The following is a 115,343-nucleotide window of genomic DNA, read 5'->3' as shown; positions in this document are numbered from 1 at the left end:
CGGCAGCGCCGGCCTGGAGGCCCGTGGCGGGCCCGCACCGTGCCTCCGGGCCGCCCGTGCCCAGCACAGAGCGCCGGCGTCGTCCGGAGACACCGCGGAGCGCGCGAGACGCCGCCGGATTCGGCGGCGTCCCGGCGGATGGGTGGGTGTCGTGCCGACACGACGGCGTCGTACGAACAGCCGCACACGACGGCGTCAGCCGGACACGACGGCGTCCGGCGGACCGAGCGCGCGCGGGCGCCCGCTCGACCGCCTAGAAGGTGAAGACCTGCGGCAGCAGCGGGTCGATGCCCACGGCGATGAAGAGCAGCGTCAGGTACGTGATCGAGCTGTGGAAGACGCGCATCGGCTGCACGTGCTCGACGTGCTGGATCGCCCGCGAGTAGAGGCGGTGCGACTCGAGGACGAACCAGACACCGCCGGCCAGCGCGACGACCGTGTAGAGCGGCCCCATGTGCCCGACCGGGATGAGCAGGAGCGAGCAGACGAGCGTCGCCCAGGCGTACAGCACGACCTGCAGGCCGACGACGGTTCGGCCGCGAACCACGGCGAGCATCGGCACGTCGGCCGCGTCGTAGTCGTCGCGGTACTTCATCGACAGCGGCCAGTAGTGCGGCGGCGTCCAGAGGAAGATCACCATGAACAGGATGACCGGGGTCCAGGTCAGCGACCCGGTGACGCCCGCCCAGCCGATGAGCACCGGCATGCAGCCGGCCGAGCCGCCCCAGACGATGTTCTGCGGGGTGCGGCGCTTGAGCCACAGCGTGTAGACGAACACGTAGATGAGGATCGCGATGACGCTCAGCGCCGCGGCGAGCCAGTTCACCAGGAACCCGAGCACCGCGGTCGACAGGATGCCGAGCACCCACGAGAACACGAGCGCTTCGCGGTCGGACAGCTCACCGGTGACGAGCGGGCGGGTGCTGGTCCGCTTCATCAGCCGGTCGATGTCGCGGTCGATGTAGCAGTTGAACGCCGACGCCGAACCGGCCGACATCGCTCCGCCGAGCATCGTCCAGAAGACGAGCCACAGGTCGGGGACGCCGCGTTCGGCGAGGAACATCGTCGGCGCCGTGGTGACGAGCAGCAGCTCCATCACGCGCGGCTTCGTCAACGAGACGTACGCACGGACCTTGCGGGACAGCGGCGATCGGGGTCGATCGGTGTCGGGCCGGGTCACGGTGGCAGTCGGCAAGAGAACCTCAGTCTGTTCGCATCAGCTCGCACACTCGGTGGACGACTGCGACGGCGTCCGGGCATGCGCTGACCCGGAATGTCCACGGGTCCCGACCAGTTTACGTGATCGAAGCGCCGCGACGGTGCCCCGCTCCGACATCCCGGCGTGATTCGGAGCGCTCGACACGCCCGGATCGACCGTCGTCGGCCACCCCGGTGTGAACATCGGGGGTCACCTGAACCCCTTCTGAGTACCGGGTCACTATGCTGGACACGCCCTCCCGCAGTGCGCGCCCCGATGACGTCGGCCGCGATGAGCCGGTCGGCCGCCGCTAGACGGCGACACGACTCGGCCCCGGGATGGCCACATGTCCGTGCGATGGCACGAGCCCTCGCACATGTCGCATCAAGAAGGGTCAACATCCAAGTGGCTGAATTCACCTGGGACGCCATCGACCGGAAGGCCGTCGACACGGCCCGCGTTCTCGCCGCCGACTCGGTCGAGGCCGCCGGCAACGGTCACCCCGGCACCGCGATGAGCCTCGCTCCGCTCGCCCACCTGCTCTTCCAGAAGGTGATGCGTCGCGACCCGAGCGACTCCACCTGGATCGGCCGCGACCGCTTCATCCTCTCCGCCGGTCACGCCTCGATCCTGCAGTACGTGCAGTTCTACCTGCACGGCTACGGGCTCGAGATCGAGGACCTGCAGCACCTGCGCAAGTGGGGCTCGAAGACCCCGGGTCACCCGGAGTACGGCCACACCGACGGCGTCGAGATCACCACGGGCCCGCTCGGCCAGGGCCTCGCGTCCTCGGTCGGCTTCGCCTACGCCCAGCGCTTCGAGCGCGGCCTGTTCGACCCGGAGACCCCGGCCGGCCAGTCGCCGTTCGACCACTACACCTACGTGATCGCCGGCGACGGCGACATGCAGGAAGGCGTGACGAACGAGTCCGGCTCGCTCGCCGGCCGTCAGCAGCTCGGCAACCTCATCGCGTTCTACGACTCGAACCAGATCTCGATCGAGGACAACACCGACATCGCGTTCTCCGAGAGCGTCGCCGACCGCTACGAGGCGCTCGGCTGGCACGTCCAGGTCGTCGACTGGAAGAAGACCGGCGAGTACTCCGAGGACGTCGAGGAGCTCCACGCCGCGATCGAGGCCGCCAAGCAGGTCACCGACAAGCCGTCGCTCATCGTCCTCAAGACGATCATCGGCTGGCCGTCGCCGACCAAGCAGAACTCGGGCAAGATCCACGGTTCGGCGCTCGGCGCCGACGAGATCAAGGGCCTCAAGGAGGTCCTCGGCTTCGACACCGACAAGACCTTCGAGGTCGCCCCCGAGGTCCTCGAGTACACCCGCGGCGCCGTCGCCAAGGGCCAGGCCGAGCACGCCGAGTGGCAGAAGACCTTCGACGCGTGGGCCGCGGCCAATGCCGACAAGAAGGCGCTGTTCGACCGTGTCCAGTCGAAGGAGCTCCCGGAGGGCCTCGAGGCAGCGCTCCCGGTGTTCCCGACCGACAAGGCCGTCTCGACCCGTGCCGCCTCCGGCAAGGTCATCAACGCCATCGCGCCGCTGATGCCCGAGTTCTGGGGCGGTTCGGCCGACCTCGCCGAGTCGAACCTCACCACGATCGAGGGCGCCAAGTCCTTCGGTCCGGCCGAGGCCTCGACCTCGACGTGGAGCACCGACCCGTACGGCCGCGTGCTGCACTTCGGCATCCGCGAGCACGCGATGGGCTCGATCCTCAACGGCATCGTCCTGCACGGGAACACCCGCCCCTTCGGTGGCACGTTCCTCATCTTCAGCGACTACATGCGTCCGGCTGTCCGTCTCGCCGCGCTCATGCAGGCGCCGGCGATCTACGTCTGGACCCACGATTCCATCGCCCTCGGCGAGGACGGCCCGACGCACCAGCCGATCGAGCAGGTCTCGTCGCTCCGCGCGATCCCCGGTCTCGACGTCGTCCGCCCGGCCGACGCCAACGAGGTCGCGTACGCGTGGCTCGAGATGCTCAAGCACACCGACCGCCCGGCCGGCATCGCGCTGAGCCGTCAGAACCTCCCCGTGTTCGAGCGTGGCGAGGGTGACGCCTCCGGTGAGGTCTTCGCCTCGGCGAAGAACGTCGCCAAGGGTGCGTACATCCTGGCCGAGGCGCCCAACGGCACCCCGGACGTCATCCTCATCGCGACCGGTTCCGAGGTCCAGATCGCGGTCGAGGCACGCGAGCAGCTCAAGGCCGAGGGCATCAACGCCCGCGTCGTGAGCGCCCCGTCGATCGAGTGGTTCCGCGCCCAGTCCGAGAACTACCAGGACCAGGTGCTCCCGAAGAACGTCACCGCTCGCGTGTCGGTCGAGGCCGGCATCGCCATGAGCTGGCGCGACATCGTCGGCGACAAGGGCCGCAGCGTCTCGATCGAGCACTTCGGTGCATCGGCCGACTACCAGACGCTCTTCAAGGAGTTCGGCTTCACGACGGAGCACGTCGTGGCCGCCGCGAAGGAATCGATCGCAGCTTCCTGACCTGCAAGGGCCGGGTCCGGTTTGCCGGATCCGGCCCTTCTTCCGGGAGGCCCGGCTCGGTTCCGCCACGGGCCTCCCGTCCCCGAAACCCCGACTCACGGTCCTCACGGACCCGTCGATGAAAGAAGAAGAGAAACACATGGCTGAGAACACCCCCACCGCCGCCCTCTCCGCGGTCGGCGTGAGCATCTGGCTCGACGACCTCTCCCGCGAGCTCCTCGAGACCGGCAAGCTCACCGAGCTCATCGAGCAGAAGAACGTCGTCGGCGTGACGACCAACCCGACGATCTTCGCGTCGGCCCTCGCCAAGGGCGAGCGCTACGACTCGCAGGTCAAGGAGCTCGCCGCTGCGGGCACCGACGTCACCGACGCGATCTTCGAGATCACCACGCAGGACGTCGCGAACGCCTCCGACGTCTTCAAGCCGATCTACGACGAGACCAAGGGCTTCGACGGCCGCGTTTCGATCGAGGTCGAGCCGGGCCTCGCGCACGACACCGCCAAGACCATCGAGCAGGCCAAGTTCCTGTTCGAGAAGGTCGGCAAGGAGAACGTCCTCATCAAGATCCCGGCGACGCTCGAGGGCCTCGAGGCGATCACCGAGGTCATCGGCGCCGGCATCTCCGTCAACGTCACCCTGATCTTCTCGCTCGAGCGCTACCGCGCCGTCATCGACGCCTACCTCGGTGGGCTCGAGAAGGCCAAGGCCGCCGGCCACGACCTCTCCAAGATCCACTCGGTCGCGTCCTTCTTCGTGTCGCGCGTCGACTCCGAGATCGACAAGCGCCTGGACGCCGTCGGCACCGACGAGGCCAAGGCCCTCAAGTCGAAGGCCGGCATCGCCAACGCGCAGCTCGCCTACCAGGTCTGGACCGAGGCGTTCGCCTCGGAGCGTGCCCTCGGCCTGCTCGAGTCCGGCGCCAACACGCAGCGTCCGCTCTGGGCCTCGACCGGTGTCAAGGACCCGTCGCTCCCCGACACGCTCTACGTGACCGAGCTCGCCGCCCCGAACACCGTCAACACGATGCCGGGCAAGACGCTCGACGCCACGTTCGACCACGCTGAGATCCACGGCGACGCCATCGCCGGCACGTTCGACCAGGCACAGCAGGTCCTCGACCAGCTCGCCGCACAGGGCGTCGACTACGACGAGGTCGTCGCACTGCTCGAGAAGGAGGGCGTGGACAAGTTCAACGTCTCCTGGGGCGAGCTCGTCGACACCGTCAAGAACGCGCTCGAGGGCGCCAAGTAGTGACGGTTTCCATCGCAGCCAGCGGCGACGCCGCGCGGGCCATCGAACAGGTGGTCCCGCGGCTCGTCGCTGACCTGGTGGCCTCGGGCATCACCGCCCAGGACGCCGATCTGTGGGGAACCGCCGCCGAGGCCGAGGCGTCGAAGCGCCTCGGCTGGGTGGAGGCCGTCTCGGTCTCCCGCCCGCTCGTCGCCGAGGTGACCGCGCTGCGCGAGTCGCTCCGTGCCGAAGGGGTCGACCACGTCGTCCTCGCCGGCATGGGCGGCTCGTCCCTCGCACCCGAGGTCATCACGCGCACCGCTGGCGTGCCCCTCACGGTCCTCGACTCGACCGACCCCGCACAGGTCCGCGCAGCCGTGACGACCGACCTCGAGCGCACCGTGCTCGTGGTCTCGTCGAAGTCCGGTTCGACGCTCGAGACCGATTCGCAGCGTCGTGTCTACGAGCAGGCCTTCCGCGACGCCGGAATCGACCCGGCCCGCCGCATCGTCGTCGTCACCGACCCGGGCTCCGCGCTCGAGGCCGCTGCGATCGACGCCGGCTACCGCGTCTTCACCGCCGACCCCACGGTCGGCGGCCGCTACTCCGCGCTCACCGCCTTCGGCCTCGTGCCGTCCGGGCTCGCGGGAGCGGACATCGCCGAACTCCTCGACGAGGCCGACGCGATCTCCGCGCTGCTCTCGGTCGACCTGGACGAGAACCCCGGGCTCGTGCTCGGTGCGGTCCTCGCCGGAACCGAGCCGCTGCGCGACAAGATCGCCATCGTGCCCGACGGCACGCACATCGTCGGTTTCGGCGACTGGGTCGAACAGCTGATCGCGGAGTCGACCGGCAAGGACGGCCGCGGCCTGCTGCCCGTCGTGCTGCACGCGGACTCCCCCGAGGTCACCGCCGGCCTGCCCGACGTCCAGGTCATCCGCCTGGTCGGTTCGCGCGAGGACGAGCGTCACGTGGCCGAGGGCGAGGTCGAGATCACCGGCACGCTCGGCGGCCAGATCCTCGTCTGGGAGTACGCCGTCGCGGTCGCCGGTCGCCTGCTCGGCATCAACCCGTTCGACCAGCCCGACGTCGAGGCCGCCAAGGTCGCGACCCGCGCGCTGCTCGACGACCGCCCCGCTCCGGCGGAGCCGGCGTTCTCCGAGGACGGCATCGCCGTCCGCGCGACGCCCGGACTCGCGGTCGGTGCGACGCTCTCGGAAGCCGTGTCGGGCCTCCTGTCCGCACTCGACCCGACCGGCTACGTGGCGGTGCAGGCGTACGTCGACCGCACCACGAACAGCGGCCTCGAGTCGCTGCGCGACGCGATCGCGGCGCGTACCGGACGCCCCGTCACCTTCGGGTACGGACCTCGGTTCCTGCACTCGACCGGCCAGTACCACAAGGGCGGCCCCGCCACAGGAGTGTTCCTGCAGATCGTGGCCGACGAAGCGGACGACCTGGCGATCCCGGGTCGGCCGTTCACGTTCGGGCAGCTCCTCCGGGCCCAGGCAGCCGGCGACGCGAGTGTCCTCGCCGAGCACGGCCGGCCGGTCCTCACCCTCACGACGTCGGACGTCCACGCCGCCACCGCGGCGATCGCGTCCGCCGTCTCCCACTGACTCGTAAGGAGTTCACCGACTCATGTCACCGGTGGCAATCACCCCGGAGCACAACCCGCTCCGGCTGCCGACGGATCGTCGACTGAACCGGATCGCGGGACCGAGCACGCTCATCATCTTCGGCGTGACGGGCGACCTGTCACGCAAGAAGCTGATGCCCGCGGTCTACGACCTGGCCAACCGGGGGCTCCTGCCCCCGGGGTTCGCGCTCGTCGGGTTCGCTCGTCGCGACTGGGAGGACCAAGACTTCTCCCAGCTCGTCCACGACGCCGTCAAGGAGCACTCCCGCACCCCGTTCGACGAGGACGTGTGGCGTCAGCTCGAACAGGGCATCCGCTTCGTGCAGGGCTCGTTCGACGACCCCGAGGCGTTCCGCGAGCTCAAGCGCACCGTCGACGACCTCGACGCCGAGCGCGGGACGCTGGGCAACCACGCGTTCTACCTGTCGATCCCGCCGAAGATGTTCCCGGTCGTCACCGAGCAGCTGAAGCTGTCCGGGCTGACCGAGAAGCGCGAGGGCTCCTGGAGCCGCGTGGTCGTCGAGAAGCCGTTCGGCTCCGACCTCCGCACGGCACGCGAGCTCAACGCGATCGTCGAGAGCGTCTTCGCGCCCGACGACGTGTTCCGCATCGACCACTACCTCGGCAAGGAGACCGTCCAGAACCTCCTGACGCTCCGGTTCGCGAACCAGATGTACGAACCCATCTGGAACTCGAACTACGTCGACCACGTGCAGATCACGATGGCCGAGGACATCGGCGTCGCCGGGCGTGCCGCGTACTACGACGGCATCGGCGCAGCGCGCGACGTCATCCAGAACCACCTGCTGCAGCTCCTCGCACTCACCGCGATGGAGGAGCCCGTCTCGTTCAAGGCCGCCGACCTGCGTGCCGAGAAGGAGAAGGTGCTCTCCGCCGTACGTCTGCCCGAGGACCTGTCGACCGCCACCGCCCGCGGGCAGTACGACGGCGGCTGGCAGGGCGGCGAGAAGGTGCTCGGCTTCCTCGAGGAGGCCGGGATGAACCCCGAGTCCGGCACCGAGACGTACGCGGCGATCAAGCTCGACATCGCGACGCGCCGCTGGCAGGGCGTCCCGTTCTACCTGCGCGCCGGCAAGCGCCTGGGCCGTCGTGTGACCGAGATCGCGATCGTGTTCAAGCGTGTCCCCGAGGACGTCTACGGCAACACGCAGTCCCCGCTCGGTCAGAACGCGCTCGTCATCCGTGTCCAGCCGGACGAGGGCGTCACGCTCCGCTTCGGTTCGAAGGTCCCCGGCGTCGGCACCCAGGTGCGCGACGTGACGATGGACTTCGGCTACGGCCACGCGTTCACCGAAGCATCCCCCGAGGCGTACGAGCGACTCATCCTCGACGTGCTCCTCGGTGACCCGCCGCTGTTCCCGCGGCACCAGGAGGTCGAGCTGTCCTGGAAGATCCTCGACCCCATCGAGGAGTTCTGGGCCACGCAGGGCCAGCCCGAGCAGTACCGTCCCGGCACGTGGGGCCCGGCATCCGCCGACGCCCTGCTCGCCCGCGATGGTCGGACCTGGAGGCGTCCGTGAAGATCGACATGCCCGACACCACGGTGTCGAGGATCCAGAAGAAGCTCGTCCGCATCCGCGAGGAGGGCGGCGCCGTCGCCCTCGGTCGCGTGCTGACCCTCATCGTCTCGACGGCCCTCGGCCACGAGGAAGAGGCGATCGAGGCGGCGAACGAGGCGTCCCGCGAGCACCCGATGCGCGTGATCATCGTCTCGAAGAACAGCGGTGACACGAAGTCCCCCGGTCGTCTCGACGCGCAGATCCGTGTCGGCAGCGACGCGGGTGCGAGCGAGGTCATCGTCCTGCGCGCGTACGGCGAGACCGCGACCGACGAGGAGAGCCTGGTCACCGGCCTCCTGCTGCCCGACGCACCCGTCGTGGCCTGGTGGCCGCAGACCGCTCCCGAGCAGCCCGCGGCGTCGGCCCTCGGCCGCATCGCGCAGCGACGGATCACCGACGCGGCCGCGCAGAAGGACCCGAACGGCGCGATCGAGGCCCTCGGGGCGTCTTACGTTCCGGGTGACACCGACTTCGCCTGGACTCGCCTGACCCTGTGGCGCAACCAGCTCGCCGCGGCGCTCGACCAGCCGCCGTACGAGCCGATCACCGCGGTGGAGGTCTCCGGAGCGTCTGACAGCCCGTCGACGATCCTGCTCGCCGCCTGGCTCCAGCTGCAGCTCCGGGTGCCGGTGTCCGTCGTCACGTCACCGCGCGCGACGGGGTCGAGCGGCATCCACGGTGTGAAGCTCGTGCGTGAGTCCGGCACCATCGAGCTCGAACGGTCCCTGGTCGACGTCGCGACGCTGTCGATGCCCGGGCAGCCGACGCACGACCTGTCGCTGCCACGCCGCAACCTGCGCGACTGCCTGGCCGAGGAACTCCGTAGACTCGACCCGGACGTCCTCTTCGGAGACGTCGTCAAGCACGGGGTGCCCCAGCTGCGCGAGACCATCGCCCGCTGATCCACACCCCACACGGTCGGGCCGCCTGTCTGGTGCAGGCGGCCCGACCGGACCGAAGGCGGTCGGACGACCGGTCAGCCGCCACGAACACGGGAGTCACGTGACCAACGAACGGCGGGTGCTCGTGCACCCGGACAAGCAGGCCCTCGGCGCTTCGGTCGCCGCACGCTTCATCACCAAGATCATCGACGTGCTCGACGAGCAGGAGCGTGCCGACATCGCGATCAGCGGTGGCTCGGTGTCCTCCCTGGTCCTCGCCGCGATCGGCCAGTCGCCGGCGCGCGAGAGCGTCGACTGGTCGAAGGTGCACGTCTGGTGGGTCGACGAGCGCTGGGTTCCGGCGGACGACGCCGACCGCAACACGATCGGCACGCAGACCGACTTCTTCGACCACGTCGACATCCCCGCGTCGAACATCCACCCGATGCCGGCGTCGGACGGCGGGCTCGACATCGAGGCCGCTGCGACCCAGTACGAGCGCGAGCTGCAGGACGCCGCACCCGAGGGTGCCGTCGCTCCGCGCTTCGACATCACGCTGCTCGGCGTCGGTCCCGACGGACACACCGCCTCGCTCTTCCCGGAGTTCCCGCAGCTCACCGTCACCGACCGCGCCGTCGTGTCGGTCGACGACTCCCCCAAGCCGCCGCCGCAGCGTCTGACCGTCACCTTCCCGGTGATCAACGCCTCGCAGCGAGTCTGGGTGATCCTCTCCGGTGCCGAGAAGGCCTCGGTCCTCGGGCTGGCCCTCGCCGGTGCGTCGATCGAAGACGTCCCCGTGGGTGGCGTGCAGGGTCGCAAGCGCACGGTCTTCTTCGTGGACCAGGACGCCGCGCGCGACGTCCCCGAGAATCTGATCGCGTCGACGTACTAGACGCGCGTTCCTGACGGACAGGAGGCCCGGTGCCAGCTGGCACCGGGCCTCCTGTCCGTCTGCGGTCGCGCCCATCGCGTGCGTCGAGCGGTCGCGACACCCCGCCGGCGCAACGCCGAGCGGTCTGGAACCGTCGTCTGCGGGCGCCGCAGGCGACACAACGCGCCACCACGGCGCACCGCACGCGGCGTGTCCTGACCACTCGGCGAACCGGAGCTCGGCGCGGCACCCGGCACGTCGAGCGGTCGCGACACCCCGCCGGCGCGGCACCGAGAGGTCAGGAACCGTCGTCTGCGGGCGCCGCAGGAGACACAACGCGCCACAACGGCGCACCGCAGGCGGCGTGTCCTGACCACTCGGCGAACCGGCGCTCGGCGCGGCACTCAGCACTCCACCCCGCGCGGCACACCTGTGCCGAGCGGTCGCGACACCCCGCCGGCCCGGCACCGACGGGTCTGGAACCGTCGTCTGCGGCCGCCGCAGGCGACACAACGCGCCACCTCGGCGCACCGCACGCGGCGTGTCCTGACCACTCGGCAAACCGGTTCTCGGCGCGGCACCCAGCACTCCACCCCGCACTCCACCCCGCACTCCACCCCGCGCGGCACACCTGCGCCGAACGGTCGCGACATCCCGCCGGCGCAACGCCGAGCGGTCACGAAGTGTTGGCCGCGGCCGCCGCAGGTGACACAACGCGCCACCTCGGCGCACCGCCCGCGGCGTGTCCTGACCTCTCGGCGAACCGGCTACCCGCGCGCCGAGCACTGCCGGCAGTCCCCCGGACGCACGAAGGCCCCCGCACCATCGGTGCAAGGGCCTTCGTCAGCGTTGAGCGTTAGCTCTTCTTCGCCGCGGTGCCGCGACGCTCTCGGAGCTGCTGGAGCGCGTCCTCGAGGAGCTGCGCTGCCTCTTCCTCGGTGCGGCGTTCCTTCACGTACGCGAGGTGGGTCTTGTAGGGCTCGGTTTTGGAGACCACGGGAGGGTTCTCCTTGTCGCGCCCGGCCGGCAGACCACTCGACGGCGAGTCCACCGTCTCGGGGATCTCTTCGTCGGGCAGGTTCGCGGCGAAGTACCGCACGACCTCGTTGCCCAGGGCGTCCCAGTACGAGATCGCCACGCGCTCGGCCTGGACCCCGCGGTCCTGTTCGCCCATCGGGCCCGCGCCGACGCGGGACCCTCGGATTGCACTGCCTCCGCTTGCCATGGATCAGACCCCCGCCGTGAACTTGTTGATGAGACCGAGCACGATGATGGAGACGATCCAGACCAGACCGAGGATCACCGTGATGCGGTTGAGGTTGCGCTCGGCCACGCCGGACGCACCGAGGTTGCTCGTGACCCCACCGCCGAACATGTCGGAGAGGCCACCACCGCGGCCCTTGTGCAGCAGGATGAGGAGCGTGAGCAGGAGGCTCGTGATTGCGAGCAGGACCTGCAGCACGACGGAGAGTATCGCCACGACGTACCTTTCGTGTCAGTCAGCCGTACCAGTGTACCGGCCACGCGGAGCACGGCCGGTACCTGGACGGGAGTGGTGCGGACGACTGCCCGCGACGACGTCGCCCGTGGACTACAGCCCGACGTGCTGACGGAACCGCGCGATGGCCGCGAACTCCTGCACGTCGAGCGAAGCGCCACCGACGAGCGCGCCGTCGATGTCGGGCTCGCGGAGGAACCCCGCGATGTTGCCCGACTTGACCGAGCCGCCGTAGAGCACCCGGGTGTCGGCAGCAGCCTGGTCGCCCCAGGCTGCGGCGATGCCACGACGGATGGCCGCGCACTCGTCCTGCGCCTGCTCGGCCGTGGCCGCCCGGCCGGAGCCGATGGCCCAGACGGGCTCGTACGCCACGACGATGTCGGCGGGCTTCACCGCGTCGAGCACGACACGGAGCTGCTCGACCGGCACGACGCCGGCGCCGCGCTCTTCGCGCTGCTCGCCGGTCTCGCCGACGCACACCACGGGGACGAGACCGTGCTTGACGGCCGCTGCGGTCTTCGCCGCGACGACCTCGTCGGTCTCACCGTGCAGCGTGCGCCGCTCGGAGTGGCCGACGATGACGTACTGGGCGTCGAGTGCAGCGAGGAACGCGCCGGAGACGTCACCGGTGTAGGCGCCGGAGTCGAACTGCGACAGGTCCTGCGCACCGAAGTGGATGGGCAGCTTGTCGGCCGAGATGAGCGTCTGCACGCTCCGCAGGTCGGTGAACGGCGGGAACACCGCGACCTCGACGTCGTCGAAGTCGTGCCGGGCGTCCTTGAGCGTCCACGCGAGCTTCTGCACGGTGGCGATGGCCTGGAGGTGGTCCAGGTTCATCTTCCAGTTACCCGCGATCAGCGGAACCCGGCTCATGCTGCGCCTCCCGAGAGCACGGAACGGAGTGACATCCGGGTCATGCGGTCCACCCCAGTGCTTCGAGACCGGGCAGCGACTTGCCCTCGAGGAACTCGAGGCTCGCACCGCCGCCGGTCGAGATGTGGCCGAACTGGTCGTCCGAGAAGCCGAGCGAGCGCACGGCGGCAGCGGAGTCGCCACCACCGACGACGCCGAGGCCGTCGACCTCGGTCAGCGCCTGTGCGACGGTCTTCGTGCCGGCGGCGAAGGCCGGGAACTCGAACACGCCCATCGGGCCGTTCCAGAACACGGTCTTCGAACCCGAGACGGCCGAGGCGAACCGCGCTGCGGTCTCAGGGCCGATGTCGAGGCCGATGCCGTCCGTGCCGAACGACGAGGACTCGATGGCGTCGGCCGCCACGGTCTCGTGGTCGGCGTCGGCCGCGAAGCCGGAGGCCACCACGACGTCGGTCGGCAGGTCGATGGTGACACCGAGCTCCTTCGCCCGCGAGAGGTACTCGCGGACGACGTCGAGCTGGTCGGCCTCGAGCAGCGACTTCGCGACCCCGTGGCCCTGGGCCGCGAGGAACGTGAAGAGCATGCCGCCACCGATGCAGAGGGTGTCGACCTTCGGCAGGATGTGGTCGATGACACCGAGCTTGTCGCTGACCTTCGAACCGCCGAGCACCACGGTGTAGGGGCGCTCCGGGTCCTTGGTCAGTCGCTCGAGCACGCGGAGCTCGGTCTCGATCAGCGAACCGGCTGCGCTGGGCAGTGCGGACGCGAGCTCGTAGACCGAGGCCTGCTTGCGGTGCACGACACCGAAGCCGTCGGAGACGAAGGCGTCACCGAGGGCGGCGATGCGGTCCGCGAAGGCACCGCGCGTGGCGGCGTCCTTCGAGGTCTCCTCCGGGTTGAAGCGGAGGTTCTCGAGCAGCAGGACGTCGCCGTCCTCGAGGGCCTCGGCCGCGGCGGTCGCTTCGTCGCCGACGGTCTCGCCGACGAACGTGACCTCTTTGCCGAGCAGCTCCGAGAGCCGCTGGGCCACGGGTGCGAGCGAGAACTCGGGCTTGGGCTCCCCGTCGGGGCGGCCCAGGTGCGAGATCACGATGACGCGTGCGCCGGCGTTGACGAGGGTGTTCAGCGTGGTCAGCGACGCGCGGACGCGGCCGTCGTCCGTGATGGTGCCGTCCTTGAGCGGGACGTTCAGGTCACAACGGACGACGACGCGCTTGCCGGCGAGGTCGCCGAGGTCCTCGAGGGTGCGGAGGGCCATGTGTTACAGACGCTCGCCGACGTACTCGGTGAGGTCGACGAGGCGGTTCGAGTAGCCCCACTCGTTGTCGTACCACGAGGTGATCTTCACGAGGCCGCCGATGACCTTGGTCAGGCCGGAGTCGTAGATCGAGGAGTGCGGGTCCGTGGTGATGTCGGTCGACACCAGCGGGTCCTCGCTGTAGAGCAGGATGCCCTTGAGGGGGCCTTCTGCGGCCTCCTTGTAGGCGGCGTTGATCTCGTCGACGGTGACCTCGGACTTGGTCTCGAGGGTGAGGTCGGTGATCGACCCGGTGGGGACCGGGACACGCAGCGCGAAGCCGTCCAGCTTGCCGGCGAGCTCGGGGAGCACGAGGCCGATGGCCTTCGCCGCACCGGTCGAGGTCGGCACGATGTTCAGCGCGGCGGCACGGGCACGACGGGGGTCCTTGTGCGGGCCATCCTGCAGGTTCTGGTCGGCGGTGTAGGCGTGCACCGTCGTCATGAGCCCACGCTCGATGCCGAACTTGTCGTGGAACACCTTGGCGAGCGGCGCGAGGCTGTTCGTGGTGCAGGACGCGTTCGAGATGATGTGGTGGTTCGCGGGGTCGTACTGACCCTCGTTCACGCCGAGCACGATGGTGACGTCGTCACCCGAGGCCGGAGCGGAGATGATGACCTTCTTGGCACCGGCGTCGATGTGCTTCTGCGCATCGGCGGCCTTGGTGAAGAAACCGGTCGACTCGATGACGATGTCGACACCCAGCTCGCCCCAGGGGAGGTTGGCGGGGTCGCGCTCGGCGAGGACCTTGATGGCCTTGCCGTCGACGACGATGTTGTCGCCGTCGAGCTCGACGGTCGCGGGGAGCTTGCCCGTGATGGAGTCGAACTTCAGCAGGTTGGCGAGCGACGCGTTGTCGGTGAGGTCGTTCACCGCCACGATCTCGAGGTCGGAGCCCTTCGCGAGGGCGGCCCGGAAGAAGTTACGGCCGATGCGGCCGAAGCCGTTGATACCGATCTTGACGGTCAATGGATCTCCTGGTGAGTGTGGAGCGCCCAGGGGGCGCTGCTTTCGGGAGTCGCGCACCCTGGCGGGCCCGCGTGTGGTGGACGATACGCCCCGTAACGTCGCCGTAACGACCCTAGCAGTCGGACACTGCGTGCCCGAGCGTGATGACGGTCCGTCCGGACGGTCGCCGACCAGGCCGGGAACGGGTCCGAGAACGGGCCGTGAAACGGACGGGAGGCGCGGTGCCAGCTGGCACCGCGCCTCCCGTCCGCAGGGTCGACAGACCCGTGTCAGGCCCCTTCGAGCTCCTCGGGAACGCTCGCTTCGGTGCCCGGGATGCCGAGGTCGGAGGCCCGCTTGTCGGCCATCGCCAGCAGGCGACGGATGCGGCCGGCGATGGCGTCCTTGGTCATGGGCGGGTCCGCGTGCTGGCCGAGCTCGTCGAGCGAGGCGTCGCGGTGCTGCAGGCGCAGTGTGCCGGCGTACTGCAGGTGGTCAGGGACCTCGTCGCCGAGGATCTCGAGCGCACGCTCGACCCGGGCGCAGGCGGCCACGGCGGCCTGCGCGGAACGGCGGAGGTTCGCGTCGTCGAAGTTGACCAGGCGGTTCGCGGTCGCACGGACCTCGCGGCGCTGGCGCATCTCCTCCCAGTCGGCGGTGGTGCGCGCGGCCCCCATGACGGTCAGCATCTGACCGATGGCCTCGCCGTCGCGGATGACGACGCGGTGCACCCCGCGGACCTCGCGGCCCTTGGCGGCGACCCCGAGACGCGACGCGGCACCGACGAGGGCCATCGCGGCCTCGTTGCCGGGGCACGTGACCTCGAGCGCGGCAGCCCGACCCGGGTCGGTCAGGGTGCCGGAGGCGAGGAAGGCGCCGCGCCAGATGGCGGCCAGGTCCTCGCGGTTGCCCGTGGTCAGGCGGTTCGGCAGCCCACGGACGGGGCGACGACGGGCGTCCATCAAGCCGGTCTGGCGGGCGAGGGTCTCCCCCGCCTCGAGCACGCGGACCAGGTAGCGGGTGCCACGGCGGGCGGACGCGGACGACCCCACCGACGCCTCGCTGCGCACGCCGTAGAGCTCGGCGAGGTCCTTGCGGACCCGGTGCACGATGATCCGGGTGTCGAGCTCGACCTCGACCGCGATGCGGCCCGAGATGACGTGCAGACCACCTGCGAACCGGAGGATCGTGGCCAGTTCGGCGGCGCGGACCGTGTTGCGGTTCACGGCGACCCTGGCCAGTTCGTCCTTGACCTCGGCAGTCAACGGCACAGCATCATTCCTAACGTTCGTTCAGTGGTTCCCGCAGATCCGGCGGCACGGGCGTGGGAGCGGCCGGAGGGACGGTCACTCCCGGCCGAGATCTCGGTTCTTCACACGCACGGCGACGCCTGGCATCCCGCGGAGGAGGTTCGCCAACTCGGCGACGATGGCGACCGAGCGGTGCTTCCCGCCGGTACAGCCGATGGCGATCGTAGCGTGTCTTTTGTTCTCGCGCTGGTACCCCTCGAACACCGGCTCGAGGACGGAGGCGTAGCGATCGACGAACGGACGGGCTCCGGCCTGGGCCAGCACGTAGTCCGAGACCGGCTGGTCGAGCCCGGTGTGGGGCCGCAGTTCCGGCACCCAGTAGGGGTTCGGGAGGAACCGCACGTCGGCCACCATGTCGGCGTCGGCGGGCAGTCCGTACTTGAACCCGAAGCTCATCAGCGTGACCTGGACACCCACGAAGTGCTCGTCGGCGAAGTGTTCGATCACGGTGTTCGCGAGCTGGTGGATGTTGAGGTCGGAGGTGTCGATCACGACGTCGGACGCCTCGCGCAGGCCGGCGAGACGCGCCCGCTCGCGGGCGATGCCGTCGAGCAGGGTGTCCTCGCCCTGGAGCGGATGGGGTCGACGGACCTGCTCGAAGCGCCGGACCAGCACGGCGTCGGTGGCCTCGAGGAACAGCACCCGGACCCGCGCGGACGTGCTCGAGCGGACCTGCTCGACCGCGTGCTCGGGGTCGGTGAAGAACCGTCCACCACGGACGTCGACCACGGTGGCGATCTTCGGGATCTTCTCCCCCGCGCGGTCGGCCAGCTCGGTCAGCGGGGCCAGCATCTGCGTGGGCAGGTTGTCGACGACGTACCAGCCCAGGTCTTCGAGGGCCTTGCCGACGGTGGACCGCCCGGCCCCGGACATGCCGGTGACGATGAGGATGTCGTGCTGCGACGCGTGGGTGGTCGCGGTGGCGCTGTCGGTCATCTGGGAGTGGGCTCCGTCGTGGCGGCCCGGGCGCGTCGCCCGGGGAGGTCTCGGCTGCCGGACCAGGCTACCGCCCGGTGACGGCCGGGAGGCGCGGGGTTCGTCACGACGGTCGCTGCGGACCGTCGTCGGTCACCTCGGGGACCCGCACCGGGCCTCCGGGATCGGTTCCGGTTCCGGTGTCCGTGATCGCGTCGGCGTCCGGTTCGGGGGCGCTCGACGCGCTCGTGGCGGGTGCGCTCGTCGGCGTCTGGGCCAGCTTCGAGACCACCGCGGCAGCGGTCGCCGGGCCGATCCCGTTCACCTCGCCGATGTCCTCGGCCGTGGCCTCGCGCAGCCGGGCCACCGAGCCGAAGTGCTTCAGCAGGGCGTTGACGCGGCTCGGACCGAGACCGGGGATCTCGGACAGCCGCGACCGGACGTCACGCTTCCGCTTGCTGCGCTGGTGGGTGATCGCGAACCGGTGCGCCTCGTCACGGATGCGCTGGATGAGGAAGAGCGCCTCGGAGTTGCGGGGCAGGATGACCGGGAAGTCGTCGTCGGGCAGCCAGAGCTCCTCGAGCCGCTTCGCGATGCCGACCAGGGCGATGTCGTGCACGCCGGCTTCGTCCATCGCGCGCTTCGCTGCCTGCACCTGGGGCTGGCCACCGTCGACGATGAGCAGCTGCGGGCGGTACGCGAACCGCTTCGTCGGCTTCGACCCCTCGACGATCTCGTCGGTCGTGACGTCCGGGACGTCCGGCAGCTCGGCGTCCTCGTCCAGCCGCGCCAAGCGCCGCGAGAGCACCTGGTACATGCTGTCGGTGTCGTCGGTGGTCTCGGCGATCGAGTACCGGCGGTACTGGTCCTTGCGCGGCAGACCGTCCTCGAACACCACCATCGACGCGACGACGTTGGTGCCTTGCAGGTGCGAGATGTCGTAGCACTCCATGCGGAGCGGCGCCTCGGTCATGCCGAGGGCGTCCTGGATGTCGGCCAGTGCCGCGGCCCGCGTCGTGTAGTCGGCCGAACGCTTGGTCTTGTAGAGCATGAGCGCCTGCCCGGCGTTCTGCGCGGCCGTCCGCGCGAGACCGGCACGATCGCCGCGCTGTGCCGTGCTGAGCTTCGTACCGCGCCCGTTCCGGCGCTTGCTGAGCCACTCCTGGAGCGCGTCCGCGTCCTCCGGCAGCTCGGGGACGACGACCTCGCGCGGGGGCTCGTCGGTGACGTAGACACCCTGCACGATCTGCTCGACGAGGTCGCCCGTGGCGATGTCGAGCTCCTTGTCGACCACCCAGCCGCGGACACCGCGGATGCGACCACCACGGACCGAGAACAGCTGCACGGCCGCGGCGAGCTCGTCCTCCGCGATGCCGAACAGGTCGAGGTCGACCGAGTCGCGGAGCACCACGGCGGACTTCTCGAGCACGGCTTCGAGCGCCTCGACCTGGTCGCGGTACTTCGCGGCCTGCTCGTACTGCATCGCGTCCGCCGAGGCCCCCATGCGCTGCCGGAGCTCGGTGATGACCCGACGGTCGTACGAGTTCATGAAGCGTACGAACTCCTCGACGAGGGCACGGTGCTCCTCGATCGTGACCTTCTGCGAGCAGGGGCCGCCGCACTTGCCGATCTGCCCCGGGAAGCACGGGCGGCCGGTCTGCATCGCCTTCTTGTACGACGAGTCCGAACACGTGCGGATCGGGAACACCTTGATCATCAGGTCGATGGTGTCGTGCACCGCCCAGATCTTCGGGTACGGACCGAAGTACTTCGCACCTTTGATCTTGCGGTTGCGCGTCACCATCACCCGCGGCGCTTCGTCACCCAGGGTGACCGCCATGTACGGGTACGACTTGTCGTCGCGGAACTTGACGTTGAACGGCGGGTCGAACTCCTTGATCCAGGTGTACTCCAGCTGGAGCGCCTCGATCTCGGAGCCGACCGTCGTCCACTCGACACTGCGCGCCGTCAGGACCATGCGCCGGGTGCGCTCGTGCAGCGTCGGCAACGGTGCGAAGTAGTTGCTCAGCCGGGCGCGGAGGTTCTTCGCCTTGCCGACGTAGAGCACCCGACCGGCTTCGTCACGCCAGCGGTAGACGCCCGGGTCGGTCGGGATCTCCCCCGCCTTCGGACGCCACGGGACGGTGTCCGCCACCTACCGAGCACCCGCCTTCTGCTTGCTCGCCTGCTTGGTCGTGCCCTGCTGCTTCTGGGTGGCCTGGCGTGCGCCGACCGCCTGCTGCTTGCCGACCCGGGCGTCCTGCGCGTCGAAGATCTCGCGCAGGAAGACACCGGTGTGGCTCTCCGGCACGGTCGCCACGTGTTCCGGGGTGCCCGTCGCCAGGACCGTGCCACCACCGGAACCGCCCTCGGGTCCCATGTCGATCAGCCAGTCGGCGGACTTGATGACGTCGAGGTTGTGCTCGATCGTGATGACGGTGTTGCCCTTGTCGACCAGGCTCTGCAGCACGAGGAGCAGCTTGCGGACGTCCTCGAAGTGCAGACCGGTGGTCGGCTCGTCGAGCACGTAGACCGTGCGGCCGTTCGAGCGGCGCTGCAACTCGGTGGCGAGCTTGACGCGCTGCGCCTCGCCGCCGGAGAGCGTGGTCGCGCTCTGGCCCAGGCGCACGTAGCCGAGGCCCACGTCGACGAGGGTCGCCATGTACCGGTGGATCGCCGAGATCGGCTCGAAGAACTCGGCCGCCTCACTGATCGGCATGTCGAGGACCTCGGAGATGTTCTTGCCCTTGTAGTGCACCTGGAGCGTCTCGCGGTTGTAGCGCGCACCACCGCAGACCTCGCACGCGACGTAGACGTCGGGCAGGAAGTTCATCTCGATCTTGATCGTGCCGTCGCCCGCGCAGTTCTCGCAGCGGCCGCCCTTGACGTTGAAGCTGAAGCGGCCGGGCTGGTAGCCACGGGTCTTGGCCTCCTGCGTCTCGGCGAACAGCTGACGGATGCGGTCGAACACGCCCGTGTAGGTCGCGGGGTTCGACCGTGGCGTGCGGCCGATCGGTGCCTGGTCGACGTGCACGACCTTGTCGAGCTGGTCGAGGCCCTTCACCCGGGTGTGCTTTCCCGCGATGTGCCGTGCGCCGTTGAGCTGGTTGGCGAGCACCTTGTACAGGATGTCGTTCACCAGCGTCGACTTGCCGGAACCACTCACGCCCGTGACCGCGGTGAACACACCGAGGGGGAAGTCCGCGTCGATCGACTTGAGGTTGTTCGCGCGGGCGCCCTGCACGGTGATGGCGCGCTTCAGGTTGACCTTGCGGCGCTCGGCCGGCACCTCGATCGCGCGTCGGCCGGCGAGGTAGTCACCGGTGATCGACTCACGGTTCTCGATGATGCCCTCGTACGAGCCGGAGTGCACCACGTTGCCGCCGTTCACACCGGCGCCGGGTCCGATGTCGACGACCCAGTCGGCCGTGCGGATCGTGTCCTCGTCGTGCTCGACGACGATGAGCGTGTTGCCGAGGTCCTTGAGCTTGACCAGCGTGTCGATGAGTCGACGGTTGTCGCGCTGGTGCAGGCCGATGCTCGGCTCGTCGAGCACGTAGAGCACTCCGGTCAGCCCGGAGCCGATCTGCGTCGCCAAACGGATGCGCTGCGCCTCACCGCCGGACAGACCACCGGCACCACGTGCCAGCGTGAGGTAGTTCAGACCGACCTCGAGCAGGAACTCGAGGCGTGCACGGATCTCGCGGAGGACCGCGGCGGCGATGTGCGCTTCACGGTCGGTCAGCGTCAGCTCGTCCATGAACGCGTACGCGTTGTCGAGCGACATGTCGGTGACGTCCGCGATGCTGCGGTCGTTGACCGTCACCGCGAGCACCTCGGGCTTGAGACGGGTTCCCTCGCACACCGGGCACGGGACCTCGCGCAGGTAGCCCTGGAAGCGCTGCCGCTGCGAGTCCGACTCGGCCTCGGCGAACTTGCGCTCGATGTAGGGCATGACGCCCTCGAACCCGCTCGTGTACCGCATCTCGCGGCCGAACCGGTTGCGCCAGGAGACCGACACCTGGAAGTCCTTGCCGGTCAGGATCGACGCCTGCACCGCGGGGTCGAGCTGGTTCCACGGGGTGTCGAGGGAGAAGCCGAGCTCCTTGCCGAGGCCGCCGAGCAGCTTGTCGAAGTAGGAGTACAGCCCGCTCGTCCCGGTCCAGGGCAGCAGGACGCCGTCGCGCAACGAGGCCTCGGGGTCGCCGAGCACCAGGTCGGGGTCGACCGACATGCGCGTGCCGAGGCCGGAGCACTCGGGGCACGCACCGAACGGCGCGTTGAACGAGAACGTGCGCGGCTCGATCTCGGTGAGCGCGAGCGGGTGGTTGTTCGGGCACGAGAGGTTCTCGGAGTAGGTCCGGACCGCTCCGGGCCCCTCGTGGTCCACCAGGTCGATGCCGACGGTGCCGTCGGTCAACCGCAGGGCGGTCTCGAGCGAGTCGGTGAGACGACCGAGGATGTCGTCGCTCGCCACCAGGCGGTCGACGATGACCGAGATGTCGTGCTTGACCTGCTTCTTGAGCTTGGGCGGGTCGCTGAGCTGGATGCGCTCCCCGTCCACGATCGCACGGGCGTAGCCGGACGCCGCGAGTTCTTGGAAGAGGTCGACGAACTCGCCCTTCTTCTTGGAGATGACGGGCGCGAGGACCTGGAACCGGGTGCCGGTCTCGAACTGCATGAGCTGGTCGGCGATCTGCTGCACGGTCTGCTTGCTGATCACCTCGCCACACGTCGGGCAGTGCGGGACCCCGATGCGCGCCCAGAGCAGACGCATGTAGTCGTAGACCTCGGTGATCGTGCCGACCGTCGACCGGGGGTTGCGGTTCGTCGACTTCTGGTCGATCGAGACCGCCGGCGAGAGCCCCTCGATGAAGTCGACGTCGGGACGGTCGACCTGGCCGAGGAACTGGCGCGCGTAGGCGGACAGCGACTCGACGTACCGGCGCTGCCCCTCGGCGAAGATCGTGTCGAACGCCAGCGAGGACTTGCCCGACCCGGACAGGCCGGTGAAGACGACGAGCGAGTCGCGCGGGATCTCGAGGTCGACGTCACGGAGGTTGTGCACGCGGGCGCCGCGCACGCTGAGCGTGGAGGTGCTGTGCGGTGCGGTCCCGCCGGGGAGGTGGAGGTCAGCGGGCTCGCCGAAGGCGTTCCGGCCCGACGTCGAGGTACCGGGGTCAGAGGTGATGGTCATCGTCGTCGATTCTACGAAGCGGCACCGACATTCGGCCGGGATGGAGGGTCAGACGAGTGCGTCGAGAGCGAACGCGACACCGGATGCGCGCTCGCTCGCCGCCCAGAGCTGCGCTGCGACCGTACGGTCGTGCGCCCGTGGTTCGGCCGCGACCACCGTGGCCGGACCACGGAGCTGCATCCAGCCCGCCGGGCCCCAGTACTCCCCCGAGCGCACGTCCGCACCGACGGCCACGTGCACGAGCGGCTGGGCGCCGACGTCCTTGCCCTGGGCGACGATGCGCTGCGCCGGGCGGATCCACTCGGGTTCGGGTCGTGTCGGGCTGACGTCCGGGCGGGCCGGTGACAGTCGGTCGAGCGACAGGCCGGGGTGCGCGACGACGCTCGACACGGACGACCCCGAGTCGGCCAGTCGTTCGGCGAGCTCGAAGCCGAACAGCATCACCGCGAGCTTGCTCCTGGCGTACTGGCGGTGGCTCGAGTACCGACCGACCCCGAGTGGATCGATCGTGTCGAGCTGTGCGAACCGGTGGGCGATCGACCCGAGGTGCACGACCCGGCCGGCTCGTCGTTCGAGCAGGGGCAGGACCAGGGCGGTCCACGCGAAGTGTCCCAGGTGGTTCGTGCCGATCTGCAGTTCGGTGCCCTGCGCCGTGCTCCCCGGCGTGGACGCCCCGACGACCCCGGCGTTGTTCACGACCGCGTCGACGCCGTCGGGTTCCAGCGCGGCGAGTTCGTCGGCGGCGGCGTTGACCGAGTCGAGGTCGGCGAGGTCGAGGTGGACGTGGGCGAGCGAGGCTCCGTCGACGTGCCGTCGGATGCTGCGCTCGGCGGCGTCCGCCCGGTCACGGTCGCGCGTGGCCAGCACCACGCGGTGCCCCGCCGCGGCGAGCTGCTCGGCGGCGTGGTACCCGAGCCCGGCACTCGCGCCGGTGACGACGACCGTGCGGGCGCCGTCAGCTGACATGCCCGGCCGACTCCATCTGGCGCAGGGCCTTCTTCAGGTCCTGCACCTCGTCGCGCAGTCGCGCCGCGAGCTCGAACTTCAGCTCGGCCGCAGCCTGCAGCATCTGGTCGTTCAGGTCGGCGATGGTGGCACCGAGCTGCGTCGCGCCCTCGCCCGCGATGCCGCCGCGCTTGAGGTTCGGCGTGGGCGACCGACGGCCGTCGGTGCCGGGGCGACCCTGCAGGAGCGCCTTCGTGTCGTCGTTCTCGCGCTGCAGGACCTCGGTGATGTCCGCGATCTTCTTGCGCAGCGGCTGGGGGTCGATGCCGCGCTCCAGGTTGTAGGCGACCTGCTTCTCACGACGGCGATCGGTCTCCTCGATCGCGGTCTTCATCGAGTCGGTCATCTTGTCGGCGTACATGAGCACCTGGCCCGACACGTTGCGGGCAGCGCGACCGATCGTCTGGATGAGCGACGTCGACGAGCGGAGGAAGCCTTCCTTGTCGGCGTCGAGGATCGCCACGAGCGACACCTCGGGCAGGTCGAGCCCCTCGCGCAGCAGGTTGATGCCGACGAGCACGTCGTAGACACCCTGCCGCAGCTCGGTCAGCAGCTCGACGCGCTTGAGGGTGTCGACGTCGGAGTGCAGGTACCGGACGCGGACACCGGCGTTCCCGAGGAAGTCGGTGAGTTCCTCGGCCATGCGCTTGGTCAGCGTGGTGACGAGGACGCGCTCGTCCTTCTCGACCCGCTGCTTGATCTCCTCGAGCAGGTCGTCGATCTGGCCGTCGCTCGGCTTGACCACGATCTCGGGGTCGATCAGACCCGTCGGGCGGATGATCTGCTCGACCACGCTGTCCGTGATCCCGAGCTCGTACTTGCCGGGCGTCGCCGACAGGAAGACCTTCTGGCCGACGCGGTCGAGGAACTCCTCCCACTTGAGCGGGCGGTTGTCCATAGCGCTCGGCAGACGGAAGCCGTGCTCGACGAGCGTGCGCTTCCGCGAGGCGTCGCCTTCGTACATCGCGCCGATCTGCGGCACGGTGACGTGCGACTCGTCGATGACCAGGAGGAAGTCGTCGGGGAAGTAGTCGATGAGGCAGTGCGGCGCCTCGCCCGGACCACGGCCGTCCATGTGCCGCGAGTAGTTCTCGATGCCGGAGCAGAACCCGATCTGCTCCATCATCTCGATGTCGAACGTGGTGCGCATGCGGAGTCGCTGGGCCTCGAGCAGCTTGCCCTGGCCCTCGAGCTCGGCGAGCCGTTCCGCGAGTTCTTCCTTGATGGAGGCGATCGCGCGGTGCATCACGTCGGTGTCGGCGACGTAGTGCGAAGCCGGGAAGATCGACACGGCAGGCAGGTCGTCGATGACGTTGCCGGTGAGGGGGTGCAGCGACGAGAGCGCCTCGACCTCGTCGCCGAACATCTCGATGCGGATGGCGTGCTCTTCGTACATCGGGATGATCTCGATGGTGTCGCCGCGGACCCGGAACGTGCCACGGGCGAAGTCGACGTCGTTGCGCTGGTACTGCATCGCGACGAACTTGCGCACCAGCTGGTCGCGGGAGATCGTCTGACCCACGTGGAGTGCGACCGACGCGTTCATGTACTGCTCGGGCGTCCCCAGGCCGTAGATGCAGGAGACCGTCGACACCACGACGCTGTCGCGGCGGCTGAGCAGCGAGTTCGTCGTCGAGTGCCGGAGCCGTTCGACCTCGGCGTTGACCGAGGAGTCCTTCTCGATGAAGGTGTCGGTCTGCGGGACGTACGCCTCGGGCTGGTAGTAGTCGTAGTACGAGACGAAGTACTCGACCGCGTTGTTCGGCATCAGGCTGCGGAACTCGTTGGCGAGCTGGGCCGCGAGGGTCTTGTTGTGCGCGAGCACGAGCGTCGGCCGCTGCACCTGCTCGATGAGCCACGCGGTCGTCGCCGACTTGCCGGTACCGGTCGCACCCAGCAGCACGACGTCGGTCTCACCGGCGTTGATCCGTCCGGCGAGTTCCGCGATGGCCGCGGGCTGGTCGCCACTCGGCGAGTACTCGCTGATGACCTCGAACGGACGTACCGCTCGGGTCGGTTCGATCGCAACACCCATGGGGACAACGGTAGTCGGCACCCCTGACATCGAGGACCCCTGCTCGCCCTCGGCGTATTGTCCGCTGCAAGCGGGCTCCAAGTCGACTGATGGCCACCGGGCATACCGTTCGATCCGATCAGCCACCCGACTCCTTCCCACTCCCCCGAAGAGGCCTCATGACCACGGCGACCCCGGCCGCACCGATCAAGGGCACCCCGTTCCGCGGACGCATCCGCGGGCGTGTGCTCGTCCTGCTCTGCTGCATGTACGCGATCTCGTACATCGACCGGACGAACATCTCGACGGCGCTGCCGCACATCACCGAGGAGTTCGGGTTCAACGAGGCGACCGCCGGCCTCATCGTCTCCGCCTTCTCGTTGCCGTACGCCCTGCTGCAGGTGTTCGGCGGCACGATCAGCGAGAAGTTCGGCCCGCGCCGGGCACTCTTCGTCATCACGGTGATCTGGGGCGTCGCGACGCTCTGGACCGGCTTCGCCGTCGGCTTCTGGACCCTGTTCGCTGCTCGTGCGCTGCTCGGCCTGAGCGAGGCCGCCGCGTTCCCGACCGCCACCCAGGCGATGAGCCGCTGGATCCCCCGCGACCGGAACGGCTTCGCCCAGGGCGTGGTCCACTCGGCCGCCCGGCTCGGCAACGCCCTGGCCCCGCTCATCGTCGCGTGGGTGATCGGCGCGACGGGAAGCTGGCGCTGGGCGTTCTTCGCCACCGCGGTGCTGTCCCTGGCGTGGGCCGTCGTCTGGTTCGTCTGGTTCCGCGACAAGCCCGAGTCCGCGAAGGGCATCACGCAGGTCGAGCTCGCCGAGCTCCCGCCGGTCGAGACCCGTGCGACCCGTCCCCCGGTGCCGTGGCGGCAGATGGCGAAGCAGATCCTGCCGGTCACCTTCGTCGACTTCGGGTACGGCTGGACCCTCTGGGTGTTCCTCACGTGGCTCCCGACGTTCCTCAGCTCCACCTACGGCCTGGAGATCGGCGACTTCGCCCTGTTCACCACCCTCATCCTGCTGGCCGGTGTCGTCGGGGACACGGTCGGCGGGATGCTCAGTGACCGCATCATCCACCGCGGCGGGAACACCCGGAACGCCCGCCGGATCATCCTGGTGATCGGACTCGGCGGCTCGCTCCTCTGCCTCATCCCGCTCGTGATCGGGCAGGGCCTGCTCGTCGCGACGATCTCGCTGGCCCTGTCGTTCTTCTTCCTCGAACTCTGCAACGCCAACCTCTGGGCGATCCCGATGGACGTCGCGCCGCAGTGGTCCGGCACGGCCTCGGGCTTCATGAACACCGGGTTCGGCATCGCCGGGGTGGTCTCGCCCATCGTGTTCGGCCTGCTCATCGACGCCTCGGGCTGGCAGGTGCCCTTCGCGCTCTCCTGCGTCCTGCTCGGAGCCGCGGCCGTCGTCGCCTGGTTCATGAAGCCGCAGCGGCTGACCTCCACCGACGGCGTGCTCGAGATCGGCACCCCGAAGGCCGAGCAGCGCCCGGCCTGACGGGCGACGCGCGGAACGTGCGCCGGCCCTGGTGGTCCGCGCGCGACGGCCGGGAGGCACGGGTCGGGCCCGCCCCGCGCCTCCCGGCCGCCCGCCACGCGTCCACCGCCCCGCACGGCTGGTGCGGGGTTCCGGACCCGGTGCGATGGCGCCGCCGTCGCACCACGGACGGGACCTCCCAGAGCTGCGCCGCGCGCGCGGCGCTCAGCGCGCCGCGCGCCGCCCGACGTCGTCGGTCTCGCCGACGAGGGCGTCGTCCGGCTCCACCGGTTCCGGCGACCGCCGGGGCACCGCCGCGCCTGCGGAACGACGCGCCCGCGCCGCTCGCGACGCCCGCGAGGACAACGACGGCCGGCCGGTCAGCGGCACGCTGAGCGGCGTCCACCGGAACAGCTCGGTCACCGCGACGGACATGACCAACACGAGCACGTACGTGACGAGGGTGAGCCACGGCCGTGGCACGACGGCCTCGAGCCAGCTGTCGCCGAAGAGCAGGATCCAGATGACGAACGGGTGGCTCAGGAAGATGCCGAACGAGCGATCGGACGCGTAGTCGACGAAACGGGCGGCCCGGCTGCCGGGTCGCCGGCGGTCCGCCCACGCGGCGCCGATCGCCAGGAACCCGACGAACACCGCGGTGCTCCAGACCACCTGGATCGGCTGCAGCGGTGTCCCCGCGGCGTAGAGGGACTGCCCGAGGCCGACCTGCAGCGCCCACACGCCCAGGGTGAGCCCCCCGACACCGGCGAAGGCCCACAGGACCGAACGGCGGTGGACCCGGATGAACCGCAGGAAGGCGTCCGCGTGGTCGGCGGCGATCGCCCCCGAGACGATGAAGAAGACGTACGAGAAGAAGAACTGCTTCTGGTACCCGTGCATCCACGCGTCGCTCGCCGGGAAGTACTTGTACCCGGCGAACACCACCAGCTGGACCAGGAACGCCACGACCAGCACGGTCACGTGGTGCCCGCGGGTCCGGCGCACCAGCCAGACGATCACCGGCAGGAGCAGGTACACCTGCATCGTCACGAGCAGGAAGTACAGGTGGTACCACGAGGTGCCGGTGACGATGCCCTCGGCCGCGGTGCGCACCAGGTCCGGGACGTCGCCCCGGCGGGTCGGGCTCAGCAGCCACGCCGCCGCGACGTAGAGGAACGACCACGCCAGGTACGGCACGCCCACGAGCAGGAACCGCTTCGGCCAGAACTGCGCCATCGGACGCGGGCGCAACGTGTAGCTGTACACGAGCACGAACGCGGTCAGCGAGAAGAAGACCAACCGGGTGAAGTGCAGCAGGGCGAGCAGCGCGTTCAGCCCGACGTCGTCGGCGGCGGCGGTGTGGCTCGTGGTGTGCACTCCGATCACACACGCGAACGTGAGGATGCGGAGCACGTCGACCTCGTACAGGTGCCGGGGCTTGCCCGCGGCCGTGCGCGTCGGCGTCTGCTCCCCCGGCTCAGCGCCGACCGACGCCGGCGACACGCGTGATGGTCCGTTCACGAGGGTCGCGCCATGGTCCGGACCTTCGCGCGCTGCACCTTGCCGGTGGGCGCACGCGGCAGGTCGGGCACGACGATGACCTCGACAGGTCGGCGGAACCGGGTCAGGTGCGCCTCGGCCCGGGCCACGAGGTCGGCCACGAGGGCTGCGTGGTCGACGGGCTCGTCGGGCTGCGGGATCACGTAGGCGATCGGGACGGCACCGAGCACGTCGTCGGGGCGACCGACGACGACCGCCTCGAGCACACGTGGGTCGCCGAGCAGGACGTCCTCGACCTCGGACGGGTAGACCTTCTCGCCACCGCGGTTGATGACGTCGTCGGAGCGCCCGGCCAGGGACACCCAGCCGTCGGCGCTGACGGACCCGACGTCACCGGTGTGGAGCCAGCCGTCGGCGTCGAACCGCTCGGACGCGCGCCCGCCCAGGTACCCGCGGACGATCCCCGCACCACGCACCCACAGGGCGCCGATCTCGTCGGCGCGCAGGAGCGAGCCGTCCTCGCCGCGGACCTGCACCTCGGACCCGACCGGCACCCCGACGGTACCCGGCCGGGCCGGTTCGTCCAGCGGGGTCGCCGTGATCTGCGAGGCGCCCTCGGTCATGCCCCAGCTCACGACGAGCGGCACGTCGCCGAGGGCGGCGCGCACGGGATCGGGCAGCGGCGCCGACGCGCTGCGCACGAACCGCAGGCCCGACGGGAACTCGAGCGGCCCGGTCTTCGCCAGCACGGCCAGGACGGCCGGGACGGCGTTCAGCCAGGTGATCCGGCGTTCCGCGAGCAGGTCCCAGAACCCGGTGCGACGGAAGCGCCGGTCGAGCACCAGGGTCGCGCCGGCGACGAGCGTCGCGAGCAGCCCGACCACCTCGGCGTTGACGTGGAACAGCGGCAACGAGTTGAACCCGCGGTCTTCCGGCACGAGCCGGTTGTGCCGCGCGACGGCACGGGCGACGAACAGCAGCTGCGTCTCGGGCAGCTCGACGCCCTTCGGTGTGCCGGTCGACCCGGAGGTGAACAGCACGACGGAACCCTGACCCGGCGCGTGCGGGCTGTCGGCGGGCAGGTCGCCGTCACGGACGGCGGTCGGGAGGAACGTGGCGGGGTCGATCCCGCTGGCCGGCGCCCCGGGGACGGTCGCGTCCACCGAGCGGTCGGACACGACGATGGACGCACCCCCGATCAGGTCGGCGAGACGGCCGGGCTCGGTGGCCGGCTGGCCGGTGTCGACGGGGATCGCCCTGAGACCTGCGGCGACGGCGCTCAGGTGCACGACCGCGAACGCGAGCGGGTCACCCACGTCGACCAGGACGGCACCCGACGGGGCGATGCCGATCGCGTCGAAGGTCCGCGACCAGGCGGTGACCGCGTCGTCGAGCGCACGGTACGTCAGGACGCGCTCGGAGCGAGCATCCTCGAGGAAGTGGCGCTCGCCCCCGCCGGCCGCACGGGCACGGATGAGCGAGCGCAGGTCGGGTTCATCGCGAACGGGCTGCACGCAAGAAGGCTATTGCCCGACCCTATGAGCGGTCGGAGGGAACAGCGGGATCTGTGGAGAACCGGTGCAGCATCCACTGCCAGAGCGGGAGCATCCGGGGCACGCCGTCACGGGTGAGCGGTGTCGAGTCCTTGATGATCAGGGAGTGCGCCTTGCCGTCGCCGCGGAGGTCGGTGAGGATCGCGTGCGGGTCCGCGCCGGCGACGGGCGGGGTGGTGTCCGTCTCGAACGGCCCGGACACGCCACTCAGCCCGAGGACGTCCCACGAACCGGTGATGCGGGGGCCGAACGCGTCACGGACGTCGTCGATGGCGTACATCCGGTCGACCGGTGTCCGGCCCGGGCGGTCCATCCACGCTGCGTGCGACGGCCCGCGGGACTCGACGGGCGAGGAGAACATCAACGCACCGTGGACACTGCGGACGTGCGCGATGTACGCCGCCTCTCCGCCGCCCTGCGAGTGCCCGGCCACGACGACGTCGTTCCAGACGATGCGGTCGTCGCCCTGGACGAACCGCCCCCAGCCGCCGTCGGGGTCGTGGTCGTCGAGGTACGCGACGGCGTCACGGAAGCGCGAGACGATGGACCCGGCCGGACTGACCGCGCTGAACTCCGACGGCCGGGTGCCGTCGAAGCGGTTCCGCTGGACCATGCCGTAGCAGCGCGCGTCCGCCTCGCACGTGCCGGACAGGGTGCGACCGAGGTTCCAGTAGTCGAGGCCGAGCACGTGGTAGCCGTCCGCCAGCGCGGCCCCGAGGAACCGCTGGTACTCGGCCGGACGGGACCGGGTCGCGGGCAGGAACAACAGGAGCGGACCGTCGGCCGACGTGCGCGCGGCGAAGTCGTCGCGGTTCGGGGTGAGCCGCTCACCGTTCACCGTTCCGAGCCGGAACCGGTGGAACTCCCCGTGAGGCCCGCGTTCGTCACCCGACGGCCGCTCGTGCACCGCGACCCGGCCGTTGTCCGCCACTCGCTGGGCACCGAGGACGTTCGCGGCGACGAGCGAGCCGGCCCCGATCGCCACGAGGACGATCGCGGCGAGGACCAGCAGCAGACGGTGGCTCATGCCGTGATCCGTGCCCACACCTCGTCAGCGGAGCGGATCGTCTGCTCGAGCGTCCCGGTGGCGTCGACGACGTGGTCGGCGAGGGCGAGACGGTCTGCGTCGCTCGCCTGGGCGGCGACACGACGCTCGGCCTCGTCACGGGGCATCCCGCGGTGCTCGACGAGCCGTTCGATGCGCTGCGCAGCGGGGGCGTCGACCACCACGACCGCGTCGAACCGGAGCGGGCGCGAGCCGCGGGCCTCGGCGAGCAACGGCACGTCGTAGACCACCACGGCGTCGGGGTCGGCGGCCTCGGCGGCGTCGAACGCCTGCTGCGCGAGCCGCCAGACCTCGGGGTGCGTGATGGCTTCGAGGTCCTTCCGCGCCGCGGGGTCCGCGAACACGATCGACCCGAGCGCCGGCCGGTCGAGGGCACCGTCGGCGGCGATCACCGACGGTCCGAACCGCTCGGCGACCTGCGCCAGGCCCGGGCTGCCCGGTGCCACGGCGTCCCGCGCCAGTCGGTCGGCGTCGACGACGACTGCCCCGTGCTCGGTCCAGCGTCGGGAGACGGTCGACTTGCCCGCGGCGATGCCGCCCGTGAGTCCGATGATGTGCACGGCAACAGGGTAACGACCCCGATGCCCGGAAACGCCGGAAGCCCGGCACCCTGTCAGGGGTGCCGGGCTTCCGGTCGGGACGAACCGCTCGATCAGTTGTTGGTCGAGCTGAGCTTCTCGCGGAGTGCAGCGAGCGACGCGTCGTCGGCCAGGGGGCTTGCGCCACCCGTCTCGCCGGCGAACGACGAGGTCGACGACGACGAGGAAGCCGTGGCCGGGAGGTCGAAGCCACCCTGCGCCTCGTCGGCGATGGTCTTCGCGACCTGCGCCTTGTGGGCTTCCCAACGCGCCTGGGCGGCCGCGTACTGGCCCTCCCACTCGGTGCGCTGCGTGTCGTAGCCCTCGAGCCACTCGTTGGTCTCCGGGTCGAAGCCCTCGGGGTACTTGTAGTCACCCTTGTCGTCGTACTCGGTCGGCATGCCGTAGAGCGCCGGGTCGAACTCGTCGCTCTCCGGGTCGACGCCCTCGTTCGCCTGCTTGAGGCTCAGCGAGATGCGGCGACGGTCGAGGTCGATGTCGATGATCTTGACGAAGACCTCGTCGTTGACCGACACGACCTGCTCGGCGAGCTCGACGTGCTTGTTCGAGAGCTCCGAGATGTGCACCAGGCCCTCGATGCCGTCGGCAACGCGGACGAAGGCACCGAACGGGACGAGCTTCGTGACCTTGCCCGGTGCGATCTGACCGATCGCGTGGGTGCGGGCGAAGACCTGCCACGGGTCCTCCTGCGTCGCCTTGAGCGAGAGCGACACGCGCTCGCGGTCCAGGTCGACCTCGAGGATCTCGACGGTGACTTCCTGACCGACCTCGACGACCTCGCTGGCGTGCTCGATGTGCTTCCAGCTGAGCTCGGAGACGTGGACGAGACCGTCGACGCCGCCGAGGTCCACGAACGCACCGAAGTTGACGATCGAGGACACGATGCCCTTGCGGACCTGGCCCTTGTGGAGGTTGTTGAGGAACGTCGTCCGGGACTCGGACTGCGTCTGCTCGAGGAGCGCACGGCGCGACAGGACCACGTTGTTGCGGTTCTTGTCGAGCTCGAGGATCTTGGCCTCGATCTCCTGGCCGAGGTACGGCGTGAGGTCGCGGACACGACGGAGCTCGATGAGCGAGGCGGGGAGGAAGCCACGGAGGCCGATGTCGACGATGAGACCGCCCTTGACGACCTCGATGACCGTCCCGGTCACGACGCCGTCGGACTCCTTGATCTTCTCGACGTCGCCCCACGCACGCTCGTACTGCGCGCGCTTCTTCGACAGGATGAGGCGGCCTTCCTTGTCCTCCTTCTGGAGAACCAGGGCCTCGACCTCGTCGCCGACCTCGACGACCTCGTTGGGGTCGACGTCGTGCTTGATCGAGAGCTCGCGCGAGGGGATGACGCCCTCGGTCTTGTAACCGACGTCGAGGAGGACCTCGTCGCGGTCGATCTTCACGACGGTGCCGGAGATGAGATCACCGTCGTTGAAGAACTTCAGGGTCTTCTCGACCTCGGCCAGGAAGTCATCAGCCGAACCGATGTCGTTGATGGCGACCTGCTTAGGAGCCTTGGTCGTAGTGGTTGTCATGTAGAGATTGCTCCGAACGGACATGAGTCGGGCCATGGCGTGCGGGGACTCGGCCCCCGTGGTGCACCGCCGTGGCGATTGATTGAGTGGCGCGGATTGCGCCGCACAAGTCTAACCGCACCGGCGGAGGCCCCACAACCGGGCGTGTCGACGGCGCGTCACCCGACCAGCGCGGTCCGGAGGGTGTCGAGGCCGATGCTGCCGAGCGAGAGCGCCCGGTGGTGGAACGCCTTCAGGTCGAAGTCGGCTCCCTCGCGCGCGGCGACCTCGTCGCGGATGGACTCCCAGACGCGCTGGCCGACCTTGTACGAGGGTGCCTGCCCCGGCCACCCGAAGTACCGGGCGACCTCGAACCGGACGAACGCCGGGTCCATGTTGACGTTCTGCCCCATGAAGTCGAGCGCGTACTCCCACGTCCAGCCGCCTCCGTCGGGGTTCGTCTTCTGCAGGTGCACGCCGATGTCGAGGACGACGCGGGCCGCACGCATCCGCTGCCCGTCGAGCATGCCGAGCCGGTCGCCGTCGTCGTCGAGGAACCCGAGCTGCTCCATCAGCCGCTCGGCGTACAGGGCCCAGCCCTCGACGTGTCCGGAGGACCCGGACAGCTGCCGGCGCCAGGTGTTCAGCTCACCGCGGTTGTAGACGCCCTGGCTGATCTGCAGGTGGTGTCCGGGGACGCCCTCGTGGTAGACCGTCGTCTTCTCGCGCCAGGTGCCGAACTCGGTGACACCCTCGGGCACGGACCACCACATGCGTCCGGCACGGGAGAAGTCGTCGGAGGGGCCGCTGTAGTAGATGCCGCCCTCCTGCGTGGGGGCGATCCGGCACTCCAGCCGACGGATCGGGTCCGGGATGTCGAAGTAGGTCCCGGCCATCGCGGCGATCGACGCGTCACTCGTCTCCTGCATCCACCGCTGCAACGCGTCGGTTCCGTGCAGGATCCGGGACGGATCGGTGTCGAGCACCTCGATCGCCCGGGCAACGCTCGCGCCGGACTCGATGCGGTCGGCGATGCGCTCCTGCTCGTCCCGCATGCGCGCGAGTTCCTCGAGGCCCCACTCGTACGTCTCGTCGAGGTCGACGACCGCACCGAGGAACCGGCGCGAGTGCAGCTCGTAGGCCTCGCGACCGACGGCGTCCACGGGGGTGGCGAGCGGCAGCAGCTCGTGCTCCAGGAACTGCCCGAGCGAGCGGTACGCGGCCGAGGCGACCTGGGCTCCGCGGGTGAGCTCGGCGCGGAGCGTGTCCGGCACCGGCGAACCGTCGTCGAACGCGGCACCTTCGGCGAGGCGCGCGAAGAAGCCGTCCTCGGCGCCGTTCCGCGCTGCCTGCTCGGCGACCAGGGCGACCTGGCGCTTGGCCGGGGTGACGTCTTCGCGGGTGCCCTCGAGCAGGGTCTCGCGGATGCCCTCGAGGGCGTCCGGCAGCGCGTGCAGCCGGCTCGCGATGTCCTGCCAGTCGCCCTCGGTCGCGGTCGGCATCAGGTCGATGATCTCGCGGACCGACTGCGCCGGGCTCGCGATGACGTTGAGGTCGCGGAGGTGCAGCTTGCGCTCGTACGACTCCTGCACCAGGTCCAGCTCGGCGCCGAGGTCGGCCTTCGTCACCTGGTCCACGGAGTCGACGGCTGGAGCGGCGTCGAGCGCACGCTTCGCACCGCGCGCCGCCTCGGCCATCGCGGCGGCACCGGCGGGCGAGGTGTCGCCGTACTCCCCCGTGCGCCCCGGGACGCCGATGTACGTGGCGGTCGTCGGGTCGAGGTCGACGAGGGTGGTGACCCAGTCCTCGGCGACGCGGTCGACGGCGGACGGCTGGCGGACAGGACGCTCTTCGCTCATGCCCCGACCCTACCGACCCGCGGGTCGACAGGACCCCCGGGCCGCCCGGGTCAGTGGGCGGCGCTCTCCCAGTTCGGCCCCACGCCGACCGAGACGTCGAGCGGGACGCTCAGCTCGGCGGCGCTGCCCATCCGGGTGCGGAGGATCTCCTCCACACGCTCCTGCTCACCGGGCGCGACCTCGAGGATGAGCTCGTCGTGCACCTGGAGCAGCAGGTGGGACTGGAGCTCGCCCTCGCGCAGGTCGTCGGCGACCCCGAGCATCGCGATCTTGATGATGTCGGCGGCCGAACCCTGGATCGGGGCGTTCAGCGCGGCGCGTTCGGCGTTCTCACGCAGGACCCGGTTCGGGCTCTTCAGGTCGGGGAACGGACGACGGCGACCGAAGATCGTCTCGGTGTAGCCGTCCTCGCGTGCCTGCTCGACGACGTTGCGCAGGTAGTCGCGCACCGCACCGAAGCGGGCGAAGTACTCGGTCATCAGGGTGCGGGCCTCGGACTGCTCGATGCGCAGCTGCTTCGACAGACCGAAGGCACTCAACCCGTAGGCCAGGCCGTAGGACATCGCCTTGACCTTCGTGCGCATCTCGTTGGAGACCTCGGACGGGTCGACGCCGAACACCCGGGCGCCGACGAAGCGGTGCAGGTCCTCGCCCTCGTTGAAGGCCTGGATGAGCCCCGGGTCGCCGGAGAGGTGCGCCATGATCCGCATCTCGATCTGCGAGTAGTCGGCGGTCACGAGCGTCGTGTACGGCTCAGCGACCGCGAACGCCGACCGGATCCGGCGACCGACGGCCGTCTTCACCGGGATGTTCTGCAGGTTCGGGTCGGTCGACGAGACCCTGCCCGTGCTCGTACCGGTCTGCTCGTAGCGGGTGTGGATGCGCCCGTCGACCACGGCGGCGTCGAGCGTGTCGACGATCTGCCGGAGCTTCGTGGCGTCGCGGTGCTGCAGCAGGAGCCCGAGGAACGGGTGCGGGTGCTGTTCCTGCAGGTCGGCCAGGCTTGCGGCGTCGGTCGAGAACCCGGTCTTGGTCTTGCGGGTCTTCGGCATCGCGAGCTCGGTGAACAGGACTTCCTGCAGCTGCTTCGGCGACCCGAGGTTGACCTCGTGCCCGATCTCGGCGAAGGCCTGCTGCGCGAGCTCGGCGGCGCGCTCCCCCAGTTCCTTCGACAGGCCGGTGAGCACCGGGCGGTCGATGCCGACACCGATGGTCTCCATGCCGGCCAGCACCGACACGAGCGGCAGCTCGATGTCGTCGAGGACCCGCAGCGAGGACGCGTCGATCCGGGCGCGCAGGGCCGTGGTGACGCGGAGCACGAACCACGCGTGCACCCCGACGTTGACCGGGTCGGTCTCGGGGACCAGCTGGTTGGGGTCAGCCGTCGGCAGTTCTTCGCCGAGCTCCTGGTAGACGAGGTCCGACAGTGGCTGCCCCTGCTTGCCGGGCTGCGCGAGCCACCCCATGATCCGGGCGTCGCCGGCGATGCCGTTCACGACGAAGCCGGCGGTGCCGAGCGCCTTGATCGCCGCCTTGGCGTCGTGGAAGTGCTTCGGGGCGTCGGAGGCGAACCAGGCCGAGAGCTGCTCGTAGTCCTTCGCGCCGCTGCCGCCCGGCACCAGCACGGCGTCGTCGTGCGTCGCGATGCCGATGGCGCTGAGGCGTCCGTCGATGACCTCGACCGCGACGCCGTAGCCGTTCGCCGCCTCGGTCGCGTTGCGGCGCTCGAGCCAGTAGCCGAGCTCTTCGTCGATCAGGGTCTTGACGGGCGGCGGGGTCGGCGCGCCGTCGGTGACGGTGCCCTCGGCCGCCGGCTCGGCGGGATCGCCCGACCCGGCCACCTTGAAGACGCGGTCGAGCAGCGTGCGGAACTGCAACTTGGCGAAGAGCTCGCGCACCGCGGTCTCGTCGACCGGGCGGAGCGCGACGTCGGCGGGACCGACGGGCAGCTCGACGTCGGTGACCAGGCGGTTGAGCCGGCGGTTCCGGATCGCCCGGTCCTGCTGCTCGCGCAGGTTGTTGCCGACGACGCCCTTGATCTCGTCGGCGTGCTCGAGGACGCCGTCGAGCGACCCGTACTGGGTCACCCACTTGACCGCGGTCTTCTCGCCGACCTTGTCGATGCCGATCAGGTTGTCGCTGGTCTCGCCGACGAGGGCGGCGATGTCCGGGTACTGGTGGGGCTCGATGCCGTACCGCTCGTAGACCTTGTCGCGGTCGTAGCGGGTGAGTTCGGAGACACCGCGGACCGACGGGTAGAGCAGGGTGACGTCGTCGTTGACGAGCTGGATCGAGTCGCGGTCGCCGGAGACCACGTAGACCTTGAAGCCCTGGTCGGCACCCTGCTTGGAGAGGGTCGCGAGGATGTCGTCGGCCTCGTAGTCCTCTTTCGTGACGGTGGTTATGCCCATCGCCTCGAGCGCCTGCTGCAGGAGCGGGATCTGTCCCTTGAACTCGGCCGGGGTCTCGGAGCGGGTGCCCTTGTACTCGGCGTACTCACGCGTGCGGAACGAGAACCGGGAGATGTCGAACGCCACCGCCAGGTGGGTGGGCTTCTCGCGCTGCAGGAGCATCAGCAGCATCGAGATGAAGCCGTGGATCGCGTTGGTGTGCTGCCCCTCGCGGTTCACGAAGCTGTCGACCGGCAGCGCGTAGAAGGCCCGGAAGGCGAGCGAGTGGCCGTCGATGACCATGAGGGTAGGCTTTGCGGAGTCCGACACCCGGACAGCCTACCGACGCCCGCTGACACGGAAGGTCGACGCAGACCGTGACCGACGACACCACATCGACCACGATCGATCCCCGCCTCGACGAACGCGGCATGGGCGAGCTGGCCGAGAAGATGGGCATGGTCATCACCGAGCTCTCGGCCGAGCGGGCGGTCGGTTCGATCCCCGTCGAGGGCAACCGCCAGCCGGTCGGCCTGCTGCACGGCGGCGCCTACGTCGTCCTCGCGGAGAGCCTCGGTTCGATGGCCGCCAACGTGCACGCCGGGCCCGGCCGCTACGCCGTCGGCATCGAGCTCAGCGCCTCTCACTCCCGCAGCGCCACGAGCGGCATCGTCACGGGCACGTGCACCGCCATCCACCTGGGCGGCACGCTCACCACCCACGAGATCGTCCTGACCGACGACCAGGGTCGCCGGTGCTCCACCGTCCGGATCACGAACATGATCCGCGAGCGTCGCTGACCGACGGACCGACGGCTCAGTCCTCCGGCGGCCGCTGCAGCAGCAGGCGGGCGTCGCCGAACCCGAGCCGCCGGTAGAGCCGCTCGCCGTCCACGCTCGAGTGCACCGACGTCCGCTCCACGCCGAGTTCGTCGGCGACCTGGAGCAGGGCCGTGACGAGCCGTCCGGCGACGCCGGAACCTCGCAGCTCCGGGTGCACGTAGACCGTCTGCACGTCGGCGGTCAGCCGGCGCCCCGGCCGGTCCGGCAGCGGCGGTCGCGCGACGAGCCCGAGCCACGCCATGCCGAGCACGACACCGTCCCGCTCCGCGACGACGCACCGGTGCGACTCCGCGTGGTCGGCGGCGAACGCCGTCATGGCATCGCGGTACGCCTCCACGCTCACCACCGGATGAGCGCCGCCCTCGTCCACGCTCCACCGCCACCGCAGGTCGGCCACCGGCGGCATGTCGTCAGGCCGGGAGGCCCGGATCACCACGTCGTCCATGCCTCCAGCCTGCCAGGTGGTCGCGACACACGCCCCGCCCCCGGACGCAGGAACGCCGCCGACCCCAGGGGGCCGGCGGCGTTCCGTGAGCGACGGTGGAGCGCTGGACTACTTCTTGGCGCTGAGCTGCTCGATGATCGCCTTCGCGACGTCGTGCATGGTCAGGCGGCGGTCCATCGAGGCCTTCTGGATCCAGCGGAACGCCTCGGGCTCGGTGAGGCCCATCTTCTCGTTCAGCAGGCCCTTGGCGCGGTCGACGAGCTTGCGGGTCTCGAAGCGCTCGACGAGGTCGGCGACCTCGGCCTCGAGCGTGATGATCTGCTGGTACCGCGAGAGGGCGATCTCGATCGCGGGGAGCAGGTCGTTCGGGGTGAAGGGCTTGACCACGTAGGCCAGCGCGCCGGCCTCGGTGGCACGCTCGACGAGGTCCTTCTGGCTGAACGCGGTCAGCAGGACGACGGGCGCGATGTGGTTCTTGGACAGTTTCTCGGCTGCGGAGATGCCGTCGAGCTGGGGCATCTTGACGTCCATCACGACGAGGTCGGGGCGGAGGTCGGTCGCGAGCTGGACGGCGGTCTCACCGTCACCGGCTTCACCGACCACGTCGAACCCGTTGTCGCGGAGGATCTCCACGATGTCGAGGCGGATGAGCGACTCGTCCTCGGCGACGACGACGCGACGGGGTGCTGGTGCTGTTGCTTCTGTGTCACTCACGGGCGAAAGCCTACTAGACGACGGAAGTGCCGTATCCCAGACCACGCAGAACGATGCTTGGTACGAGTGGCGGGACGCGGATCGGTACTGCCCCGCACGCCGTGAGCTTCTTGGGACGAGTGGCGGGACGCGGATCGGTGCTGCCCCGCTCGCCGTGAGCATCTTGGTACGAGTGGCGGGACGCGGATCGGTGCTGCCCCGCTCGCCGTGAGCATCTTGGTACGAGTGGCGGGACGCGGATCGGTACTGCCCCGCTCGCCGTGAGCATCTTGGTACGAGTGGCGGGACGCGGATCGGTGCTGCCCCGCACGCCGTGAGCTTCTTGGTACGAGTGGCGGGACGCGGATCGGTACTGCCCCGCACGCCGTGAGCATCTTGGTACGAGTGGCGGGACGCGAATCGGTGCTGCCCCGCACGCCGTGAGCATCTTGGGACGAGTGGCGGGACGCGGATCGGTGCTGCCCCGCACGCCGTGAGCATCTTGGTACGAGTGGCGGGACGCGGATCGGTGCTGCCCCGCACGCCGTGAGCATCTTGGTACGAGTGGCGGGACTTGAACCCGCACGCCGTGAGGCAGAGCATTTTGAGTGCCCCGTGTCTGCCGATTCCACCACACTCGCGAGGAGGCCAACACTACCAGCCCGACCCGCGCCTCCCGGCCCGTCGTCGACCGTCTCAGGAGCCCTCGAGCGCCTCGATCGCCGCCACCAGACCAGCCCGTCGCGGCGACCGCCGCGGCAGCACCGCGAGCAGCGCGCGGAGCACGAGCGCGTCGGTCGCACCGTCCGGGGTGCGCGCCCACGCGAGCAGGGCGTCGACGCCGCCGTCGGCGACGACCGACTCGCGGAACCGCAGCCGCACCAGGTCACGGACAGCGTCGACGCCGGGTGCGGCGGAGCCCGGCAGGACCGGTCCGGCGTACCGGTCGACGGCCTGGAGGCGCGCCCCGCGTTCGAGCGCGGACAGCACGCCGTCGACGTCGGTCCGGACCCCGGTCACCCGGTACGGCCGCGACGTCACGGTCACGTCCGGGGCGTGCTGCGCGAGGACCCGGCGCAGCCGGACGACCTCGGCGCGCAGGGTGACGACCGAGCCCGGGTCTCCGTAGACGGCGGCGGCGAGGTCGGTCGCCGCGAGGCCGGCGGGGTGCGCGGCGAGCACGACGAGCAGTTCGGAGTGCCGGGCGGACAGCTCGACCCGGCGGTCGGCGATCCGGAGCACGGCGGTGTCGGTACCGAGCACGGTCAGCTCGGCCGACGGCACGCCGGGTGTCCGCACCGGTGGGCGGACCGCGGCCAGGGCGAGCTGGGCCTCGGCGGCGGCGACCGTGGCGGCGAGCAGCGAAAGCGTGTGCCGTTCGACTGCGCGGTCGTCGCCCGTCAGGTCGAGCACCCCGACGGTGGCGCCGCTCGCGTCGTGCACCGGGACGGCCGTGCACGAGAAGGGCTTGACGGCGTTCGCGTAGTGCTCATCGGAGCGGATCTGCACCGCACGGTCCAGGCGCAGTGCCGTGCCGGGCGCACTGGTGCCGATGCGGTCCTCCGACCAGTCGGCTCCGGGGACGAAGCCCATGTCCTCGGCGGCGCGACGCGTGGAGCGGGCACCGTCGACCCAGACGAGACGACCCGCGGCGTCCGCGACGGCGACGACGCACCCGGCCGAGCGGGAGTCGTCGAGCAGCAGCCGACGGACCACCGGCAGCAGGGTGGCGAGGGGGCCGTCGTGCCGGACGGCATCGAGTTCGTCGTCGCCGAGGGCGAGGACCGGGGCGGCGTCGGGGTCGACCCGGGCGGACCGCTGCCACGACGCGGCGACGAGCGGGCGGAGCCGACCGGGTGCGCGCATGCGTCCTCCGATCGACCCCACCCGCCGCTCCGTCGCGACGCGCGCCATCAGCCTACGTCCGGGCCACCCGCGGGACCAGGCCGAGATCGGCGAGCTCGGCGTCGTCGAACATCCGCGAGCGGGTGAGGAACCGTTTGCCCTCGGGGACCTCGACCGAGAACCCGCCGCCCCGGCCGTCGACGACGTCGATCGTCAGGTGCGTGTACTTCCAGTACTGGAACTGCGACACCGACATGTAGACCTCGACCGGGTCCAGCCCGTCGACCTGCAACGCGCCGAGCAGGACGTCCCCCGGGCCGGTCCGGAACATGCCGACGGGGTAGCACATCGGGCTCGAGCCGTCGCAGCAGCCGCCGGACTGGTGGAACATCAGCGGGCCGTGCCGGGTGGTGAGGGTGCGCAGGAGCTCCCCCGCCGCCGGGGTCGCCGCGACGCGTGCCGTGTCGGGCATCAGAAGAAGCCCATCGGCCCGTCGGCGTAGGAGACGAGCAGGTTCTTCGTCTGCTGGTAGTGGTCGAGCATCATCTTGTGGTTCTCGCGCCCGATGCCGGACTGCTTGTAGCCGCCGAAGGCCGCACCCGCCGGGTACTGGTGGTAGGTGTTCGACCACACCCGCCCGGCCTGGATGTCACGTCCGGCGCGGTACAGGGTCGTGACGTCACGGCTCCACACCCCGGCGCCGAGCCCGTACAGGGTGTCGTTGGCCGTGGCGATCGCGTCGTCGTAGCCGCTGAAGGACGTCAGGGCGAGCACGGGCCCGAAGATCTCCTCCTGGAAGATCCGCATCGAGTTGTCGCCCTCGAACACCGTCGGGGTGACGTAGTAGCCGCCCGAGAGTTCACCGCCCAGGTCCGCGCGTTCACCCCCGGTCAGGAGCGTCGCACCCTCCTGCTTGCCGATGTCGATGTAGCTCAGGATCTTCTCGAGCTGGTCGTTCGACGCCTGGGCGCCGATCATCGTGGACAGGTCGAGGGGGTGCCCCTGCTTGACGGCACGGACGCGTTCCAGGCCGTCGGCGACGAACCCGTCGTAGATCTCCTCCGCCACCAGTGCCCGGGACGGACACGTGCAGACCTCGCCCTGGTTCAGGTTGAAGAACGTGAAGCCCTCGAGCGCCTTGTCGTAGAAGGAGTCCTTCTCGGCCGCCACGTCGGGGAAGAACACGTTCGGGCTCTTGCCGCCGAGCTCGAGCGTCACCGGGATGAGGCTCTGCGAGGCGTACTGCATGATCAGCCGCCCGGTGGTGGTCTCCCCCGTGAAGGCGATCTTCCGGATGTCCGGGTGCTGCGCGAGCGGTGCGCCGACCTCGATGCCGAAGCCGTTGACGACGTTGAGCACCCCGGCGGGCAGCAGGTCGCGGATGAGCTCGACGAGCACGTGGATGGACGCCGGGGTCTGCTCGGCGGGCTTCAGCACGACGCAGTTGCCGGCGGCGAGGGCCGGGGCGAGCTTCCAGACCGCCATCAGGATCGGGAAGTTCCACGGGATGATCTGCCCGACGACGCCGAGCGGTTCGTGGAAGTGGTAGGCCACGGTGTCGTGGTCGATCTCGCCGGCGGACCCCTCCTGCGCACGGATCGCCCCGGCGAAGTACCGGAAGTGGTCGATCGCGAGCGGGATGTCCGCGCCGAGGGTCTCGCGGATCGGCTTGCCGTTCTCCCACGTCTCGGCGACGGCGAGCACCTCGAGGTGCTCCTCCATGCGGTCCGCGATCTTGTTGAGAATGACAGCGCGCTCGGCCGCGCTCGTCCGGCCCCAGGCCGGGAACGCCTTCCAGGCGGCGGCGACGGCGCGGTCGACGTCCGTCGAGTCGCCGCGGGCCACCTCGGTGAACACCTTGCCCGTGACGGGCGTCGGGTTCTCGAAGTACTGCCCGCTGGCGGACGGCACGTACTCGCCGCCGATGAAGTGGTCGTACCGGGATCGGTACTCGACCAGGGAGCCGGGCTCGCCGGGTGCGGCGTAGCTGGTGGGCGAGGGTGCGATGGTCATGGTGGTGCCCTTTCGACGACGCTGTCGGGGCGCACGGGTCGCGCGCCTGCTCCGCACGGTACGACCGCGGGGGTTGCAGGTCGTTGCACGGCCCGGGGCTCGGACGGGTAGCGTTCTGGACACCAGCGCTGGCGATCAGGGAGGAGCGCTCGTGGATTCTCGTGCAGTCAGGACGTTCCGGGTGTTCGTCGTCGTCACCGCGGTCGTCGCCATCGCACTGGGCATCGTGGCCATCGTCTGGCCCCGCCCGTCGCTCGTGCTCGTGGCGCTGCTGTTCGGCGTGTACCTCGTCGTGGCCGGGGCACTGCGCGTCTTCGCCGCGGTGCGGGGCCACGGCACCCGGCCGGTGTGGCGGTGGACGTCCGGCATCGTCGGCGGTCTGGTCGCGGTCGCGGGGCTCGTGACGCTGCTCGACCCGGCGATCCCGCTCGTCGTCTACGCCGTGCTCGCCGGGGTCGGGTTCCTGATCGAGGGGGTCGCCGCGATCGTCGGCGGCTTCGTCGGCCACCCGGGATCGTCACGCGTCCCGACGATCGTCAGCGGCGTGCTGTCCATCATCGGGGGCATCGTCGTGCTCGTCGCGCCCGGACTCGCGCTGACCGTCTTCATGGTCTTCGCCGGCATCGCGCTCATCGTCGTCGGGGCCGCGGCCCTGCTGCTCCTGCCGCCGCGCGCTGCCGTCCGCCGCTAGCCGCCGAGCGCCGCCGTCCGCTGCTCGACCGCGGCGCCCCTGCCGTCCGCCGCTAGGCCGACCCGGTGCCGAAGAGCAGCCCGAGTGCGTAGGTGACGATCGCCGCACCGAACCCGATGGCGAGCTGCCGGAAGGCCCGCTTGCCGGGAGACGCTCCGCTCAGCACGCCGACGACGGCACCGGTGCCGAGCAGGGCGATGCCCACCAGCCCGCCGGCCACCGCGATGGCCGGCCACCCCTGCATGCCGAACAGGAACGGCAGCACCGGGATGATCGCGCCCGAGGCGAAGAAGCAGAAGCTCGACACCGCGGCGCTCAGCCCGGTGCCGACCGCCTCGTGGTCGTCGGCGACCGCGGTGGAACCGGTCGCCGGCCGCCGCTCACCGATGCCGGACAGCACCTGCGCAGCGTGCTCGGTCGCCTCGGCCTCGGACATCCCGCGCGCCCGGTAGACCAGGGCGAGCTCGTTCGCGTCGACGTCGAGGTCCGACACCGCCCTGCCGGCCTCGGGATGGGGCGCGGACGCCTCGAGCAGTTCGCGCTGCGACCGGACGGAGACGTACTCCCCCGCCCCCATCGACAACGCACCGGCCAGCAGGCCGGCGATGCCGCTCAGCAGCACGAAGTGCCGGTCGGCCCCCGAGGCGCTGATGCCGATGATGAGCGCCAGGTTGGACACCAGGCCGTCGTTCGCGCCGAACACCGCCGCCCGGAACGTGCCGGACAGCCGCATCCGCCCGCGGTTCGCGAGCCCGCGCACGACCTCGCCGTGGATCCGCTCGTCGGCGGCCATCCGCGCGGTCGCGTCCGAGTCGTCGGCGTACGGCGAGCGGTCCTCGGCGCGCTGCATGAGCGCGAGGACGAAGACCGACCCGAACCGCTTGGCCAGCACGGCGAGCACCCGGGTGCGCAGGCTCCCCCGCTGCGGCCGTCCGACGTCGTCGCCGAGCAGGTCGAGCCAGTGGTCGGCGTGCCGTCCCTCGGCCTCGGCCAGCGCGGCGAGGATCTCGCGCTCCTCGCCGGAACGGCGGGCAGCGAGGTTGCGGTACACGGCCGCCTCGGCACGTTCGTCGGCCAGGTAGCGACGCCAGCGGCGGACGTCGCCGCGCGGCGCCGGGGTGTCGGATCGGAGGCTCACAGCGACCATCCTGCCGCCTGCGGCCGACGTCCGGTCACCACCAGGGCCGTGGAGACGCGGCAGGGCGCGGACCGGAAGCGGTCGGCGCTGCTCGCACCGGGCCTCCAGTCCGCGCCCTGGTGGCGACGGAGCCTCGGGATCAGTCCCGGACGTACGCCGGCGCGGCCTCGGCGTGGGCGTCGCCCACCCGGTGCACGCGCAGGTCGTTCGTCGAGCCCTCGATGCCGGGAGGGGACCCGGCCGTCACGATGACGCGGTCGCCGGGGGCGGCCAGGCCGTTCTCGAGGAGGACGTCGTCCACCTGCGAGAAGAGCTCGTCGGTGTGGGTCTTCCGCTCCACCAGGAACGAACGGACACCCCACGTGAGGGCCATCCGGCGGCGCGTGGCCTCGTTCGGGGTGAAGGCGATGATCGGCAGACCGTGGCGCAGGCGCGACATTCGGCGGGCCGAGTCGCCGGACTCCGTGAAGACGCAGAGGTACGACGCCTCGGTGAACTCGGCGATCTCGACGGCGGCGAGGGTGATCGCTCCGCCGAGGGTGCGCGGCTTGGTGCCGAGCGGGGCGATGCGCTCGAGACCGTGGTCCTCGGTGGACTCGACGATGCGGGCCATGGTGCGGACGGTCTGCACCGGGTACTCACCGACGCTCGTCTCACCGGACAGCATGACCGCGTCGGCACCGTCGAGGACGGCGTTGGCGACGTCGGACGTCTCGGCGCGGGTGGGGATCGGCGACGAGATCATCGACTCGAGCATCTGCGTCGCGACGATGACCGGCTTCGCCATGCGGCGGGACAGCTCGACGGCGCGCTTCTGCACGATCGGGACGGCCTCGAGCGGGAGCTCGACGCCGAGGTCACCGCGGGCGACCATGATGCTGTCGAAGGCGTCGATGATCTCCTCGAGCGCGTCGACGGCCTGGGGCTTCTCGACCTTGGCGATGACCGGCAGGCGCTTGCCCTCTTCGTCCATGATCTCGTGGGCACGCACGACGTCGCTCGCGTTGCGCACGAACGACAGCGCGATGAGGTCGGCGCCCTGGCGGATCGCCCAGCGCAGGTCGGCCTCGTCCTTCTCGCTCAGCGCGGGGACGTTGACGGCGACACCGGGCAGGTTGATGCCCTTGTTGTTGGACACCGTGCCGGGGACGACGACCTCGGTGCGGACCCGCACGCCGTCGGTGTCGAGGACACGGAGGCGGACACGGCCGTCGTCGATGAGCAGCGGGTCGCCGGGCTTGACGTCCTGCGGCAGGCCCTTGAACGTCGTGCCGCAGATCTCCTTCGAGCCCGGGACGTCCTCGGTCGTGATGGTGAAGATGTCACCGACCGCCAGGTCGTGCGGGCCGTCGGCGAACCGTGCCAGACGGATCTTCGGACCCTGCAGGTCGACGAGGATCGCGACGGGCTTGCCGAGTTCTTCGGCGGCACGACGGACGTTGACGTAGTTGGCCTCGTGGACGCTGTAGTCACCGTGGCTGAGGTTGAGGCGGGCGACGTCGACGCCCGCTTCGATGATCTCCTTGACGGTCTCGTAGTCCGACGTTGCCGGTCCGAGCGTCGAAACGATCTTTGCGCGTCTCAATGGATTCCTTCGTGGTGGTGGATGGAGCTTGGGTTTCCGCGCTGTGGGGCCGCGCGGAACGAAGCGAGGCCACCAGCACCCTACCGAGTGCTGGTGGCCTCGCGCTCACGGGAGCGTGAGCATCTGGTGGATCGCCGACATCAGACGGAGATCGCCCGGTCGGTCGCCTTGACCGGTGCCGGCAGGATCGTGGAGCCCTCGAGGTACTCGTCGACCTGGGCGGCCGCGGCACGGCCCTCGGCGATCGCCCACACGATGAGCGACTGCCCACGACCCGCGTCGCCGGCGACGAACACGCCGGCCTCGTTGGTCGCGTAGTCGGCACGGCGGTCGAGCGCCCCGGAGACCGTGGTCGGCAGACCGAGCTGCGGCTCGATCGTGTCCGACTCGGGGCCGGTGAAGCCCATCGCGATGAGGACGAGGTCGGCCGGGATCTCCCGCTCGCTGCCCGCCTTCGGGACCCGTCGGCCGTCGAGGTACTCGGTCTCGGCGACCCGCAGCGCGCGGACCTCGCCGGCGTCGTTCGACAGGAACTCGACGGTGGAGGCGAGGAAGTGCCGCTCGCCGCCCTCTTCGTGGGCGCTCGTGATCTCGAACACGGTCGGGAACATCGGCCACGGCTGGTCGGACGGACGCTCGAGCGGCGGCTGCTTGCCGATCGCCAGGTTCGTCACGCTCAACGCGCCCTGGCGGTGGGCGGTGCCGATGCAGTCCGCGCCGGTGTCGCCGCCGCCGATGACGACGACGTGCTTGCCCTCGGCCGTGATCTGGTTGTCGACCGTCGTGCCCGCGTTCGCCTTGTTCTGCTGGACCAGGTAGTCCATGGCGAAGTGCACGCCCTCGAGGTCGCGCCCCGGGATCGGCAGGTCGCGCGGCACCGTGGCACCGGTGGCGACGACGACCGCGTCGTAGCGTGACTTCAGGTCGTCCCAGGTGATGTCCCTGCCGATCTCGACCCCGGCACGGAACCGGGTGCCCTCGGCCTGCATCTGGGCGAGGCGCGCGTCGATCTGGCGCTTCTCCATCTTGAAGTCCGGGATGCCGTAGCGGAGCAGGCCGCCGATGCGGTCGTCCCGCTCGTAGACGGCGACCGTGTGGCCGGCACGCGTGAGCTGCTGCGCGGCGGCGAGTCCGGCGGGGCCGGAGCCCACGACGGCGACGGTCTTGCCCGTCAGGCGCTCCGGCGGGTGCGGCGTGACCCAGCCGTTCTGGAACGCCTGGTCGATGATCGAGACCTCGACCTGCTTGATCGTCACCGGGGGCTGGTTGATGCCGAGCACGCACGACGACTCGCACGGGGCGGGGCAGAGCCGACCCGTGAACTCCGGGAAGTTGTTCGTCTCGTGCAGGCGCTCGATCGCCTGTCGGCCCTCACCGCGCCAGGTCAGGTCGTTCCACTCCGGGATCAGGTTGCCGAGCGGGCAGCCCTGGTGGCAGAACGGCACGCCGCAGTCCATGCAGCGGCCGGCCTGGCGCTTCAGGACACCGGACTCCTGCTGCTCGTAGACCTCTTTCCAGTCCATGAGCCGCACGGGCACGGGTCGCCGGGGCGGGAGTTCGCGTTCCTGGACCTTCAGGAATCCCTTGGGGTCAGCCACCGGTCACCTCCATGATCCTGTTCCAAACGATGTCACCGTCGGGGTCGAGCCCCTCGTCGACGGCCTGTCTGCGCGTCTCGAGCACCGCCGCGTAGTCGCGCGGCAGCACCTTGACGAAGTCGCTCAGGTCTCCGGACGCCAGCAGGTCGGACGCGAGCGTCGACCCCGTCTCGTCGGCGTGCCGGGTGAGCAGGTCGGTGACGATCTCGACGTCGGCGCTGTCGAGCGCCTCGAGCCGGAGTTCGCCGGACGCCAGGGCGTCGGTGTTCACGTGCTCCTCGCGGAGCCCACGGACGTACGCCGTGCCACCGGACATGCCGGCACCGAGGTTCCGGCCGGTCTCGCCGAGGATGAGCGCGAGCCCGCCCGTCATGTACTCGAGCGCGTGGTCGCCCACGCCCTCGACGACGGCCGTGGCACCGGAGTTCCGCACCAGGAACCGCTCGCCCACGATGCCGCGGATGAACATGCTGCCCTGGGTGGCGCCGTACCCGATGACGTTGCCGGCGATGACGTTCTCGGCGGGGTCGAAGCCCGAGCCGGCGTCGGGGCGGACGACGATCTGGCCGCCGGAGAGCCCCTTGCCGACGTAGTCGTTGCTGTCGCCGATCAGCCGCAGCGTGATGCCCGCCGGCAGGAACGCGCCGAGCGACTGCCCGGCGGAACCGCGCAGCGTCACGTCGATCGAACCGTTCGGCAGACCGTGTTCGCCGTGTCGCAGGGTCACCTGGTGGCCGAGCATGGTGCCGACGGCGCGCTCGGTGTTGCGGATGGGCAGGTCGAGCGCGATCGAACCGCCGTGGTCGAGCACGTCCGCGGTCTGCTGGATGAGCTGCACGTCGAAGTGCTGGTCCAGCTCGTGGTCCTGCTCGCGGTGGTGGCGGCGCGGTTCGGCGTCGTCGAAGTGCGGTCCCTTGAGCACCGGCGCGAGGTCGAGCCCTGAGGCCTTCCAGTGCTCGACGGCACGGTCGACGTCGAGCACGTCGGTCTGCCCGATGGCCTCGTCGAGGCTGCGGAAGCCGAGCTCGGCGAGGAGCTCGCGCACCTCTTGCGCGATGAACTCGAAGAAGTTCACGACGAACTCGGGCTTGCCGGAGAACCGCTTGCGGAGCTCGGGGTTCTGCGTGGCGACGCCGACCGGGCAGGTGTCCAGGTGACAGACCCGCATCAGGATGCAGCCCTCGACCACGAGCGGGGCGGTCGCGAAGCCGTACTCCTCGGCACCGAGCAACGCGGCCACGACGACGTCGCGCCCGGTCTTCATCTGCCCGTCCACCTGCACGACGACGCGGTCGCGCATGCCGTTCAGCATGAGCGTCTGCTGGGTCTCGGCCAGGCCGATCTCCCACGGGGTGCCGGCGTGCTTGAGCGAGTTCAGCGGGCTCGCGCCGGTGCCGCCGTCGTGGCCGGACACGAGCACGACGTCGGCCAGGGCCTTCGTCACGCCGGCCGCGACGGCACCGATGCCGGACTGGCTCACGAGCTTCACGTGGACGCGGGCGGCCGGGTTGGCCCGCTTGACGTCGAAGATCAGCTGCTTGAGGTCCTCGATGGAGTAGATGTCGTGGTGCGGCGGCGGCGAGATGAGGCCGACGCCCGCGGTGGCGTGCCGGGTGCGTGCCACCCACGGGTAGACCTTCGCCGGGGGCAGCTGACCGCCCTCGCCGGGCTTCGCACCCTGCGCCATCTTGAGCTGGATGTCGGTGGCGTGCGTGAGGTACATGCTCGTCACGCCGAAGCGGCCGGAGGCGACCTGCTTGATCGCGCTGCGGCGCTCGGGGTCGAGCAGCCGGTCGACGTCCTCGCCGCCCTCGCCCGTGTTCGAGCGACCGCCGAGTCGGTTCATCGCGATGGCGAGCGTCTCGTGGGCTTCCTTCGAGATGGACCCGTAGGACATCGCACCGGTGTTGAACCGCTTGACGATCGACTCGATCGACTCGACCTCGTCGAGCGCGATGGGCTTCCGCGTGCCCTGCTTGAAGCGGAACAGCCCGCGGAGCGTCATGAGCTGCTCGGACTGGTCGTCCACGGCGCTCGAGTACTCGCGGAAGATGTCGTACCGGCGAGCACGCGTGGCGTGCTGCAGGCGGAACACCGTGTCCGGGTTGAACAGGTGCGGCGGGCCCTGACGGCGCCACTGGTACTCGCCGCCGATCTGCAGTCGCTCGTGGGAGAGCACCGCGCCGTCCTGCGGGTACGCCTGGGCGTGCCGCTCGGCGTTCTCCTTGGCGATGACGTCGATGTCGACGCCGCCCAGGATCGACGAGGTGCCCGTGAAGTACTTGTCGACGAACTCCTGGCTGAGCCCGACGGCCTCGAACGCCTGCGCACCGGCGTAGCTGGACACCGTGGAGATGCCCATCTTCGACATGATCTTCAGCACGCCCTTGCCGAGCGCCTTGATGACGTTCTTGACGGCCTGCTCCGGGGTGATCCCGGGGATCATGCCGGCGCGCACCAGGTTCTCGCAGGTCTCCATCGCCAGGTACGGGTTGATCGCCGAGGCGCCGTACCCGATGAGGGTCGCCACGTGGTGGACCTCACGCACGTCGCCGGCCTCGACGATGAGCCCGACCTTCATGCGCTGTTCGGTGCGGATCAGGTGGTGGTGGACCGCGGCGAGGAGCAGGAGGCTCGGCACCGGTGCCTGCTCGGAGTTGCCGTCGCGGTCGGACAGCACGATGAACTGCTTGCCGGACTCGATCGCGGCGTCGACCTCGTCGCACACGGCAGCGATGCGCTTCTGCATCGCCTTCTTGCCGGCGTCGACGCGGTACAGGCCCTTGATCGTGACGGTCAGGTGGCGACCCGACTCGGTCTCGAAGTGCTGCACCTTGGCGAGCTGGTCGTTGTCGATCACCGGGAAGTCGAGCGTGATCTGCTTCGCGTGCTCGGGACCGGCGGAGAGCAGGTTGCGCTCCGGACCGAGCCCCATCCCCATCGAGGTGATGACCTGCTCGCGGATCGAGTCGAGCGGCGGGTTGGTCACCTGCGCGAACTGCTGCGTGAAGTAGTCGAAGAGCAGGCGCGGACGCTCCGACAGCACGGCGATCGGGGTGTCCGAGCCCATCGCACCGAGCGGTTCGGCTCCCGCTGCCGCCATCGGGCGCAGCAGGATCCTGACCTCTTCTTCGGTGTATCCGAACGCGCGCTGACGACGGGTGACCGAGGCCGGGGTGTGCACGATGTGCTCGCGCTCCGGCAGGTCGTTGAGGTTGATGCGGCCGGCTTCGAGCCAGTCGCCCCAGGGACCCGAGGCGGCGAGCTCGCGCTTGACCTCGTCGTCCTCGATGATGCGACCGGCCTCGGTGTCCACCAGGAACATCCGGCCCGGACGCAGACGCCCCTTGCGCACGACCTTGGCGGCCGGCACGTCGATGACCCCGGTCTCGGAGCCCATCACGATGAGGCCGTCGTCCGTGACCAGGAAGCGTCCGGGGCGCAGGCCGTTGCGGTCGAGGGTGGCGCCGACGAGCGAGCCGTCGGTGAAGGTGATCGCGGCGGGGCCGTCCCACGGCTCCATGAGCATCGAGTGGTACTCGTAGAACGCGCGGAGGTCCGGGTCCATCCCGACCTGGTTCTCCCATGCCTCGGGAACCATCATCGACACGGCGTGCGGCAGGGTCCGGCCGGTCAGGGTCAGCAGCTCGAGGACCTCGTCGAACGAGGCCGAGTCGCTCGCCCCCGGGCTCACGATGGGCAGCAGCGGGGCCATGTCGCCGAGCAGTTCGCTCTCGAGCTGCGACTGGCGGGCGCGCATCCAGTTGCGGTTGCCGCGCACCGTGTTGATCTCGCCGTTGTGGGCGATCGTCCGGAACGGCTGCGCGAGCGGCCACGACGGGAACGTGTTGGTGGAGTAGCGCGAGTGCACGATCGCGAGCTTCGAGGCGAAGCGCTCGTCGCTGAGGTCCGGGTAGAACGGTTCGAGCTGCAGCGTCGTGACCATGCCCTTGTAGACCATGGTGCGGCTCGACAGCGACATGAAGTACAGGTCGTTGTCGTGCTCGGCGCGCTTGCGGAGCCGGAAGGCCTGGCGGTCCAGCGCGATGCCGCTCCACGAGGCACCGTGCAGGTCGTGCCGGATGGAGGCGACGAAGAGCTGTTCGAACGCCGGCATCGCGGCACGGGCCAGCGTGCCGAGGACCTCCGGGCGCACCGGGACCTCGCGCCACCCGAGGACCTTCAGGCCCTCTTCGCGGGCGAGCCGCTCGACGGCGCCCTTCACCGCGTGGCGCGCGTCGTCGTCCAGGGGCAGGTAGGCGGTGCCGACGGCGTACTCCCCCGCTGCCGGCAGCTCGAAGGGCACGACGGCCCGCAGGAACTCGTCGGGCACCTGGCACAGGATGCCCGCGCCGTCACCGGTGCCCGCGTCGGAGCCCACGGCACCGCGGTGCTCGAGGTTCCGGAGCGCACCGAGCGCCGCGTCGACGATGTCGTGACCGGGCGTGCCGCGCAGGGTCGCGACCATCGCGAGCCCGCATGCGTCCTTCTCGTTCGCCGGGTCGTACATGCCCGTGGCGTCCGGGATCGCGGAGAAGCGGCGGTGCGGCGGCACGAGGCTCGTCGGTGCCGAGGGCTGGGTTGGCTGGAGCGCCATGGGGAACCGTCCTCACGAGGAAGTGGAACAGGGACAGCGGTGGCCCGGTGGTGCGTTCCGCCCGAGCGGGCGGGACTGGTGCCCGTGCCCGCCGTCAGTGAGTTGCCCTGCCGGCCGGCGAGGTTGCTGGGCCCCGCTTGTGGCGGGGGCCGTCTGGTGCTGCTGGTGGTGCTGCTGCGCGTCACCGGTGGTGGTCGGGAGGGGGTGTCTCCGCGACGCGATCAGCGAGTGGTCGTGACCGGATCGTCGCTCGTGACGCCGTCTGCTGCGTCGTCGTCGTGCTCCGAGAAGGTGTCGTCCGAGTCTACAACGGACCTCGGACGGGGCTCGCGCCCCGGCAGGTACGGGCTCGGCTCCTTGCCGGTGTGCCGACGGCTCTGCACCACGAAGATCAGGATGCCGATGACGACCGCGGCGAGGGCCACCCACACGTTGGTGCGGACACCGAAGAAGGTCTCGCTCGTGTCGACGCGGATGGACTCGAGCACCGAGCGTCCTGCGCCGTACCAGATCAGGTACAGACCGAGGACCTTGCCCCACTGCAGCGTGAACTTGCGCGCCAGGAACAGGATGACGACGACACCGAGGACGTTCCAGATGATCTCGTACAGGAACGTCGGGTGGAACAGCGTGCCCTCGGGCAGGCCCTTCGGGAACGCGGCGTTGCTCGAGTCGATCTCGAGGCCCCAGGGCAGGCTCGTCGGCATGCCGAAGAGCTCCTGGTTGAAGTAGTTGCCCAGGCGGCCGAAGGCCTGCGCGAGCAGGACGCCCGGCACGACGGCGTCGATGAACGACGTGAACCGCAGGCCCACCTGGCGGCAGCCGATCCACGCGCCGACCGACCCGAGGATGAGCGCGCCGAAGATGGCGAGCCCGCCCTCCCAGATGTACAGGAAGGACAGCGGGTCGATGCCGGGGCCGAAGTAGTCGGACACGTGGGTGAACACGTGGAAGAGGCGACCGCCGATGATGCCGGCGGGCACGGCCCAGATCGCGATGTCGATGATGATCCAGCGCTCGACGCCGCGGGCGTTGAGTCGGCGGTTCGCCAGGACGACCGCGGCCACGATCCCGATCAGGATGCAGATCGCGTACGCGTGGATGCGGAAGTCGAGGGGCAGCGACCAGCCGAACGCGTCGCGGAGCCAGGCGGTCAGGTCGAAGTACTGCCAGGCGGTGCTCGGGCTCGGGATGCTCAGGAGGGGCATGGAGGTGCTGTCGCCTTTCGGAACTGACGGGGCGCGGTCGACGTGGCGTCGGCCTCGCTCACTGTAGCGCGGGTCGCGGGCCCGACAGGAACTGGACTAGCGGCGGCGGGCGCCGGTGGAGAGGTCGGCGGCACGGTCGGCCACACCCTGCACACCGAGGTCGGCCAGCGCGCGGACGAACGCGGACCCGACGATGGCACCGTCGGCGTACTCGAGCACCTCGCCGACCTGCTCGGCCGTCGAGATCCCGAGACCCACGCAAGTGCGCTCGACCCCGGCGTCGCGCAGGCGCGACACCACCGTGCGAGCGGCGACGTCGACCCCGGCCCGTGCACCGGTCACACCCATCGTGGAGACGGCGTAGACGAACCCACGGCTGGCCTGGACCGCCTGGCGCATGCGCTCGTCGGACGAGGACGGTGCGGCGAGGAAGACCCGGTCGAGCCCGGTCCGCTCGGAGGCCTCGGTCCACGCGGAGGCCTCGTCGGGGATGAGGTCGGGCGTGATCAGGCCGGCGGCACCGGCGGCGACGAGGTCGTCCGCGAAACGGTCCACGCCGTAGCGCAGCACCGGGTTCCAATAGGTCATGACGAGCACCGGCACGTCGGCCCGCTCGGTGATCTGCTGCACGGCGTCGAAGACCTGTGCGACCCGGAAGCCGTTCGCCAGGCTCTCCTCGGCCGCCCGCTGGATCACGGGGCCGTCCATCACCGGGTCGGAGTACGGCAGGCCGAACTCGATGACGTCCACGCCGTTCTCGGCGAGGGCGACGGCGGCGTCGACGCTGGTCTGCAGGTTCGGGTACCCGGCGGGCAGGTAGCCGACGACGGCTCCGGCGCGCTCGGCGTTGGCGGTGTCGATCGTCGTGGCGACGGTCCGGTTCGTGGTCACAGCTGCACCGCGTTCTCGTCGAGGATGCCGAAGTAGCGACTGGCGGACGCGACGTCCTTGTCACCCCGGCCGGACAGGTTCACGAGCACGACGCCCTCGGGGCCGAGCTCCTTGCCGAGCTTCATCGCACCGGCGAGGGCGTGGGACGACTCGATCGCCGGGATGATGCCCTCGGTCTGGCTCAGCAGTCGGAACGCCTCCATCGCCTCGGTGTCGGTGATCGGCTGGTACTTCGCGCGGCCGATCGACGCCAGGTACGCGTGCTCCGGTCCGACGCTCGGGTAGTCGAGTCCGGCGGAGATGCTGTGGCTCTCGATCGTCTGGCCGTCCTCGTCCTGCATCAGGTACGACTTCGCGCCCTGCAGCACGCCCTCGCGACCGAGCGTGATGCTCGCCGCGTGGCGACCGGTCTCGACGCCGTCGCCGCCGGCCTCGAAGCCGTGCAGCGCGACGGACTCGTCGTCGAGGAACGCCTCGAAGATGCCCATCGCGTTCGAACCGCCGCCGACGCAGGCCGCGACGGCGTCCGGCAGGCGCCCGACGCGGTCGAGGACCTGCTGCCGCGCTTCCTCGCCGATGACCTTGTGGAACTCGCGCACCATCTCGGGGAAGGGGTGCGGACCGGCGACCGTGCCGAGCAGGTAGTGCGTCGACTCGACGTTGGCGACCCAGTCGCGCAGGGCGTCGTTGATGGCGTCCTTCAGGGTGCGCGAACCGGTCTCGACGGGGATCACCTCGGCGCCCAGCAGGCGCATCCGGGCGACGTTGAGGGCCTGTCGCTCCGTGTCGACAGCGCCCATGTAGACGACGCAGTCCATGCCGAACAGTGCGGCAGCGGTCGCGGTGGCGACGCCGTGCTGGCCGGCACCGGTCTCGGCGATCAGGCGGGTCTTGCCGAGCCGACGGGCGACGAGGGCCTGGCCGAGGACGTTGTTGATCTTGTGGGAGCCGGTGTGGTTCAGGTCCTCGCGCTTCAGGATGACCCGGGCACCACCGGCGTGCTTCGCGAACCGCGGCACCTCGGTGATGATCGAGGGGCGCCCGGTGTAGTCACGCTGCAGCTCGTCGAGCTCCGCACGGAACGCCGGGTCCGCCCAGGCCTGACGGAAGGCGGCCTCGAGCTCGTCGAGCGCGAGGACGAGGGACTCGGGGACGAAGCGTCCGCCGAAGTCACCGAAGTAGGGGCCGTGCAGGTCGCGGAGTGAGGTCACGATGTGTCTCCCGGGACGAGTCCGACGCGGCCGGTCGGCCGCGTCGGACGGGTGGAACGTGCGGCCGCGGTCGGCGGCCTCGATGCGTTGGCGGGTCAGGCCGCTCTTCGGCGGCACCGTGGGCGGATCGGGCCACGATTCGGCGGCCCCGTGGGCCGGTCAGGCCTGGTCGGCGGCGTCGACGAACGACGCCAGGGTCGCGGCAGGGTCGTCGCCCGTCACGAGCGCTTCACCGACCAGCACGACGTCGGCGCCCGCTGCACGGTAGTGGGCGACGTCGGCCGGACCGGAGACCGCGGACTCGGCGACCCGCACGACCCCGGCGGGGATGCGGTCGGCGAGCGACCCGAACAGGTCGCGGTCGAGCGAGAAGTCGGTCAGGTCACGGGCGTTGACGCCGAGGATGCGGGCACCGGCGTCGAGGCCACGCGTGACCTCGTCACCGGAGTGCGCCTCGACCAGCACGCGCATGCCGAGTTCTTCGGCCAGGGTGTGCAGTTCGACCAGGCGGGCCTGTTCGAGCGCCGCCACGATGAGCAGCACGACGTCGGCTCCGGACGCCCGGGCCTCGATCACCTGGTACGGGTCTGCGATGAAGTCCTTGCGGAGCACGGGGACCCCGACGCGGGCCTTCACGGCTTCGAGGTCGGCCAGGCTGCCGAGGAACTTGCGGCCCTCGGTCAGGACGCTGATCGTCGAGGCCCCGCCACGCTCGTAGTCGGCGGCGAGGGCGGCCGGGTCGGCGATCGCGGCCATCGACCCGCGGGACGGGCTGGCACGCTTGACCTCGGCGATGATCTTCACCCGATCGCCCGGGCTGAGGAACGCGAGGGCGTCGAGCGGCGACGCCACCCGGTCGAGGTCGCGTTCGACGTCCGAGTACGGACGATCGACACGACGGGCGGCGGCGTCCTCGAGCGCGCCCGCGACGAGGGTCTCGAGCACGTTCGGCATCGGGAGACCCCTACTCGCCGTGGTGCTTGGGGACGAACTTCGGACCGTCGACGCCGTAGCCGGCCTTCTTCATCACGCCACCGGCGATGAGGCCGATGAGGACGACGCCGGCGGAGGCCCAGACGCCCCACGGCTGGTCGAACCAGAAGAACAGCGTGCCTGCCGCGAATCCGATCAGCATGATCACGACGGCGGTCCAGGCGGCCGGCGAGTGGCCTTCGCCGAGTTCTGCGGGCTCAGTGTTGCTCACGGTGCTCCTCGTTCTGCTCCGGCGTCGTCGGTCGAGCGACGCCCTGTCGATCCTACCGTGTCGTCACTCGGCGCCCCCGCGCCCGCGCCGTCGGCGGTGGTCGGGTCCACGCCCGCGCTCAGGTCGTCCCAGTCGACGACCGCGTCGCGCTGGACGGGTGCTGCTGCGCGTGCCGCCGCGGCGGCCCCGGCGGTCGCCGCACCGTACTTCCGGCTCGGGCCGGGCCAGGCGCGCTGGACCACGATGACGACCACGCCGAGCAGCACGGCGAGTACGCCGCCCGCGATCCCGACGGCGGGCCACGGGCTCACGGAGACGCTCGACACGACACCGCGGACGGCGCCGAGGTCGCTGACCCCGGCGACCTCGCCGACGGCACCGCGTGCAGCGGCGATCGGGTCACCGAGTGCGGTGATCCCGCTGACGACCACGCCGAGGCCGAGCAGGATCTCGACGGCGGCGAGCACGATGCGCAACACCCGTCCGGCGATGGTCATCGCCAGGAAGAGTGCGAGGCTGGCGATCGCCAGCGCGGTGTACTGCGGCACGACCGCCGCCCCGTCGGCCGAGACCGTCGAGGTGACGGCGGCACCCGCGTGCAGGCGCACGGTGAACCAGGTCTGGGTCCAGGCGAGCATGATGACGCCGGCGACCAGGAGCCCGGCGACCACGACGATCGGACGCGAGCGCTTCACGAGCGGACCTCGCGCATCCGGTTGGCCGTGGCGACGGCACGCAGCGGCGCGGCGGCCTTGTTGACCGCCTCGACGTGCTCGGTCTCCGGGTCGGAGTCCGCCACGAGCCCGGCACCGGCCTGCACGCGGGCGACGCCGTCCTTGATCAGGGCCGTTCGGATCGCGATCGCCAGGTCGGCGTCACCGGCGAAGTCGAAGTACCCGACGACTCCGGCGTACGCACCGCGCTTCGCCGGCTCGAGCTCGTCGATGATCTCGAGCGCACGCGGCTTCGGCGCACCCGAGAGCGTGCCGGCCGGGAACGTCGCCCGGAACACGTCGATCGCCGAGGCGTCGGGACGCACCCGCCCCTCGACGCTCGACACCAGGTGCATGATGTGGCTGAACCGCTCGACGGTCATGAACTCGGTGACGCTGACGGTGCCCGGCTCGCACACCTTCTGCAGGTCGTTGCGGGCGAGGTCGACGAGCATCAGGTGCTCGGCGCGCTCCTTCGGGTCGCCGAGCAGGTCCTCGCCGAGGCGGACGTCCTCTTCCGGGGTCGCACCGCGCGGGCGGGACCCGGCGATCGGGTGTGTGATCGCGCGGTCACCCTGCACCTTGACCAGGGCCTCTGGCGAGGCCCCGACGATCCAGAACCGCTCGTCGGCGGTGTCCGCGAGGGCGAGGAAGTACATGTACGGACTCGGGTTCAGCGTCCGGAGGACCCGGTAGACGTCGAGCGGGTCGGCCGTGACCTCGTGGTCGAACCGCTGCGAGATGACGACCTGGAACACGTCGCCGTCGCGGATGAAGCCCTTCGAGCGCTCGACGGCCGCCATGTAGTCGGCCGGGCTCGTACGGTGGGTCGGGGTCGGCTCGGCGATCTCGAAGGCCTCGGCGACGGTCGCGACGCTCGGTTGCACCAGGTCGCCCTGCATGCGGTCGAGGCGCTGCTGCGCGTCCGCCCAGAGGGTGTCCGCGTCGTCGGTGCCGTCGTTCAGCACGCTCGCGACGAGCAGCACGAGACCGGTGCGGTGGTCGAGCGCGGCGAGTTCGGAGACGAACGACAGCGCCTGTCCGGGGACGTCGAAGTCGGCTGGCGGCACGTTCGGCAGGTGCTCGAGCTGCCGCACGGCCTCCCACCCGATGAAGCCCACGGTGCCGCCGACGAGCGGCGGCGAGCCGGGCACCCGCGGCGTGGCCCAGCGCTCGTGCAACCGTGCGAGGACCTCGAGGGGGGCGCCTTCGAGCGACCCGACGGCGCGCTCGGCGTCGATGCCGGTGTCGATCCATGCCGCGCGGTCGCCGTCCTGCGTCAGGACGCCGAAGCTCCGGACGCCGACGAACGACCAGCGCGACCACAGGCCGCCCTGGCCGGCGGACTCGAGCAGGAAGGACCCGGGGCGGCCGTCGGCGAGCTTGCGGTAGACGCCGACCGGCGTCTCGCTGTCGCCGTACAGCGCGCGGACGACCGGCAGGACCCGGTGGTCGCCGAGCAGGCCGTCGAACTCAGGTCGGGAGGTCGTGTGCGGGGTGTCGGAGATCGTCGCGGTGGTCATCGCGTCGGCTCCCCGGCCGTGTCCGCCGGGGCGGACATGGTCACGGGCGCGAGCGGGTCGACGTCGAAGCACCGGTGCGCCCCGGTGTGGCACGCCGCCCCGACCTGCTGCACCGTGACGAGGAGCGTGTCGTCGTCGCAGTCCAGCGCAGCGCCCCGGACGTACTGGGCGTGTCCCGACGTGTCGCCCTTCCGCCAGTACTCGTTCCGCGACCGCGACCAGAAGGTCACACGGCCTTCGGTGAGGGTGCGGCGGAGGGCTTCCCGGTCCATGTAGCCGAGCATGAGGACGTCCTTCGACGATTCCTCCTGCACGATGGCGGGGAGCAGGCCGTCCGCTCCGAAGCGTGCGCGGTCGAGGACCGCCTCGGTGTCGGTGCTGGTGCTGTCGGTCATGAGACTCCTAGCCTACGGCGGCGGATCAGCGGACGGCGTGGCCGGTCGCGCGGAGCGCGGCCTTGACGTCCCCCACGGTCATCTCGCCACGGTGGAAGACGCTGGCGGCGAGGACTGCATCCGCACCCGCGTCGACGGCCGGGGCGAAGTGCTCGACGCGACCCGCGCCTCCCGAGGCGATCACCGGGACGGACGAGACGGCGCGCACCGCGGTCACGAGTTCGAGGTCGAACCCGTTCTTCGTGCCGTCGGCGTCGATGGAGTTGACCAGCAGTTCCCCCGCGCCGCGCTCGACGGCCTCGCGTGCCCACGCGATGGCGTCGAGGTCGGACTCGGTCCGCCCGCCGTGGGTGGTCACCACGAAGCCCGAGGGCATCCGGTCGGACCGCTTGACGTCGAGCGACAGCACGACTGCCTGGGCGCCGAACCGGTCGGCGATCTCGCCGATGAGCTCGTGCCGTGCGATGGCTGCGCTGTTCACGCCGATCTTGTCCGCGCCGCACTGCTGCAGCCGCGAGACGTCGTCGACACTGCGCACCCCACCGCCGACGGTGAGCGGGATGAAGACCTGCTCGGCCGTCCGGGTCACGGTGTCGTACATCGTCGCGCGGTTCTCGACCGTGGCGCCGACGTCCAGGAAGGTCAGCTCGTCGGCACCTTGCTCGTAGTAGCGAGCCGCGAGCTCGACGGGGTCACCGGCGTCCTGGAGGTCCAGGAAGTTGACGCCCTTGACGACGCGACCGCCCTTGACGTCGAGGCACGGGATGACCCGCACCGACACGCCACCGGCGGTCACAGGCGTGCGGCGTGGATCGGGCTGACGAGGATCGCCCGGGCGCCGAGGTCGTAGAGCGCGTCCATGATGAGGTTCGCGTCGTCGCGCGGGATCATCACGCGGACCGCGGCCCAGTCGCGGTCGTGCAGCGGCGACACGGTGGGCGACTCGATGCCGGACGCCACCGCGGTCGCCTGCTCGAGCAGGGCCGTGGGGACGTCGTAGTCGAGCATCACGTAGCCACGGGCGACGAGCACGCCCTGCAGACGCCGGCGCAGCACGTCGATGCCGGGGATGGTCTCGTCGGTGGAGACGAGCACCGCGGTCGACTCGAGGATCACCGGGCCGAAGATCTCGAGCCCCGCCTGCCGGAGCGTGCTGCCCGTCGACACGACGTCGGCCACGGCGTCGGCGACCCCGAGCCGCACGGCGCTCTCGACCGCGCCGTCGAGCTTCACGAGCGTCGAGCTGACCCCGTGCTCGGCGAGGAACGCACCGACCAGGCCGGGGTAGCTCGTGGCCACGCGCACGCCGTCGAGGTCCTGCAGCGAGGCGAACCGACCCGGGGTGCCGGCGAACCGGAACGTGGAGTCGGCGAAGCCGAGCGCGTCGACCTCGTGCGCCTCGGACCCGGAGTCGAGCAGCAGGTCACGGCCGGTGACGCCGACGTCCAGCGCGCCGGACCCCACGTACGTGGCGATGTCCCGCGGGCGGAGGAAGAAGAACTCGACGCCGTTGCGCTCGTCGAGCAGGTGCAGCGCCTTCGGGTCGCGGCGGCCGGCGTACCCGGCCTCCCGCAGCATGTCGGACGCGGTCTCGGACAGGGAGCCCTTGTTGGGCACGGCGATGCGGAGCATCAGTGGGTCTGCTTTCTGTGGGGTCGTCGGCGGTCGTCGGTGCGCCGGGCGGCGCTTCCTACAGATGTCGCCAGACGTCCGCCGGGGTGAGCCCCTTGGCGACCATGAGGACCTGGAGGTGGTAGATCAGCTGCGAGATCTCCTCCGAGGTGCGCTCGTCGCCCTCGTACTCGGCCGCCATCCAGACCTCGGCGGCTTCCTCCACGATCTTCTTGCCGATCTGGTGCACGCCGGCGTCCAGTTCGGCGACGGTGCCGGAGCCCTCGGGGCGCGTGCGCGCCTTCTCGGTGAGCTCCTGGAACAGGTCGTCGAACGTCTTCACGGGGTCCAGGCTACCGGTCTCCGCTGACGCTGCCGACGCACCGTCCGGACGGGAGGCAGTGGTCACCTCGGTGACGCCGGTGCGCTCCGGCGCTCCCCCGGTCACGAGCGCGCCCGAGCGGCGGCCTCGCGCAGGTCCGCGATGCGCGCGGCGGGTTCGCCGCCGTAGACCGCGGAGCCCGCCACCAGGGTGTCGGCACCGCTCCGGACGGCCTCGGGCACGGTGTCGACCGCGATCCCGCCGTCCACCTCGAGCCAGACGTCGAGCCCGGACGCGTCGACGGCGGCCCGGGCGTCGGCGAGCTTCGGCATCACGGACGGCATGAAGGACTGTCCGCCGAACCCGGGCTCGACCGTCATCAGCAGGATCATGTCGTAGGCGTCGAGGTGGTGCAGTACCTGCGTGATCGGGGTGCCGGGCTTCACGGCGACGGCCGCGCGGGCACCGTTCGACCGGATCGCGGCGGCGGTGGCCACCGGGTCGTCGGCTGCCTCGAAGTGGAACGTGACGCTCGACGCACCGGTCTCGGCGTACTTCGGCGCGTTGCGGTCGGCGTCGGTGATCATCAGGTGCACGTCGAGCGGCACCGGCGACACCTGCTGCAGGCGCTGCACGATCGGCAGCCCGAGCGTCAGGTTCGGGACGAAGTGGTTGTCCATCACGTCGACGTGCACCAGGTCGGCGGTCTCGATGCGCTGGAGTTCGCGCTCGAGGTTCGCGAAGTCGGCGGACAGGATGCTCGGCGAGATGCGGATCGTCACCGGGCAAGCCTACCGGCGCGCCGTAGGCCGGGGCCTCAGTCGACGCGGCGGAACAGCGCGATGAACATCGCGTCCGTCCCGACGCGGTGCGGCCACAGCTGCGCCGTGGCACCGTCCGCGATCTCGGGGTCGCGCGCCGCGACACCCCGGACGATCGTGGCGGTGTCGAGCTGCTCGAGCCGGTCCCCGTGCCGCCCCATCAGGGCGTCGACCTGCCCGCGGGTCTCGGCCAGGTGCGGCGAGCACGTCACGTACGCCAGGGTCCCGCCCGGTGCGAGCACCCGCACGGCGGCGTCGAGCAGTTCGGTCTGCAGGCCAGCGAGCTCCTCGACGTCCTCGGGGAGCTTCCGCCAGCGTGCCTCCGGCCGGCGACGCAGCGCGCCGAGCCCGGTGCACGGAGCGTCGAGCAGGATGCGGTCGAAGGTCATCCCGGTGCCGTCGCGTCCGTACCGACGGGCGTCGCCCTCGACGACCCGCACGTGGTCACCGAACACGCCGAGGGCGTTCCGCACGAGTCCGGCGCGGGCGGGCACGAGCTCGTTGGCGACCAGGGTCGCCCCGCCCTGCTGCGCCTCGGCGGCGAGCAGCGCGGCCTTGCCGCCGGGCCCGGCGCACATGTCGAGCCACCGCTCCCCCGCACGCACGTCCGACGAGCGGCTCAGCGCCAGCGCGGCGAGCTGCGACCCCTCGTCCTGCACGCGCAGGCGTCCGGCGGCGACGCCCGGCACGCGCGCCGGGTCGCCGCTGATGCCGCGGATGCCGACGGGCGACACCGGCGCGGCATCCGCCTGCACGACGGGCTCGTCGGCCCGGACGGGAGGCACGGTGCCGGTCACGCCGTCGGCCTCCGGTTCGTCGTCGGCCGGCACCAGGGCCGCGGGCACGTCGTCCGCACCGGTCGCGTCGGCGAACGCGGCGTCGGTGTCGTCGTCCGGCGTGGTGCGGGCGGTCGCGGTGGCGATGTCCTCGTCGGTGGCGAGTCCGGGCAGGGCCGCGAGCTGCACCCGGGGTGCTGCGTTGTCGGCGGCGAGCAGGGCGGCGAGCTCGTCGCGCGAGCGTTCGGCGGCCAGGGCGTCGCGGAGCGCCGAGACGACCCAGACCGGGTGCGACCAGCGGGTGGCGAGCAGGGCGTCCCCGGCGCGGCCCTCGGCGATCAGGGCGTCCCACTCCTGATCGGTGCGGGCGGCGATCTTGCGCATCACGGCGTTCACGAACCCGGTGGCGCGGCGGGCGCCGACCTCGCGGGCGAGCTCGACCGTGGCGTCGACGGCCGCGTGCGTCGGCGTGCGCATGGCGAGCAGCTGGTGCGCACCGAGGCGCATCACGTCGAGGACGTCCGCCTCGATGTTCTCGGCCCGGCGACCGGAGGCCAGCGCGATGATCACGTCGTAGCGGCCGAGCATCCGGATCGAGCCGTACGTGAGCTCGGTCGCGAACCCGGCGTCGCGAGCGGTGAGACCGGCGCGGCGGATGCGCGTCGGCAGCAGCAGGTTCGCGTAGGCGTCGTCGACCTGCACGGCGCGGAGCACGTCGAACGCCACGCGGCGGGCGCTGGCCGGACGCGGGCCGCGGCGGGCACCCTGGGGCTTCGTCTGGGGGCTCATGCGAGGACCTTCCCGTCCAGTTCGCCGAGGCCACGGGCCCAGGCGGCGGCGTCCATCGCCTTCTTGCCCGCCGGCTGCACCTCGAGCAGCACGAGCGGGGTGTCGGCGGTCCCGACCAGCAGCCGACCGCCGTGGAGTGCGAGCGCACCCGGCGCGAGCGACGGGGCGGGGTCCTGCGTGCCTCCCGGCTGGAGTGTGCTGCGGAGCAGCTTCACGCGGGTCTCGCCCAGGTGGGCGTACGCGCCGGGCTCGGGCGTGACCCCGCGCAGCCGCGCGTGCACGACGGTGGCGGGCACGGCGAAGTCGATGCGGCCGTCGTCGATCGTGAGCTTCGGGGCGACCGTGGGCTCGCCGGACTGCTCGGTCGCGACGGCGGTGCCGGCGGCGATGGCGTCCACGACGTCCGCCACGACGTCGGCGCCGACCTCGGCCATCGCGGCGAGGACCTCGCCCGAGGTCGCCTCGGGGTCGATCTCGAAGGGCCGCGCAGCGTGGACGGGGCCGGCGTCGAGCGCCTCGACCAGCTGGAAGACCGTCGCGGCGGTCCGGGTGTCGCCGGCCATCACCGCACGCTGCACGGGAGCCGCACCGCGGTACGCCGGCAGGTCGGAGAAGTGCAGGTTGATCCACCCGTGCCGCGGGGCGTCGAGGGCCGGGCGGCGGAGCAGGGCGCCGTACGCGACGATGACGCCGAGGTCGACGTCGAGGTCCGCGATCCGGACGGTGACGGCGTCGTCGACGCGCGAGGCCTCGATGACGGGCAGTCCGAGCTCGGCGGCGACGACGGCCACCGGGGTCGGGGTGAGGACACGCTTGCGGCCCTGCGGGGTGGCCGGCCGCGTGAGCACCGCGACGATCTCGTGGTCGGACGCCGCCAGACGGCGGAGGGTGGGGACGGCCGCAGCGGGGCTGCCGGCGACGACGAGACGCATGGGTTCGATCCTCCCACGCCGACCGGCCCACCCGACCCCGACGCCTGTCCGGGGCACGCGGTGCTCGGCACTGCCTGTGCACCAGCAGAGCGTGGGCTGCGTACGTTGTGGCTGCATCGACGGAAGGAGCACCATGACCGACCGAGACCTGCCCATCCCGGACTTCGACCACGTCCCGCTCGGCAACCTCACGGAGCACCTGACGGCCCTCGACCGCGAGCAGCTCGAGGTGCTGCTCGACCACGAGAACGCCCACGGCGCACGGTTGCCGGTGCTGGAGCGGATCCGTCACCGGATCGAGGCCCTGGACGGCGGTGCGGAGCCGACCGGTTCCGTGCCGGAGCACCTCCCCGAGACGTCGGCGGGGGCCTCGGCACCCGCGGACGTCACGCCGGCCACCGCCGGTCCGACGATCAACCCGCCGTCCCACGGCGTGCCCACCAACCCCGCGCAACCGCGCTGAGATCAGGAGACACCATGAGCGACGTCACCACCGCCACCAACCGCTACGCCGGTTCGTCCGTCCAGAAGGCCGCCCTCGTGGTCGGCATCGTGTTCCTGCTCGTCGGGATCGCCGGGTTCATCCCCGGCATCACGACCGGCGACCTGGCCGGGGCCGGACACGAGTCGATGGGCATGCTGCTCGGCATCTTCCAGGTGTCCGTGCTGCACAACATCGTGCACCTGCTGTTCGGCGTCGTCGGACTGATCGCCGCCAACCGTGCCTCCGGCTCGCGGATGTACCTGGTGATCGGCGGGATCGTCTACTTCGTGCTGTGGATCTACGGCCTCTTCACCGCCGGTCACAGCTCGGGTGCGAACTTCGTCCCGCTGAACAACGCCGACAACTGGCTGCACCTCGTCCTCGCCATCGGCATGGTCGCCCTCGGCGTCGTGCTGCCCCGCGAGCGTCGCCGGCCCGCCAACGCCTGACCGGCCCGCACCAGCCCGTCGCCACTCGGCGGCAGACCCTGAACGACACCGCCGACGTCCGACGACGTCGGCGGTGTCGTTCTGCGTCGGGGCGCTCGCGGTCGGGCCCACGCGGGCCCGGCCGGGTCAGACCTCGGAGAACGGTTCGGCGTCGTCCAACCGCACCCGCAGCGTCGGAGCGGCGCGTCGGCGGTTGCCGCCCTTGAGCACCCGCCTGGTCGACGAGCGCCGGATCACCTCGGCCTTGAGCGTCGCGGCGACCTCGGCCCCGTGCGCGTACGGGAACCGCACGATCGCCCGGACCGTGCCCGGCAGGGCGTCGTCCTCGACCGGGACCGGACCGAGCACCGGACCGACGACGGCGTCGCCGAGCGCTTCGACCGCAGCGGTGACGGCTTCGTCGGTGCCGGTCATCGTCGCGACCCGGACCGCCGGCGGGAAGTGCAGTTCGCGGCGGTCGGTCAGCTCGTCGTGCGCGGGCCCGTCGAGTCGCCACAGGGCCATCGCCGAGGCCAGCCGACCGCCGATCCCGACCAGGTACACCTCGGCACCGGGGGCCGACTTCGCCGCCGCGTTCGTCCAGAAGCGCAGGACGTCCTCCTGCACGCGCAGCCCCTCGCGGGCGAGCATCTTCTCACCGTCCAGCAGCAGCACGCAGGCGTAGCCCCCCGGCACCGACGGCTCGGCCCCACGGGTGGCGACGACGACGGAGGGCCGGGCGGGGACCTCGTCGAGCGGGCGTGAGCCGTCGGCGACGACGATCCGGGTACCGGGGAACGCCCGCCCGAGTTCGTCGGCCGTCCGTTGCGCCCCCTGGCCGACCGGCTTGACGGTGCCGTTGCCGCACGTCGGGCAGCGGAACCCGACGGCCAGCGCGCCGCAGAACCGGCACTGCGGCGTGGCGCCACGGTGCGGGCTGCCGAGCGGCCCGCCGCAGACGCGGCAGTGCGCGCGTTCGCCGCATTCGGCGCAGACCAGCCCGGTGCCGAAGCCCGGGCTCGCGACCTGCACCAGGACGGCACCGTGCTGGCTGGCCTCGCGCGCGGCACGCCAGGCGGAACTCGGGATGCGGGCCTGTGCGGCGAACCCCTCGGCCCCGGTCTGCTGCACGGTGGGGATGACCTTCGGGGTCTTCACGCGGTGGGGCACGACGTCCTGCAGCCAGTGCAGCTCGACCAGTCGCTGCACGTCGGTGCTGCGCGCGTGCGAGACGAACAGCAGGGCGGCACCGGACTGGGCGGCCCGCACCAGGGCGACGTCGCGCGTGTGCACGTAGGGCGCCCGCTGCTCGATGAACGAGGCGTCGCCGTCGTCCCACATGGCGATCAGCCCGAGCTCGGTCGCCGGCGCGTACACGGCCGTGCGGTTGCCGATCGCGACCACCGGGTGCGTGCGGGCCTGCAGCAGGGCCTTCGCGCGCTGCCCGTTCGTCTGCTTGGCGTCGAACCGCACCACCCGCTCCGGTGGCAGCACGGCGAGCAGAGCACGCTCGAGGTCGATGACGTCGCGGAAGTCCGGCACGGCGATCACCGCGGACTGCTCGGCCGCCACCGTGTGCGCGGCCGCCTGGGCGAGCGTCGCGGCCCAGCCCGGGACCCAGACCGGCTCGCCCGCGTCGCCCACCGCCACGGGCTGGGGCACGGCGGCGACCGCGGCGCGTCCGTGCTCCGTCACCACGGCCTCCAGGACGCCGTCGGCGTAGCCGGTTACGGGCGGGGCGCTCACCGGCGGGGGCGACCACGCGGTGTCCCGGGCGAGCCAGGCCTTCTCGGCGCGCACCTGCCGCGGGGGCACGGCGAGGCGCAGGACGTCGGAGGCGACACCCGCGGCCCGGTCGGCGACGGCGCGCGCGAGGGCCCAGATCTCCGGCGCCAGGACGGGCACCGGGGACAGGACGGCCTCGATCTGGCTGAGCTCCCCCGGGTACTCACCTTCGGTGACGATCTCGACCACGTAGCCGTCGGACATCCGTGCCCCGGTGCGCAGCGGCACCTTGACGCGGACCCCCGCGACGCAGTCGTCCTCGAGCTCGGCCGGCACCCGGTAGTCGAACAGACGGTCCAACTGCGGGAGCGGCGAGTCGAGGACGACGCGCGCGACGGTGGTCACGCGGTGCTTCAGACGGTCGCGGCGACGAGTCCTGCGGCGGCGCGGAGTTCCTCGACACGGTCGAGCTGCTCCCACGTGAACCCGGGGAGCTCGCGGCCGAAGTGGCCGTAGGTCGCGGTCTGCGCGTAGATCGGTCGGAGCAGGTCGAGGTCGCGGATGATCGCGGCCGGACGCAGGTCGAACACCTGGCGGATGGCTGCCTCGATCGTGGCGTCGTCGACGTGTCCGGTGCCGAAGGTCTCGACGTAGAGCCCGACGGGCTTCGCGCGGCCGATCGCGTACGCGACCTGCACCTCGAGCCGGTCGGCCAGCCCCGCGGCGACCGCGTTCTTGGCGACCCAGCGCAGCGCGTACGCCGCCGAACGGTCGACCTTCGACGGGTCCTTGCCGCTGAACGCGCCGCCACCGTGACGGGAGGCCCCGCCGTAGGTGTCGACGATCACCTTGCGGCCGGTGAGCCCGGCGTCGCCCTGGGGGCCACCGATCTCGAAGCGACCGGTCGGGTTCACGATGACGTCGACGTGCGACGAGTCGAGGTCGACCAGGTCGAGGACCGGACGGATCACGTGTTCGGTGATCGCCGCGGTGAGCTCGTCGAGCGTGACGCTCGGCGAGTGCTGCGTGGAGAGCACGACGGTCTCGACGGTCTTCGGCACGACGCCGTCGTACCCGATGGTGACCTGGGTCTTGCCGTCGGGGCGGAGGAACGACAGCTCGCCCGACTTGCGGACCGCGGCCAGGCGCTCGGCCAGGCGGTGGGCCAGCCAGATCGCGACCGGCATGTACTCGGGGGTCTCGTTCGTCGCGAAGCCGAACATGATGCCCTGGTCGCCGGCACCCTGGCGGTCGAGCGGGTCGACCGCACCGGTGCGGGAGTCGAGCGACTCGTCGACACCCTGCGCGATGTCCGGCGACTGCGCACCGATCGAGACCTCGACACCGCACGTGGCGCCGTCGAACGAGACGTCCGACGAGTTGTAGCCGATGCCGGTGATGACGTCACGGACGAGCTTGGGGATCTCGACGTAACCGGAGGTCGTGACCTCGCCGGCGACGTGCACGAGCCCGGTGGTCACCATCGTCTCGACGGCGACGCGCGCGTTCGGGTCGACCGTCAGCAGTGCGTCGAGGATGCTGTCCGAGATCTGGTCGCAGATCTTGTCGGGGTGCCCCTCGGTCACCGACTCGGACGTGAAGAGGCGGAGAGCAGCTGCAGTCACCGGGATCAGTCGGTGGGCTGCTGCTGCTTGGTGACGGTGAGCTTGTCCTCGTTGATCTCGTGGAGCGCGACGGACAGCGGCTTGTCGTCGATCGTCGAGTCGACGAGCGGTCCGACGTTGTCGAAGAGCGAGCCCTCGTGCAGGTCGGCGTAGTAGTCGTTGATCTGGCGGGCGCGCTTGGACGCGAAGATGACGAGCGCGTACTTCGACTCGACCTTGCTGAGCAGGTCGTCGATGGGCGGGTCGATGATGCCCTGGGGGTTGGCCATGGTGTCTCCTCGAAGTCAGTGCACCCGTCAGGGCGCAGAGAACAAGTCTACGACCTCACGTGCCGCGGTGCCGACATCGGAGTTCACGATCCGCACGTCGAACTCGTCCTGGGCAGCCAGCTCGACCTTCGCGGTCTCGAGGCGACGCGCCTGTTCCTCCGCGGATTCGGTACCGCGGCCCATGAGCCGGCGCACCAGTTCCTCCCACGTCGGCGGCAGCAGGAACACGAGCACCGCCTCGGGCATGGCGTCGCGGACCTGCCGGGCGCCCTGCAGGTCGATCTCGAGCATGACCTTCTCGCCGGCGTCGAGCGCGCGGTCGATCGGCGGGCGCGGGGTGCCGTAGCGGTACGAGTTGTGGACGGTCGCCCACTCGAGCAGCTCGCGGTCGCGGATCATGCGGTCGAACTCGTCGTCGTCCACGAAGTAGTAGTGCACGCCGTCGACCTCGCCGGGGCGCGGCTTCCGGGTGGTGGCGGAGACGCTGAGGTTGACGTCCGGGTACTGCTCGCGGATGTGGGCGCTGACCGTGCCCTTGCCGACCGCGGTGGGTCCGGCGAGCACGACGAGCTTCGAGGCACCACGCTTGCGACCGCGGGCGGCGAGCCAGTCGGCCAGGGCGGCGCGCTGCCGGGTCCCCAGGCCACCGAGGCGCTTCGACGGCGCGATCCGCAGGGACCCCATGATCGCCTCCGCACGCGCGGGGCCGATGCCCGGCAGGCTCACCAGCAGGTCACGGACCCGCAGCGAGCGTTCCGCCGAAGTCGTCTCGACCAGCGAGTCGTCCCACGCGGCACGGGCGACGTCGAGCGCGGAGCGTTCCCCCGACGCGATCGCGGCCTTCACCGCGGCCCGGGCGCGTCGCGCGGCGACGGCGGCCTTCGCCGCGGCGACGCGGTCGACCTCTGGCGGGGTGCGGTGGGCGGGCAGGCCCTCGTGGTCGTCGGTCACGCTGCCGCCGCCAGTGCGGTGCGGATGCGGTCGGCGCGGTCGGTGACGAGCGCCGCGACGCCGTCCGGACCGTCGGTCAGCAGGCCGCGCGACTCGCTCACGAGCACCTGCTCGGCACGGGCGCCGTACAGCGCACGGAGGTCCTCGATGCGGGCACCCTGGGCACCGAAGCCCGGGGCGAGGACCGGCGCGGAGCCGATCGCGTCCGCGTCGATGCCGAAGTCGTCGAGGTGAAGGGTCGCGCCGAGCACGAGCCCGACGTCGCCGAGGGCCTGATCGCCCACGGACCGGTTGTCGTCTGCCACGTCCAAGACGATACCGGCCGCGACCGTCCGGCCGGTACGCGGCCCCTCCGCGACGACCGCGGTCTGCAGCAACCGGGCCTCGGGGTTGCTCGTCGCCGCGAGCACGAAGACCCCCGCACCGTTCCGGCGCGCGACGTCGACCGTGCCCCGGAGCGAGCCGTACCCGAGGTACGGCGACACCGTCATCGCGTCGGCCGCGAACGGCCCGTCGCGGTCGAGCCACGCGAGCGCGTAGTCGTCACCGGTGGTCCCGATGTCGCCCCGTTTCACGTCGGCGACGACCAGGAGGCCCGCATCGCGTGCCCGGCGGATCGTCGCGTCGAGCGCACGGTAGCCCGCCACCCCCGCCGCCTCGAAGAAGGCGACCTGCGGCTTCACGATCGCCGCGCGGCCGGCGGCCGCGTCGACCAGGGTCGCGCCGAAGGCGGTGAGGCCCTGCTCGTCGCGGGCGAGCCCCCACGCCGCCAGGGTGGCGGCGTGGGGGTCGATCCCGACGCAGAGCGGTGAACGCTCCCCCATGGCGGACGCGAGGCGGACGCCGAAGGAGGCCGGGCCTCCCGACCGGGTCGTGCCCACGCTGGCAGCCGTCACCAGGTCGCGCGCTCGCGCGCGTAGTCCTGCAGGCTGCGGACGTTGAGCGGCGAACCGATCGTCTCGATCGCCGCGACGGCCGCACCGATCTGCGCGATCGTCGTGAACAGCGGCTTGTCCGCCGCCACCGTCGCCGCGCGGATCTCGTACCCGTCCGCACGACCCGCGGCACCGGACGGCGTGTTGATGACGATGTCGACCTCGCCCGTGGCCAGCAGGTCGACGACGCTCTCGCCGCCCTGGCTGTACTTGCCGACGATCCCGACCTCGATGCCGTTGCGGCGGAGGATCTCCGCCGTGCCCTCGGTCGCGATGATCGTGAAGCCGAGCTGCTGCAGGCGGTGCACCGGCAGCACGATCGCGCGCTTGTCGGTGTCGGCGACGCTCACGAAGACCGTGCCGCTGGTCGGCAGGCCGCCGTACGCGGCGTCCTGCGACTTGAGGAACGCCCGCGGGAAGTCGCGGTCGATGCCCATGACCTCGCCGGTGGAGCGCATCTCGGGGCTGAGCACCGAGTCGACGACCTGGCCCTCGCGGGTGCGGAAGCGACGGAAGGGCAGCACGGCCTCCTTCACGGCGACCGGCGACTGCGCGGGCACGAACGCGCCGTCACGCTCGGGCAGCATGCCCTCGGCGACGAGCTCGGCGACCGTGGTGCCGGTCATGATGCGGGACGCGGCCTTGGCCAGCGGGATGCCGAGCGCCTTCGAGACGAAGGGCACCGTGCGGCTGGCGCGCGGGTTCGCCTCGAGGACGTAGAGCACGCCGGCGCCGATGGCGAACTGCACGTTGAGCAGGCCCTGCACGCCGATGCCGCGGGCGATCTTCTCGGTCGCGTCGACGACGCCCTGGATCTCCGCGCGGCCGAGGCCGACCGGGGGCAGGGTGCACGCCGAGTCGCCGGAGTGGATACCGGCCTCTTCGAGGTGCTCCATGATGCCGCCGATGTAGAGCCGCTCCCCGTCGAAGAGCGCGTCGACGTCGATCTCCACGGCGTCGTCCAGGAACCGGTCCACCAGCAGCGGGAGCTCCGGGCCGATGATCGCCTGGTCGGCCATCCGGTCGAAGTAGTCCGCCAGCGACGGGGAGTCGTACAGGATCTCCATGCCGCGGCCGCCGAGCACGAACGACGGGCGGACGAGGACGGGGTACCCGATCTCCTCGGCCACCGTGGTCGCGCTCGCCAGGTCGTGGGCCGTGCCGTTCCGCGGTGCGAGCAGACCGGCGGCGTCGAGGATGGCGGAGAACTGCCCGCGCTCCTCGGCGGAGTCGATCGCGGTCGGGCTGGTGCCGAGGATCGGGATGCCCGCGGCCTCGAGCGGCTTCGCCAGGCCCAGGGCGGTCTGACCACCGAGCTGCACGACGACGCCGACGAGCTCGCCGGACGCCGCCTCGGCCTCGATGACCTCGAGGACGTCCTCGGCGGTCAGCGGTTCGAAGTACAGGCGGTCCGAGGTGTCGTAGTCGGTCGACACGGTCTCGGGGTTGCAGTTGATCATGATCGTCTCGAACCCGGCGGCGCTCAGCGCGAAGGACGCGTGCACGCAGGAGTAGTCGAACTCGACGCCCTGCCCGATGCGGTTCGGGCCGGAGCCGAGGATGACGACCTTCTTGCGGTCGCTCGGGACGACCTCGGTCTCGGTGTCGTACGACGAGTAGTGGTACGGCGTCAGGGCCGGGAACTCACCGGCGCAGGTGTCGACCGTCTTGAAGACGGGCCGGATGCCCTGGGCGTGCCGCTCGTCACGGACCTGCTGCTCGGAGACCGGTGCCGCGTCTGAGCTGCGCAGGCTCGCGATCTGGGTGTCGCTGAAGCCGTGCTCCTTCGCCCACCGCAGGGTGTCCGCGTCGAGGGACTCGGCGGCCCGGACCTCGTCCGCGACCTCGTTGATGAGCACGATCTGGTCGATGAACCAGGGGTCGATCTTCGTGGCCTCGAAGACCTCGTCCGCGGTGGCACCCGCGACCAGGGCCTGCTGGACCGTCACGATGCGACCGTCGGTCGGGATCGACGACTTCGTCAGCAGGGCGTCCTTGTCGAGCTCGGCCGCCGGGGTGTCCCAGTGGAAGCTCGACCCGCGCTTCTCGAGCGAGCGCAGCGACTTCTGCAGTGCGGTGGCGTAGTTCCGGCCGATGGCCATCGCCTCGCCGACGCTCTTCATCGTCGTGGTGAGGGTGGCGTCGGCGGCCGGGAACTTCTCGAACGCGAACCGCGGGGTCTTCACGACCACGTAGTCGAGCGTCGGCTCGAAGCTCGCCGGGGTGACCTTCGTGATGTCGTTCTCGATCTCGTCGAGCCGGTAGCCGATGGCGAGCTTCGCCGCGATCTTGGCGATCGGGAAGCCCGTGGCCTTCGATGCGAGGGCCGACGAGCGGGACACGCGGGGGTTCATCTCGATGACGATGACGCGGCCGTTGGACGGGTCGACGGCGAACTGGATGTTGCAGCCGCCGGTGTCGACACCGACGCGACGGATGATGTCGATGCCGATGTTCCGCATGTTCTGGTACTCGCGGTCGGTCAGGGTCAGCGCGGGGGCGACCGTGATCGAGTCACCGGTGTGGACACCGACCGGGTCGACGTTCTCGATGGAGCAGATGACGACGGTGTTGTCGTAGTTGTCGCGCATCAGCTCGAGTTCGTACTCCTTCCAGCCGAGGATGGACTCCTCGAGCAGGACCTCGGTCGTCGGGCTGGACTGCAGCCCGTCGCCGACGAAGCGGACGAGTTCTGCCTCGTTGTAGGCGAACCCCGAGCCCAGGCCGCCCATGGTGAAGGACGGGCGGACGACCAGCGGGTACCCGAGGTCCTTCGCGAACTCCTTCGCTTCTTCGAGCGTGTGCGCGATGTGGCTGCGGGCGACGTCGGCACCGGACTCGAGGACGAGCTCCTTGAAGAGCTGGCGGTCCTCGCCGCGCTGGATCGCCTCGACCTTGGCACCGATGAGCTCGACGCCGTGCTTGGTGAGGATGCCGGCCTCGTCGAGCGCGATGGCCGCGTTCAGGGCCGTCTGGCCGCCGAGGGTCGGCAGGACGGCGTCCGGCTTCTCGATGCGGATGATCTCCTCGAGCGACGCGTTCGTGATCGGCTCGATGTAGGTCGCGTCGGCGAAGTCGGGGTCGGTCATGATCGTCGCCGGGTTCGGGTTGACCAGGATGACCCGGACGCCCTCGGCGCGGAGGACGCGGCACGCCTGGGTGCCGGAGTAGTCGAACTCGGCGGCCTGACCGATGACGATCGGGCCGGAACCGATGACGAGGACGGAGTTGATGTCTGCGCGCTTGGGCATCAGTTCGCTTCCTTGGTGATGTCTGCTGCGGGGGTCGTGGCGTCTGCGGTGGCCGCGTCGAGCGGCTCCCCGTCGCGACGCTCGCGCACCATGTCCGCGAACCGGTCGAAGAGGTACATGCTGTCGTGCGGTCCGGCGGCGGCCTCGGGGTGGTACTGCACGCTGAACGCCGGCACGTCGAGCGCGCGGAGGCCCTCGACCACGTTGTCGTTCAGCGAGTAGTGCGAGACCTCGACCCGACCGAACCCGGCCGGCGACTCGAGGACCTCGCCGAGGGGCGCGTCGACCGCGAAGCCGTGGTTCTGGCTCGTGATCTCGACCTTGCCCGTGGTCGTGTCGAGCACCGGCTGGTTGATGCCGCGGTGGCCGAAGGGCAGCTTGTAGGTGCCGAAGCCGAGCGCGCGGCCGAGCAGCTGGTTGCCGAAGCAGATGCCGAAGAACGGCCGGCCGGTGCGCAGGCTGTCCTGCAGCAGTTCCACCTGTGCGTCCGACGCGGCGGGGTCGCCGGGGCCGTTCGAGTAGAACAGGGCGTCCGGGTCGAGTGCCGACAGTTCGGCGGCGGAGATGTCCTGCGGCACCACGTGCACCTCGAAGCCGCGGGCGGCGAGGTAGCGGGTGGTCGAGGCCTTCACGCCGAGGTCGAGCACGGCCAGGGTGCCGATCTGCTCGCCCTCGGCGGGGACGACGTAGGTCTCCGGGGTGGACACGACCGACGAGAAGCTCGCCCCGGCCATGCCGGCCTGGTCGCGCACGAGCTGCTCCTGCTCGGACGCCGGCAGTGCCGCGTCCGCACCGCTGAAGACGCCGCCCTTCATGGCGCCGGCGTCACGGATGCGGCGGGTGAGTGCGCGGGTGTCGAGCCCTGCGATGCCGACGATGCCGTCGCGCACCAGGTGGTCGTCGAGCGTGGCGTTCGCGCGGTGGTTCGACACCACGCGGCTGGGGTCGCGCACCACGTACCCGGCGACCCAGATGCGACGGGACTCGGGGTCCTCGTCGTTCACGCCCGTGTTGCCGATGTGCGGCGCGGTCTGCACCACGATCTGTCCGGCGTAGGAGGGGTCGGTCAGCGTCTCCTGGTAGCCGGTCATGCCGGTCGCGAAGACCACCTCACCGAGCGTGCGCCCACGGGCGCCGTAGGCCCAGCCGTCGTACCGGGTGCCGTCTTCGAGGACCAGGACGGCCCGTTCGCGTGTCATGCTTTCTTCCCTTCGCCCGCGGTTCGCGGAGCATCGGCCGCAGTCGCCTGCGGCCCGGTCTCGGTCAGTCCCTGCAGGGCGTGCAGCGCGGCTGCGTCGCCCTCCGGGAACCGGAAGTAGGTGTCGAGGTCCGTCGCACCTGCGGCGCCGGTCGCCGTCCATCGCAGACGGACCAGTCCCCCGGGTTCGACCACTCGGTCGATCGCCCACGTGGACCGGTCGGCGCCGCGGACCGCGTCGCGCGCGATCCAGCGGTCGTCGGTGCCGGCGAGGCGCATCACCACGCCGGTCGCGTGGACCGTCACCCCACCGCGGCCGCGGAACCCGAGGCCGCCTGCGGTGATGCGTTCCAACGGCTGGTCGGCACGGGTGGTCGCGACGGTGAACCCGTCCCACGACCCGACCGCCGGTGCCAGGTCGGCCGGCACCCGGACCGGAGGCACGGCTTCCGCCTGCTTCCTGGTCCGCGTCCGCCAGGTGCGCGCCATCGCGACGAACAGGGCGGCGACCGCGAGCAGGATCACCGCGCCGAGGAGCCAGCGCTGGGCGTCACCGCTCATGCGCGCGCCCCCGTCCGCAGCGCCGCGGCGTGCGCCGCGGCGTGCGCCGCGGTCGTCTCCGCGTCGACGACGCGGCCGTCGAGCACGGTCGCGTACCCCTGGTGGAAGGTGGCGACGACCCGGCCCGGCAGCGTCATGCCGAGGTACGGCGAGTTCTGCGACTGCCCGGCGAGGTCGGTGACCGCGAACTCGCGACTGGCTGACGGGTCGTAGAGGGTGATCTCGGCGGGGGCTCCCTCGGCGATCCGCTGCCCGTGCCCCTCGACCTGGCCGATCCGCGCCGGTGCCTCGGACAGCACCCGGGCGACGTCGGCCCAGTCGAGCCGGCCGTCGTCGACCACCGCGGCCTGCACCACGCTCAGCGCGGATTCGAGGCCGACCATGCCGTTCGCGGCGGCGGGCCACTCGCAGCACTTCGCCTCGGCGGTGTGCGGTGCGTGGTCGGTCGCGACGATGTCGATGGTGCCGTCGGCCAGGGCAGCGCGGAGTGCCTCGACGTCCTCGCGCGCGCGGAGCGGCGGGTTCACCTTGTAGCGGGCGTCGTACCCGGGGGCACCGTCGTGGCCGGCGATGAGGTCCTCGGTGAGCACCAGGTGGTGCGGCGTGACCTCGGCCGTGACGTCGATGCCGCGAGACTTGGCCCACCGGATCACCTCGACGCTGCCGGCCGTCGAGACGTGGCAGACGTGCAGGCGTGCTCCGACGTGGTCGGCGAGCAGGACGTCGCGGGCGATGATCGCCTCTTCGGCGACGGCGGGCCAGCCCGCGAGGCCGAGTTCCGATGACAGTCGGCCCTCGTTCATCTGCGCGCCGATGGTCAGCCGGGGCTCCTGGGCGTGCTGCGCGAGCACCCCGCCGAAGCCCTTGATGTACTCGAGTGCGCGGCGCATGAGCAGCGGGTCGGCCACGCAGGAGCCGTCGTCCGAGAAGACCCGGACCTTCGCCCGGGACGTCGCCATCGCGCCGATCTCGGACAGGTGGGTGCCCTGCAGCCCCTGTGACACGGCGCCGATCGGGCGGACCGTCACGTAGCCGGCGTCGTCACCGAGCGCCTGGACCTGCTCGACGACCCCGGCGGTGTCCGCGACGGGGCTCGAGTTCGCCATGGCGTTGACGGCGGTGAACCCGCCGGCAGCCGCGGCACGCGACCCGGTGAGGACCGTCTCGGACTCCTCGTGGCCGGGCTCGCGCAGGTGCGTGTGGAGGTCCACGAGACCGGGCAGGGCGATGAGGCCGTCCGCGTCCACGGTGGTGGCGCCGGCCGTGTCGAGACCGGTCCCGACCGCGGTGATGCGCCCGCCCTCCGTTCGGATGTCGGCACGCGAGCCGTCGACCAGCTGCGCGCCACGGATCAGGTGAGCGGTCATGCGGCGGACTCCTTCGCATCGGTGCCGTTGCCGGCACTGCCCGTCAGGGCGAGGTAGAGGACGGCCATCCGGACCGAGACGCCGTTCTCGACCTGCTCGACGACGGTCGAGCGGGGGTCGTCGGCGGCGACGCCGGCGATCTCGAGACCGCGGTTCATCGGACCGGGGTGCATGATCAGCGTGCGCTCGGACAGTCGCCCGAAGCGCGCCGCCGTCAGGCCCCAGTGCCGCGTGTACTCGCGCGGGTTCGGGAAGAAGGCGTCGTTCATGCGTTCCTGCTGGATGCGGAGCGTCATGACGACGTCCGGGTCCTCGGCCAGGGCGGTGTCGAGGTCGTGGTGCACCGCGGCGCCGAACGGGGACGGGGTGGCGGGCAGCAGCGTCGGCGGCGCGGCGAAGGTCACGCTCGCCCCGAGGGTGCGGAGCAGCCACGCGTTCGACCGGGCTACCCGGCTGTGCAGCACGTCGCCGATGATCAGGACGCGCACGCCGTCGAGGCCCTGGCCACGCGAACCGGCGCCGTGCAGGCGGCGGCGCATGGTGAAGGCGTCGAGCAGCGCCTGCGTCGGGTGCTCGTGGGTCCCGTCACCGGCGTTGACCACCGGCACGTCGATCCAGTCGGCGTCGGCCAGCACCCGTGGGGCGCCCGATGCTCCGTGGCGCATGACGATGCCGTCGATGCCCATCGCGCCGAGGGTCTGCACGGTGTCCTTCAGGGATTCACCCTTCGAGACGCTCGAGCCCTTCGCGGCGAAGTTCAGGACGTCGGCGGACAGGCGCTTCGCGGCGGCCTCGAAGGAGATGCGGGTGCGCGTGGAGTCCTCGAAGAACAGGTTCACCACGGTCTTGCCGCGCAGGGCCGGGAGCTTCCGGACCTCGCGCGTGTTGACCTCGGCCATCTCCTCGGCGACGTCGAGGATGTGGACGGCCTGGTCGCGGGACAGGTCGGCGGTCGAGAGCAGGTGCCGCATCACGCCACCCCCTGCTCGATGAACACGGTGTCGTCGCCGTCGGTCTCGGCCAGGTGCAGCGTGACCCGCTCGTCGGACGCGGTCGGCAGGTTCTTGCCCACGTGGTCCGCACGGATCGGCAGCTCGCGGTGGCCGCGGTCGACGAGCACGGCGAGCCGGACGGCGCGCGGCCGCCCGATGCCCTGCAGCGCGTCGAGCGCGGCGCGGACGGTGCGGCCGGAGTAGAGCACGTCGTCGACGAGCACGACGACCTTGCCGTCGATGCCGCCGGCGGGGATGACCGTCCGGTGCGGCGCGCGACCGATGCCGTGGCCGAGGTCGTCCCGGTGCATGGTGACGTCGAGCGTGCCGACACGCTCCGTCCCGATGCCGCCGGCGGCCGAGGACCACTCCGGCTCGATGCCTGCCAGGATCCGGCCGAGGCGTTCCGCCAGGACGGCGCCGCGGGTCGGGATGCCGAGGAGCACGAGGTCCGAGCCCCCGTGGTTGGCTTCGAGGATCTCGTGCGCGATGCGTGTCAGGGCACGCGTGATGTCGGGCTGTTGCAGGACCGTTCTGGTTCCCACGTCGACCCCCTTCCCCGCCTCACTGGACGGCATTAAAGGATGCTGACGTGGTCAACCCTACCGGGACTCCTGGTCTCCTGCGACCGTCCGACCGGACGGTGCGCGACCGCCGGCGACCGCCCCGAGCACGCCGTTGACGAAGCCCGCCGAGTCCTCGGTGGACAGCGACTGCGCGAGTTCGACCGCCTCGGCGATGGCGACGGCGTCGGGCACCTCCGGGTTGAACCGGAGCTCCCACACGGCCATCCGCAGGATGCAGCGGTCGAGGACCGGCATCCGGGCGATCGACCAGCCCTGGGCGTGGTCGACGATGACGGAGTCGATCTCGTGACGAGCGTCGTCGACACCGGTGACGATCTGGCGGGCGTAGTCCCAGCTGGAGGCACGCTCCGGCTGGTCCAGGTGCCGGACCGTCTCGGTGGCGAGCACGTCCGCGATCGGCAGCTCGCGCACCTCGGCCACGTACAGCATGTCGAGGGCGCGCTTGCGGGCCTTCGAACGAGCACTCATACGGTCAGCGCCTAGGAGTTGACGCGGCCGAGGAAGCTGCCGTCGCGCGTGTCGATCTTCACCAGGGTGCCGCTCTCCAGGTACAGCGGGACCTGGATGCGGTGGCCGGTCGCGATGATGGTCGCGTCCTTGGTGCCGCCGGAGGAACGGTCGCCCTGCAGGCCGGGCTCGGTCTCGACCTCGGTGACGATCGACGTCGGGAGCTCGACGTACAGCGGGTTGCCCTCGTTCATCGCGATGGTGACCATCGCGGACTCGAGCAGGTAGTTCTTGGCGTCGCCGACCACGGTCGCGGAGACCGGGATCTGGTCGTAGGTGTCGGTGTCCATGAACACGTAGGAGTCGCCGTCCTCGTAGAGGAACTGGTAGTCACGACGGTCGACGGTCGCGGTGTCGATCTTCGCGCCGGCGTTGAACGTGCGGTCGACGACCTTGCCGGAGACGACGTTCTTGAGCTTCGTGCGGACGAACGCGCCGCCCTTGCCCGGCTTGACGTGCTGGAACTCGACGACCGACCACAGCTGGCCGTCGATGATGAGAACGGCGCCGTTCTTGATGTCTGTGGTACTGGCCATGAGTCGTCGGTGTCCCGTTCGGTCGTGTTGTGAAGTGTCCTCGGGCCGCGGACGGCCCCGGACGAGTGTAGCGGACGCCCGCCCGGCGGCCGGAGCGGTGCGCGCCGCGGTCAGCGTCGCCGTCGGGCGAGCCAGGCGTCGATCGCCGCCCAGCCGAGCAGCACCACCGCCGCTCCCCCGAGCAACCCGCCCGCGACCCCGGTGGACAGGGCCGCCGTCGGTCGCGCCGGCAACGACAGGTAGACGATCGCCAGGATCCCCGCCCCCGCGCCGAGCAGCACGAGCAGGATGCGCCGGATCATGCCGGACACGAGCCGCCGGTCGCGGCTGTCCGCGAAGAGCCGGATGTTCACCGTGAAGCGGCCGGTCTCGATCGCCTCGCCGATGCGGTCCACCCGGCGGGGCAGGCGGCGGGCAGCCGACACGACGCCGAGCAGCTCCTTCGCCGCGAGGTCCCGGAGCTTGCCCGGCCGGAGCTGGTCGGTGATCTGCTCCCGGGCGAGTCCTCGGGACTCCTCGAGGAGGTCGAACGACGGTGCGAGCGTGCGGAGCGTGCCCTCGAAGATGGCCAGGGCACGAGCCGCGGCGACGAAGTCCGGCGGCGGCTTCAACCGGTACCGCCCGAAGACCTCGACCGCGTCGTCCACGGTGTCGACACCGATGCGCGCACCCGGGCCGAGCTCGTCCGCGACGAAGCGGGCGATGTCCCGACGGAAGTCGGGCTCGTCGTGCGCATCGCGCACGGGCGCCATCCGCAGGACCGCATCGGCGATCCGCGACGTGTCGTCCTGCAGGTAGGCGGCCAACAGGTCCTGGACCGTGTCCCGGAGACCCGGGTCGAGCCTCCCGACCGATCCGAAGTCGATCAACGCGGGCCGCCCGTCGGGCAGCACCAGGACGTTCCCCGGGTGCAGGTCCGCGTGGTACAGGCCGTCGAAGACGACCTGGCGCAGGAAGGCGCGGAGGATCGCGCGCATCGTCGCGTCGAGGTCGCGCTCGGAACGCTCGGCGCGGATCGCGCTGAGCGTGTCGCCCTCCAGGAACTCCATCACGAGCACACGCCGGCCGGACAGGTCCGGGTAGGGGTCCGGGAACCGGACCTCGTCCGGACGCGCGCTGCGGGCCTGGGCAGCACGCAGCGCCGTGAGGTTCCGGAGCTCCGAGACGAAGTCGACCTGCCGGATCAGGTCGTCCGCGTACTGGCCCGCGATGTCCTGCACGCCGACCTGTCGCGCCTCGGTCGACCACCGGGCCATGAACCGGACGACACGAAGTGCGATGTCGACGTCGCGGCGCACCGCGGCGTCGATCCCCGGCCGCTGCACCTTGACGGCGACCGCGGTGCCGTCGGTCAGCCGGGCTCGGTGCACCTGCGCGATGGACGCCGCTGCGACGGGCACCGGGTCGAAGGTCGCGAAGACCTGGTCGACCGGGGCACCGAGCTCCTGCTCGAGGAGCGCACGGACCTCGTCCGCCGGCGCCGCCGTGACGTTCCGCTGCAGGTGGGCGAGTCCCTCGGTCCATTCCTCGGGCAGCAGGTCGTCGCGGGTGGAGAGCAGCTGGCCCATCTTCACGAACCCGCCACCGGCTTCCTCGAGCGCCCGGCGCAGGTGCTCGGCCTGGTCGCGACGCAGGTCCGAGGTGGCCGGGTCGTGCGAGAAGTCGAGACGACGGAACGGCACCAGGTGGTGGCGGCGGGCGATCGAGAGGAGTTCCGTGAAGCGTCGACCACGGGAGCGCAGGGTGCCGGTGTCGGCATCGCGCGGGCCGGAGAGGTCGCTCAGTCGGGGTGGGGTGGGCACGCCCGCCAGTCTGCTCCCCGGCGCTGGGTCCGCAGCGTGCGGGTGGCCCGGTCCGTCGCGTCGCCCCGTCCTCCTCCACAGCCTGGAGGCCCGGCGCGGCTTCCACAGGTCGGCGCGGGCCCGGCGCTGGCCTCGGTCCTGGAGCGGACGCGACGGGTCCTGCGCTGACCGGCGTGGCTAGACGCCGACCTCCTGGTAGGCGGTGAAGAGCAGGTGGTCCTCGGGGCCCTCGAGCACGACGGGCTTGCCGACGCCGTCCAGGATGATGAACCGCAGCATGCCGGCACGGGCCTTCTTGTCGCGACGCATGGTGGCGAGCAGCCCCTGCCACCGCCCGACGCCGTACGAGGTCGGCAGGTCGAGCGACTCGAGGATCGTCCGGTGCCGGTCGACCGTCGCGTCGTCCAGGTGGCCCGTGAGTCGGGCGAGCTCGGCGGCGAACACCATGCCGACCGACACCGCTGCCCCGTGGCGCCACTGGTACCGCTCAGCGTGCTCGATCGCGTGCCCGAGGGTGTGCCCGTAGTTCAGGATCTCGCGTCGGCCCTGCTCGGTGAAGTCGTCCGAGACGACCTCGGCCTTGAGCGCGATGGCGAGCTCGACGACCCGCCGGAACTCCGGCGTCGTCGGGTCGGTCACCCGGTCGACGTCGGCCTCGACGATGTCCAGGATCTCGGGTACGGCGATGAACCCGGCCTTCACGATCTCCGCGAAGCCCGTCAGGATCTCGTTGCGCGGCAGCGTGCGGGCGAGGTCGAGGTCCACGACGACGGCACGCGGGGCGGAGAAGGCGCCGACCAGGTTCTTGCCCTCGTTCGTGTTGATGCCCGTCTTCCCGCCGACGCTGGCGTCCACCATGCCGAGCACGCTGGTCGGGACGGCCACGTACGGCACACCGCGCAGCCAGGTCGCGGCGACGAAGCCGGCCAGGTCGGTGACGGCACCGCCACCGAGGCCGATGACCGCGTCGGTGCGGGTGAAGTCCGCCTGCCCCAGGATCTGCCAGCAGAACGCCGCGACCTCGACGCGCTTGGCGCCCTCGGCGTCGGGGACCTCGGCGATCAGGGCTTCGAGCCCGGCCTCGACCAGCAGCGCACGGAGCTCGTTCGCCCGGGCACCGAGCGTCGGCGAGTGCACGATGAGGACCTTGGCGACGCGCGGGCCCAGGATCGAGGGCAGGGCGCCGAGCAGGTCCGTGCCGACGGCCACCGTGTAGCCGTCGTCACCGCCGACCCGGATCTCGGTGGTCCCGGCGGGCAGGGTCGACTCGGTCACGGTGCTCCTTCGGTGCTGGTGGTGCTGCTGGTCGCGCTGCCGGGCGCGGTGGTGGTGCTGCCGGGCGCGGTGGTGGTGGTGCCGTTGCGCTCGGAGGCGTTTGCGTCGCTGCGCTCGGTGGTGCCGGCGTCGCTGCGCAGCCACGTGACGACCTCGTCGACCACCCGGGACATCGGCCGGCGAGACGTGTCGACCACCACGTGCGCGAGCTCGGCGTAAGTGGCGGCCCGCTCGTCCATGATCGTCTGCCAGGCGTCGATCCCGCCGTTCGCCAGCAGCGGCCGGTCGGACCCGGCGATGCGGTCGGCGACGGCCTCGGGCGACACGGTGAGCAGGACGATGCGCGCCCCGCTCAGGGCCTGCCGGGTGTCCGCGTGGGTGACGGCTCCCCCGCCCACGGCGATCACGCCGCCGATGGCGAGCGCTCCCCGGACGGCCTCGGCTTCGAGTGCGCGGAACGCCGGCTCACCGCGGTCGGCGAAGATCCCGGGGATCGGCCCGTGCTCGCGCACGATGACCCGGTCGGTGTCCGTGAACGGGACGCCGAGCGCCTTCGCGACCCGCTTGCCGACGCTCGACTTGCCGGCGCCCATCGGGCCGATGACGACCACGGGCGCGTCGGCGCGTCCGACGTCGGTACTCACAGGTCGGTCGAGGTCGCCGACGGTTCGGTCCGGCGCGTCCGCAGGGTCTCCGGGATCGCGGCGAGGTAGGCGTCGAGGTTGCGCTTCGTCTCGACGACGTTGTCGCCGCCGAACTTCTCGAGCACCGCGTCGGCGAGCACCAGGGCCACCATCGCCTCGGCGACGACACCCGCCGCGGGCACGGCGCAGACGTCCGAGCGCTGGTGGTGCGCCGAGGCGTCCTCTCCGGAGACGACGTCCACCGTGTGCAGGGCGTGCGGGATGGTCGCGATCGGCTTCATGCCGGCGCGGACCCGCAGCACGGTGCCCGTGGACATCCCGCCCTCGGTCCCACCGGCGCGGTCGCTCGTGCGGTAGATCTCGCCGTCCTCGCGGTACAGCTCGTCGTGGGCGGCGGAGCCCCGGCGCCCGGCGGTCGCGAAGCCGTCGCCGACCTCGACGCCCTTGATGGCCTGGATCCCCATGATCGCCGCGGCGAGGCGGGCATCGAGCCGGCGGTCCCAGTGCACGTGCGAGCCGAGGCCCGGCGGGACGCCGTAGAACAGCACCTCGACGACGCCGCCGAGGGTGTCGCCGTCCTTCTTCGCGGCCTCGACCTCGGTGACCATCCGTGCGGAGGTCTCGGCGTCGAAGCAGCGCAGCTGGTCCTCGTCGAGGCGGTCCACGTCGTCGGGCAGCGGCAGGTCCGTGCCGTCCGGGACCCGGACGGTCCCGACCTGCAGCGTGTGCGCCACCGAGCGGATGCCGAGTTCGGCCAGGAACGACTTCGCGACGGCGCCGAGCGCCACCCGGGCAGCGGTCTCGCGGGCGCTCGCACGCTCCAGGATCGGGCGGGCCTCGTCGAAGCCGTACTTCTGCATGCCGACCAGGTCGGCGTGACCCGGACGCGGTCGGGTCAGCGGGGCGCTCCGACCGCGGGACATCTCGGTGGACTCGATCGGCTCGGGGTTCATGACCTCGACCCACTTCGGCCACTCGGTGTTGCCGATACGGATCGCGATGGGGCTGCCGAGCGAGTAGCCGTGCCGGACGCCGCCGGACACGTGAAGCTCGTCCTGCTCGAACTTCATCCGCGAGCCACGGCCGTAGCCGAGCTTGCGGCGCGCGAGATCGGCACGGATGGACTCGAACGACACCGGGACTCCCGCGGGCAGGCCCTCGAGCATGGCGATCAGTTCGGGTCCGTGGGACTCACCAGCAGTCAACCAACGAAGCATGCCGCAATCCTCCCACAGCGCACCGCCGTGCGACGTCGCCGTCCTACTGGTAGTCGGGGTGCGCCCGCAGCCATGCCTGGAACTGCTTCACCGCGACGAGGTGCTCGTTGTAGGTGTTCGAGAACACCGTCTCGCCGGTCTCCAGGTTCACCGTCACGAAGTACAGCCACTTGCCCGGGGCCTCGTTCGTCACGGCCTTGATCGCGATGTCCCCGGGGTTGGAGATCGGTGCCGGCGGCAGCCCCTCGTGCACGTAGGTGTTGTACGCGTTCGACTCGTCGGCCCGTTCGGCGTCGGTCGTCGTCACGGTGTGCGTGTTGCCCGTGCCGTAGGCGACGGTGGCGTCGGACTGCAGGCGCATGCCCTGGTCGAGGCGGTTCTGGAACACCCGCGCGACCTTGGGGTAGTCGGCCGCGAGGCCGGCTTCCTTCTGCACCAGCGACGCGAAGACGATGGTGCGCTCCTGGTCGGCTTCCTTGACGCCGGCGGCGGACAGGTGCTCCTTCATGGTGTCGACCATCGACTTGAAGTACTGCTCGGCGGTCCAGCCCGGGTTGATCGGGTAGGTCGCGGGGAAGAGCCAGCCCTCGAGCGTCGTGACGCCGGACGGCAGGTCGTAGGCCGACAGGTCCTTCGCGGCCGCGTCGACCTCCTTCGCGGTCAGGCCGGCCTTCGAGACCATCCCGGCCTCGATGTCGGCGAGAGCGGTGCCCTCCGGGATGATGATCGACGCCTGCACGCGGTTCTTCGTGTCCTGCAGTGCCGCGAGCGCGGACTTCGAGCTCATCTGCTTCTTCAGCGCGTACGAACCGGGCTGGAACTGCACGTCCGGCGAGGCCAGCAGGAGCTTGTAGAACACCTTCGAGTCCTTGACGACGCCGCTGCGCTGCAACGTCGCGGCGACGTTCTCGCCGATGTCGCCCTGCTTGATGGTGATGGTCACCTTCGAGGTGCCGTCGCCCGTGTAGTCGTCGGGCTCCTGCGCGCCGCTGATCGCCGCGATGAGCTGCTGGATCTTGGGGGCGGCGAAGGTGTACGCCCCGACGCCGGCGGCGAGCACCACCGCGACGATGACGAGTCCAGCGACGAGCGGTCCGCGCCGGCGCTTCGGCCGTGGCTCCCGGGGCGGCCTGGAGGCACGTCCTCCCCCGCCTCGTCCCCCGCGGCCGCCGCCTCCCGCGGCGCCACCGCCGCCGGTCACGTCACCGTCGTCCGTCCCGTCGGCTCCGGATCCGCCGCCCGCAGCGGTCGTCGCGGGCTCGGTCGGCAGCTCGCCGGTCAGCAGTGCGGCGACCTCGGGGTGCAGGTCTTCGGGACGGGTGGCGATCGGCGCGTCTGCGGGGGACGCCGGGCGTTCGTCGTGTGCGGCTGCCGGCGTATCGGTGGTCCGTTCGGGGACCGGCGGCTCGTCGATCGCTGCGACACGGGCTCGTTCGGCCTCGAGGGCACGGGCTTCGCGTCGGGACATCGGAGGCGCCGGGGGTGGGGTCACCTGACCAGCGTCGTCGCGGTCATCGGTGCCTGTCGTGCGGTCGGAAGTCGCCTTCCGCCGCTCGGCGTCGTTGCCGGGCGCGATGATCGCGTTCCAGTCCAGATCGTCTGCCAACGTCCTCGGTCTCTCGGTCGGGAACTCCACCTGGGCACCGTCGTCCTCGCAGCTGACGACGAGAGCACCCATGTGCGGTATCGGGCAGCCCTGTCAGGGAAGCGTGGTGCCCGGAGGGGCACCGGCACTGCGCTCGTGGTCGAGCGCGTGTTGCAGAATGATAACAGCGGCTGCTTGGTCGATCACGGCCCGGGACTTCTTCGTGTTCTTGCCGGCCTGGTGCAGCCCCCGCTGGGCCGTCACGGTCGACAGTCGTTCGTCGACCAGGCGCACCGGCCGACGCGCCGCGATCCGGGCGGCGAAGACGCGGGCGTCCTCGGTCGAGGCCGTGTCCCCACCCGACATCGACAGGGGCAGCCCGACGACGACCTCGAGCACGTCGTACTCGTCCGCGAGCTCGAGGATCCGCCGGAGGTCCTTCGAGTCGTCACGACGGACGGTCTCGACCGGCGTCGCCAGCAGACCGTCGCGGTCGCACACGGCGACCCCGATCCGGGCGCGCCCGACGTCCACGCCGAGCCGCCGCCCGGACCGGATGCCCACGGTCAGCCCGCGAGCCGTGCGGTCACGGCACGCAGCGCCGCGGGGAGCGCGGCCGCGTCGGTCCCGCCGCCCTGCGCCAGGTCCGGCTTGCCGCCGCCACCGCCACCGAGCACGCCGGCGGCCTCCTTCGCGAGTGGGCCCGCCTGCACGCCCGCAGCACGAGCGGCGTCGTTGGTCGCGACGATCACGATCGGCTTGCCGCCGACGACCGCCCCGAGCACGACGACGGCCGCGCCGTCACCCAGCTGGCCGCGCACGCCGGTGGCGAGCGAGCGCAGGTCGTCGCCGGACTGCAGGCCGTCGACCGTCTCGGCGACCACGGTGGTGGCGCCGACGGTCGTGGCGTTGCGGGCGATGGCGGGCACGCGCTGCTGCAGGTTCGCCGACTCGTACTCGGCGAGCTTCTTCTGGGCGGACCGGAGGTCCTCCATCAGGTTCTGGACCCGGGCCGGCAGGTCGGCACGGGGTGCCTTGAGCGCGCTGGAGAGCTGCGACACGATCGTGCGCTCGACGGCGAGGTCGCGGAACCCCTCGAGGCCGACCAGTGCCTCGACGCGGCGGTTCGTCGAACCGACGCTCGACTCCCCCACCAGGTTGACGAGCCCGATCTGCGCGCTCGAGGCGACGTGCGTGCCACCGCAGAGCTCGCGGGACCACGGGCCGCCGATGTCGACCATGCGGACCTCGGCGCCGTACTTCTCACCGAACAGGGCCTGCGCCCCGAGGGCCTTCGCCTCGTCGATGGGCAGGATGCGCGTGGAGACCTCGAGGTCGGTGCGGATCGCGGTGTTCACGACCTCCTCGATCTCGGAGCGGGTCTCGAGCGAGACCGGCTGGGACCACGAGAAGTCGAGGCGCATGTAGCCGGACTTGTTGTACGAACCGGCCTGCAGCGCCTCCGGGCCGAGGATGTCGCGGAGGGCCGCGTTGACCAGGTGTGTCGCGGAGTGCGCCTGGGTCGCACCGCGGCGGTACTCCGCGTCGACGACGGTGCTCGCGGCGTCGCCGACACCGACCTCGCCGGAGCGGACCTGCACGGTGTGGCTCCACAGCCCGGAGACCGGTCGCTGGACGTCGAGGACCTCGAGGTCGAACCCGTTGCCGACGATCGAGCCCTGGTCGGCGTCCTGGCCACCCGACTCGGCGTACAGGGAGGTCTCGCCGAGGATGACCTCGGCGATGTCACCAGCGACCGCACGGTCGACGCTCACGCCGCCGACGATGATGCCGAGCACGCGCGTCTCGGCCTCGAGCGCGTCGTAGCCGAGGAACGTCGTCTCACCCTTCGCCCGGAAAGCGCTGTAGACGCTCAGGTCGGCGATCGCGGTCTTCTTGCTCTTCGCGTCGGCCTTCGCCCGGGCACGCTGCTCGGACATCAGGGTCTCGAACGCCGTGCGGTCGACGTGCACGCCGGCTTCCTCGGCCATCTCCATCGTCAGGTCGATGGGGAACCCGAACGTGTCGTGCAGCAGGAACGCCGTGTCGCCGCCGATCGACGGGGCGCCGTCCTGCTTCGCGCGCTCGACCGCGACGTCCAGGATGGTCGTGCCCTGCGCCAGGGTGCGGAGGAAGGTCTCCTCTTCCGCGTAGGCGATGCGGGAGATCCGGTCGTAGTCGGACGCCACCTCGGGGTAGGCGTCGCGCATGGCGTCGCGGGACGCCGGGAAGAGCTCGGGGAACGTAGGGGCCTCGACACCGAGCAGGCGCATCGCGCGGACGGTGCGACGGAGCAGCCGACGGAGGATGTACCCGCGGCCCTCGTTCGACGGGCTCACGCCGTCGGCGATGAGCATCAGCGAGGAACGGACGTGGTCGGCGATGACGCGCATCCGCACGTCGTCCTCGTGCACGGCACCGTAGGGCCGGCCGGAGATCTCGGCCGCACGGTCGAGCACCGGGCGCACCTGGTCGATCTCGTACATGTTGTCGACGCCCTGCTTGATGAAGGCGACGCGCTCGAGCCCCATGCCGGTGTCGATGTTCTTGTTCGGCAGCTCGCCGGTGATCTCGAAGTCGTACTTCGACCGCACGTCGGCGATCTGGTACTGCATGAAGACGAGGTTCCAGATCTCGACGTACCGGTCGTCGTCCGTGGCCGGGCCGCCGTCGATGCCGTACTCGGGGCCACGGTCGAAGAAGATCTCCGAGCAGGGACCCGCCGGTCCGGGCTGTCCGGTCGACCAGTAGTTGGTGTCCTTGCCGAGGCGCTGGATCCGCTCGTCGGGCAGCGAGGAGTGCTGCTTCCAGAAGCCAATCGCCTCGTCGTCCTCTTCGTAGACGGTGACCCAGAGGTCGTCGGGTGAGAAGCCGAGCCCACCGTCGGTCTCGGGCTTGGTCAGGAACTCCCAGGCTAACTGGATCGCCTGCTCCTTGAAGTAGTCGCCGAACGAGAAGTTCCCGTTCATCTGGAAGAAGGTGCCGTGGCGAGGGGTCTTGCCGACCTCTTCGATGTCGTTCGTGCGGATGCACTTCTGCACGCTCGTCGCCCGCGGGAACGGCGCCGGGATGAGACCCGTCAGGTACGGGATGAACGGCACCATGCCGGCGACCGTGAAGAGGAGCGACGGGTCGTCGGAGACGAGGGACGCGGACGGGACGACGGTGTGGCCGCGGTCACCGAAGTACTGGAGCCAACGGCGGCGGATCTCTGCGGTCTGCATGGTGCTTCCTGGGTTCAGGTCGTGGGTGGAGGAGGGTCGTGGCTGCTCGGTCGGAGCGCTCAGACGTCGGTACGGAGCTCGGCCTCGCGCGACCGGTAGCCGTCCGCGACGGCACCCGTGAAGGCCTTCGTCTTGGCGTTCACCTCGGCGAAGAGCCGGGCGCCACCGGAGGTCTGGGCGACCCGGTGTGCGACGGCGAACCCGATGACGATGCCGACGGCGACGAAGAACAGCTGTTTCACGGTGCCTCTCCCTCTGTGCACCCGGGCGGTGCATGCCCGGACAAGCTTAGTCGCCGGGCACTTCCACGCGTCCCCGTCTGCAAGACGCCGTCGTGTCGGCGCGACGCCGCCGAAACCGGCGGCGTCTCGCGCACACCGAGGCGCCTCGCCGAGACGGCGGCGTGTTCCGGTGCCGGAACGCCGAACGGCGGGTCGCCCTCGAGAGGACGACCCGCCGTTCGGGTGTGATCAGTGGATCAGCGAGCTGCGTAGTACTCGACGACGAGCTGCACTTCACAGGTCACGGGGACCTCGGCGCGCTTCGGGCGACGCACGAGGCGGGCCTGGAGCTTCTCGATCTCGACCTCGAGGTAGCCCGGGACCTTCGGGAGGACTTCCTGGTGGCCACCGGCAGCGGCGACCTGGAAGGGCTCCATCGACTCGGACTTCGCCTTGACGTGGATCAGCTGGCCCTCCTTGACGCGGAAGGAGGGGCGGTCGACGAGCTTGCCGTCGACCAGGATGTGGCGGTGCACGATCAGCTGACGGGCCTGCGCGGTGGTGCGGGCGAAGCCGGCACGGACCACGAGGGCGTCGAGGCGCTGCTCGAGGAGCTCGACCAGGTTCTCACCGGTCAGGCCCTTCGTCTTGCGGGCCTCTTCGAAGACGATGCGGAGCTGCTTCTCGCGGATGCCGTACTGGGCGCGCAGACGCTGCTTCTCACGGAGGCGGACGGCGTAGTCGCTGTCCGCACGACGGCGCGTACGGCCGTGCTCACCGGGCCCGTAGGGGCGCTTCTCGAGGTAACGGGCAGCCTTCGGCGTCAGCGGGATGCCGAGTGCGCGCGACAGGCGGGTCTTGCTGCGGGTACGTGACTTGGTAGACACAGGGTCCTTTTCTCTGTTCGAACTGAATACTCACCGGAGGCCGGGCACGCGAGTGCCGGTGGCCCCGACGACGGGATCCAGAGGGATGAGCCTGTGGGATCGGACGGCTACAGTCCGAACCTCTGCCCCCGTACCACCGGAGTGGCACTCTGTCCTCGACGCAGCCGTGCTCGAGGACCAGGACGTAGGCCCGGCAATGCTAGCAGCATCGGGGCGAGCGCAGAAGCACCGACGCTAGTGGCCGCGTGTGATCTTCCGGAGTCGTTCGAGCCGCGGCCCGACCTCGCGCTCGTACCCGTTGGCAGTCGGCGTGTAGTACTCGGTGCCCTCGAGTGCGTCCGGCAGGTACTGCTGCTCGGCGACCCCGTGCTCGGCGTCGTGGGAGTAGACGTACCCCTTGCCGTGCCCGAGGCGCTTCGCCCCGGCGTAGTGCGCGTCGCGCAGGTGCATCGGGACCGTGCCCATGCGCCCCGCCTTGACGTCGGCCATCGCCTGGTTGACCCCGTTGTAGGCGGCGTTCGACTTCGGCGCCGTCGCCAGGTAGACGACCGCCTCGGCCAGCGGGATCCGCCCCTCGGGCATCCCGATGAGCTGGACGGCCTGGGCCGCCGCGACGGCGATGGGCAGCGCCTGCGGATCGGCCATGCCGATGTCCTCGGACGCGGAGATGATGATCCGCCTCGCGATGAACCGGGAGTCCTCGCCGGCCTCGATCATCCGGGCGAGGTAGTGCAGGGCGGCGTCGACGTCGCTCCCCCGCACCGACTTGATGAACGCGCTGATGACGTCGTAGTGCTCGTCGCCCTGTCGGTCGTAGCGCAGCAGGGCCCGGTCGACCGCTGCCGCGACGGTGTCGGCATCGACGACGGGCACGGTGTCGTCGTCCTCGTCCTGCGCGGCGCTGGCCGACGCCGCCGCGGCCTCGAGCGCGGTGAGGGCACGTCGGGCGTCACCGGACGCGAGCCGGATGATCGCGCTGCGGGCTTCGTCACCGAGGACGACGGCACCGCCGAGCCCGCGGGGGTCTTCCACCGCGCGGTCGACGAGCATGCCGAGGTCGGGATCGGTGAGCGGTTTGAGCGTCAGGAGCAGCGAACGGGACAGCAGCGGCGAGATGACCGAGAACGACGGGTTCTCGGTGGTGGCCGCGATGAGGATGACCCACCCGTTCTCGACGCCGGGCAGCAGGGCGTCCTGCTGGGCCTTGCTGAACCGGTGGATCTCGTCGAGGAACAGCACCGTGGTCGACCCGTACAGGTCACGGTGGGTCAGCGCCTTCTCCATGACCTCGCGCACGTCCTTCACACCGGCGGTCACGGCCGAGAGCTCGACGAACTCGCGACCGGACTGCCGTGCGATGGCCTGCGCCAGCGTGGTCTTGCCGGTTCCGGGTGGTCCCCACAGGATCACGGAGACCCCGCCGGGGTTCTCACGCGTGCCGGTGGCGAGCTGCACCAGGGGCGAACCCCGGCCGAGCAGGTGCTGCTGACCGGCGACCTCGTCGAGGCTGGTGGGGCGCATCCGGACGGCGAGTGGGACGGAACCCTGCGCGAGACCGGCGCGACCACCCGTGGTGGGCGCGTGCATTCCCGAACGATCCGCTGCCATCCTGCAATCGTAGGCCGGTCCACCGACGCAGGCCGCGCCTCCCGACTGGTGGCGGCGACCGTTCGGCTACGCTCGTTGCACAATGCGACGAGAGGGCAGACCAGCACCGTGGCACCGAAGAACCCAGCGCGTGACAACCGTGAGGCGCGCGAGCGCCTCCGCCTCTACCAGGCCCGCCAGGGCCTCCACGAGCGGCAGCGACGCCGCCGCGTGCGGGACAACCTGATCGGCGCCGGTGCCCTCGTCCTCGTCGCGGCCCTCGCCACCGGGTCGCAGCTCGCCTTCGCAGGATCGCGGGGATCGGACGCCCAGGCCCCGAGCGCCTCCGCGTCGTCGACGGCCACGCCGTCGGCCAGCGCCACGGCCGGCAACACCGGCGACGTGCCGAGCAAGTCGATCGCGAAGGGCACGACCTGGACCGGCACCCTCACGCTCAACGAGGACATCGACCTCGGCATCGAGCTGGACGGCGCGAAGGCGCCGCAGGCCACGAGCGTCGAGATCTCGTTGATCCGTGAGCAGTTCTACAACGGCACCACCTGCCACCGGCTCGCCGACAGCGACGGGCTGAAGTTCCTGCAGTGCGGCTCCGCGAACGGCGACGGCACCGGTGACGCCGGCTTCGAGTACGGCCCGCTCGAGAACGTGCCGGAGGACGGCGTCTACGAGGAGGGCACGATCGCCATCGCACGGTCGGACTCCCCGTACTCGCAGTCGACGCAGTTCTTCATCGTCTACGGGGATACCACGCTCGACGGCTCCACGGGCGGCTACACGGTCGTCGGCAAGGTCACGAGCGGGCTGTCCGAGCTCGAGTCGAAGATCGCCGCGAAGGGCATCGCATCGCCCGGCGGCGACGGCACCGGCGAGCCGAAGGTGGCGACGAAGATCACCGACGCGACCATCGCGGAGCAGAAGTAGTCCACAACCCGGCGCACCGGTCGGGCGGCGGAGCCCGTCCGTGCAATAGGCTGACGACCTGACCGTGCCGACGGTGACGTCGGCGATGCACGACCACGATCGAGGCGAGACCTGTGGGATCTGACGAAGCAACGACCTGGGGGCGGGTCGACGAGAACGGGACCGTGTACGTCCGGTACGAAGAGACCGAACGTGCTGTCGGTGAGTACCCGGACGCCACCCCCGAAGAAGCCCTCGCCTACTTCGCGCGGAAGTACGCCGACCTCGAGGGGCAGGTGAAGATCGCCGAGCAGCGCGTCCAGCGCGGTGCGTCGGCGAACGACGTCGCCCGGACGGTGGAGCACCTGACCGCTCTGGTCGCCGACGCGCGGGTGGTGGGTGACATCAAGTCGCTCGAGACCCGCGTGGGCGCGCTCACCGAGCAGCTCGGCTCGCTCACCAAGGAGCAGGCGGAACAGGCGCAGCAGGCGCTGCAGGACGCCCTGGCGCACCGCACCGCCCTGGTCGAGGAAGCCGAGGCACTCGCCGCGGTGGATCCGGCGCGCGCGCAGTGGAAGCAGATCACGGCGCAGCTCGACGACGTGTTCGCGCGCTGGCAGCAGCACCAGCACGACGGCCCGCGCATCCCCAAGAACGAGGCCAACGACCTCTGGAAGCGGTTCCGCGCAGCGCGGTCCACCGTTGACCAGCACCGTCGTGCCTTCTACTCCGAGCTGGACGCACAGCACCGTGACGCCCGGACCCGCAAGCAGGAGCTCGTGGCGCAGGCCGAGGCCCTCGCGCCCCGCGGTTCCGACGCGATCCCGGACTACCGCCAGCTCCTCGACGACTGGAAGAACGCCGGGCGTGCAGGCAAGCGCCACGACGACGCACTCTGGGCGCGCTTCAAGGCCGCCGGAGACGTGCTGTTCGAGCAGCGCCACGCCGAGAGCGCAGCTGAGAACGAAGAGTTCTCCGCCAACCTCGAGGCGAAGCAGGCCCTGCTGACCGAGGCCGAGCCGCTCCTGCAGGCGACCGACCGGGTGGCCGCGCGCAAGACCCTCACCGGGATCCAGCGCCGGTGGGACGAGATCGGCAAGGTCCCCCGCGGTGACGTCCGTCGGGTCGAGGACCGCCTGCGTGCCGTCGAGGACCACGTGCGTGGGCTCGAGGACGCGCACTGGAAGGAATCGAACCCGGAGCGCAAGGCCCGTCAGAACGGCCTCGCGAGCCAGCTGGAAGACGCGATCGGCAAGCTCCAGTCCGAGCTCGCCGCGGCGCAGGCCACCGGCGACGCCCGGAAGATCAAGGACGCGCAGGAAGCCCTCGACGCCCGCAAGATCTGGCTCGACGCCCTGGGCGGCTGAGCCTCCGCACCACGAACGACGCCCCCGTGACCGATCGGTCACGGGGGCGTCGTTCGTGCCGGGGGAACCAGCGGGCGAGCCGGACCAGCGTGCTGGCCGATCCAGCGTGCTCAGCAGGTCAGACCGGCGCGGGCAGTCCGAGCAGCAGCCGGATGTCGAGGTCGTCCTGCCGCATCTGCGCGGCGAGCTCGTCCATCGACGAGAACTTCACCATGCCGCGCACGTACGACACGAAGAGCACCGAGATGCGATCGCCGTACAGGTCGATGTCGACGTCGAGCAGGTGCGCCTCGATCTGCTTCGCCGGCACGCCCTCGAACGTCGGGTTGTTGCCGACCGACACCGCTGCCGGGTAGACGGTGCCGTCGTGCAGCACCCGGGCGGCGTAGACGCCGTCGGCGGGGACGAAGCCCTCGCACGCCGGGTCGAGGTTCGCGGTGGGGTACCCCATCGCCCGGCCGCGCTGGTTGCCGTGCACCACGACGCTCCGCACGGCGTGTTCCCGCCCGAGGAGTCGTGCGGCCTCGGCCACACGGCCCTGACCCAGGAGCTCCCGGATCCAGGTGGAGGACACCCGGCGCTCACCGTCGGGTCGGACGTCGTCGATCAGGTCCACGTCGTCGATGAGCTCGACCGTGAACCCGTGCTGCTCCCCCATGGCACGCAGCAGCGCGACGTCGCCGGCGCCCTTCGCGCCGAAACGGAAGTCGCTGCCGACGAAGACGAGCCGGGCGTGCAGGGTGTCGACGAGGATCTCGGACACGAACGCCTCGGGCGACTTCGACTGCAGTTCCTGGTCGAACCGGAGCAGCAGGGTGGCGTCCACCCCGGCATCCTCGAGCAGTTCGCGGCGCTGCGCGGTGCTCGTCAGGGCCGGCGGGACGTGCGGCGGGTCGATGACGTTGAGCGGGTGGCGGTCGAACGTGACCACGGTGGCCACGAGGTCGTGCTCGCGAGCGGCACGCTCGAGGTGTGCGATGACGGCACGGTGCCCGACGTGCACGCCGTCGAACTTGCCGATGGTGACCGCACTCGGCCCGAACCCGTCCGCCACGTCGGCGGTGTCCTCGTAGAACTGCACGGCTGCTCCTACTCGCTCGCCGGGGCGGTGGACGAGGACGCAACCGGTGCCGACGACTCGGTGACCGCGGTGCGGTGGTGCTTGCGGAGCCACCAGAGCCCGGCGATCGGCAGCACGAGCGGCGCGAAGGCGTAGCCCATCCCGTAGTACGACCAGATGGTGTCGTCGGGGAACAACTGGCGGTCGAACAGCGACAGGGTGCCGATGACGAGCACGCCGGTCATCTCGAACACGATCGTGACGCAGGCGACCCGGTACCAGAACCGGCCGGGCACGATGAGGGCGATCATCGCGACGATGTAGACGACGGCAGCGATGGCACTGAGCGTGTAGGCGAACGGTGCGAACGAGAACTTCTCGATGATCTGCACGACGCTGCGTCCGGTCGCCGCCAGCGCGAGGATGCCGTACACGGCGATGAGGACGCGGCCGATGCCGGTCGCGAGTGAGGATCTGGTCGCCATTGCACCGATTCTACCGACGCGCGGCTCCGCGCATGACCTCTGGCGTCAGTTCAGCGCGAACCAGATCTGGTACATCCGGTAGACCATCACCGCGACGGTGAAGGCCCCGGCGCCGAGCACCACGGTGCTCCACTTCGTGCGGTCGACCAGTGCCCACACGACCGCGGCCGGTGGGACGAGCAGCACCGACACGGCGTACACCCCGAACTCGAGCGCGTTGCCGTCGGGCGGACTGCCCGTCGCGGGCAGCACGATCGAGATGACGCCCTGCACCAGGAGCAGCAGTTCGATGAGCACGAGGGCGCCGACGGTGTAGTCGTTCGGCTTCCAGCCGATGAACCCCACGACGACTGCGAAGAGCCCCACCACCACGGCGAGCACCAGCTGCACCCACATGTACCACTCGATCACGCGCGGGCTCCGGTCTGCGAGGAGGACGACGCACCGGGCGTCGGGAAGTTCGTGATGACCCGGAGCAGTCCACGGCGGACGGAGACGAGGCCGACCAGCCGGTCGTCGGACGCGGTGACCGCTGCCACCGGACCGTCCGAGTCGGGGTGCTCGGCCGCGACGCGCTTGCCGTCGCTGAGGTCCTTCGCCGAGGCTGCGTCGAGGGTCACGGACGAGAAGAGCCGCCGGGCGATGTCCGCCGGACGTGCGAGCGCGGCGCGGACGTCGACGGTGTCGTCCTCGAGGTCGATCGCGTCCTGCACGTCGAACGGTCCGACGCGGGTCCGCCGGAGCGCGACGAGGTGCGCTCCGGTGCCGAGGGCAGCGCCGACGTCACGCGCGAGCGCGCGGACGTAGGTGCCCGACGAGCAGGTCACGACGACGTCGAGGTCCACCACGGCGACGTCGGTGCCGTCGACGGCGACGGTCCGCTCGTTCCGCGTCGTCACGTCGAACTGCGAGACGGTCACCGTGCGCGACTTGAGCTCCACCGCCTCGCCCTTGCGCGCCAGGTCGTAGGCACGGCGCCCGTCGACCTTGATCGCGCTGACCGTGGACGGGACCTGGTCGATCACACCCCGCTGTGCTGCGACGGCGGTCTCGACGGCGTCGTCCGAGACGTCGGCAGCGATCACACCGACGGCAGCGGTCGGCGTGCCGTCGGCGTCGTCCGAGTCCGTCGAGACACCGAGCCGGATGGTCGCCGTGTAGGTCTTGTCCAGGCCCACCAGGTGCGTCAGCAACCGGGTGGACGGCCCGATGCCGAGCAGCAGCAGCCCGGTGGCCATGGGGTCGAGGGTCCCGGCGTGGCCGACCTTCTTCAGGCCGAGGCGCCGACGGGCGATGGAGACCACCCGGTGGCTGGAGATCCCCTGCGGTTTGTCGACGAGGAGGATGCCGTCCGGCGCGGTTTCGAGCACCAGGCGAGATTACCAGCGCCGGTCAGCAGGCGTCGTTCCACTCGCGACGGGGATGCTCGGGATCGGTGACGTCGAGCACGGCGGAGGCCGCGATCTTCACGTCGGCACGGCGCTCGAGCCGGCCGGACTCCTGCTCCACCCACAGCGACCAGCGCCACAGGGTACGCACCCCCGGGGCCAGGACGCCCCGCCCGTGCACGACCAGGACACCGTCACCGGCTCCGGTCGTGCGGAACGGCGTCACCAGGTCGGACCGGAGCGTGTCCTGGTCGGCGGACGGCGCGGCTGCCGCCATCGCGGAGACCCCGTGCTGCTCGAAACCGGTGACGAGCGCGGCCGCGACCCGTTCGAGGTCGGTGCCGTCCTGCCCGTCGACGCCGATGACGGTGCGGTTCGTGCCGACCTGCGCGATCGCCTCTGCAGCGATCGCAGCCATCGTGTCGGTCTCTTCTGGTGCCCAGCGTGCCATGCGTCCACCGTAGGCTGTCGAGGTGAACGCGCGTCGGGCCTCCAGACCGGATGTGGACGAACCGACCGCGCGACGCGGCGTGCAGGAGCCGGCCACGCCGGAACGGCCCGACATCGCGACCCCGCTGATCGCGTGGTTCCGGCAGCAGGCGCGGGACCTGCCGTGGCGGCGCCCCGGCTTCCCCGCGTGGGGGACGCTCGTCAGCGAGATCATGCTGCAGCAGACGCAGGTCGCGCGCGTGATCCCCCGTCTGGAGGCGTGGCTCACCCGGTGGCCGACGCCTCGCGACCTCGCGGACTCGCCGCCGTCCGAGGCGGTGCGTGCCTGGGACCGGCTCGGCTATCCGAGACGCGCGCTCGCGCTGCACGCGGCGGCGACCGCCATCGCGACCCACCACGGCAACGTCGTGCCGCGCGACGTCGACGCCCTGCTCGCGCTGCCGGGCATCGGCGACTACACCGCGCGGGCCGTCGCGGTCTTCGCGTACGGCGACCGGCACCCGGTCGTGGACGTCAACGTGCGCCGCGTGCTCGCACGTGCGGTCCTCGGCCAGGGCGAACCCGGGCCGGCGAAGGCGAAGCAGGACCTCCCGCTGATGGAGTCCGTGCTGCCGGCGGACCGCGACGACGCAGCCGCCACGAACGCCGCCGTGATGGAGCTCGGCGCGCTCGTGTGCGTGTCCCGCTCCCCCGCGTGCGACGCGTGCCCGATCGCGGACCGCTGCGTGTGGCGTGCGGCGGGGTACCCGGAGCACGACGGGCCGCGAGTTCCGCGGCAGGCGAAGTTCGCCGGCAGTGACCGCCAGGTGCGCGGTCTGATCATGGCCGAGCTGCGCGCCAGCGACGTGCCGGTCACCCGGTCCGAGATCGAACCGGTGTGGCCGGACGCCGACCAGCGCGACCGGGCGCTCGCGTCGCTCCTGCGTGACGGACTGGCCGTCGGCGACGACGCGAGCGGCTACCAGCTGCCCGGGACCTAGGAACGCGGCTCGGCGGAGCCGTCGGTCTCGGCAGCGTCGTCGGCTTCGTCGTCCTCGTCGCGCTTGTACGGGTCGGCGTCGCCGGCGTACGTCGCGCCCACCGAGGCTGCCCGCACCTGCTCGTCACGCACCTGGGCCTGCACGAGCAGGTCCTCCATGTGTGCCGAGGTCTCGGGCAGGGCGTCGGCGATGAACTCGAGCGACGGCGTGAGCCGGGCGGTGATGTTCTTGCCGACCTCGGACCGGAGCATGCCGGTCGCGGCCTTGAGCGCCGCGGCCGAGTCCGCACGCTCCTCGTCGGTGCCGTACACGGTGTAGAAGATCGACGCGTGCTGCAGGTCACCGGTCACACGGACGTCGGTGATCGTGACGAACCCGAGTCGCGGGTCCCGCAGACCCTTGTCGAGCCGACGTGCGACGACTTCCTTGATGCGGTCCGCCATCTTGCGTGCGCGCTGCGGATCGGCCATTGGTGCCTCCTGAGGCAGTGGCGGGACGCTTCCCGCCGGTGGTCCTGCGTGGGAAAGGGGTCGGGCCCCGGCCTCCCGCACGGGGAGGCCGGGGCCCAGAGGAGTCACGCGATCAGTCGCGCGGCTTCTCGACGAGTTCGGTCGTCTCGACCTCGTCGCCGATCTGGATGTCGTTGAACTTGCCCAGACCGATACCGGCTTCGAAGTCCGTGCGGACCTCGGTCACGTCGTCCTTGAAGCGACGCAGCGACTCGATGGCCAGGCCATCGGCGATCACCACACCCTCGCGGATGACGCGCGCCTTGGCGTTGCGCGTGATCGTGCCGGAGCGGACGATGACACCCGCGATGTTGCCGAACTTCGAGGAACGGAACACCTCGCGGATCTCGGCGACGCCCGACTGGACCTCTTCGTACTCGGGCTTGAGCATGCCCTTGAGGGACTGCTCGATGTCGTCGAGTGCGTTGTAGATGACCGAGTAGAAGCGCACGTCGATGCCTTCACGCGCCGCACGCTCACGGGCCTTGACGTCCGGACGGACGTTGAAGCCGATGACGATGGCGTTGTCGATCGTGGCGAGGTCGATGTCCGACTCCGTGATCGCACCGACACCGCGGTGCAGGATGCGGAGCTGGACGCTGTCGTCGACCTCGATGTCCAGGAGCGACTGCTCGAGTGCCTCGACGGCACCGGAGACGTCACCCTTGATGATGAGGTTGAGCGACTCGACCTTGCCCTCTTCGAGAGCACGGGTGAAGTCCTCGAGCGAGATGCGCTTGCGCGACTTCGCCAGCAGGGCGTTGCGCTCGGCGGCTTCACGCTTCTCGGCGATCTGACGAGCCGTGCGGTCCTCTTCGGTGACGAGGAAGGTGTCACCGGCGCGGGGCACCGAGGACAGACCCTGCACCTGGACCGGGCGGCTCGGCGTCGCGGCCTTGACCGCGACCCCGTTCTCGTCCGTCATCGCACGGACTCGGCCGTAGGCCGTGCCCGCCACGATGGCGTCTCCGACGTGGAGCGTGCCGGACTGGATGAGGACCGTGGCGACTGCACCGCGACCCTTGTCGAGCCGGGCCTCGATCGCGACACCACGGGCGTCCTTGTCGGGGTTCGCACGCAGGTCGAGACCGGCGTCCGCGGTGAGCAGCACGGCGTCCAGGAGTTCCTGGATGCCGATGTTCTGCCGCGCCGACACGTCGACGAACATGACGTCGCCGCCGTACTCCTCGGCCACCAGGTTGTACTCGGTGAGCTGCTGGCGGACCTTGGCGGGGTTCGCGCCTTCCTTGTCGATCTTGTTGACCGCGACGACGATCGGCACACCGGCCGACTGCGCGTGGTTCAACGCCTCGATGGTCTGGGGCATGATGCCGTCGTCCGCCGCGACCACGAGGATCGCGATGTCCGTCACCTGGGCACCGCGGGCACGCATGGCCGTGAAGGCCTCGTGACCCGGGGTGTCGATGAAGGTGATCGGGCGGTCGATGCCCTCGTGCTGGGCGACGATCTGGTACGCACCGATGTGCTGGGTGATGCCACCGGCCTCGCCCTCGACGACCTTCGAGTTGCGGATCGCGTCGAGGAGGCGGGTCTTGCCGTGGTCGACGTGACCCATGACGGTGACCACCGGCGGCCGCTGCTGCAGCACGTCGTCGTCTTCGTCCTCGAGTTCTGCGTCGAGGTCGATGTCGAAGCCCTCGAGGAGCTCCTTGTCCTCGTCCTCAGGCGAGACGATCTGGATCTTGTAGCCCAGCTCGTCACCGAGGACCTCGAACGTGGCCTCGTCCAGCGACTCGGTCGCGGTCGCCATCTCACCGAGGTGGAACAGCACCGTCACGAGGTTGCCGGGCATGGCGTCGATCTTGTCCGCGAAGTCCGAGATGCTCGCACCACGACGGAGTCGGACGACCGTGTTGCCGTCGCCGCGAGGGACCTGCACACCGCCGAGCGACGGTGCCTGACGCATCTCGTACTCGGCGCGCTTCGTCCGCTTCGACTTGCGGGCACGGCTCTTGCCGCCACCGCGACCGAACGCACCGGCGGTACCACCACCGGGGCCACGACCACGGCCACCGCCACCGGCGGGACGCGGGCCGCTGAAGGCCGGACGCGGGAAGCCGCCACCGGCACCGCCGCCGGCACCCGGACGGGCACCGGGGCCGCCACGGCCACCACCCTGGCCCGGGCGCTGCCCGAAGCCGTTGGGACGGTTGCCCTGACCGGGGCCACCCGGACGCGGAGCACCCGGACGGGGCGTGCCCGGACGCGGGGGCTGCGGACGCGGGATGCCACCGCCACCGGCTGCGCCGGCGGCCGGGCGCTGGCCCATGCCCTGGTTGGACGAGTACGGGTTGTTGCCGGGGCGCGGCGGGCGCGAGCCCATGCCCTGGTTCGACGAGTACGGGTTGTTACCCGGACGTGCACCGGGCTTGGGGCCACCCGGCTTCGGACCGGCGGCCGCGGGAGCCTTCGGGCTGGTGCCCGGCTTCACGGCGTCGGACTTCGGCGCTGCGTCGGTCGACCCGCCTGCCTCGGCGGCCTGCTTCTCAGCGGCCTGCTTCTCGGCGCGGGCCTTCTGCGCGGCCTCGGCCTCGGCCTGTCGCTGGGCGACGGACTTCGGTGCGGCCGGTGCGGGCACGTCGGCAGGGGGTGCTGCCGGGGCCTCGGGCTCGGGAGCCGGTGCCGGACGAGCCGGGCCCGGACGGGGGCCGCCGGGCTTCGGTGCACTCGACTTCGGCGCGCTTGCCTTGGCGGGTGCGCTCGGCGCGGAGGCCGAGGCGGCGGGCTTCGCCGCGGGGGCGCCGTCTGCCTGGAGGGCGGCACGGAGCTTCCGTGCCACGGGGGGCTCGATGCTCGAGCTGGCACCCCGGACGAACTCGCCGAGCTCCTTGAGCTTCTCGAGTGCGGTCTTGCTGTCGACGCCGAGTTCGCTTGCGATCTCGTGTACGCGTGGTTTAGCCACTGTTCTCCTTCACGGGTCCCACCCCGTGAAGGGGCAGGACTCAATGGATGACGGGTCTCATTTCGAGCCGCTCATCAGTTGTCCATAAGCCGTTCAGCCTGTTCTGTCATGTCCGGGCGCTCGGCCGGTTCCTGTGGGAGACCGACGATGTGGTCGAGCACCGCGGACGTGTCGGGATCGCGATCCAACCGGAGCGCACGGCGGAAAGCCCTGCGCTTGACGGCCAGATCGTAGGCATCGACGGTCGGTGTGAGCCACGCTCCCCGCCCCGGCATGACTGCCTTCGGATCCGCCACGACACGGCCGTCGCTCAGGGCGACGACTCGGAGGAGGGAGGATCGGGAAGCGCGACGACGACTGCCGATGCACGTTCTGACGGGAACCACTCTACTCCTTGCCTCGGACGTGCGCGATCCGGCGCGCCCTCGCAGGGCGCGCCGGGAGCGAAATCGTCCTAGTCCTCGCCGTCCAGGATGGAGTCCGGCTGGATGTCGATGCGGGCACCGGTGAGCTTCGCGGCGAGGCGGGCGTTCTGCCCTTCCTTGCCGATCGCGAGCGACAGCTGGTAGTCCGGCACGAGCGCGCGGACGGCCTTCGTCGAGGCGTCGAGCACGAACGCACTCGTCACCTTGGCCGGCGACAGGGCGCTCGCGACGAACGACGCCAGGTCGGACGAGTAGTCGACGATGTCGATCTTCTCGGCACCGAGCTCGTTCGTGACGGCCCGGACACGTGCGCCGAGCTCGCCGATGCAGGCACCCTTCGCGTTCACACCGGGCTCGTTCGCCTTGACGGCGATCTTCGTGCGGTGCCCGGCCTCGCGGGCGAGCGAGGTGATCTCGACGACACCGGACGCGATCTCCGGGACCTCGAGCGCGAAGAGCTTCCGGACGAGGCCCGGGTGCGTGCGCGACACGATGATCTGCGGGCCCTTGTTGCCACGGGCCACGCTCGTCACGTAGACGCGGATGCGGGAGCCGTGCGTGTAGGACTCCCCCGGCACCTGCTCCTCGGGCGGCAGGATCGCCTCGATCGTGCCGAGGTCGACGTGCACCATCTTCGGGTTCGGGCCCTGCTGGACCACGCCCGCGACGATGTCGCCTTCCTTGCCGCGGAACTCGCCGAGGATCTTGTCGTCGCCGATGTCGCGCAGGCGCTGGTTGATGACCTGCTTCGCCGCGAAGGCCGCGATGCGTCCGAAGTCACTCGGCTGGTCGACGGCTTCACCGATGACGGTGCCCTCGTCGTCGAGCTCGGGGACGTAGACGCTGACCTCGCCGGACTTGCGGTCGAGCTCCACACGCGACTGCGCGTGAGCCGGCTCGCCGTTCTCGTCGGCGTGCTTCTGGTAAGCGGTCAGGATGGCAGATTCGATGATCTGGACGAGCTCGTCGAACGGGATCTCCCGCTCGCGCTCCATGAGTCGCAGGACTGCGAGATCGATCTTCACCGAGGTGCCTCCGTATTCAGATGAGTCGCTCCTGCGGGGTGGAACTGCGCAGAAGTCGGCCACAAGCCTACCCCAGAACCAGGAGACGGACAGGAGGCCCGTGGCGGCGTCGCCACGGGCCTCCTGTTCGTCAGGGGTCGCGTCTAGATCGCCCGGACCGCGTCGAGCAGGCCGGCCACAGGCACGTCGCGGCGGTCGCCGGTCGCGCGGTCCCACAGCTCGACGACGCCCTCGGCGGCGCCGCGGCCGGCGACGACGACGATCGGCATGCCGAGCAGCTCGGCATCGCGGAGCTTCACGCCGGGCGACACCTTCGGGCGGTCGTCGTACAGCACGTCGAACCGCTCGCCCTCGAGCTCCGCGACGACGGAGGCCGCCAGGTCGTAGGCGACCTGGTCACGTCCGGTGGCGACGATGTGCACGTCGAACGGCGCGACGTTCTTCGGCCAGACCAGGCCCTTCTCGTCGTTGTGGGACTCGGCCAGGATCGCGAGGATGCGGGTCACGCCGATGCCGTACGAGCCCATCGTGACCGTGGCGAGCTTGCCGTTCTCGTCCTGCACCTTGAGACCGAGCGCCTCGGCGTACTTCCGACCGAGCTGGAACACGTGCCCGATCTCCATGCCGCGAGCGGTCTCGAGCGGGCCGGAGCCGTCCGGGGACGGGTCACCGGCGCGGACGTCGGAGACCTCGACGACACCGTCGGCCACGAAGTCGCGGCCGGCGACGAGGCCGGAGACGTGCACGCCGCGCTCGTTGGCGCCGGTGATCCAGCTCGTGCCGTCGACCACACGGGGGTCGACGAAGTAGCGGATGCCGGTGGCGCTGTCGGCGCCGAGGACCTGCGGGCCGATGTAGCCCTTCACCAGGCCCCGGTGCTTCTTGAAGTCGTCGTCGCCGGCGGCCTCGACCGCGGCCGGGGCGAACGACACCTCGGCGCGCTTCAGGTCGACGTCGCGGTCACCGGGCAGGCCGACGACCACGACCTCGCGCGTGCCGTCGAGGTGGGTGAGCGCGAGGACGACGTTCTTCAGCGTGTCGGCCGCGGTCCACGGAGCACCATCGCGCGGCGCGACCTGGTTCGCGTGGGCGACGAGCGTGTCGATCGTCGGGGTGTCCGACGTCGGCAGCAGCACGGGCTCCGGCTGGCCCTCGATCGGCAGCGACTCGGGGACGGGGGTGACGTAGGCCTCGACGTTGGCCGCGTAGCCGCCGGCGCTGCGGACGAAGGTGTCCTCGCCGACGCCGATCGGGTGCAGGAACTCCTCGGACTTGGAGCCGCCCATCGCGCCGGCGTCGGCCTTGACGATGACGTAGTCGAGGCCGAGGCGGGCGAAGATCTTCTCGTACGCGTCGCGCATGACCTGGTAGCTGCGCTCGAGGCCCTCGTCGGTGAGGTCGAACGAGTACGCGTCCTTCATGGTGAACTCGCGGCCGCGCAGGAGTCCGGCGCGGGGCCGGGCCTCGTCGCGGTACTTGTCCTGGATCTGGAACAGCGTCACCGGCAGGTCCTTGTAGGACGAGTACAGGTCCTTCACCAGGAGCGCGAACATCTCCTCGTGCGTGGGCGCGAGCAGGTAGTCGGAGCCCTTGCGGTCCTGCAGGCGGAACATGCCGTCGCCGTACTCGGTCCAGCGGTTCGTCGCCTCGTACGGCTCGCGCGGCAGCAGCGCCGGCAGCAGGACCTCCTGCGCACCGGCGGCGACCATCTCGTCGCGGATGATCGCCTCGATCTTGGCGCGCACCCGGAGTCCGAGCGGCAGCCAGGCGAAGATCCCCGGGGACTGGCGACGGACGTACCCGGCGCGGACGAGCAGCTTGTGGCTCGTCACCTCGGCGTCGGAGGGGTCGTCGCGGAGCGTACGGAGGAACAGATGCGAAAGCCGTGTGACCACGGGGCAAGCCTAGTGGCGGTGCCTGCCGGTGCGTGCGGCCCCTCGCACCACGCGCGAGAACGACGCGTCGCGCGCCACGCGCGAGAACGACGCGTCGGGCGCCCACCGCGCGAGAACCGGCGCTAGACGGTCGTGACGACCTGGGGCGTGCCCGTGGCGGCGGCCGGACCCATCTCGTCCGCGATGCGGTTCGCCTCGTCGATGAGGGTCTGGACGATCTCGGCCTCGGGCACGGTCTTGACGACCTGGCCCTTGACGAAGATCTGCCCCTTGCCGTTGCCCGAGGCGACGCCCAGGTCGGCCTCGCGTGCCTCGCCCGGGCCGTTCACGACGCAGCCCATGACGGCGACTCGGAGCGGGACGGTCATGCCCTCGAGCCCCTTGGTGACATCGTTCGCGAGCTGGTACACGTCCACCTGCGCGCGACCGCAGCTCGGGCAGGAGACGATCTCGAGCTTGCGCTCCCGCAGGTTGAGCGACTGCAGGATCTGCAGGCCGACCTTGACCTCTTGCGCGGGCGGGGCGGAGAGCGACACGCGGATGGTGTCGCCGATGCCCTCGGCCAGCAGGATGCCGAACGCGGTGGCGCTCTTGATGGTGCCCTGGAACTCCGGGCCGGCCTCGGTCACGCCGAGGTGCAGCGGCCAGTCGCCGGCGGCGGCGAGCTGGCGGTAGGCCTTGACCATGACGATCGGGTCGTTGTGCTTGACCGAGATCTTGAAGTCGTGGAAGTCGTGCTCCTCGAACAGCGAGGCTTCCCACACGGCGGACTCGACGAGCGCCTCGGGGGTGGCCTTGCCGTACTTCTGCAGCAGGCTCGGCTCGAGCGACCCCGCGTTCACGCCGATGCGGAGCGAGACGCCGGCGTCCTTGGCGGCCTTGGCGATCGCGCCGACCTGGTCGTCGAACTTGCGGATGTTGCCCGGGTTGACGCGGACGGCGGCACAGCCGGCGTCGATCGCCTGGAAGACGTACTTCGGCTGGAAGTGGATGTCGGCGATCACGGGGATCTGCGACTTCTTCGCGATGATCGCCAACGCGTCGGCGTCGTCCTGGGTGGGCACGGCGACCCGGACGATGTCGCAGCCCGAGGCCGTGAGCTCGGCGATCTGCTGCAGCGTGGCGTTGATGTTCGTGGTCTGCGTCGTGGTCATCGACTGCACGGACACCGGGGCGTCGCCGCCCACGAGCACCTTGCCGACCCGGATCTGCCGCGACCTGCGACGCGGAGCGAGGGTTTCGGGGGACTTGGGCATACCGAGGTTGACTGCGGGCACGTGAGCACTCTACGCGCTCGGTCTGACCGTGCCGGGTCCGGTCCCCGTGGGTCCGTTCAGAGGTCCCCGACCGAGTCCACGACGGTGATGAGCGGGGCGTAGAGCCGCATCACCGCGAGCGCACGGTCGTGGTCCTCGTCGGTCCCGCCGGCGCACGCGTCGGCCACGACGGTCACCGTCGCACCGGCGTCGGCCGCCGCCAGCGCGGTCGACAGCACGCAGCAGTCGGTCGAGACCCCCGTCAGCACCAGGTGCGGGTGGTCGCCGACGACGGCCTGGAGGCTCGTCCCCCACTTGCCGAAGGTCGGCTCCGTCACGACGGGGTCGTTCCGGTCCGCGGCGGCCGACGCGAACGGCTCGGTGAGCGCGTACAGCGGGTCGGCGTCCGGGACCAGTGCGAAGGGCCAGTCGCGGTAGTACGGCACCCACGCGCCCTCGGGCTGCGCCGGTGCCACGAAGCGGGTGAACACCGTGCGGCCCGTGAACCGCGGCAGGAGCCGCTCGACGCCGGCGCCGGCGTGGTCGTACCGCGGTGCGGCCCACGGGTTCTCGCCGGTGAAGACCTGCTGCATGTCGATGACGACGAGCCAGGCGTCGTCGCGGATCGCAGCGCTCATCGCAGGCCATCCGGGGTGCCGAGTGCTTCCTGACGGCGGATCGACCCGCGCGCGAACAGCAGCGTGCCGAGGAACCCGACGACCAGGGCGACGAGGACGCCGAGGTTCGCGTACGCCCACGGCCCCTCGCGGCCACCGAGGCCGAACGGGCCGAGCAGGTAGCCCTGCCAGTTGAGCCAGGCGGGGACGCCGTAGGTGTTCGTCACGAGGCCCCACCCGAGCACGGTACCGAGCACGACGAGCGCGATCGGCAGCCATCGGACATCGCCGTAGCGCCCGCGGCGGTCGTCCAGCTCGGCCTCGGCGTAGGAGCGTCGACGGAGCAGCACGTCGGCGACGAAGATCCCGGCCCACGCGGCGATCGGGACGCCGAGGGTCACGAGGAAGGCCTGGAACGGCGAGATGAAGTCCTGCGCGAAGAAGGCGACGTAGACGGCACCGGCGACCATGATCACGCCGTCGACGCCCGCGGCCGCCGGACGCGAGATCTTCACGCCGACGCTCAGCAGTGCGAGGCCCGACGAGTAGATGTCGAGGACGGCTCCCCCGACGAGTCCGAGGATCGCCACGATCGCGAACGGGATGAGGAACCAGACGGGGAGCACCGTCGTGAGCGCGCCGATCGGGTCGGCTCCGATCGCGTCGTTCAGGTCCGGTGACGACCCCGCCAGCATCACGCCGATCACCACGAGGACTGCCGGTGCGAGGGCACCGCCGAACGTCGTCCAGCCGACGACACCGCCCGTCGAGGCGTTCCGTGGCAGGTACCGCGAGTAGTCAGCGGCGGCGTTCACCCAGCCGAGTCCGAACCCGGTCATCACGAGGACGAGCGCCCCGATGACGTTCTGCCCGCTGCCGGACGGGAGGGCACCGAGCGCTGCGAAGTCGATCGTCGGCGCGGCGAGCACGATGTAGACAACGGTCAACACGGCGGTGACGACGGTGATCACGGTCTGCAGGCGCATGATGACGTCGAACCCGGCGATGCCGGCTCCGACGATCAGTGCGGCGACCACGACGAGCGCGACGATCTTCGTCAGCACCCCGCCGTCCCAGCCGAGCTCGGTGAACACCGTCGAGGTCGCCAGGACCGCCAGCGCGGCGAGCGACGTCTCCCACCCGACGGTGAGGACCCAGCTGAGGAACGACGGCACGCGGTTGCCACGGACCCCGAAGGCCGCGCGGCTCAGCACCATCGTCGGCGCGGACCCGCGTTTGCCGGCGATCGCGACGACGCCGCACAGCAGGAACGAGAACACCACCCCGATGACCGAGACGATCGTCGCCTGGGCCAGCGAGATGCCGAAGCCGAGGACGAAGGAGCCGTAGCTCAGGCCGAGGACGGAGATGTTGGCGGCGAACCACGGCCAGAACAACCCCCTCGGGGTGCCCTTCCGGTCGGACTCGGCGATGACGTCGAGCCCCTGGCGTTCGACGGCGCGAACCTCGGGCGGGTTCGTGGCGGCTGTGCTCATGCGCTGAGCGTAGTGGCTCGGCAGCCCTACCCGAAGAGGTTCACCGGTCGAACGATGTCGGCGTAGATGAGCAGGGCGCTCATGCCCGCCAGCAGCACCACGACCACCATCGTCAGCGGCATCGTCTTCGCCAGGTCGATGGGCCCCGGGTCCGCCTTGCCGACGAGCTTGAACGAGCGTCGCTTGATCGCTTCCCAGAGCGCACCCGCGATGTGTCCGCCGTCGAGGGGCAGCAGCGGCACCATGTTCAGCACGAACAGGCCGATGTTGAGCGAGGCCAGCAGCCCGAGGATCGTGTACGCCTTGTCGACCACGGGGACACCGCTCATCGACGAGACCTCGCCGATCGCACGGCCCACGCCCACCACCGACACGGGGCTGTCCTGCGACCGCTCCTGGGCACCGAACGCGGCGTTCCACACCGCGACCAGGCGCTGCGGCAGGTCGATGATCAGGTGCGCCGACGCCGCGATCTGGGCGCCGGTCGCGGGCAGCACCTCGGCCGGGGACTGCCGCACCAGGGACTGCCCGATGCTCACGCCGACCACGCCGACGCGCTGGGTCTTCGTGGTGCCGTCGTCGTTCTCGACGACCTTGCCCTCGGCGTCGTAGACGTCGCGGGTGGCGGTCGTCGGGGTGATCTCGAGGGTCTTGCGGGCGCCGTCGCGCTCGACCACCACGGTGACCTGCTCACCGGCGGACTCCTGGAACACCTCGGAGACGCGGGTGATCGTGGGGTCCTGCTCGCCGTTCACCGAGAGCACGACGTCGCCGGACTCGATACCCGCCTGCTTCGCCGGCGACACGGCGTCGCCGGGCGAGCACTCGGTCGTCCGGCTGTTCGGCAGCACGCACCCGACGCTCGACGTGAAGGTCGTGGTCGGCGCCCCGAACCCGCACAGCAGGACACCGAACAGCACGATGCCGATCACCAGGTTCATGGCCGGGCCCGCGACCATCACGATGATCCGCTTCCACGGCGTCAGGCGGTAGAAGGCACGGGAGTCGTCGCCCCCGGAGTCCGCGATCTGCTCGGCGCTGGCCTGGCGGGCGTCCTGCACGAACGCGCCGTACATGCCGGTGTTCGTGATGGCGTTCGCCCGGCCCGAGGCGCGCGGCTTGAGCATGCCGACCATCGAGATGTACCCACCGAGCAGGATCGGACGGATCCCGTACTCGGTCTCACCCCGCTTGAACGACCACATCGCCTTGCCGAAGCCCAGTGAGTACTGCGTCACCTTGACGTTGAAGAGCTTCGCGAAGGACAGGTGCCCCAGCTCGTGGAGTCCGATCGAGACCAGCAGGCCGATGATGAAGACGACCACGCCGAGGACGAAGAGCAGGACGGATTCGACGGTCACCGGGAAAGAGTACGGGACTGATTCCATGACGGAGCCGAGCGCCGTCTGAGAGGTGATCAGGGCCTCCCGTCCGTCGCCGTCCGCGGTCTGCCGCCTCCGCGTCGGACGGGAGGCGCGACTCGCGTCAGCGGGTCAGCGCGCGGTCCGCAGCGGTGCGCGCCCACTGCTCCGCCGCGAGCACGCCGTCGAGTGACGGCTCCCCCGCGGTGTGCTCCTCGACGATGCGCTCGACCGTGTCGACGATGTCCAGGAAACCGATCGCGCCGGCGTGGAACGCGGCGACGGCCTGCTCGTTCGCGGCGTTGAACACGGCCGGGAACGTCCCGCCCAGCTCGCCCACCCGCTTCGCGAGGGCGACGGCGCCGAAGGCGTCCTGGTCGAGGGGCTCGAACGTCCACGTGCTCGCGGTCGTCCAGTCGAGCGGCACGCCGACACCCGGCACCCGGTCCGGCCAGGCCAGGCCGAGCGCGATCGGCAGGCGCATGTCCGGCGGCGACGCCTGGGCGATGGTGGAACCGTCGACGAACTCGACCATCGAGTGCACGATGGACTGCGCGTGCACGGTGACGTCGATGCGGTCGTACGGCACGTCGAAGAGCAGGTGGGCCTCGATGACCTCGAGCCCCTTGTTCACCAGGGTGGCGGAGTTCGTCGTGACGACGAGCCCCATGTCCCAGGTGGGGTGCGCCAGCGCCTGGGCAGGGGTGACGTCGCGGAGCTGCTCGCGGGTGCGCCCGCGGAACGGGCCCCCGCTCGCGGTGAGGACGAGCCGCTGCACCTCGGTGTCGACGCCGGCGCGGAGCGCTTGCGCGATCGCGGAGTGCTCGCTGTCGACGGGCACGATCTGACCGGGCGCCGCGGCCTGCTGCACGAGGGAGCCGCCGACGATCAGGCTCTCCTTGTTCGCGAGGGCGAGCGTGGCACCGCTCTCGAGTGCGGCCAGCGTCGGACCGAGCCCGACCGAACCGGTGATGCCGTTGAGCACGACGTCGGCCTCGACGCTCCGGACGAGCCGCTCCGAGTCGGCCGCTCCGAACGCGGTGTCGCGCACGCCGAAGCGGGCGGCCTGCTCGGCGACGAGATCGCGGTTGCTGCCGGCGGTGAGGCCGACGACCTCGAACCGGTCGGGGTTGCGGGCGACGACGTCGAGCGCCTGGGTGCCGATCGAGCCGGTGCTGCCGAGGACGACGATGCGTCTGCGGTCCGGACCGGTGCTGCCGGGGCGGCCGTCCGTCACGGTCAGCCCTTGGCGAGGATGTCGACCACGAAGACGAGCGTGGCGTTCTTCGGGATGCCCGAGCCCTCCTGCGGGTTGGCGCCGTAGGCGTCCTCCGGCGTGGCGACGATCAGGACCTGTGAGCCGACCTTCTGCCCGACGAGCCCGGTGACGAAGCCCTTGATGAGTGCGCTCTCCGACACGGTGAAGGTGGTGGGGACGCCCTTCGACCACGAGGAGTCGAACTCCTTGCCGGTGTCGTAGACGACGCCCTTGTACTGCACGAGTGCGGTGTCGCCGTCGGCGATCTCGGTGCCGTCGCCCTGCTTCAGCACCTCGACCGTGGTCTTCGTGGGCGCCTTCACGCCGTCGGGGACCGTGATCTCCGGCTCACCCGAGGCCTTGTCCTCGACCGTGGGCAGGGCCGGGTCCTGGTCCCGCGGGGTGCCGGTCGCCTTGGTCGGCGTCTGCGCGACGACGTCCGCGACCACGACGATCTCGCCGCCGGTGTTGAAACCGAGTGCGGAGGACTGTCCGACCGCGGCGATCCGGTCGCCCACCTTCGAGCAGGCGAGGAGCGCGCCGAAGCCCGACCCGCCGACGGACAGGACCTGCGGGTTGCCCTCGTCGAAGCCGACGGTGCCGAGCTTCTTGGCGTCCGACGTCTCGTACACGCTGTAGGACACCTGCGCGTAGTCGCCCTCGTCGAGCGCCGCGCCCTTCCCCTTCACGAGCCGGGTGGCCTGCGGCGTCTTCGCGGACAGGCCCGAGGCGAACTTCACCGTCGGGGCCTTCGTGCCACCGAACGACCCGGTCGCCTCGACGGCGTCGGAGGACTTCCCCGGGTCGGGGCAGGAGGTGATCGCCGAGGCCGTGGCACTGGCCGACGGGGTCGGCGAGGCCGAGGACCCGTCCGAGCCGGAGCCGGAGCAGGCGGCGAGTCCCAGCACGACGGCGGGGACGATGGCGATCGGGAGCAGGCGGAGACGCTTCACGAGGACCTAGTCTGCCCCACCAGTCGAAGAGTCCCCTGCCAATGACGCAGGTCGGACGACCAGCTGCGGCTCGTGGTGCACCGGGAACGCCACGGACCGCGCGATGAAGCAGAGCTGGTTGGCGGTGACGTGTGCGGCTTCGGCGTCCTCGACGCGGTCGGCCTCGAGGATCGTGACGACCGGGTGCAGGGTCGCCTCGCTCAGTTCACCCGAACCGTCACGGTTCAGGCGGAGCGACGCGGTCGCGGTGTCCTGGTAGTCCACGACGGTGAAGCCCTTCGTGACCGCGACGTGCAGGTAGCTGAGCATGTGGCACTGGGCGAGCGCCGCGAGCACCATCTCCTCGGGGTTCCAGCGGTCACGGTCCCCGCGGAACGTCGGGTCGGCGGAGCCGGGGACGTCGGGCTTGCCCGTCGCCGAGACCACGTGTTCGCGGCCGTAGTCGCGGTACCCGGACGTGCCGGTCCCGCGGTCGCCGGTCCAGCTGACGGAGACCTCGTAGGAGTGGTCGTGCACGGGTGCGCCCCTTCGCCTTGGCTAGCATGGCGGCATGACGGTGAGCCCCGAAGTCCGCAGTGATCGCCATCCTCTCACCGCCGACGGTTCCGTCGAGCTGGCGGTGCTCGAACGCTCAGGGTTCGACGAGAGCCGACACGTCGGCGCCGGCGTCGTCGTCGACGCGACCGGCACGGTGATCGACTCCGTGGGCGACGTGACGGCGAGCATCTACCCGCGTTCCACCATGAAGCCGTTCCAGGCCCTGGCGGTCCGACGTGCCGGTGCGCTGTTCTCGGACGAGGAGCTCGTCCTCACCACCGCGAGCCACGCCGGTACCGCGGCGCACCAGGCGCTCGCCCTGCACATGCTCGAGTCCTTCGACCACGTCGAGGCCGACCTCGGCTGCCCGCCCGACATGCCGTTCGACCGCGGCACCGCCCGCACGATGGACGGACCCCGCCGACTGGCGATGAACTGCTCCGGCAAGCACGCCGGCATGCTCGCGGCCTGCCGGGTGAACGGGTGGGACGAGGCCACCTACCTCGACATCGAGCACCCGTTGCAGCAGCGGGTGCGTTCCGTGGTCGAGGAGTACACGCACGAGACCGTCGACCTGGTCGGCACGGACGGCTGCGGCGCCCCCGTGTTCCCGCTGACCCTGACGGGGCTGGCACGCGGGTTCGCCGGCGTCGTGGCACGGGCCGACGACGACTCCGCCGCGCTGACCGACGCGGTCCTGGCGCACCCGTGGGCGATCGACGGCGTCGGGCGCGCGAACACGGTCACCATCGAGCGGCTGCAGGTGCTGGCGAAGCTCGGTGCCGAGGGCGTCATGGTCATGGGGTTGCCCGGCGGCGCCGCGGTGGCGGTGAAGGTGCTCGACGGCTCGCAGCGGGCCGGCACCCTGGCAGCACTTGCCCTGCTCGAGCGGAACGGCCTCGTGGCGTCCGACGGTGTGGCCGAGGTGCTCGAGGCGACCGGTGAGCGGGTGCTCGGTGGTGGCGTCCCCGTCGGTGCGGTGCGCGCCGGCGCCGGGCTGCGCTGATCCGTCGCGAGTGCTGTTCCTCGGTCGGCGCTGATACCCGGGCCGCGCTGGTCATCGGACCGCACTGACGGGGTCGGGGGCGAGGACCGGCAGCGCCGGGGACACGCGGACGACCCCGTGGCCGTCGAGTCGACGGACGGAGCAGCCGTACCGCGAGACCTCGACGGTGACGTCCCGGTGTCGGGGCGCTGCTCCGAGTCCGGGGACGAGCACCACCGTGCCGAGCGGTCGGCCGTCGGCGCCCATCCACACCGCGATCGAGGTCCCCGACGGAAGGGTCTCCGCTGACGGCGTGCTCGGGCTGGTCGGGGCCGGATCGTCGCTGCCGGAGCCCGCTGCGTCGAGGAGTCCTGGCGCGACGGCCCATCGCAGATCGTCGTCGGCGTGGACGGCAGCGGCTCGGAGCTGCTCGGCGAGCCCGCGGAACACCGCGACGGCGAGTGCTCCGGCACCGACGACCACCACGTGGGACCCGGCGTCGACGCGGAGCAGGTCACCGCCCGGCCCGTGCCCGAGGACGAGTGCCGGCAGGCCGTCACCGTCCTCGGGGGTCGGTCCCGTCGGCTGCTCCGGCGAGCCGAGCGGATCGGCCGCGGCGGGTTGGTCCGGCCCGTGCGGCGCAACGACCTGGGCCGGACGGGTTCCGGGATCCGGCGGCGCCGACTGGTGCAGCACCACGTCGACCAGGGCGCAGCACGCACCCGCCCCGAGCAGGACGGTCTGCCCCGCGCCACCGATCGGCGCGAGGACGCCGGCCACGACGAGCGCGACCGCGGCCCCCACGATCACACAGCGGGCGGTGAAGCGGGTCA

General features: G+C 70.9%; 98 protein-coding genes and 1 tRNA gene (1 of these 99 only partly in view). 15 read left to right on the top strand and 84 right to left on the bottom strand.

The window, feature by feature from the left end; genetic code table 11:
- Positions 1 to 253: 253 nt before the first annotated feature.
- On the bottom strand, positions 254 to 1,180 hold the full coding sequence (locus tag DEI85_RS07725; protein ID WP_110862759.1) for a heme o synthase: 927 nt from the start codon (positions 1,178 to 1,180) through the stop codon (positions 254 to 256).
- A 423-nt stretch (positions 1,181 to 1,603) separates the two neighbouring features.
- Between DEI85_RS07725 and tkt the strand changes: the two genes are divergently transcribed.
- From tkt to pgl, 6 genes are all read left to right on the top strand, one after another.
- The gene (gene tkt, locus DEI85_RS07720; RefSeq protein WP_110862758.1) at positions 1,604 to 3,697 is read left to right on the top strand and encodes a transketolase; all 2,094 of its coding nucleotides are present in this window, start codon (positions 1,604 to 1,606) and stop codon (positions 3,695 to 3,697) included.
- A gap of 139 nt (positions 3,698 to 3,836) precedes the next feature.
- A complete protein-coding gene (gene tal, locus DEI85_RS07715; RefSeq protein WP_110862757.1) occupies positions 3,837 to 4,949 on the top strand; it encodes a transaldolase in 1,113 nt (370 codons plus the stop codon).
- On the top strand, positions 4,949 to 6,547 hold the full coding sequence (locus DEI85_RS07710; RefSeq protein ID WP_111123666.1) for a phosphoglucose isomerase-related protein: 1,599 nt from the start codon (positions 4,949 to 4,951) through the stop codon (positions 6,545 to 6,547). The genes tal and DEI85_RS07710 overlap by 1 nt, the downstream gene beginning before the upstream one ends.
- A gap of 22 nt (positions 6,548 to 6,569) precedes the next feature.
- Positions 6,570 to 8,108: a glucose-6-phosphate dehydrogenase gene (gene zwf, locus DEI85_RS07705; protein ID WP_027465683.1), complete on the top strand. Its 1,539-nt coding sequence runs from the start codon at positions 6,570 to 6,572 to the stop codon at positions 8,106 to 8,108.
- Complete coding sequence (locus DEI85_RS07700; protein WP_111123675.1) at positions 8,105 to 9,049, top strand: glucose-6-phosphate dehydrogenase assembly protein OpcA; 945 nt, start codon at positions 8,105 to 8,107, stop codon at positions 9,047 to 9,049. The genes zwf and DEI85_RS07700 overlap by 4 nt, the downstream gene beginning before the upstream one ends.
- A 100-nt stretch (positions 9,050 to 9,149) precedes the next feature.
- A complete protein-coding gene (gene pgl, locus DEI85_RS07695; RefSeq protein WP_027465685.1) occupies positions 9,150 to 9,920 on the top strand; it encodes a 6-phosphogluconolactonase in 771 nt (256 codons plus the stop codon).
- 835 nt (positions 9,921 to 10,755) lie between these two features.
- Here pgl and DEI85_RS07690 read toward each other — a convergent pair.
- The 11 genes from DEI85_RS07690 to uvrB all read right to left on the bottom strand — a co-directional run bounded on the left by DEI85_RS07690 (position 10,756) and on the right by uvrB (position 24,965).
- Positions 10,756 to 11,124: an RNA polymerase-binding protein RbpA gene (locus DEI85_RS07690; protein ID WP_110862753.1), complete on the bottom strand. Its 369-nt coding sequence runs from the start codon at positions 11,122 to 11,124 to the stop codon at positions 10,756 to 10,758.
- Positions 11,125 to 11,127: 3 nt separating this feature from the next.
- A complete protein-coding gene (gene secG / locus DEI85_RS07685; protein ID WP_017887256.1) occupies positions 11,128 to 11,379 on the bottom strand; it encodes a preprotein translocase subunit SecG in 252 nt (83 codons plus the stop codon).
- A gap of 111 nt (positions 11,380 to 11,490) precedes the next feature.
- Entirely contained in the window at positions 11,491 to 12,270 is a 780-nt protein-coding gene (gene tpiA / locus DEI85_RS07680; RefSeq protein WP_111123665.1) for a triose-phosphate isomerase, read from the bottom strand.
- Between the two features lie 40 nt (positions 12,271 to 12,310).
- Positions 12,311 to 13,528, bottom strand: a complete 1,218-nt coding sequence (locus DEI85_RS07675; RefSeq protein WP_071244734.1) for a phosphoglycerate kinase — start codon at positions 13,526 to 13,528, stop codon at positions 12,311 to 12,313.
- 3 nt (positions 13,529 to 13,531) lie between these two features.
- Positions 13,532 to 14,536: a type I glyceraldehyde-3-phosphate dehydrogenase gene (gene gap / locus DEI85_RS07670; protein WP_027465689.1), complete on the bottom strand. Its 1,005-nt coding sequence runs from the start codon at positions 14,534 to 14,536 to the stop codon at positions 13,532 to 13,534.
- A gap of 269 nt (positions 14,537 to 14,805) precedes the next feature.
- A complete protein-coding gene (whiA, locus tag DEI85_RS07665) occupies positions 14,806 to 15,786 on the bottom strand; it encodes a DNA-binding protein WhiA (RefSeq protein WP_027465690.1) in 981 nt (326 codons plus the stop codon).
- 75 nt (positions 15,787 to 15,861) lie between these two features.
- Entirely contained in the window at positions 15,862 to 16,761 is a 900-nt protein-coding gene (gene rapZ / locus DEI85_RS07660) for an RNase adapter RapZ (RefSeq protein WP_027465691.1), read from the bottom strand.
- Positions 16,762 to 16,864: 103 nt separating this feature from the next.
- Positions 16,865 to 18,895, bottom strand: coding sequence for an excinuclease ABC subunit UvrC (uvrC, locus tag DEI85_RS07655; protein ID WP_111123664.1), 2,031 nt, complete (start codon positions 18,893 to 18,895; stop codon positions 16,865 to 16,867).
- Positions 18,896 to 21,937, bottom strand: coding sequence for an excinuclease ABC subunit UvrA (gene uvrA / locus DEI85_RS07650; RefSeq protein ID WP_258370025.1), 3,042 nt, complete (start codon positions 21,935 to 21,937; stop codon positions 18,896 to 18,898). It lies immediately after the preceding gene.
- Between the two features lie 48 nt (positions 21,938 to 21,985).
- Positions 21,986 to 22,903 (bottom strand): SDR family NAD(P)-dependent oxidoreductase, encoded by a 918-nt coding sequence (locus DEI85_RS07645; RefSeq protein WP_111123663.1) that lies wholly within the window; start codon positions 22,901 to 22,903, stop codon positions 21,986 to 21,988.
- The gene (gene uvrB / locus DEI85_RS07640) at positions 22,893 to 24,965 is read right to left on the bottom strand and encodes an excinuclease ABC subunit UvrB (RefSeq protein ID WP_110862762.1); all 2,073 of its coding nucleotides are present in this window, start codon (positions 24,963 to 24,965) and stop codon (positions 22,893 to 22,895) included. The genes DEI85_RS07645 and uvrB overlap by 11 nt, the downstream gene beginning before the upstream one ends.
- Positions 24,966 to 25,135: 170 nt before the next feature.
- On the opposite strand from uvrB, the gene DEI85_RS07635 reads away from it, so the two are divergent.
- The gene (locus DEI85_RS07635) at positions 25,136 to 26,464 is read left to right on the top strand and encodes an MFS transporter (RefSeq protein WP_111123662.1); all 1,329 of its coding nucleotides are present in this window, start codon (positions 25,136 to 25,138) and stop codon (positions 26,462 to 26,464) included.
- A gap of 204 nt (positions 26,465 to 26,668) precedes the next feature.
- Here the strand turns inward: DEI85_RS07635 and DEI85_RS07630 are convergent, their stop codons facing one another.
- The 7 genes from DEI85_RS07630 to polA all read right to left on the bottom strand — a co-directional run bounded on the left by DEI85_RS07630 (position 26,669) and on the right by polA (position 37,221).
- Complete coding sequence (locus DEI85_RS07630) at positions 26,669 to 27,946, bottom strand: acyltransferase (protein WP_181436382.1); 1,278 nt, start codon at positions 27,944 to 27,946, stop codon at positions 26,669 to 26,671.
- 14 nt (positions 27,947 to 27,960) lie between these two features.
- A complete protein-coding gene (locus DEI85_RS07625) occupies positions 27,961 to 29,457 on the bottom strand; it encodes a class I adenylate-forming enzyme family protein (RefSeq protein WP_111123660.1) in 1,497 nt (498 codons plus the stop codon).
- A 22-nt stretch (positions 29,458 to 29,479) separates the two neighbouring features.
- A complete protein-coding gene (locus DEI85_RS07620) occupies positions 29,480 to 30,523 on the bottom strand; it encodes a BPSS1187 family protein (protein WP_111123659.1) in 1,044 nt (347 codons plus the stop codon).
- On the bottom strand, positions 30,520 to 31,122 hold the full coding sequence (coaE, locus tag DEI85_RS07615) for a dephospho-CoA kinase (protein ID WP_110862744.1): 603 nt from the start codon (positions 31,120 to 31,122) through the stop codon (positions 30,520 to 30,522). Before coaE ends, DEI85_RS07620 begins: the two co-directional genes overlap by 4 nt.
- 92 nt (positions 31,123 to 31,214) lie before the next feature.
- Positions 31,215 to 32,690: a 30S ribosomal protein S1 gene (gene rpsA, locus DEI85_RS07610; protein ID WP_027465699.1), complete on the bottom strand. Its 1,476-nt coding sequence runs from the start codon at positions 32,688 to 32,690 to the stop codon at positions 31,215 to 31,217.
- Between the two features lie 158 nt (positions 32,691 to 32,848).
- A complete protein-coding gene (locus DEI85_RS07605; protein ID WP_071244744.1) occupies positions 32,849 to 34,528 on the bottom strand; it encodes a DUF885 domain-containing protein in 1,680 nt (559 codons plus the stop codon).
- A gap of 50 nt (positions 34,529 to 34,578) precedes the next feature.
- The gene (polA, locus tag DEI85_RS07600) at positions 34,579 to 37,221 is read right to left on the bottom strand and encodes a DNA polymerase I (protein WP_258378459.1); all 2,643 of its coding nucleotides are present in this window, start codon (positions 37,219 to 37,221) and stop codon (positions 34,579 to 34,581) included.
- Positions 37,222 to 37,349: 128 nt separating this feature from the next.
- Between polA and DEI85_RS07595 the strand changes: the two genes are divergently transcribed.
- Positions 37,350 to 37,718 carry a PaaI family thioesterase gene (locus DEI85_RS07595; RefSeq protein WP_051596794.1) on the top strand — a complete coding sequence of 123 codons (369 nt, stop codon included), beginning with the start codon at positions 37,350 to 37,352 and terminating at the stop codon, positions 37,716 to 37,718.
- Positions 37,719 to 37,734: 16 nt separating this feature from the next.
- Here the strand turns inward: DEI85_RS07595 and DEI85_RS07590 are convergent, their stop codons facing one another.
- The 6 genes from DEI85_RS07590 to exaC form a co-directional block, all read right to left on the bottom strand.
- Positions 37,735 to 38,205: a GNAT family N-acetyltransferase gene (locus DEI85_RS07590; protein ID WP_111123657.1), complete on the bottom strand. Its 471-nt coding sequence runs from the start codon at positions 38,203 to 38,205 to the stop codon at positions 37,735 to 37,737.
- Between the two features lie 108 nt (positions 38,206 to 38,313).
- A complete protein-coding gene (locus DEI85_RS07585) occupies positions 38,314 to 38,919 on the bottom strand; it encodes an ANTAR domain-containing response regulator (RefSeq protein WP_017887240.1) in 606 nt (201 codons plus the stop codon).
- A 535-nt stretch (positions 38,920 to 39,454) separates the two neighbouring features.
- Positions 39,455 to 39,539 (bottom strand) — tRNA-Leu (locus DEI85_RS07580).
- 55 nt (positions 39,540 to 39,594) lie between these two features.
- The gene (locus tag DEI85_RS07575; RefSeq protein ID WP_181436380.1) at positions 39,595 to 40,764 is read right to left on the bottom strand and encodes a helix-turn-helix domain-containing protein; all 1,170 of its coding nucleotides are present in this window, start codon (positions 40,762 to 40,764) and stop codon (positions 39,595 to 39,597) included.
- Positions 40,765 to 40,816: 52 nt separating this feature from the next.
- The gene (locus tag DEI85_RS07570; RefSeq protein WP_110858956.1) at positions 40,817 to 41,215 is read right to left on the bottom strand and encodes a DUF779 domain-containing protein; all 399 of its coding nucleotides are present in this window, start codon (positions 41,213 to 41,215) and stop codon (positions 40,817 to 40,819) included.
- Entirely contained in the window at positions 41,215 to 42,756 is a 1,542-nt protein-coding gene (gene exaC / locus DEI85_RS07565; protein ID WP_111123655.1) for an acetaldehyde dehydrogenase ExaC, read from the bottom strand. Before exaC ends, DEI85_RS07570 begins: the two co-directional genes overlap by 1 nt.
- Before the next feature lie 151 nt (positions 42,757 to 42,907).
- Here exaC and DEI85_RS07560 point away from each other — a divergent pair, with 151 nt between their 5' ends.
- A complete protein-coding gene (locus DEI85_RS07560; RefSeq protein ID WP_181419974.1) occupies positions 42,908 to 43,447 on the top strand; it encodes an HdeD family acid-resistance protein in 540 nt (179 codons plus the stop codon).
- 52 nt (positions 43,448 to 43,499) lie between these two features.
- Here the strand turns inward: DEI85_RS07560 and DEI85_RS07555 are convergent, their stop codons facing one another.
- The 18 genes from DEI85_RS07555 to fmt all read right to left on the bottom strand — a co-directional run bounded on the left by DEI85_RS07555 (position 43,500) and on the right by fmt (position 64,761).
- On the bottom strand, positions 43,500 to 44,594 hold the full coding sequence (locus tag DEI85_RS07555; protein ID WP_111123654.1) for a VIT1/CCC1 transporter family protein: 1,095 nt from the start codon (positions 44,592 to 44,594) through the stop codon (positions 43,500 to 43,502).
- Positions 44,595 to 44,724: 130 nt separating this feature from the next.
- A complete protein-coding gene (gene pyk, locus DEI85_RS07550) occupies positions 44,725 to 46,170 on the bottom strand; it encodes a pyruvate kinase (RefSeq protein WP_017887208.1) in 1,446 nt (481 codons plus the stop codon).
- A gap of 140 nt (positions 46,171 to 46,310) precedes the next feature.
- Entirely contained in the window at positions 46,311 to 47,768 is a 1,458-nt protein-coding gene (locus tag DEI85_RS07545; RefSeq protein ID WP_110858958.1) for a glutamate synthase subunit beta, read from the bottom strand.
- Positions 47,761 to 52,365, bottom strand: coding sequence for a glutamate synthase large subunit (gene gltB / locus DEI85_RS07540; protein ID WP_502868685.1), 4,605 nt, complete (start codon positions 52,363 to 52,365; stop codon positions 47,761 to 47,763). The genes DEI85_RS07545 and gltB overlap by 8 nt, the downstream gene beginning before the upstream one ends.
- A 221-nt stretch (positions 52,366 to 52,586) precedes the next feature.
- Positions 52,587 to 53,573, bottom strand: a complete 987-nt coding sequence (gene lgt / locus DEI85_RS07535) for a prolipoprotein diacylglyceryl transferase (protein ID WP_181419975.1) — start codon at positions 53,571 to 53,573, stop codon at positions 52,587 to 52,589.
- Positions 53,574 to 53,669: 96 nt separating this feature from the next.
- Entirely contained in the window at positions 53,670 to 54,464 is a 795-nt protein-coding gene (gene trpA / locus DEI85_RS07530; protein ID WP_110858959.1) for a tryptophan synthase subunit alpha, read from the bottom strand.
- Positions 54,461 to 55,675, bottom strand: a complete 1,215-nt coding sequence (gene trpB, locus DEI85_RS07525) for a tryptophan synthase subunit beta (protein ID WP_111090502.1) — start codon at positions 55,673 to 55,675, stop codon at positions 54,461 to 54,463. Before trpB ends, trpA begins: the two co-directional genes overlap by 4 nt.
- A gap of 159 nt (positions 55,676 to 55,834) precedes the next feature.
- Positions 55,835 to 56,620 (bottom strand): indole-3-glycerol phosphate synthase TrpC, encoded by a 786-nt coding sequence (gene trpC / locus DEI85_RS07520; RefSeq protein WP_110859138.1) that lies wholly within the window; start codon positions 56,618 to 56,620, stop codon positions 55,835 to 55,837.
- Positions 56,621 to 56,639: 19 nt separating this feature from the next.
- Positions 56,640 to 56,879 (bottom strand): HGxxPAAW family protein, encoded by a 240-nt coding sequence (locus tag DEI85_RS07515; RefSeq protein ID WP_111090420.1) that lies wholly within the window; start codon positions 56,877 to 56,879, stop codon positions 56,640 to 56,642.
- Positions 56,876 to 57,574, bottom strand: a complete 699-nt coding sequence (locus DEI85_RS07510) for a Trp biosynthesis-associated membrane protein (RefSeq protein ID WP_110858960.1) — start codon at positions 57,572 to 57,574, stop codon at positions 56,876 to 56,878. The genes DEI85_RS07515 and DEI85_RS07510 overlap by 4 nt, the downstream gene beginning before the upstream one ends.
- Positions 57,571 to 59,115 carry an anthranilate synthase component I gene (locus tag DEI85_RS07505; RefSeq protein WP_110858961.1) on the bottom strand — a complete coding sequence of 515 codons (1,545 nt, stop codon included), beginning with the start codon at positions 59,113 to 59,115 and terminating at the stop codon, positions 57,571 to 57,573. Before DEI85_RS07505 ends, DEI85_RS07510 begins: the two co-directional genes overlap by 4 nt.
- Positions 59,112 to 59,510, bottom strand: a complete 399-nt coding sequence (gene hisI, locus DEI85_RS07500; protein ID WP_110858962.1) for a phosphoribosyl-AMP cyclohydrolase — start codon at positions 59,508 to 59,510, stop codon at positions 59,112 to 59,114. Before hisI ends, DEI85_RS07505 begins: the two co-directional genes overlap by 4 nt.
- 25 nt (positions 59,511 to 59,535) lie before the next feature.
- Positions 59,536 to 60,291 carry an imidazole glycerol phosphate synthase subunit HisF gene (gene hisF, locus DEI85_RS07495; RefSeq protein WP_284183499.1) on the bottom strand — a complete coding sequence of 252 codons (756 nt, stop codon included), beginning with the start codon at positions 60,289 to 60,291 and terminating at the stop codon, positions 59,536 to 59,538.
- Positions 60,292 to 60,302: 11 nt separating this feature from the next.
- A complete protein-coding gene (gene hisG / locus DEI85_RS07490) occupies positions 60,303 to 61,142 on the bottom strand; it encodes an ATP phosphoribosyltransferase (RefSeq protein WP_110858964.1) in 840 nt (279 codons plus the stop codon).
- 58 nt (positions 61,143 to 61,200) lie between these two features.
- A complete protein-coding gene (locus DEI85_RS07485) occupies positions 61,201 to 61,464 on the bottom strand; it encodes a phosphoribosyl-ATP diphosphatase (RefSeq protein ID WP_027465728.1) in 264 nt (87 codons plus the stop codon).
- Positions 61,465 to 61,565: 101 nt separating this feature from the next.
- A complete protein-coding gene (gene rpe, locus DEI85_RS07480; RefSeq protein ID WP_110864565.1) occupies positions 61,566 to 62,225 on the bottom strand; it encodes a ribulose-phosphate 3-epimerase in 660 nt (219 codons plus the stop codon).
- 35 nt (positions 62,226 to 62,260) lie between these two features.
- Entirely contained in the window at positions 62,261 to 63,766 is a 1,506-nt protein-coding gene (locus tag DEI85_RS07475) for a transcription antitermination factor NusB (protein WP_111123673.1), read from the bottom strand.
- Between the two features lie 59 nt (positions 63,767 to 63,825).
- Entirely contained in the window at positions 63,826 to 64,761 is a 936-nt protein-coding gene (gene fmt, locus DEI85_RS07470; protein ID WP_111123653.1) for a methionyl-tRNA formyltransferase, read from the bottom strand.
- A 133-nt stretch (positions 64,762 to 64,894) separates the two neighbouring features.
- Between fmt and DEI85_RS07465 the strand changes: the two genes are divergently transcribed.
- Together DEI85_RS07465 and DEI85_RS07460 are read left to right on the top strand one after the other, a co-directional pair.
- Positions 64,895 to 65,224 carry a DUF8129 domain-containing protein gene (locus DEI85_RS07465; RefSeq protein ID WP_110858967.1) on the top strand — a complete coding sequence of 110 codons (330 nt, stop codon included), beginning with the start codon at positions 64,895 to 64,897 and terminating at the stop codon, positions 65,222 to 65,224.
- A gap of 14 nt (positions 65,225 to 65,238) precedes the next feature.
- Complete coding sequence (locus tag DEI85_RS07460) at positions 65,239 to 65,694, top strand: DUF4383 domain-containing protein (RefSeq protein ID WP_110858968.1); 456 nt, start codon at positions 65,239 to 65,241, stop codon at positions 65,692 to 65,694.
- 126 nt (positions 65,695 to 65,820) lie between these two features.
- Here DEI85_RS07460 and DEI85_RS07455 read toward each other — a convergent pair whose 3' ends face one another.
- The 23 genes from DEI85_RS07455 to DEI85_RS07345 all read right to left on the bottom strand — a co-directional run bounded on the left by DEI85_RS07455 (position 65,821) and on the right by DEI85_RS07345 (position 92,619).
- Entirely contained in the window at positions 65,821 to 67,803 is a 1,983-nt protein-coding gene (locus tag DEI85_RS07455; protein ID WP_110858969.1) for a primosomal protein N' family DNA-binding protein, read from the bottom strand.
- Positions 67,804 to 67,811: 8 nt separating this feature from the next.
- Positions 67,812 to 69,023, bottom strand: a complete 1,212-nt coding sequence (gene metK, locus DEI85_RS07450) for a methionine adenosyltransferase (protein WP_110858970.1) — start codon at positions 69,021 to 69,023, stop codon at positions 67,812 to 67,814.
- A 5-nt stretch (positions 69,024 to 69,028) separates the two neighbouring features.
- On the bottom strand, positions 69,029 to 69,292 hold the full coding sequence (gene rpoZ / locus DEI85_RS07445; protein WP_017887186.1) for a DNA-directed RNA polymerase subunit omega: 264 nt from the start codon (positions 69,290 to 69,292) through the stop codon (positions 69,029 to 69,031).
- 27 nt (positions 69,293 to 69,319) lie between these two features.
- Positions 69,320 to 70,243 (bottom strand): guanylate kinase, encoded by a 924-nt coding sequence (gmk, locus tag DEI85_RS07440; protein ID WP_258376347.1) that lies wholly within the window; start codon positions 70,241 to 70,243, stop codon positions 69,320 to 69,322.
- Positions 70,240 to 71,124 (bottom strand): orotidine-5'-phosphate decarboxylase, encoded by an 885-nt coding sequence (pyrF, locus tag DEI85_RS07435; RefSeq protein WP_258376346.1) that lies wholly within the window; start codon positions 71,122 to 71,124, stop codon positions 70,240 to 70,242. Before pyrF ends, gmk begins: the two co-directional genes overlap by 4 nt.
- A gap of 11 nt (positions 71,125 to 71,135) precedes the next feature.
- Positions 71,136 to 74,429: a carbamoyl-phosphate synthase large subunit gene (carB, locus tag DEI85_RS07430; protein WP_110858972.1), complete on the bottom strand. Its 3,294-nt coding sequence runs from the start codon at positions 74,427 to 74,429 to the stop codon at positions 71,136 to 71,138.
- On the bottom strand, positions 74,429 to 75,628 hold the full coding sequence (gene carA / locus DEI85_RS07425) for a glutamine-hydrolyzing carbamoyl-phosphate synthase small subunit (RefSeq protein ID WP_110858973.1): 1,200 nt from the start codon (positions 75,626 to 75,628) through the stop codon (positions 74,429 to 74,431). Before carA ends, carB begins: the two co-directional genes overlap by 1 nt.
- Entirely contained in the window at positions 75,625 to 76,188 is a 564-nt protein-coding gene (locus DEI85_RS07420) for a PH-like domain-containing protein (RefSeq protein ID WP_051596738.1), read from the bottom strand. The genes carA and DEI85_RS07420 overlap by 4 nt, the downstream gene beginning before the upstream one ends.
- On the bottom strand, positions 76,185 to 77,555 hold the full coding sequence (locus tag DEI85_RS07415) for a dihydroorotase (protein ID WP_111123651.1): 1,371 nt from the start codon (positions 77,553 to 77,555) through the stop codon (positions 76,185 to 76,187). Before DEI85_RS07415 ends, DEI85_RS07420 begins: the two co-directional genes overlap by 4 nt.
- The gene (locus DEI85_RS07410; protein WP_111090425.1) at positions 77,552 to 78,526 is read right to left on the bottom strand and encodes an aspartate carbamoyltransferase catalytic subunit; all 975 of its coding nucleotides are present in this window, start codon (positions 78,524 to 78,526) and stop codon (positions 77,552 to 77,554) included. The genes DEI85_RS07415 and DEI85_RS07410 overlap by 4 nt, the downstream gene beginning before the upstream one ends.
- Positions 78,526 to 79,125, bottom strand: coding sequence for a bifunctional pyr operon transcriptional regulator/uracil phosphoribosyltransferase PyrR (gene pyrR, locus DEI85_RS07405; protein ID WP_017887177.1), 600 nt, complete (start codon positions 79,123 to 79,125; stop codon positions 78,526 to 78,528). Before pyrR ends, DEI85_RS07410 begins: the two co-directional genes overlap by 1 nt.
- Before the next feature lie 24 nt (positions 79,126 to 79,149).
- Positions 79,150 to 79,602 (bottom strand): transcription antitermination factor NusB, encoded by a 453-nt coding sequence (gene nusB, locus DEI85_RS07400; protein WP_027465744.1) that lies wholly within the window; start codon positions 79,600 to 79,602, stop codon positions 79,150 to 79,152.
- An 11-nt stretch (positions 79,603 to 79,613) separates the two neighbouring features.
- On the bottom strand, positions 79,614 to 80,177 hold the full coding sequence (gene efp, locus DEI85_RS07395) for an elongation factor P (RefSeq protein ID WP_027465745.1): 564 nt from the start codon (positions 80,175 to 80,177) through the stop codon (positions 79,614 to 79,616).
- A 110-nt stretch (positions 80,178 to 80,287) separates the two neighbouring features.
- Positions 80,288 to 81,979, bottom strand: a complete 1,692-nt coding sequence (locus tag DEI85_RS07390; RefSeq protein ID WP_111123650.1) for an ABC1 kinase family protein — start codon at positions 81,977 to 81,979, stop codon at positions 80,288 to 80,290.
- Between the two features lie 177 nt (positions 81,980 to 82,156).
- Complete coding sequence (gene aroB, locus DEI85_RS07385; protein WP_111123649.1) at positions 82,157 to 83,254, bottom strand: 3-dehydroquinate synthase; 1,098 nt, start codon at positions 83,252 to 83,254, stop codon at positions 82,157 to 82,159.
- Positions 83,251 to 83,898, bottom strand: a complete 648-nt coding sequence (locus tag DEI85_RS07380; protein ID WP_181436378.1) for a shikimate kinase — start codon at positions 83,896 to 83,898, stop codon at positions 83,251 to 83,253. Before DEI85_RS07380 ends, aroB begins: the two co-directional genes overlap by 4 nt.
- Positions 83,895 to 85,115, bottom strand: coding sequence for a chorismate synthase (aroC, locus tag DEI85_RS07375; protein ID WP_110858979.1), 1,221 nt, complete (start codon positions 85,113 to 85,115; stop codon positions 83,895 to 83,897). The genes DEI85_RS07380 and aroC overlap by 4 nt, the downstream gene beginning before the upstream one ends.
- Positions 85,116 to 85,158: 43 nt before the next feature.
- Positions 85,159 to 86,721 carry an endolytic transglycosylase MltG gene (gene mltG / locus DEI85_RS07370; RefSeq protein ID WP_284183498.1) on the bottom strand — a complete coding sequence of 521 codons (1,563 nt, stop codon included), beginning with the start codon at positions 86,719 to 86,721 and terminating at the stop codon, positions 85,159 to 85,161.
- A gap of 93 nt (positions 86,722 to 86,814) precedes the next feature.
- Positions 86,815 to 87,258, bottom strand: coding sequence for a Holliday junction resolvase RuvX (ruvX, locus tag DEI85_RS07365; protein WP_171907752.1), 444 nt, complete (start codon positions 87,256 to 87,258; stop codon positions 86,815 to 86,817).
- An 8-nt stretch (positions 87,259 to 87,266) separates the two neighbouring features.
- Positions 87,267 to 89,924, bottom strand: a complete 2,658-nt coding sequence (alaS, locus tag DEI85_RS07360) for an alanine--tRNA ligase (protein WP_111123648.1) — start codon at positions 89,922 to 89,924, stop codon at positions 87,267 to 87,269.
- A gap of 59 nt (positions 89,925 to 89,983) precedes the next feature.
- A complete protein-coding gene (locus tag DEI85_RS07355) occupies positions 89,984 to 90,166 on the bottom strand; it encodes a hypothetical protein (protein WP_027465751.1) in 183 nt (60 codons plus the stop codon).
- A gap of 236 nt (positions 90,167 to 90,402) precedes the next feature.
- On the bottom strand, positions 90,403 to 91,032 hold the full coding sequence (gene rpsD, locus DEI85_RS07350) for a 30S ribosomal protein S4 (RefSeq protein ID WP_017887166.1): 630 nt from the start codon (positions 91,030 to 91,032) through the stop codon (positions 90,403 to 90,405).
- Positions 91,033 to 91,266: 234 nt separating this feature from the next.
- Positions 91,267 to 92,619 (bottom strand): replication-associated recombination protein A, encoded by a 1,353-nt coding sequence (locus tag DEI85_RS07345; RefSeq protein WP_110858982.1) that lies wholly within the window; start codon positions 92,617 to 92,619, stop codon positions 91,267 to 91,269.
- 129 nt (positions 92,620 to 92,748) lie between these two features.
- On the opposite strand from DEI85_RS07345, the gene DEI85_RS07340 reads away from it, so the two are divergent.
- A complete protein-coding gene (locus tag DEI85_RS07340) occupies positions 92,749 to 93,561 on the top strand; it encodes a peptidylprolyl isomerase (protein ID WP_110858983.1) in 813 nt (270 codons plus the stop codon).
- Positions 93,562 to 93,674: 113 nt separating this feature from the next.
- Positions 93,675 to 94,907, top strand: coding sequence for a DUF349 domain-containing protein (locus DEI85_RS07335; protein ID WP_027465754.1), 1,233 nt, complete (start codon positions 93,675 to 93,677; stop codon positions 94,905 to 94,907).
- A gap of 118 nt (positions 94,908 to 95,025) precedes the next feature.
- On the opposite strand, the gene DEI85_RS07330 is transcribed toward DEI85_RS07335, so the two are convergent.
- Genes DEI85_RS07330 through DEI85_RS07310 form a run of 5 tightly spaced genes read right to left on the bottom strand, consistent with a single transcriptional unit; the run spans position 95,026 to position 98,291 of the window.
- On the bottom strand, positions 95,026 to 95,988 hold the full coding sequence (locus DEI85_RS07330; RefSeq protein ID WP_110858984.1) for a bifunctional riboflavin kinase/FAD synthetase: 963 nt from the start codon (positions 95,986 to 95,988) through the stop codon (positions 95,026 to 95,028).
- 8 nt (positions 95,989 to 95,996) lie between these two features.
- Positions 95,997 to 96,452 carry a hypothetical protein gene (locus DEI85_RS07325; protein WP_110858985.1) on the bottom strand — a complete coding sequence of 152 codons (456 nt, stop codon included), beginning with the start codon at positions 96,450 to 96,452 and terminating at the stop codon, positions 95,997 to 95,999.
- 45 nt (positions 96,453 to 96,497) lie between these two features.
- Positions 96,498 to 96,863, bottom strand: a complete 366-nt coding sequence (locus DEI85_RS07320; protein ID WP_110858986.1) for a hypothetical protein — start codon at positions 96,861 to 96,863, stop codon at positions 96,498 to 96,500.
- Complete coding sequence (truB, locus tag DEI85_RS07315) at positions 96,860 to 97,822, bottom strand: tRNA pseudouridine(55) synthase TruB (protein WP_111123647.1); 963 nt, start codon at positions 97,820 to 97,822, stop codon at positions 96,860 to 96,862. Before truB ends, DEI85_RS07320 begins: the two co-directional genes overlap by 4 nt.
- Before the next feature lie 22 nt (positions 97,823 to 97,844).
- Positions 97,845 to 98,291 carry a hypothetical protein gene (locus DEI85_RS07310; protein ID WP_111123646.1) on the bottom strand — a complete coding sequence of 149 codons (447 nt, stop codon included), beginning with the start codon at positions 98,289 to 98,291 and terminating at the stop codon, positions 97,845 to 97,847.
- A 52-nt stretch (positions 98,292 to 98,343) separates the two neighbouring features.
- Between DEI85_RS07310 and DEI85_RS07305 the strand changes: the two genes are divergently transcribed.
- Positions 98,344 to 99,270, top strand: a complete 927-nt coding sequence (locus DEI85_RS07305) for an iron-sulfur binding domain-containing protein (RefSeq protein ID WP_502868684.1) — start codon at positions 98,344 to 98,346, stop codon at positions 99,268 to 99,270.
- Here DEI85_RS07305 and rbfA read toward each other — a convergent pair.
- The 12 genes from rbfA to DEI85_RS07245 all read right to left on the bottom strand — a co-directional run bounded on the left by rbfA (position 99,267) and on the right by DEI85_RS07245 (position 113,504).
- Positions 99,267 to 99,740 carry a 30S ribosome-binding factor RbfA gene (gene rbfA / locus DEI85_RS07300; RefSeq protein ID WP_111123645.1) on the bottom strand — a complete coding sequence of 158 codons (474 nt, stop codon included), beginning with the start codon at positions 99,738 to 99,740 and terminating at the stop codon, positions 99,267 to 99,269. The genes DEI85_RS07305 and rbfA overlap by 4 nt on opposite strands.
- A gap of 112 nt (positions 99,741 to 99,852) precedes the next feature.
- A complete protein-coding gene (gene infB / locus DEI85_RS07295) occupies positions 99,853 to 102,702 on the bottom strand; it encodes a translation initiation factor IF-2 (protein WP_111123644.1) in 2,850 nt (949 codons plus the stop codon).
- A 74-nt stretch (positions 102,703 to 102,776) separates the two neighbouring features.
- On the bottom strand, positions 102,777 to 103,088 hold the full coding sequence (locus DEI85_RS07290; RefSeq protein WP_031259737.1) for a YlxR family protein: 312 nt from the start codon (positions 103,086 to 103,088) through the stop codon (positions 102,777 to 102,779).
- Between the two features lie 68 nt (positions 103,089 to 103,156).
- Positions 103,157 to 104,152 (bottom strand): transcription termination factor NusA, encoded by a 996-nt coding sequence (gene nusA, locus DEI85_RS07285; RefSeq protein WP_027465762.1) that lies wholly within the window; start codon positions 104,150 to 104,152, stop codon positions 103,157 to 103,159.
- A gap of 143 nt (positions 104,153 to 104,295) precedes the next feature.
- Positions 104,296 to 106,047 carry a proline--tRNA ligase gene (locus DEI85_RS07280; protein ID WP_111123643.1) on the bottom strand — a complete coding sequence of 584 codons (1,752 nt, stop codon included), beginning with the start codon at positions 106,045 to 106,047 and terminating at the stop codon, positions 104,296 to 104,298.
- A 122-nt stretch (positions 106,048 to 106,169) separates the two neighbouring features.
- On the bottom strand, positions 106,170 to 107,324 hold the full coding sequence (gene ispG / locus DEI85_RS07275; protein ID WP_181436376.1) for a flavodoxin-dependent (E)-4-hydroxy-3-methylbut-2-enyl-diphosphate synthase: 1,155 nt from the start codon (positions 107,322 to 107,324) through the stop codon (positions 106,170 to 106,172).
- Positions 107,325 to 107,380: 56 nt separating this feature from the next.
- Positions 107,381 to 107,941, bottom strand: coding sequence for a cysteine hydrolase family protein (locus tag DEI85_RS07270; RefSeq protein ID WP_110858993.1), 561 nt, complete (start codon positions 107,939 to 107,941; stop codon positions 107,381 to 107,383).
- Positions 107,938 to 109,416, bottom strand: coding sequence for a purine-cytosine permease family protein (locus DEI85_RS07265; RefSeq protein WP_111123641.1), 1,479 nt, complete (start codon positions 109,414 to 109,416; stop codon positions 107,938 to 107,940). Before DEI85_RS07265 ends, DEI85_RS07270 begins: the two co-directional genes overlap by 4 nt.
- Positions 109,417 to 109,442: 26 nt before the next feature.
- Positions 109,443 to 110,777, bottom strand: a complete 1,335-nt coding sequence (locus DEI85_RS07260) for a M50 family metallopeptidase (RefSeq protein ID WP_181419979.1) — start codon at positions 110,775 to 110,777, stop codon at positions 109,443 to 109,445.
- Positions 110,778 to 110,901: 124 nt separating this feature from the next.
- Positions 110,902 to 112,014, bottom strand: a complete 1,113-nt coding sequence (dxr, locus tag DEI85_RS07255) for a 1-deoxy-D-xylulose-5-phosphate reductoisomerase (protein WP_111123640.1) — start codon at positions 112,012 to 112,014, stop codon at positions 110,902 to 110,904.
- Between the two features lie 2 nt (positions 112,015 to 112,016).
- A complete protein-coding gene (locus DEI85_RS07250) occupies positions 112,017 to 112,988 on the bottom strand; it encodes an FKBP-type peptidyl-prolyl cis-trans isomerase (RefSeq protein ID WP_110858997.1) in 972 nt (323 codons plus the stop codon).
- A 6-nt stretch (positions 112,989 to 112,994) separates the two neighbouring features.
- A complete protein-coding gene (locus DEI85_RS07245) occupies positions 112,995 to 113,504 on the bottom strand; it encodes an OsmC family protein (protein WP_111123639.1) in 510 nt (169 codons plus the stop codon).
- Positions 113,505 to 113,538: 34 nt separating this feature from the next.
- Between DEI85_RS07245 and DEI85_RS07240 the strand changes: the two genes are divergently transcribed.
- Positions 113,539 to 114,531, top strand: coding sequence for an asparaginase (locus tag DEI85_RS07240; RefSeq protein WP_111123638.1), 993 nt, complete (start codon positions 113,539 to 113,541; stop codon positions 114,529 to 114,531).
- Between the two features lie 51 nt (positions 114,532 to 114,582).
- Here the strand turns inward: DEI85_RS07240 and DEI85_RS07235 are convergent, their stop codons facing one another.
- A protein-coding gene (locus DEI85_RS07235; protein WP_111123637.1) for a hypothetical protein crosses the window boundary here: on the bottom strand, positions 114,583 to 115,343 show its 3' portion. 1 nt of this gene lie beyond the right edge of the window; the window shows 761 of its 762 coding nt (coding positions 2-762); only part of the start codon is in view: it crosses the right edge, with 2 bases visible at positions 115,342 to 115,343; it ends in the stop codon at positions 114,583 to 114,585.

The organism is Curtobacterium sp. MCBD17_026 (assembly GCF_003234895.2).
GTDB classification, from domain to species: Bacteria; Actinomycetota; Actinomycetes; order Actinomycetales; family Microbacteriaceae; genus Curtobacterium; species Curtobacterium flaccumfaciens.
Note: the sequence above shows the minus strand (reverse complement) of the source record. Positions and strands in the feature narration are given on the sequence as shown.

Coding starts and splice junctions, on each gene's coding strand:
- DEI85_RS07635 (WP_111123662.1), top strand. CDS start 25,136: ATGACCACGGCGACCCCGGCCGCACCGATCAAGGGCACCCCGTTCCGC.
- rpoZ (WP_017887186.1), bottom strand. CDS start 69,292: ATGGCCAACCCCCAGGGCATCATCGACCCGCCCATCGACGACCTGCTC.
- DEI85_RS07460 (WP_110858968.1), top strand. CDS start 65,239: ATGAGCGACGTCACCACCGCCACCAACCGCTACGCCGGTTCGTCCGTC.
- aroC (WP_110858979.1), bottom strand. CDS start 85,115: ATGCTTCGTTGGTTGACTGCTGGTGAGTCCCACGGACCCGAACTGATC.
- tpiA (WP_111123665.1), bottom strand. CDS start 12,270: ATGAGCCGGGTTCCGCTGATCGCGGGTAACTGGAAGATGAACCTGGAC.
- DEI85_RS07265 (WP_111123641.1), bottom strand. CDS start 109,416: ATGAGCACAGCCGCCACGAACCCGCCCGAGGTTCGCGCCGTCGAACGC.
- DEI85_RS07675 (WP_071244734.1), bottom strand. CDS start 13,528: ATGGCCCTCCGCACCCTCGAGGACCTCGGCGACCTCGCCGGCAAGCGC.
- hisG (WP_110858964.1), bottom strand. CDS start 61,142: ATGCTCCGCATCGCCGTGCCCAACAAGGGCTCCCTGTCCGAGACCGCG.
- DEI85_RS07575 (WP_181436380.1), bottom strand. CDS start 40,764: ATGCGCGCACCCGGTCGGCTCCGCCCGCTCGTCGCCGCGTCGTGGCAG.
- DEI85_RS07465 (WP_110858967.1), top strand. CDS start 64,895: ATGACCGACCGAGACCTGCCCATCCCGGACTTCGACCACGTCCCGCTC.
- exaC (WP_111123655.1), bottom strand. CDS start 42,756: ATGACCATCGCACCCTCGCCCACCAGCTACGCCGCACCCGGCGAGCCC.
- rpsA (WP_027465699.1), bottom strand. CDS start 32,690: ATGACAACCACTACGACCAAGGCTCCTAAGCAGGTCGCCATCAACGAC.
- DEI85_RS07345 (WP_110858982.1), bottom strand. CDS start 92,619: ATGCACGCGCCCACCACGGGTGGTCGCGCCGGTCTCGCGCAGGGTTCC.
- tal (WP_110862757.1), top strand. CDS start 3,837: ATGGCTGAGAACACCCCCACCGCCGCCCTCTCCGCGGTCGGCGTGAGC.
- DEI85_RS07270 (WP_110858993.1), bottom strand. CDS start 107,941: ATGAGCGCTGCGATCCGCGACGACGCCTGGCTCGTCGTCATCGACATG.
- carB (WP_110858972.1), bottom strand. CDS start 74,429: ATGCCCAAGCGCGCAGACATCAACTCCGTCCTCGTCATCGGTTCCGGC.
- DEI85_RS07595 (WP_051596794.1), top strand. CDS start 37,350: ATGGGCGAGCTGGCCGAGAAGATGGGCATGGTCATCACCGAGCTCTCG.
- DEI85_RS07620 (WP_111123659.1), bottom strand. CDS start 30,523: ATGAGCCACCGTCTGCTGCTGGTCCTCGCCGCGATCGTCCTCGTGGCG.
- DEI85_RS07570 (WP_110858956.1), bottom strand. CDS start 41,215: ATGCCCGACACGGCACGCGTCGCGGCGACCCCGGCGGCGGGGGAGCTC.
- DEI85_RS07690 (WP_110862753.1), bottom strand. CDS start 11,124: ATGGCAAGCGGAGGCAGTGCAATCCGAGGGTCCCGCGTCGGCGCGGGC.
- DEI85_RS07410 (WP_111090425.1), bottom strand. CDS start 78,526: ATGCGGCACCTGCTCTCGACCGCCGACCTGTCCCGCGACCAGGCCGTC.
- DEI85_RS07605 (WP_071244744.1), bottom strand. CDS start 34,528: ATGAGCGAAGAGCGTCCTGTCCGCCAGCCGTCCGCCGTCGACCGCGTC.
- uvrA (WP_258370025.1), bottom strand. CDS start 21,937: ATGACCATCACCTCTGACCCCGGTACCTCGACGTCGGGCCGGAACGCC.
- DEI85_RS07645 (WP_111123663.1), bottom strand. CDS start 22,903: ATGTCAGCTGACGGCGCCCGCACGGTCGTCGTCACCGGCGCGAGTGCC.
- DEI85_RS07590 (WP_111123657.1), bottom strand. CDS start 38,205: ATGGACGACGTGGTGATCCGGGCCTCCCGGCCTGACGACATGCCGCCG.
- DEI85_RS07420 (WP_051596738.1), bottom strand. CDS start 76,188: ATGAGCGGTGACGCCCAGCGCTGGCTCCTCGGCGCGGTGATCCTGCTC.
- pyrR (WP_017887177.1), bottom strand. CDS start 79,125: ATGCCGTCCAGTGAGGCGGGGAAGGGGGTCGACGTGGGAACCAGAACG.
- alaS (WP_111123648.1), bottom strand. CDS start 89,924: ATGCAGACCGCAGAGATCCGCCGCCGTTGGCTCCAGTACTTCGGTGAC.
- efp (WP_027465745.1), bottom strand. CDS start 80,177: ATGGCCAGTACCACAGACATCAAGAACGGCGCCGTTCTCATCATCGAC.
- polA (WP_258378459.1), bottom strand. CDS start 37,221: ATGGTCATCGACGGCCACTCGCTCGCCTTCCGGGCCTTCTACGCGCTG.
- DEI85_RS07555 (WP_111123654.1), bottom strand. CDS start 44,594: ATGGTCGCTGTGAGCCTCCGATCCGACACCCCGGCGCCGCGCGGCGAC.
- DEI85_RS07415 (WP_111123651.1), bottom strand. CDS start 77,555: ATGACCGCTCACCTGATCCGTGGCGCGCAGCTGGTCGACGGCTCGCGT.
- carA (WP_110858973.1), bottom strand. CDS start 75,628: ATGACACGCGAACGGGCCGTCCTGGTCCTCGAAGACGGCACCCGGTAC.
- DEI85_RS07310 (WP_111123646.1), bottom strand. CDS start 98,291: ATGGCACGCTGGGCACCAGAAGAGACCGACACGATGGCTGCGATCGCT.
- hisI (WP_110858962.1), bottom strand. CDS start 59,510: ATGACCGACAGCACCAGCACCGACACCGAGGCGGTCCTCGACCGCGCA.
- DEI85_RS07505 (WP_110858961.1), bottom strand. CDS start 59,115: ATGACCACCGCGACGATCTCCGACACCCCGCACACGACCTCCCGACCT.
- DEI85_RS07325 (WP_110858985.1), bottom strand. CDS start 96,452: ATGGCGACCAGATCCTCACTCGCGACCGGCATCGGCCGCGTCCTCATC.
- fmt (WP_111123653.1), bottom strand. CDS start 64,761: ATGCGTCTCGTCGTCGCCGGCAGCCCCGCTGCGGCCGTCCCCACCCTC.
- rbfA (WP_111123645.1), bottom strand. CDS start 99,740: ATGGCCGATCCGCAGCGCGCACGCAAGATGGCGGACCGCATCAAGGAA.
- zwf (WP_027465683.1), top strand. CDS start 6,570: ATGTCACCGGTGGCAATCACCCCGGAGCACAACCCGCTCCGGCTGCCG.
- nusB (WP_027465744.1), bottom strand. CDS start 79,602: ATGAGTGCTCGTTCGAAGGCCCGCAAGCGCGCCCTCGACATGCTGTAC.
- DEI85_RS07240 (WP_111123638.1), top strand. CDS start 113,539: ATGACGGTGAGCCCCGAAGTCCGCAGTGATCGCCATCCTCTCACCGCC.
- lgt (WP_181419975.1), bottom strand. CDS start 53,573: ATGCCCCTCCTGAGCATCCCGAGCCCGAGCACCGCCTGGCAGTACTTC.
- rapZ (WP_027465691.1), bottom strand. CDS start 16,761: ATGACCGACAGCGCCACCGCGACCACCCACGCGTCGCAGCACGACATC.
- gltB (WP_502868685.1), bottom strand. CDS start 52,365: ATGGCGCTCCAGCCAACCCAGCCCTCGGCACCGACGAGCCTCGTGCCG.